This is a genomic window from Spirosoma validum, assembly GCF_014699035.1.
Lineage (GTDB): Bacteria > Bacteroidota > Bacteroidia > Cytophagales > Spirosomataceae > Spirosoma > Spirosoma validum.
On record NZ_JACXAA010000001.1, the window covers coordinates 173,014 to 288,356 of the forward strand.

Sequence of the window (115,343 nt, forward strand, 5' to 3'; positions counted from 1 at the left end):
CGAATCCGTATGACATTGATTTAATTCTCTTCTTAAGCGCCGAAATTCTGCTGACTGTGCAATAGCTGTAGACCCTGAAAAGCAAATAACCCAAATGCAAGTAAGGATAAATAGTCTCACTGATTTTGTGGGCATAGTTTTAGTCGCTATTGTAGAGGCAATTTGAGTGGGAACAGGTCATTGTCCTTATAAGAGCACTATTCACTTGGCTAAATCACAATGAAGTTTTACTGATTTAGTCATATTCCTCCAGGCGATTGAATAAACGTAACAATCCTTCCAATTTCGGGCGAAACGAAATACCGATCGGGATCTTCAGCTGGCCCAGCCAAAGATAATTACGGTCATAACTCGTGATTTTAGTAATGTTAATCAGATAGGATTTATGTACACGCATAAAGAGTTGATCGGGCAATAATTCCGTTAGCGTAACCAGTCGTTCATTTACCGTATAGGTGTGCGCGCTACAGATAACTTTCGAATAAATGCCGTAAGCTTCTACATACTCGATCGACTTATAATCGAAACGCTGAATTTTCCGTCCCATCTTCAAAAAGATGAAATCAGGCTCCGCAATACTAGTGGGTTTAATCTGAATCGACAAGGCTCGATTTAAGCCAATCAACAGTCGTTCATAGGTAAATGGCTTGAGTAAGTAATCAGCTGCCCTTCCAATTTCATAACTCTCAATTGCATATTCAGGATAGGCACTAACAATAATAACGGGAGGTAGCTCAGGAGAGAATTTTAGTAAGTCGAGCCCAGACTGACCAGACAATTTAATATCCAAGAAAAGCAGATCGATTTTCTGATTAATTAATACCTCGATTACTTCCTCAACACTTGAACATATTTTAAATAGTTCAAGAAAGGGCACTAAATCCAGCTGTTGTTTGAGAAAGCCTGCATCTGCAATGGAATCATCGACAATGACGTAATTTTTACTTTTCACTTTGAGCTATGGTAGAATAGTTATTTTATTGAAATCGATAAAAGCCTAAAATCAAATTGTTGGTAAAGCAATATTTTACTATTGTATAGATTTACTAGACAAATAAAGTCAGTTTTAACAAAAAATATTGCCTGTTTGACAAAAAAATAAACTTAAATAATATTTCAATAAACCATCCGTTCTCAGGTTGTTTGCTTTTTTTATTATGAAATTCATAGTTTATATAATCAGAAAGACTAGTTAAAGGCAACAAAGTCCAAATTGAATACATTATCATTTTTTACGATGTAGTTATCTAGTCGATACTAGTAAAGGATGCCTATCAACCATTTTCTCAAAAACGTATAAATATGTCCCCAGTGATTGATGTTCTATTACCAGTCCCGTAAATCGCGCAAGCTATGTTTTAGCCGGCTCTGTCAACACGCTATATAGCCTAACAAATCCATTTTCTTTATTAATAAAATCAATTTTTTGGTAACTTAATCATAAGAAATTGAAATAGTTTGATTTGATAATATTTTGATTCAAAAATATAACTTACGTAGCTGAATTTGTTTATTAAATGGATTAACTAGTACTATATCAAAGCAAAAGGTTATCTATTTACCAATAAATGTGATTTTTTATCTTTTTAATTAACTAAATCAAAAAAACGTCTATTTCGTATTACGATAACCAATCGTTTGTGTATTAAAAATGAACGTTTAGTGTTAATTAGATTTTTACAAATAGCTAAAAATACTTCAAAATATACCTTTGTATTGCTCTTGTGCATAAGTAGTAATACTTATTATGTGCTAATAGGCTTCTGTGATTACTCTATACGCTGAAATGTAACTATTACAATTAAATATTCTACTATTCAATCCATCAGTTTGACTTGAGTAGCAGAAGCTTTAATCGTGTTATGGAATCTAACCTTCTATAATAGTTATACCAGGTTCTGCATGAGGCCAATTACTTCATCTGAACCTGCTGCTACATAGAGTTAAAGACCCACAGCTCAACATACATTTTTTGTTGTAAGTAGAGTGAGATACCCATTATAGATAGCTATTAATCAGGAAGTAAGCATAGTGTCCGTGTTATCATATCAGCACGAGCAACCTCACTTGACTGATCATCGGGAAATTATGGCAAAAGCTTTACCAAGGCTATTGCTCTGTTTAACAACCTGGCCAATAATCATTTCTCCAGACTAATCAACTTGTATGAAACCTAATTCTTCATCCCACCTCAATCTGTCATTTCATCAGATAGTACTGCTATCTGGGATACCTAGAACACATACCTCCAGAGTGGCTCAAGGATGTCACCTCTACTGGCAAGATGAAGTCTAATCTCCAACTAGTTATAACTGACTTCTCAGGTCAATCCAGGAAGGTCAGATGTAGCCTAATCACTCATGTCCCACCTACGTGTAGACGCTGGGCCCCGCAACAACTGGTAATAATTCATTGGTTGAGCTAATGGATATACTGTGCGCCAAACGTAATCACGAAAAGGTTTCGGTCTAGCCTATTCCTCTGAATAACAGGCTTGTAGCAAGCATAAATATCAATCTTATCCCCCAGTAAGTCGCCTACTCAAAATGCTGGCTAAAGGATATAAATTTTAGCGATTTAATACCCTGAGCTAATTAATTTGACGAGATAGTCGATAGAGTTAATTCAACCTCTTTTGGCCGTTTGCATTCACTAAATACTTGCTTGTTGAGCCGGATAATACCTTTTGCAATAGGCCTACCAGGCGGCTAAAAAAAGATAGTTCTCATTTAAAAAAATTACCATCAAATCCGATTTATTCTATGAAGCAAACATTTATCTACTCACCTCGAAACAGGAGAGCGCTTTTCCGGCTGATACACTGGACGATGTTCAGTGCGTTGCTAGCCACGTTTATCCCCTTGCTAGGGAATACGGCATTGGCTCAAACGCCCTTTACCTGTCAGAATGGCGTGTCTTACCGCATCCAGGGCAACCCTTCAGCACTTTATCAGATTAGCCTGCGCACAGGTGTTGCTACCTTACTGACTAGTGCCGCAACCTTAGGTAACCGTAACTTACAGGGACTGGGTTACAACCCTTTGGATAATTTCCTGTATGCCTCTATATCAGGCACGAACACGATTCTTCGAATCGGTAGTGATGGCGCTAGTACAGTGATTACTGTGCCGACTTTGGCACCTGCTGCATATGCCGCTGGTGATGTGGGGCCTGACGGCGTCTTTTACCTGTACGTACCGAGCACAACGACAATGGCCAAAATAAACCTGTCGACGCTGGCCGTTACCACGATCACGTTATCAGCAGGAGCCAATTTGCAGGATATTTCCATCAGCTCAGATGGAGCCTCGATCTATGGTATCTCAACTGGCAATGGCAATTTAGTGCGGTATGCCACTACTGGAGGGGCGCAAACGCTTACCGACGTTGGTTTTGGCACCGGACTTACGTTTTCGACTTATTTTGGGAGTAATGCAGTCGGGACTAACCCAGGAAATACTCGAGGAAATCTATATGCTATCGATAATGCTACGTCAACTACATATGAAGTTGTTGGGCCAGAAATTCCTCTCGCAGAAAGTGGTACTCAAATATCACCTGTTCTGGCAACAGCTATTACGAATACGGATGGTGCCCGGTGTATAAACTCCTTAGCTACCAATCAGGGAAACTTCGTTTGTACAGCAGGTCAGGCATTTATCGTAACAGGAACGCAGGGGTATCCTGACAATTCCTGTACCGATGCGGGCAATAGTGTTCTGGCTGAATACAATTTACAAACCGGTGCGCTGGTAGCTACCTCAACTCAGCTTATCAATAATTTCAATACCCGCACAACCATCAATAACCTGGGCTACAACGTTACAGATGGTCGTCTATGGGGCTACCGCAATGGCACTAACCAACTGGTTCGGATCGGTACAGGACGCACGGTCGATTACTTTGCGATTAATGGCCTCTCCAATGATTGTATCTACGGCGATCAGAATACCAACAACTCGGTCTTTGTTGCAGGTGATGTGAATACCTCGGGAGTGATGTATCTGTTTAATGGATTTAACGGAGACCGCTTTATTCGGGTCGATTTGAATCCTGCCTCGGCTACGTATCTACAAAAATTATCGGATGTAGTCGTCACGGGTGCTACATTAATAGGCGATAACGGTGTCAAGGATCTGGCATTCAACCCAATTGACAACCAATTGTATGGCATCCGTGCTGTTGATAACCACCTGCTTCGAGTTAATCCTACTACGGGAGTAGCTACTGATTTGGGTCTGGCAACTGGCATTGGAACACTGGGAAGCGGTGATTTCCTTGTCGCATTTTTTGACAATTTAGGCGCATTATATACGCAGCGCTCCGGTGGCGATGATGTCTACAAGATTCCTAACGTAAGCACGGGCGCTCGCACGGGCTCTGTATTTATTGCCAATGGAGCAGCCATAGGTGGAAATGGCGACGGAGCTCGTTGCCCATTTAGTACGATTGAATCGTATACGATTAGTGGTACAGTCTTCAATGATGCCAATGGCTTGCTGGGCACGCCAGCTAACACCGTCGATGGTACAGCCGTCAGCACCCTGGGTAGCAATACGTTGTATGCTAACCTGGTTAACACCAGCGGCAACGTAGTAACCTCCACGACCCTGGCCAGCGGTACGTTTTCGTTTACCGGTGTAAGTGGTAACTCATCCTTCTCGGTGATTTTGACAAACGCACCTGTCACCCTGGGCACACCTCCTCTCAGCACCACGCTGGCGGGCGTGGCCAATACGGGCGAGTTCGTCGGTACGGGCGCAGGCAGCGATGGTACACCTGACGGGGTTATCTCAGTCTCAGTGGCGGCTGCTAACGTAACTAATGTTAAGCTCGGCGTGGATCGACTACCTGTCGCCGATCCCAAAACGGCAACGGCTCAGCTCAATCCGGGTGGCACTACCCGCGTAACGGTGCCCACACTGACGGGCTCTGACCCCGAGGATGGAACATATACCGGAGTGAGTGTGAGCAACACGGTAATCATTCAGAGCTTACCGACCAATGGCACACTCTACTACAATAATGCTGTAGCTACGGTGGGTCAGGTGATTCCTAACTACAATCCGGCTCTGTTGCAGGTTGATCCTAGTGACGGACCAATTAGTGTAACATTTACCTACTCCGAACGCGATGCGGCAGGCAAAGATAGTCCGGCTGCTCTGGTCACTGTTCCATTTACAGGAGTGACTATTTCGGGTACAGTCTTCAATGATGCCAATGGTCTAGTCGATGGCATCGTTAACGGCACAGCTGTGAGCAGCCTGGCGGGCAACACCTTCTCGGCTAACCTGGTGGGACCAGCCGGTACAGTGCTGGCAACCACTACCCTAACGGGTGGTGCTTATAGCTTTACGGATGTGACAGCCAATACGTCCTATTCCGTCGTGTTGAGCAACACCCCTGGTACGGTCGGCTCAGCCCCACCGAGCACAACGCTGACGGGTAGTGCGGTCAATACTGGAGAGCACGTAGGTGCAACGGCAGGCAGTGATGGCACCCCCAACGGCGTACTGCCGGTGACTGTGGTAACCAGCAACGTAACAGACGCCAACTTTGGGGTGGACAGACTACCTACGGCTGACCCCAAAACGGCTACGACTCAGCCTAACCCCGGCGGCACTAACACCGTCGTGGTCCCCACGCTGACGGGCTCCGACCCAGAAGATGGCACCTACACCGGCACCACCAACTCCAACACGGTCGTCATCCAGAGCCTGCCCTCCAATGGCACCCTGGCTTACAACGGCACGCCTGTCACGGTAGGGCAGGTGATTCCCAACTATAACCCGACCCTGCTGACAGTCGATCCAGCCGACGGTCCGGTAAGCGTGACCTTCACCTACTCCGAGCGCGATGCCGCTGGCCTGAACAGCCCAGCGGCTCTGGTCACGATTCCGTTCGCCAACGCCCTGGTGAGCATCTCGGGTACAGTCTTCAATGACGCCAATGGTCTAGTCGATGGCATCGTCAACGGCACCGCCGTGAGCAGTCTGGCAGGCAACACCTTCTCAGCGAACCTGGTGGGTCCAGCCGGTACGGTGCTGGCAACCACTACCCTAACGGGCGGGGCTTACACCTTCACTGGCGTATCCCCCAGCACCTCTTACTCGGTAGTATTGAGCAACACCCCTGGTACGGTCGGCTCAGCGCCCCCCAGCACAACGCTGACGGGGAGTGTGGTCAATACGGGTGAGAACGTAGGCGTCACAGCGGGCAGCGATGGTACACCCAACGGCGTACTGCCGGTGACTGTGGTAACCACCAGCGTGACCAACGCTAACTTCGGACTGGACCGTCGCCCAACGGCTGACCCCAAAACCGCTACAACTCAGGCGAACCCTGGTGGCACTAACACCGTGGTGGTACCGACGCTGACGGGCTCCGACCCGGAAGATGGCACCTACACCGGCACCACCAACTCCAACACGGTCGTCATCCAGAGCCTGCCTTCCAACGGCACACTGGCTTACAATGGCACGCCTGTCACGGCAGGTCAGGTGATTCCCAACTATAACCCAACCCTGCTGACGGTCGATCCGGCCGATGGTCCGGTAAGCGTGACCTTCACCTACTCTGAGCGTGATGCGGCTGGCCTGAACAGTCCGGCAGCCCTGGTGACCATCCCCTTCGGCAACGCCCTGGTGAGCATCTCGGGTACAGTCTTCAATGATGCCAATGGTCTAGTCGATGGCATCGTCAACGGCACCGCCGTGAGCAGCCTGGCAGGCAACACCTTCTCAGCGAACCTGGTGGGTCCAGCCGGTACAGTGCTGGCAACCACTACCCTAACGGGCGGGGCTTACAGCTTTACGAGTGTGACGGCCAATACGTCCTATTCCGTCGTGTTGAGCAACACCCCCGGTACGGTTGGTTCAGCGCCCCCCAGCACAACCTTAACCGGTAGTGTGGTCAATACGGGTGAGAACGTAGGTGCAACGGCGGGCAGCGATGGTACACCCAACGGCGTACTGCCGGTGACGGTGGCTACCACCAGCGTGACCAACGCCAACTTCGGGCTGGATCGTCGCCCAACAGCTGATCCTAAAACCGCTACGGTACAAGTCAATCCCGGTGGCACTAACACGGTCGTGGTACCGACGCTGACGGGCTCCGACCCGGAAGATGGCACCTACACCGGCACCACCAACTCCAACACGGTCGTCATTCAGAGCCTGCCTTCCAACGGCACCCTGGCTTACAATGGCACGCCTGTTACGGCAGGTCAGGTGATTCCCAACTACAACCCAACCCTGCTGACGGTGGATCCAGCCGATGGTCCAGTGAGTGTGACCCTCACCTATTCTGAGCGTGATGCGGCTGGCCTGAACAGCCCGGCGGCTCTGGTAACGATTCCGTTCGCCAACGCTCTGGTGAGTCTTTCGGGTAATGTCTTTAATGATGCCAACGGCTCCGTATTTAAGGACGCTAACGAATCCGCTATCAATGGTCCTACCCTTCCCGTTTATGTCAGTCTGGTGCAGGCTGGCTCTGTGGTAGCTACTGTACCTGTTAGCTCCACCGGTGGGTATAGCTTCACGGCTGTCTCACCAAATACGTCCTACTCGGTAGTGCTGACGACTAACCCAGCCGGAAGCGCCACACCGAGTTTGCCGACAAGCTGGACCAATACGGGTGAAGAACTGGGTGGCTTCGGCTTGAGTGATGGTTCGCCCAATGGCATCCTGGCTGTGGCGGTAGCAACGACCAGCGTAACGAATGCTAACTTTGGTATCGAGCAGTTGCCCACGGCGGGTAGCGGTATCAACACCGTCTTCAATCCAGGTGGCACTACGCCCGTCACTGTACCGACCAATACGTTCAGTAATACAAGCGCTAGCACGGACGTAACGCCAGGTTTCGTGGTCGCCCTGCGCGTGGTCGCTTTCCCAAGCAACACCACCAGCCTGACCATCGGTGGCTCGGTTTATACAGCTTCCTCGCCCGAGTTCAGCGGACCTAATCCGTTTGGGGTAGAGGTCGATACCGATGGCAGCGGCAACCCATTGCAAACGTTCCAGGTGGACCCCACCAACGATAGTCAGCCGGTAAGCATTCCTTTCAGAGTGCTGGATAATGCCCTGAAATTCTCGGCTAACATTGGAACGGCGGTACTCAATTTCACTGGCCCGGTTACGATATCTGGTATGGTCTACAATGATGCCAATGGATTAGTGGATAACACGGTAAACGGCATAGCTGTTAGCGTTCTGGCCAGCAATGCTTTCTCCGCCAACCTGATAGGCCCGGCGGGAACGGTTGTCGCCACAACCATGCTATCTGGCGGAGCCTATTCCTTCACGGGTGTAACAACGAATACATCTTATTCAGTGGTATTAAGTAATACCCCGGGTACGATCGGTTCTGCTCCTCCTAGTACAGCCTTACTCAATGGAGTTGTGAACACAGGCGAAAACATAGGAGCGGGAGCAGGTAGTGATGGCACGCCCAATGGCGTCATAGCGGTAGCGGTGGGCACAACCAGTGTCACGAATGTCAACTTCGGGGTAGAACGATTACCAACCGCTGAAGCGAAAACGGCAACAAGCCAACTCAATCCAGGAGGAGCCAATACGGTTACTGTCCCCACGTTAACAGGCATTGATCCGGAAGATGGTACTTATACGGGTGTAAGTCTAAGCAACACGGTCGTGATTCAAAGCTTGCCAACAAATGGAACACTCTATTATAATGGTTTGCCAATCACAACAGCCGGACAGGTGATTCCCAACTACAACCCAGCGTTATTAACGCTGGATCCTGTCGATGGTCCAGTGAGTGTGACGTTCACTTATTCCGAACGTGATGCGGCTGGTCTGAACAGCCCACCGGCCCTGGTCACTATCCCGTTCGTGATCGCACCCGATCTAACGCCGATTATTTACGCCCGACCATCAACCGTGTATGGAACGACGAATTTAACCGTGGTGGTCGATGTAGTCGAACTACTTAATGTGCCGACCAGCGGTCTTATAACTGTTAAGGTTACCAGGGACGCCAAGGTTAGTCTTGTCTTCCCACCCAGCGCTACGCTGATCAATGGGCGGTCTGTGCAAAATAGTATCTGGACTTACGATGGATCAGATCCCAATTATTACGTGCTGACGACTACCGAGGTAGTGCCGGCAGGTGATCGACTATCGTTTGGCTTTACAGGGGTGTTAACACCCGGTGCTACCACTGGTACACTAACAATTAGTCCAGTTATTATCGGGGGTAGTGGTAGTGAAATTCGGGTCAACAACAATGTGGATGCCGACAAGATCGACTACTTCCAGCAATAATATAGACCTCACCCGGTACCGCTTTCAGGAGTTGGCACCGGGTGAGGCAAACTATTCTTTTTGTACACAAGGCTATTTCTGACCTGAAAAGTATCTGTGCTTACCATACCGGTTGTGGCAAAAAGCGGAGCTGATCCGGCCGTCACGAACCGCCCAGGCACAGACTGATCGTACGGTGCCGGTGAACTGGAAGACGGCTTAAGAACAAAATAACGATGGTTATTTAGTCGAACGTAGTAAAGATCTAAAGCACGTTGAAGTCGTCGGATCAGCAAAAGAAGGAGCAGGTGGCAACACCAATCTGAACACGTACTGGTTAGTGGATTTCAGTCCATATCACACGTCGACCAGCGGTGTCTATGCTCAAACCGTTGAAGAACGGGGTATAAAGCGTAAACACCATTTATTTTTCAGTAGCTGCTACTAATAGAATGCCGAGCATATACCATTTCCTAAGCCCCTTTACCCTTCAATTCTATGAAAAAACTCTACTCATTGGTTTGGCTGGTCAGTTTATTGATTGGGTCAACCGTTTGCATGGCGCAACGGATCAAATACCACCGTGTGCATGTTCAGATTGATCCGCTGCAACTGGAAAAGCTGCTGAATAACGGATTAGATGTCGACCATTTTGCGTATGAAAACAAGAAAGACTTTACGGGTGAAGTTTCTGACGCAGATGTAGCTCTTTTCAAACGCAACGGTATCAAGGTTGATTTTCTGGTTACAGACCTGGAAAAAAATTACCAGCAGCTCAACCAGCAACTTGATCGGGAATATGCTCAAAAAGCAGCCAAGGGCCGAGTGGCGGCTGTTACTACGCCGGCTAATTTTAGCTTAGGCTCATCGTCCTACGGTGGATATTATACGTTCGCAGACATCCCGGTAATTCTGGATAAGATGCGGGCCCTTTACCCTAATCTGATTTCAGTCCGGACCAGCATCGGGTCATCCCTTGAGGGCCGACCGATGTATATGGTCCGCATCAGTGACAATCCGGATGTGGATGAGAATGAGCCCGAATTGTTACTCAATGCGCTGCATCACGCTCGAGAACCTATCGGATTGACTCAACTGATTTTCTTTATGTGGCACGTACTGGAGAACTACAACACCGATAAGGAAATCAGAACCTTGTTAAATAGCTCGGAGATGTATATTGTTCCCTGCGTTAATCCAGATGGCTACGTATATAACCAGACTACGACTCCTAGCTCGGGGGGCATGTGGCGTAAAAACCGTCGAGTCAATTCCGGTGGTAGTTATGGAGTCGATCTAAACCGAAACTATGGCTACAAATGGGGCTACGACAACAGCGGTTCATCACCTACGGCTAGCTCCGACACCTACCGGGGAACAGCTGCTTTCTCTGAACCCGAAATTGCCACCATGCGGAACTTCATGATCCAGCATCAGTTCGTAACGGCGCTTAACTTTCACGCGTATCAGAATGCTGTTCTTTATCCCAACGACTACGAGTCACCTAACACTAATCCTGAACTTCCTTTTTTTCAGAGCGTTGCTACGTATCTGACCGCTGAGAATGGCTTTACAATCGGTAACTCCCAGCAAACCCTGAACTACAAAATCAACGGAGGATCGAATGACTGGCAGTGGGGAGAGGTTGTAGCCAAAAACAAAATTTATGGTTTTTTACCTGAAATCGGCTCGACTTCCGATGGGTTCTGGCCAGCCTCATCACGGATTCTGCCGCTGTGTAATTCCATGATCGAGCTGGACCGTAAGATGCTACGTATCTCGACAAACTATGGTCGTGCCACACCCACCGGTTCAACCGTAGTGCGGCCAACCAGTACTGTAGTACGGTATCGGTTCCAGAATTTTGGCATTAAACCGGCCAGTCTAACGCTGACAGCCGTTCCATTGAGCAGCTACGTGACCAGTGTCGGCCCACCAAAAACTTATACTGGACTATCGCTCCTGCAAACGGTGCCTGATTCAATCAGCTTTACGGTCGACAGCAATACCCCGTCGGGTACACCCTTAGCCTTTGAACTGGCTGTTAACAACGGCATGTCGATCATCAAAGACACGGTTACTTTAAACTATACAACCGAATGCCCTGCGCCAACCGGACTAAGTTTTTCCAATGCGCAGTCCAACCGCGTGACCCTCAACTGGAACGCTGTATCAGGTAGTTCTTCCTATGCCGTGTCGTTTAAGCCGCAAAGCTCAAGTACCTGGCCTAACGACACGTTTGTCAGTGGAACATCGTATACCACTCCGGCCACACTAAACAGCGCTACTGTCTACGATTGGCGGGTGAAGCCCTCCTGCGGCACTACGTATGCCACCTCCTCCTTTACGACCATAGCCCAGAATTGTTTCAAGGAAGTATCGGGCAGGGTTACATTTGAAGCTGAAAGTTATCAGACCAGTACGGCTGGAACCGGAGCTGCCGCTAATCGGAGTTGGTCCGTTTTTACGGATAGCAATGCCTCCGCGGGTAAAGCCATGACCATTACCGGTACGGACGTGAATGTTCAGAATAGTCTGGTAGGGCCCCGGCTGGATTATGCACTCAATTTTACGACCACGGGTACATATTACGTTTGGGTGCGGATGGCGGCTGGTGCGGATGGCATTTACGACGATTCGTTCCACATCGGTCTGGATGGCGGTACACCCGTTACGCTCAATCCGAACAGTACTAATTACAACAACGGCAGCCAAAGCTGGAGTTGGGTCAAAGCTGCCGGTTCAACCGCTTTTACAGTGGTTATTAACACACCCGGAGCACATACACTCAACTTATGGATGCGGGAAGACGGCGTTCGGGTAGATAAGATCGTCATGACCAACAGTGCATCCTATACACCTACGGGCACCGGTCCGACGGTAAGTGTTGCCTGCGGCAGTACGGTAGCGGGCGGTGGCCGACTAGGGGATTCTGACGTTCAGGATGCGCTTCAGGCGACGGCTTATCCCAACCCGTTCGATCACAGCTTTGTCGTTAAAGTAAACCCAGCTGATACGCAAACTAATTTACGGCTGATTGGCAACAATGGCCAAATGCATCAGCAGGCGGTTATGCCTGTTAACGAAACGGAGCGTACGCTTCAAACGGGAACCCTACCAGCCGGTGCTTATTACATCGAGATCATTCGCGGAAACGAGCGTAAGGTCATTCCTCTACGGAAGCAGTAAATAGACATACAGATTAGTAAAGCAGTCAACCTGATTGTCACCATAAAAGCAAAGAGTCTGGCTCGTCGCAGTATCGATGGTCCAGACTCTTCACCGTAGTTCATCCGGCCTGCCAGCTCTAACATTAGCCAATGAGTGGTTTCAGCGTTAGTCTGTACGAATGATGGTAAGCTGTCCGATTAAAAAAGAAAAATTTAATGGTTCATTGGATTAAATACCCACTAAGCCGAAAGGGTTTTCTTAGTCTGGCCTTACACACGACGATTTGGCTCTTATTAACGCTATTCTGCTCATTGATTGGTGGGCATTCTCTAGCGCAAGTACCTTTTAGTTGCCAAAGTGGAGTGTCGTATCGTATCCAGAATAACCCCTCCGCTCTTTATCAGGTTGACCTTCGAACCGGTAGTGCTACCCTACTACTCAACGCAGCTGAGTTAGGGAATCGGAATTTAACGGGACTGGGCTATAACCCGCTGGACAACTTCCTATATGCCTCCGTGTCGGGAACGAATGATATCGTTCGTATCGGCAGCAGTGGAGCAGTTACCTTGATTAACGTGCCGGCTTTACCCGCTGCTGTTTACACAGCTGGCGATGCTGGACCTGATGGCAACCTGTATCTCTACGTAACAGGCACGCTCGCGATGCAGAAGGTCAACCTGGCAACCCTGGCTGTTACCAGTATCAATTTAGGCGCTGGCTCTGCTCTGTCGGATTTTTCGGTTAGCGCGGATGGGAATTCGATCTATGGCATTTCGACCAATACCGGCGATCTGGTACGATACGCTACCACTGGTGGAACGCCCACGACAACGAACGTGGGGTTTGGCGGATTTTATAATTCTGCCTATCTGGATAATACAGGGAACTTATACGTAATAGAAGATGCGAATTCCTTTGTTTTTGAGGTAGTCGGTCCCACTATCCCTACCGAAAAAAGTGCCGTACTACGTACTACTACCTTTACGCCAATAACCAATACCGACGGTGCCCGGTGCGTTACTTCTTCAGCTACCCTACAAACTCCGTTGACTTGTACGGCCGGACAGGCATTTGTCGTGACCGGGGAGCAGGGCTATAGCACGGGTGAGTGTACAGAAGCTGGCAACAGCATTCTTGCTGAGTATAATCTTCAAACTGGAGCGCTGATTGCGCAGACGGACGAACTCATCAATAGTTTTAATGCCAGAACCACTATCAACAACCTGGGCTATAATGTTACGGATAACTATTTATGGGGTTACCGCAACGGCACCAACCAGTTAATACGTATTGGCTCAGAAAAAACCGTCGATTTCTTCGCGATTTCTGGCCTTTCGAGCGATTGCAGTTATTCATTTGGTACAATCAACAATACAGTTTTTAAAGCAGGTGATATTAGCCTGAACGGAATTCTTTATCTGCTAAATGGATTCGATGGTGACCGGTTTATCCGGGTTGACGTTAACCCCAGTTCACCCACGTATCTGCAAAAATTAAGCGATATACCCCTGAGCCTTTCGCCGGGCGCAGGCACGTTGGCCATTATGGCTGATCTGGCGTTTAATCCGATTGATGGGAATCTATATGGAGTCGGTACAGACAAGAATCTCGTCCGAATCAATCCAACAACCGGCGTGGTGTCTGTTCTGGGAGCACTTGCAGGCCTGGAAGACGATTCCAGCAATTTTCTGATCGCTTTTTTTGATCAGGCAGGTTCGCTGTATGTGCAGCAGAGCAACGCTGTGGTTTATAAAATCAGCAACGTGGCCGGCAACAACCTCATAGCAACGATCCACATTGCGAATGGCCTGAATGTCGGTTTGAATGGGGATGGAGCCAGTTGTCCATTTAACGCCCAGTTGTCTTATAGTATTTCAGGTAAGCTTCTTAATGATGCGAACGGCTTGGTGGATGGCACGGTTAACGGCAACACCGTCAGCAGTTTGAGTGGCAACACCTTCTCGGCCAATCTGGTCGGTTCGGCTGGAACTGTAGTGGCTACGACTCCGTTGGTCAGCGGTACATACACCTTCACGGGACTCTCAGCCAATAGTTCCTATTCAGTCGTTCTGAGTAATACGCCCGGTACACCAGGCGCGGCTCCACCAAATACTACGTTAGTGGGGGGCGTGGTCAATACGGGCGAGTATATTGGTACTGGCGTTGGCAGTGATGGGCTACCGGATGGCGTGCTCTCAATCTCCGTTGCCACTAGTCAGGTTGTTGATGCTAACTTTGGTATAGAACGTTTGCCAACGGCTAACCCCAAAACGCTTGTCAATCAGTCTAATCCTGGAGGTACTGCTACAATTAACGTACCAACCCTAACTGGCTCAGATCCCGAAGACGGCGACTATATCGGTAGCACGTTCAATAACATGATCGTTATTCAACAGTTACCAACCAATGCTACGCTTTATTACGATGGTATCCTTGTCACGGAAGGACAGGTAATTCCAAATTACGAACCTGATCTATTAACGTTGGATCCAATCGATGGCCCGGTGAGTGTGACGTTCACCTACTCCGAACGCGATGCTGCCGGACTTGACAGCCCACCGGCCCAGGTGTCTATCTCCTTCATCGTTTTACCTGACCTTTCCTTACTGATGTATGCACGCCCTACTTCTGTCTACGGCACTGCACCGGTAACGGTTGTTGTCGATGTTGTTGAACTGAATTCTGTACCTACCACCGGGCTTATTACGCTTAAAATTACCCGAGACGCTAAATATAGCTTGACATTTCCATCCTCAGCGACCAGCGTTGGCTCCCGCACAGTGCAAAACAGCCTATGGCAGTTTAATGGCTCGGATCCAAGTTACTACGTACTGACAACAAATTCGGCTGTGCCAGCCGGGGATAGACTTTCGGTTGGTTTGACTGGTGTGCTAACCGCCGGTGCTACCTCTGGTAGTATTGCGGTCAGTTCGGTATTAGTAGGAGTTAGTGGCAGTGAAAGCAGAGTTACCAATAATGCAGATGCTGATAAGATCGATTATTTCCAGCAGTAATTGATCTATTGACGGCGACCACTATGGAACCACTTAGCTTCAGATAAGGCAAAAATTTAAGGTTATTAACCTACTATTTATCTAAAAAATGAGAAGACAAAAGCACCCAGATAAACAAATAGAGCAGAATCAACGGATTATAAAAGCACTGGAGGAGGTAATTAGCGAACGGGGTGTTGTGGGTGTTAATGTAAATCTAATTGCCAGCAAATCTGGAATAGGCAAGGGAATCATTTATCGTAATTTTGGCGGAGAAGCGGAATTGTTGATGTATTACGTTTGTACAAGTCCTGCGTTTCCTCATCTTACGATGGACCCGCTTAACCCACCTCGCTCACTACAACAGGAGCGCATTTCTCAGAGTATGTTTGGCCAGATGTTTCAATCGTTTCGGGAGTTACGCAGTTCTAAAGCCAGTCGTCAGATCATTAAAGCTATGTTGATCGGTGATGAGCCAGCAATTGATTTTATAAGTCAAAATAATGAACAGAAATTAGCAGAAGCGGTTCAGCAACTTTCTCTACCAAAAGGGACAGATGGTCAGGCTGCTATGGCTATTCTCTTGGGAGGTATGTATTACATGACAATAATGGCTCATAACAATCATCCATTCCTTGGAATTGATCTACGTAGCGACTCTGGCTGGTTACGAATAGAACAAGCCTTAAAAAACTTTTACAAGCAGTTGAATAAGTCAGCAAACCAAACTCGTACGTCGAAGAAATCGCTATCAACTGTTATCCCAGAACTAGTTGAAAGTTGAACCGCCAATTTAATTGAGTCTATAAATTTACTTTATGCCGTATAGTGAAATGGATAAGTTGAGGTCTTACTCATCTACAGGAAAAGTATCTAAAAGTAAAAAAGTCAACTACACTATTGTAAAATAAGCTTTAACGCATGTAGTTTAGAAATCACTGCGTTTAAAATTTCCTAAATTTTTTAGATAAATCTATTCAGTTATACTTTAATCAGATGCTTATCAACTAAATTAAATAAATAAGTAATGTACTTGTCGAGCATTAGCCGTTAAATATCACTGCACTTAGGGTCTATGTCGCTTATCTTATGAAGCGTTGGCTTGTCTGTTAATTACCACAAATGTCAGGGTTTTCAAGAGCTTTGTATGTAAAAGGCCTTCTCATTATCTTGAGAAGGCCTTTTACATACAAAGCTCTTGTTGAGACTTATCGACCGGCGGGATCCGCTTTCCGGTCTTCTTTTTTCAATTCTTTATTTATGTTTTTCACATTTTTATCATCGTTCAGTTTTGTATTGTCACCGGCTTTTTTTAGCTCTTTCGTCGCTTTCTTAACTTCATATTTTGTCTCTTTTTGAGCTTTTTTCACATCATCCTGAGCGAAAAGGGTCACAGAGATTGCCATAAAGGCAATCATAGAAATAAGCATTTTTTTCATGATCTATTTGGTTTAATGTGTGTATACGTTTTTAGATTTTACATTAATCAGCTAAAGTTCTTTTAGGTCTCATGTAATTTTCGTTTTCAAAGATAATAATAATAGTATTTAGTACCAATTAGATTTCACCCTACTTGATCATTAAATTCAGGTTATTCTTTTTCAATTATAGGTGCTTCGTTGCTGACCTACCCATTACTCGTTGTAGTCAATATGATGAAGCCAATTGTTCTAATTAGTAAACTGTGTAGAGTCAATTTTACAAGGAGTTTTGTGAACGAATTCACGAAATGATCTAATTTCATTTACCTAAGAATTCGATTGAAAAATTACTGATAAACCCGAACAACTTGTATTGTATATCTTTACTATTTTCATCCATCTAAAAATTGGCTAATCAACATTTACGAAGTCTGCAAACAGTAGGTGATGGGTTAGTTTGTTTCTGGTTTACTTTATTGTCGTTGGGAGTGAAATCAATCCGTAGTGCACCAGATTATCTCCGAGCTAGCCATCGATTGGACTAACTCAATCGGTCAAAAGATAGTAGGCATTCTTGACTATCGATAGTTAACGTTGACCGCCCCGATACCACTGGGCGAATACCAAAGTCCCCAGCTTCAGGAGCTTTGCCTGTTGGCTATTTATAGCACAAAACCTATAAGCGGCTTTTTTATTTGCAAACGTTGCCCCAAAAGGTAAGGTCATCAAGCCAATCAATTGAAGAGGTCAACTAAGCGCTGAAGCGGTTCTCACTGCTGGAAGTACTCCACCTTGTCGGCATCAATATTATTGGTCAGTTTTGCTTCTACTACCGTCGCAGGCAGCACCGTCGAGCTGACGGTTATGACGCCCGTCGATGCCCCTGGACTCAAATTACCTGTTAAGCCAAAGGATAGCCGATCGCCAGCGGCTACACTCTGCGAGGTTGTTAAGATGTAATAGTTCGGATTCGAATTGCTGAAGTTCCACACATTGTTCTGCACCGACCGGCCATTAACCTGGGTTAAGCTTGGATCAAAGGTCAGGTCGATTTTCTGATCTTTGGTTACCCTCACCGAGAAACTGCCGCTGGTAGCTACTGAATTCAATTCCACCACATCGACCACTACGCTGAAAATAGAACCGCCATACACCAGTGCAGGACGAGCGTAGAGAAGTGGGGTCAAATCCGAACCAAGACAAAAAGAAATCCCCCCACTCCTTGTACCGGCATAAATGGCTTTATCGGTGGCATATACAGACGCTACTGGTAGAGCTCCGAGGCCATTAAGCGTGGTGTAATTGGTAAAGCTATTACCGCCGTCGGTTGAAATACTTAGGCCACCTTCAGTTGCGGCATAGACCGTATTGCCAATGGCCGATACACTATTTACCCGATCATTGCCTAACCCATTCACGGTGGTTTTATTAACAAAGCTATTACCCCCATCGGTCGAGATACTTAACCCACCATACGTAGCCGCATAGATCGTATTACCGACAGCGTGTACCTTATTTACTACATTGCTCCCTAATCCATCAGTCGTCGTTTTCGTAAAGAATGTATTTCCTCCGTCTGCGGAAATACTCACTCCGCCGGTGGTGGCAACATACAGCATGCCATCAATCGAAGTTACGCCAAGCAAAAAATTATTGCCTAAACCGTCCGCGATAGTTTTATTGACAAAACTGTTACCGCCATCCATAGAGATGCTTAGGCCGCCACCGGTAGCGGCATAAACGACACTATCGGCTACATATACGCCAGAAATATAACCGTCTCCCAGGCCATTCTCAGTCGTCTTGTTGCTAAAACTAAGCCCCCCATCGGTCGATATACTTAGTCCACCATCAGTAGCCGCAAAGATGGTGTTGTCCGTAACATAAATCCCTAGTACAAAACTTCCGCCTAAGCCGCTATTCATATAGTTACGGCTGGCGAACGTCCCCCCCCCATCAGTCGAGATAGCGATGCCTCCTAATGACCCTCCTGTTCCAGCATAGATGGTGTTACCAACGGCGTATGTACTAATCACCAGATCGGTTCCTAACCCGTTAGCCACTGTTCGACTGGTATAGGTATTGCAGGCAGGTCCGTTCACCGGCGCTTTTGCGTAGGTAGTTTTTGAATCCACATAGGCGGAAGCAAGGTGGGGGCCAGCTTGACCACTAGCGAACATAGATTGTAATATTATCGGACAAATCAGCCAACAGTGTCGAACGGGCTTCACGAGTCGAAGCCAGGATGGGCATAAAGTAGAGTAAAACTTCACAGAATATAGACGTTAATAAGGTTGTATACTAAAATAGCAATATTAGAGTCTCGTTGCTCACCAATACTACATAAGTATACCTTATTAGTCAACCCTATCTTCTTTTAATTAATATAATGCAACTTAAATAAACAAAAAGACTCATTATCGGAATAGTTGAACTTCTCTCTTCTCTTCCTGTTACTGCACACAGCTAGGCCGACCTTGCTAGTAAAGCCGGTTGGTTTAGTCTATCGATAAAAGAAGGGTAGTGTCGAAATTATATCGTATAATTCCCTCTACTCAGATAGGTGGATTATCTCTGGCAGTGATTCTACTAGTAGAGACTGTTGGATTGATAAAAAGTGTACAAAAACGATCAGCTACACCGTGGGTTTCAGGTTTTCGGCAATCCCAGAAAAGCTGGTTTCACAACTATAGATTAAGCAGCATCGAAATGGGATTTTCGGCTTGATGAATCGATTCATAGACGGCTCGTTTGTACTGAGCCAGCAGTTGAGTGAACTGAGTGTAGCTGAGAGGCTCTTCGAGAGTCTCGGACTGCGTTGAACCAACTGAATTAGTTTTATCTAGTTTCATAAGCAGTAAAGGACGTGACCTGTTTAACGACAGGTTAAACTGAAATCAGCCATTAGTCAGGCTGGGTAAAACTAATTACTCAAACATATGATTTGTTCGCCTTTTCGATGAAGCGTACGTTTTAGCCGGTTTTCGGTAGTAATCAAGCTACTTAAAGAGTCTAGCTAATCACCCGCAACGAAATTTCAGCCGAGTCGAGTAAATATGCCCTACGTTTTTAGGTGAGCTAGGGCTTAACCGAGCAATTATGCATGAAAAAAGCAACAGCCCCAAATCGCATGATTTGGGGCTGTTGCTGTGTCAACTACCTAGCCAGGCGAGACTAGTATCCTCTCGCCGTATTATCCGCTCTGGGGTCCGAAGCCCCTTCGTACGTACCGTCAGGACGTATCAATACACAGTCCATACGGCCCAGCGTGTTGGTTAGTTTTTCCAGAATGTAGCCCCGGTTTTGCAGAGCCTGGGTGGTCGCTTCGGAGAATGCACCGTTTTCAAAGATGGTTTTGTCAGGCAGCCACTGGTGGTGAAACTTGAGCGCGTTGACCGCCTGCTGCATCGTCATTCCGTGTTCCACTACGTTGAGGATGGTCTGATAGACCGAGGTCATAATGGTCGAACCGCCTGGTGTGCCCACAACCATAAACAGCTTCCCGTCTTTTTCCAGAATGGTCGGCGTCATCGAGGAGAGCATCCGTTTGTTGGGCGCAATGGCATTGGCATGATTGCCGACTAAGCCATACATGTTCGGAGTTCCCGGCTTCACACTGAAATCGTCCATTTCGTTGTTCATAAAGAATCCGGCTCCCCCTACCACGACCCGGCTCCCGTAGCCGCCATTCAGCGTTGTTGTGATGCTGACGGCATTGCCGTCTTTGTCGACCACCGAAAAATGCGTCGTTTCCAGGCTTTCGTAACCGGGAATATTACCGCCTTTTACGTTTCGGCTATCGGTGGCTTTGGCCCAGGAGAAATCCGTCCAGCGGGTACGCAGGTAATCGGGCGAGATCAGTTGAGCAACAGGTACCTTAACAAAATCAGGATCGCCGAGGAATTTGGCCCGGTCGGCATATACGCGCCGTTCCGCTTCAATCATGACCTGCACTGTACTGTCGCGATTCCAGCCCCACTTACGTAACGGAAAGGGTTCGGTAAAGCGCATCATCTGCAACAGAGCAACGCCCCCGCTGGAGGTTGGCGGCATGGTAATCACGTTATATTCTTTGTATTTCGCCTGAAGAGGATCACGCCAGACTGCGTGGTAATTTTTCAGATCTTCTTCCGTAATCAATCCCTTGCCCTGTACCATTTCCTGAGCCAGCAATCGCGCGGTTTCGCCTTCGTAAAAACCCGCCCGTCCCTGCGTCTGAATTCGTTGCAGCGTTTTTCCCAAATCGGTTTGTACCATCAACTCACCTTTGTGCCAGGTAACGGTATCGGTTGGAACCGTACTCCTCAGGAAATACGTTTTGCCCGGATTTATGGTATTGAGATCGTTTTTAATTCGGTTCAGGCCCAGCGCATCGCGTTCGGTGAGCGCAAAACCTTTAGTGGCCAGATCAATGGCGGGTTGTAGTACCTGAGCCCACGTCAGTTTTCCAAATCGTTTATGCGCTTCGACCATCCCATCCACGGATCCCGGCACACCACTCGCCAAATGGCCACTAATACTCAGACCCGGCCGGACATTTCCAATAGAATCAAGGTACATGTTCTGGCTGGCCCGACCCGGCGCTTTTTCTCGGTAGTCGAGCGTATACGCTTTACCCGCATTGTCGCGGTACACCATGAAACCACCACCGCCAATATTCCCGGCGCCGGGATAAACAACAGCCAGCGCAAACTGCACAGCCACAGCCGCATCGACGGCATTCCCGCCAGCTTTCAAAATAGTCAGCCCCACCTGCGACGCTTCAGGATGCGCCGAGGCTACCATTCCGTTCCGGCCAATGACGCCAACCCGATCAGAGAAGAAAGGCTTAACAGTAGGATCTTCGTCGCGATACTGATAAACGCCCTGGCTTTGCGTTACGCCCTTATCGGTCGAAGTCGTCGAGGGCGATTGAGTTTTACAGGCGAGAAAACCGACCGTTAGGAGCAGACAAGTGGAATAAGACGTGATACGTTGTTTCATAGGTTATATTCTGCAAGGGATATAAGTCACTAAACTACAAAATTTGCTGTTTCAACCAATACAGTCGGTAGCCACTTATCCGCCCGAAAGCGGAACTTGTCCAAAACAGTTTGGCGAAGAAGCCCAAATAGCGTACCTTCATTATTGGAGCGTTACCCCAGCGAACCATTAGTCAGACTTTCGCCCTCTCACCGCACCGGCGGCCCGGCCTTTCGCTCTTTACTATATATGAAGTTTCTTCGTCAGACGTTTGAAAGTTTCCGATTTGCATGGCAGGCGTTACGTTCGAATCTGCTACGTACCTTACTATCGCTGCTGGGCGTAACGGTGGGCATTTTCGCCATTATTGCCGTTTTCACCCTGGTCGATTCGCTGGAACGTAACATCCGGGATAGTCTGAATTTCATCGGCGATAAAGTCGTGTATGTTCAAAAATGGCCCTGGACGTTCGAAGCACAGGCACAGTGGTGGAAGTATTTTCAATGGCCCGAACCCTCGTACAAAGAGTATCGCTTTCTGAGTGAGCGACTCGAAAATGCACAGGCTGTGGTGGCTACAGACGGTAAAGGACGCGTGACGGTCAAAAACGGAAACAACAGCATGGCCGCGCTCATCATAGGCACTACGTTCGACTACGACAAGATTTCGGATGTTCCTCTTGAAAAAGGACGCTATTTTACTCAACAGGAAGTCGATAATGCCCGTAACGTGACAATCATCGGGTCAGACATTGCAGAAAATCTGTTTCCCGGTCAGGACCCGGTTGGTAAGGCGCTAAAGATCAAGAACATGAATTTTATGGTGATTGGGCTTCAGCAGAAACAAGGAGAGAGTCTGATTAATGTAAGTGGTAATCCGGATGTCAAATGCCTGATTCCGTATGGCGCGTTTGCCAAGATGTTTCAGTCTATTAACCCGAGTATTGATATCGCCATAAAAGGCTATGACTCCGATGAAGGGCTGGTCGAGCTTGAAAGCGAAATTCGGGGACTGCTACGTACCCGGCGTGGATTACGGCCTGTTCAGGACGATAATTTTTCCATCAACCGTCCCGAAGCGCTGGCATCAGCGATCAGCGGTATTTTTTCGGTGCTGACCATAGCGGGTTGGGTGATCGGCGGGTTTTCGATTCTGATCGGTGGTTTTGGTATTGCCAACATCATGTTTGTCAGCGTTAAAGAACGGACTAACCTGATCGGGATTCAGAAATCACTGGGCGCGAAGAATTATTTCATTCTGTTCCAGTTTCTGTTCGAAGCCGTTCTGTTGAGCCTGGTGGGTGGAATGGCTGGTATTTTCCTGGTTTATCTCTTATCGTTTATGAATCTGGGGAGCTTAGATCTTCAATTAACAACCGCCAATGTTATGCTCGGTCTCGGCGTTTCGAGCGTCATTGGTATTCTGTCAGGTATCATTCCCGCTTTTACCGCTTCCCGTCTCGACCCCGTCATCGCTATCCGGGCGAAATAGCAGAGGGCATAGGGTAAAAAAGGTCAATTTTCATTTATCCTATGCCCTTACCCCTATGCCCTCTGCCCTACACCTCAATCTTAAACAAGTGCATCGGCAGTGCGTAGGGGTCCAGTTCAACGTAATTTTGTTCACCCTGCCAGATATACTGGGCGCCCGTCAGCAAATCACGAACGGTATACTGTTGATCGTGTCCCATACCTAACTGCCAGACAGGAACTTGTACTACCCCTACCCGCCGGTTATAGGCATCTGTATTGACAATGATCAGCAATCGATTATCGCCCGATACTTTTAGATAAGCCATAATCGCGTCATCGTTTACGTTGCAAAACGTCAGGTTATTTGTTGTTTGCAACGCTGGATTTTCGTGACGAATACGATTAACAAGCGTAATCAGGTACGTCATCCTGTTAGTTTTCTCCCAGTCCCAATATCGGATTTCGTATTTCTCGGAGTTCAGGTATTCTTCTTTATTCGGGAACGGTACGTGTTCCATCAGTTCAAACGATGGACCATAAATACCATAATTACTCGACAACGTAGCAGCCATGAAGTAGCGAATCAGGAACTGCGGTTCGTGGCCACCCTGTAAACTATAGGGATTAATGTCATGTGTCGTTGGCCAGAAGTTCGGGCGATAATAGTACTTCATTTCGCTCTGGGTCAATTCGGTCATGTATTGTTCCAGTTCGTATTTCGTGTTACGCCAGGTGTAGTACGTATACGAGTGCGCGAAGCCCCGTTTGCCTAACTCCTGCATCACCTTCGGCTTCGTGAAGGCTTCTGCCAGAAACAGCATATCCGGAAACTCTTTCTTCACTTCCGCAATGATCCATTCCCAGAAGCTGAACGGCTTCGTATGTGGATTATCGACCCGAACAATGCGTACACCCCACGATGCCCACACCAGCAGAACGCGCTTCAGTTCTTCCCAGAGATTCTGCCAGTCGTCCGTCTCGAAATAAACCGGGTAAATATCCTGATACTTTTTAGGGGGATTTTCAGCATACTGGATGGTTCCGTCGGGACGTTTCTTAAACCACTCAGGATGTTCTTTGGCCCAGGGGTGGTCAGGAGAGCACTGGATGGCGAGGTCCATGGCCACTTCCATGCCATAATTGGCTGCAATGGCAACCAAATGCTTAAAATCATCGACCGTACCGAGCTTAGGATGAATAGCATCATGCCCACCCTCTTCCGAACCAATGCCATACGGGACACCGGGCTCACCGGGCTGGCAAATGACCGAGTTGTTCTTACCCTTGCGATGGGCCATGCCAATCGGGTGAATCGGGGGTAGATACAGTACGTCAAACCCCATTCCGGAAATGCGGGGCAGCAGCGCTTCTACATCCCGGAAGGTACCGTGCTGACCCTCTTCCCGAGCGGCTGAACGTGGGAAAAGGCAATACCACGTACTGAATCCAGCACGAGCCCGATCAACTTCTACGCCTAACTCATTCGCATAGCGGGTAACATGTTGACGTTCAGGATGGCGATCGGCATAAAACGTGAACTGATCACTTTCGGCTACAGATACCGCTTCGTCGTAACGACTCTCAGCAGATACATCTGCCCCGGCCCGAAATAGCGCGGCCATTTCCCGCAACGCCTTCACATCCGCACTTTCCTCAACGGGTTCACTCTTTGCTTTTTTCCCTTTACCCTTTACCCCATGCCCTATGCCCCCTGCCCTTGCCAGCATGCCGTCTACGTATTGCGCGCCAGCCAGTAATTCGCTCGTGATCCGTTGACCGTCGGCGACTTTGAGATGGATTTCATGTTGCCAGGATGCGGGGTGATCAATCCAGGCTTCGATCGTGTATACGTAACGGCCCTGTTTTTCAATCAGAAACGATGCTCCCCAGCGATCGTTCCCCAACAACGCCATGGCCATTTCGGTCCACGTAGCATCATCAGTGTGCTTATACAATAGGCGGGCGGCAAGATAATCATGGCCATCGGCAAAAATGTCCGCTTCAACCGCCACTACGTCACCGGGAATTGCTTTTATCGGAAATTGGCCTCCATCCAGCTCAGGCGATACGTGCTCGATGACCACGCGCGACTGGCCAGAGAGATTATTGGGAAGGTTCATATAATCAAACGTTAGGTTGACAACTGGCAAACAACAAGGCAATGTTACAAAAAAAGCCGGGTTCTACGGCCCAGCTTATCGATCAGGCATTCTGGCCAGGCCGACGTATCAACGGCAAGAATGCTTCACTTTGCTCCGTCTGTTTTCGCTCCATCGACGGCTAACTGCCCAATGCGATTTCCCCAGTTGGCACCGGCCTCAATGTCAAACCGATAATTGACCCCACTGTAGAGTCGCGATATACCGGCTTCGATACCCTGCGCATTTAGTTGCGTAGCCTGATCGGGAAATATGTAAGCCAATACGGTCGATGCGGCTGATGCAATGGTGGCATGATCAGATACGTAGGTGGGGTAATTTGGGATCGTAGTTGCGGTTTTGATACTCGCGTCCATTTGCGAAGGGCGCGGCACAAAATAGGTGTAGATCGCGGACCAGGATGCCGTGGCCCCGTCCTGCATAGCCCGATTCAGCAGTGCGTACGTACGCGCCGACCGCAGTTCGTTCTGACGGGCATCGCGAATAAGGCCTTCCGCCAGAAAATTCCAGTGGCCCGAAAGCCCATACGTAGCAATGCCGTCATCCCAATAGCTGGCAATTCGCCATTGTTCACGGGTACGCGTGTTCGCCATATCACGTACTTCGCCTAGCGCTTTCTGAAACTCTGCCGACGTAGTGGCCGGCGGCAGGCTGGGTTTGGCCTGCAAAACAGCCGTTGAATCGTACCATGTCCTGACCCGTCCGCCCAAAGGCAGCATAGGAGCCAGAACCGGATTTTCTAAGCTTGTCCACCTTACGTCGTAAGTCGATTTGGCAAGGCCCGTTTGCCAGGTATTGTTCGGGTCATGGGCAGCACTGAACCGATCGTTTTTGGCCCGGTCGATTACGGTAGCGGCCACAGTTGCCGCCAGATCTTCGCCCGCTTTGACATCACTCGGAACGCAGGCACCGGCCCATAATCGGCTTTGCTTATGTTCGGCAGCTTTGGTCTTTAACCAGGCCGTTTCGTTCGGGAATACATAAGCCAGGAGTTGATAGGAGGCTTCAGCTATGGCTGCATCTTCCGATGGGTAGGAAGGTACATTCAGAACAGGCACACGTGATATCACCCCTTGCGTCTCCAGTGATGGACGATTATACTGGTACTTAGCCCGCCAGGCCACAACCAGCGCATCGTATTGCGCTACACTCAACAACGCATAGACCCGGGCTGCAAATGTTGGGCTGGCCATCGGGTTAGCCGGATCGGTGGAGGATAATGTTCCGCTAGTTGGCGTTAAATAATTGGGCAACAGATTGTATTTGGCGACCAACTGCCGGGCTATCTGATTCCATCGTCGAACACCGCCGTCGGCCCAGTACGTAACGGCGGTATTCTGTTCAGGATTGATACTCAGCAGACCATTTTTTATACCCGTCAGTTCACGCTGATACGTATCCGATGTGGTGGCTGCAGGCTGAGGTACGTTGATATCGGTGGCCGATTTAAGCACGATGGTTCGCCAGGCGCCCCCATCCGCATCGACGGTGGCTGCTGATACTAACGGCAAAATTCCTTCGTCGATCGTAGGCTCTTTGCAGGCTACTACACTCAGGAACAGGCTACTCAAAATGATGGCTGAAAAAAGCGTTTTCATAGATTTGTTTATGGCCGTTCAACAACCTCTCTTGACTTATAAACCAACGACCAAGCCGCCATCGATCCGGGTGAATTTACCGATATTACGTCCGCTGAGTGTGGCACTATACCCAGCCGTCAGCCCCAATTTACCAACGAGTCGCAGGTAAGCGGTGGCACCGATCCGCGCAAAGCCAACGGCGTTGGTTGGGAACGGAACACCAGGACCAATATTGGTTCCTTCACTGTGAGGAGTTTGCTGCTGAAACCAGGCATCCAGGTAAAACGGTTTCGTTTTGATGCCCGTGCGGATGATCAATTCGGTTACGTCCGGTACGTTAACTTTCGTACCGCTATTCGGATTAAGTTGACTGGGATCATATGTATTGACGACGTGATCGAGCGAAACCTGCCCGCGCCGGATATAGCCATACTGACCCGTTATAAAGAAAGAACCGGCTTTGTAGTGTAGCATCGTACGGCCATCCAGGTTCTGCGAACCACGACCAATAGCGACCAGGGCATCGTTCACATAATTCTGCAGCGGCATAGAGTAGCCGACAGCAAACAACCACGAAAGTCGTGTTTTGCCAATTTTGTAGTCATAAGCTTCCCAGCGTAACGCAGCCGAAAGATCCTGAAAACCTTCCTGTTTGGGAGTATAGCCTGCGCTGGCTTCGGTTCGAACGTAGGGAGCCGCTACAATCAGATCCAGGTCGTAGCCCAGTCCATACGAACCGACAAGCGTTACGGCCTGCGTTGTAACCGTACCCAGATTCGGGTTACGCGTTTCAGTTGTGTTGATGTAGTACATATCATACGTTGCCTGCGACCCAATCAGCGCGAGACTCGCCTTGCGCTGACCGCGCATGAAGCCATCGATTAATCCCTGAGCACGTATTGATGAGCTGAAGATTGAAATAAGAAACAGAATAACAGCAGTGTAGGCGGTTGATCGCATAAGTACAAGTTAGCTTGTGCAAAAGTAGTCGTTGATGATGAGCCTACCTCAGTAACGGTAATTTTCCTCGTAAATGGTACAATTCAGGAATTAAACACAGCACTACCGAAAACACGGAGAGGGTCCAGTATGACTTTCTGTATTCTCGGTGGCGTTATGTTTATCCATAAAAAAAGTACCCCGGCCGTAAAACAACCGGGGACTATGGGCAACCTATGAATGGTAAAATCTTACAAGCCAGAGCCATCGGCTTTAGCCCGCTCTACGGCATATGCACCAATTTTATTACCGTGTTCCAGACCAGCATTTGAATCGAATCGGTAATGAATCAGGCCATATACCCGCGATACCGACGCTTCCGATGCTTCTGCTGCGAATTCGCTGGCCTTATCTGGAAAAATGGCACTCAACACCGTAGCGGCCGCAGCCGAGAACGTCGAATGGCCCGACGGATAGGATGGAAAGTTGGGTAGACCCACCGATGTTTTCATACCAAATTGCTGTGGCCGTGGGTAATAGTAGTAGTACTTCGCGTCCCAACAGCCAACGGCGGCATCCATCGTGGCGGTACCCACCAGCGCCAGCGTCCGGGCCATTCTGACTTCGCTGTACTGAGCATCGTGAGCGGTATTGGCGGCTGTGCGGTGCCAGTGACCCGGCGGTGTATAACTACCAGCTCCATCCGACCAATAGTTGGCGATACGTGCCTGATCGCGCGTCTGGCTTTTATTAACTTGACGCAGTTCGTTCATATCTTTCTCGTAATTAGCATCATTGAGGACTGGCGGTGGGCCTGGTCGTAATTTAATCAGCGTTGTCTTATCGAAATTCCAGGTCTGTACCGCACCGTAGTTGGGCAGCATAGGCGGCCGGGCGGGGCTTTCCTGACTCACCCATACCTCCGCCAGACCACGATCTTTAGCAGCCTGAATCATCCCAGCCGTAACGGTTTGGTTATTAGCCGCGCTCATGCCATCAGCTCTGGCCCGAGTCATTACCTTCGCAGCAACGGCACTTCCCAGAGCCTCACCGGCAGCAAGATCACTCTCTACGTTCATGCCTGCCCACAAACGACTGTTACGGTGCTCGGCTAGCTTGGCCTCCAGATAGGGAACTTCGCCCGGAAACATGGCTTTCAAAATAACGACAGAAGCCGTTGCAACAACCGCGTCCTCCGACGGGTAGGATGGCAGCGTAGATACCGGTAATAACGGCTTAAGGGCAGCATCCGTTTTCGCCGGAGCGACCCGATTATACTTATATTTATAGTACCAGGCTGACACCAGTGCATCGTATTGTGCAACACTTAGATACGCCAGCGCCCGGGATGCGTAGGGCGGATTCGCAAACGGAAATTTTGGATCAGCCAGCGGGTTAGTGGCATCCGGTACCGGATATTTTCCGTCGGGCGTTGAAGCAGGCGGAATATTATAGCGGGCGCATAGTTCCCGTCCGATTTCGTTCCAGCGGTAGGCCGCTCCGGCTCCCCAGTACGTAACGGCTGCCTGCTGATCACTGGTCAGATTCGTCGCTTTCTGTTTCAGACTGGCTACTTCGGCCTGGTATTCGGCAGAGCTTATTGATTTGGGTTCTGCAATCGCAATGTCCGTGGGCGCTGCCAGTACGTAGGTTTTCCAGTTACCCGCTTTTTCATCTACGTTGGTCGGGGCATAAGCCGACTTTTGGGGCTCATCAATTAATTTACTACACGAGACTACTCCAGTGGCTAACCCGGAGAGAATACTGCCTAATGCTAAAAAATAAATATATTTTTTCATGACTCTGATGCTTATTTGTTGAAGTTAATCTGGTACAATACGCCGACCGTGTAGCTGGTACTCTGACCAACGTTCATTCCATCCACTACGTAACCAACCCGCGCGTTGACACCGATGTGACGAGGCTGGAATTTACCGTACCAGCCAACCAGGGTCGACTGCATGTTATTCGTGGGGAAAGGCATATCATTCCGGCGAATGTTATCGCCATCGAGACAGGCCGAGCGCTCGGCAAACACTTCCGTCTGCCATCCTTTCCGCAATACGCCCAGACGAACGGCAGCATCATATACGTTTGGCATACGTACCTGATTCACATTATAAACCCGGTCGTCGGCCTGGTAAGCGTCCCGGTCGATTTTGATGTTACTACGCCAGCCGTAACTGCCGTGCGCCGTTACGTAGAGACCCGTTGGCGTATGTTTGTAGTTAGCCAGTAACCGCGCCGTGGCCGTACGGCACTGCATGCCAATCGACATAGGCATAAAATCAGGTACATAGCTCCCGATCGGAATCGAAGCCCCCACGATACCGTGAAGCGAAAATCCTCCTACGACTAGTGCTTTTACTTTCAGCCAGGCCGATATATCCTGTACACCGCGCTGACCCATCAGGTTACCGGCGCTGGCACTGGTCCAGACGTAGGGCAAACTTAGAATGACGTTTACTCGCTTGCTGATACCATAAGCGGGCATAACCATTACGCTCTGTGTCGTTAACGTACCGATGTTGAAATTTTCGCGTTTGAACGAATTTTCCCAATACTGGTTCCAGGAGCTGTACCCGTACATACCGGCAACACACAACTGCTTTTTACCCATATAAATGGCATCATGCGGCATTTGTGCTTTCGCGGCAAAAGGTGTCAGCAGCGCGGCTACGATCAGAAATGTTAAACTTGTTTTCATTGGTTCACAATAGTTTATTACGATGGTATTATAAAGTTAGTCCTACCGTCAGCACGGCGCTACGTCCGTCGGAAGGCCAGATGCCCGGACCCGGATAAAAGGTCGGGCGTTTGGTGAAGTATTGTATATTCAGCAGGTTGTTGATACTTCCGCGCACGGACAATCCGCGCCTGATGCGCCAGCTTCCGTTCAGATCCCATAAACTGTAGGCAGGTACAGGTCCAATAGCGCCATTGACCGACGGAGTGGTTGTGTTCAGAGCATCGGAAAACGTTTCACTAACGTAGCTGTATTGAAGCGTCAGACTAGCTATTCCGTACCGGGCTGTCAATCCGTTCCGGCTCGTCCAGCGGGGGGCCGATTCGACCTGGTTTCCCGCAACGGTCCGATTTTCCGTTCCTGCCGAAACGCGGCCATTGATATACCGGGCATTGTTGTAAGCCGTTGATGTAAAGCCACTAAGCAAAAGTTTTTCGGTGCGAAACAACTGTGTTTCGAGCAGTGCTTCGACGCCCGTGCTGCGGCTATCGCCAATATTCGTGCGGAAGATATAACTGGTGCCATCCGGATTAGCCAGCAGCAGCGTACCTAGTCGATTGCGATACAACAGGTCAAACACCGTTACGTTCAGATGCAGCCCCTGCCAGCGGCCGTCCACCCCAATTTCGGCATTGTAGCCATAAGCATCTTTTAGATTCTTATCGATACGTTCGTAAACCGATGTTGGAATAATGTCTTTGAAAATAACGGGTCGGTACGATTGCGACCAGCCTCCATAGACCTTTACGGCATCATTCAGCCGATACTGTGCGTTGATGCCCAGCAAAGCAAACTTGTGGTTGATGTCGGTAGGCAAATTGACCGGATCGTAGTAATCGATGGTACCCCGAAACTCTGTCTTTCCGTTTTCAATCCGAATCCCAGGCGAAACGGTCAGCCGATTCATTAGCAAGAACTGGTTTTCCAGAAACACAGCGATGTTTTTGCTGCGAAAATGCATATCCCGCCGGAATGGGCTGATGAGCGATAAGTCGAAATCCGTACCGGTTGTTCCTCCGCCTAACTGACGACGATGCAGATCGGTACTGATCAATTGTACGCCCCCGGCTGCCGTAGCCGCAATACCCGCCAGTTTATAGCGGTGTAAAAGGCGAAGCTCAGAGGTATAGCTGTTAAAATTATCAATATCCACCTGACGAGCCGCATATTGCCCCGTTACGCGACTAATGGTATCGGGCACCGTAGCCAACCGGTCGAACAGGACGCTGTTCCGATTACCCAATACGGCTGAATTTGTCCAGAGAATGCGTGTGCGGTCTGATAGTTGCCAATCGAATTTTATGGATGGAATATAAATGTCAGGATTGAAGTAGTTCCGGCTCCGCGTCGCCTGGCGCGGGTCTTGCGCAAACATCTCGTCCGTCAACTGTCCCGGAATCCGGTACAAATACGTCGACCGTCCCAGTTCGGCCGTTACTCCTAGTCGTTCTGTCGCCTGAAAATGTAGACGACCGAACTGGGCTTCCGCTTCCGACCGGCTGTTTTGTCGATAGCCATCTGAATGCCGTCGATAGTAGTACGCGTAATACGTCCATTTACCCACACGTCCGCCAATCGCATTATACGTACTTAATAAGCCATACGAACCAACGGAGTTAACCGTCTCGAAACTGAACCGACGCGTGGTATCGGCTCCTTTCGTTACGTAATTGAGCATGCCGCCAAACTGTGCGCCATATTGCAGCGACGCAGTGCCCCGAACCAGCTCAACCCGGTCAATGCTTTCCATAGGGGGCGAATAATGACTGGCTGGGTATCCATACATATCCGAGTTAGTAATAACCCCGTTTTGTCGAATATTATTTTCCCAGGAACGATGCGGGTCCAGGCCACGCGTCGATACGTTAATCTGGTTACCCGTTCCATCCATGTCGTACACAAACACACCCGGAATTCGGGCAAATATTAAACGTGGCGTCTTTTCAGCCACGTTGGCATCAATGTCCGACAGTCGAATCACTTCACTCCGCTTCCCGCCCATCAGGTACGTTCCGTGTACATTTGGCAGAGCTGTAACAACAGTAGAGCGGACACCCTTTACCGTTACCTGATTCAGGGTGCGGGTACGTAGTGAATCGTCGTCGGTCTTAACCTGACCAAACGCAACTGGTCTTAAGGAACCAACAATAAATAGAAGTAGTAGACTGGCTTTTAGCTGTCCAGTCTGTTGTCTTTTTACTATAGGTTGGGTTGAATTCATAGTAAACAGTTCTCCGTATAGCCTGACCATTGATGAAGGAAGGCAGCACGAAGCCGCCTTCCGTACGGCTATAATTAATCGAAACTTAGAACCACTTGGCCACATTCAGTGATACCAGATAGTCCGCAAAGGCTGCGTCGCCATGCCGCTGACCGGCTGGGTCCTGCAAGTCATAATAGCTTTTGATCCGGTTACGATACACAGCAACCGGAACCGTTAATGCAGCCGAGAAACGGCCCTTCATATAAGCCAGTCCTGGTTCAACGGAAACGATGTATCCTGGACGACGGAACCCGTTGCTACCCCCAATCGCATCGTGAGCGGGTACGCCTTCGACCCGACCACCCAGCATAACTGATAAACCCGGCAGGAAGGGCAGTGACTGGCTTAACCCCAGCCGGGCCGCAAACTGATCCGCAACCGAAAAATAACCGATGATGGGATCAACCGTTGTAGCCAGGGGATTACGTAACACACCGTTCGTTTCGCGAGGATTGAACAGGTAGAACCCGTTGGCATAGGCGGTCATCGTTTTGGTCACCTGCGTGTATCCCTGAAGCTCAACGCTTACGCCAACGCCACCGTCACCCAGTTGAATGGATTGATCCACAGGCAGTTCTACCGTGTAATCTTTTCCTTCTTTATCCAGCTTGTGAAACTGATCCGTCGCCTGGTAATTACCGGTCGGCAGTTTTACGCCCAGTCCAACGGCCAGGTTCGCTTTGGGCAGTTTAACCGGATTAATTAGCCAATAACTTCCTGAAATCCGTAGATCACCTATGCCCTGCGAACCCGTATGAAACCGCTTCTGGTCGGGGTTTTGCGCAACGGCATTGCCGTAGTGTTCATAGAGGGATGAGCGGTCGTTGTATTGGACAGGTAAATTGGCCGAAAAGGATAGCCGCTGGTTAACCAGATACGTAATGCCCAGATCCAGGGCATGCGATACGTTGATGACATTGGTACGTTGTTCGACCCGTTGCGTCTGTTCGGCATCGCCAACAAAGTGTTTATAGGATCGAAAAAAGCGATAGCCTGCCGACAACTGCCAGTGACCATTTCGTTGCTTGAAAAAGTCGGCGGAATTTACACCAGCCGGAGCCGCACAACTCATATGCCGAACGGCAACACATCCCTGAGACGATGCTGATGTATAGGTTATAAGGATGGATACTACCGATAGAGCGATAGTAAAAAGTATTTTCATGACTGAAATTGTCTGAGATAAAACGTAAATGAATAGCGCATGATTCGTACTGATAGCCTTTACCATGGATCATAGTTTATGCGCACATAAACCGGAACCAGGATTGACCCATCAACACCAATTAGGCGGCAGTACAATCATGTAGACAGACGGGGCCGTAGTCTTGCAGCGCGCTGTAGAGGTTTTTAGAACCATCTCTCAGACTCCGCCCAAAACCGAACGGCTATACAGAAACGCACGACAAAAAGCCATACGAACATGTCTTACTACACGATTGAGAATTTACCTCAGACTTCGGGAGGGGGCGAATGAACAGGCAGGGCACGGGCAGCAAGCACGAACGTTACGTCGGGAATGCGAATGGCTTCGCGCCAATTGGGAGGCAGAAAACTAAAAACAGCTCGCGGAGTTGGCGAGTATTCCTTTAAAAGAAACTTCAGGATTTTATTGGCCTTTTGATGCGAATCATCAGTCGTGCCGGCAATGTGGTCATTCAGGAACGAAAGCAAGTCACTCTGCCAGAAGGAGCGGCTCTCCGATTGAAGCCCGGCAATATGCAACGTATTGCCCTGGAGTTCCATACTTACTACCGAGTAATACTGCCCCCGGTAACTGAACCCGTCAGACGTTGTGCTGGCAATGGTGTTCGCATCGAGCTTGTCTTTCAGGGGGATTTCGAATTCAACGATACTATCTACAGATCTATACACCAAAAGCCGTTCCGATAGATCATGCTCCGCCTGCCACCACGTACCAACAAACACCAGCACATACGCCAGCGTGTGATACAGGAACAAGGCAAAAAGCCCGATAGAAACAACTTTCTTCACAGATGAGACCAGTAAATATTCTCCAAAAATAATATTAATTTATAAACAAATCGCAAATAAACAGGTTTGTTCTCATTTTTAATGAGCACTAATACGTATCGAATTACCTAACTGTCGCAATCAAAATCCGTAATTTTGTGTTAATAGCGTATCGCATGATCTACGACAATCACAATCGCCCCATCTCGTATCTTCGACTAGCTGTAACAGACCGCTGCAACCTGCGGTGCTTTTACTGCATGCCCGAAGAAGGTATCAAATATTTGCCCAAGCATCAGGTTCTCACATTTGAGGAGATGGAGCGGCTCGTGCGTGTCTTAGCACGACTGGGCGTAAATAAGGTACGTATTACGGGCGGAGAACCCTTCGTGCGGTCGGGGCTGATGGCCTTCATGCATCGGCTGGCGGATATAAACGGGCTGACCGATCTCTCCATGACGACGAATGGCGTACTAACGGGGCCGCATGTCGCCGAATTAGCCGCGCTGGGAGTTCGATCCGTGAATTTGAGTTTAGACACCCTGGATCGGGCGCGTTTTCACAAAATTACCCGACGCGATGAGTTACCTGCTGTCCTGAAAACTCTGGATGCACTACTGGAGGCTGGGATTCAAACCAAGATCAACGCGGTTGTGATGGAGGGGCAGAATACCCAGGATTTGATTCCGCTGACTGATCTGACCCGTACGTTGCCGGTTGATGTGCGCTTTATTGAAGAAATGCCTTTTAACGGTGAAGGTAGCCATTATCCCATACTCCACTGGACGCACCGACGGATCATCGACGAAATTCGGGCTCATTTTCCAACGCTGGAAAAACTTCCCGATCCACCGTTTTCAACGTCGGCTAATTACCAGATTCCGAGTCACCAGGGCACAATTGGCGTTATAGCCGCTTTTAGCCGAACGTTTTGTGGCACCTGCAACCGTATTCGGCTAACGGCACAAGGCACTCTGAAAACCTGCTTATACGACAACGGCGTACTGGATGCTCGGGCTTTGCTCCGATCTGGTGCATCCGATGAGGAGCTGACTGCGGCCTTTCTGCAAGCCTTCGCCCACCGACCCGCCAACGGCTTCGAGGCCGAACAAGAACGTAGCGTTGTGACCGAATCGATGGCAACGATTGGCGGATAAACTGTTGGTTGAGTCGATGAGTGTCAGCGGCAGTACGTCCCTGCTACCAGCGAATTAGTGCCGGAGTGCCTTCTAAATATTCGTTGGTGAACAAAGTATCTACATCCAGTTTCTGAATCACTTCGCCGTCTTTATCCGTAAGCATTCGGTTTCGGATCATCCAGCTGACGAAGGACGCCCAAATCGGTCGGTGCATAAGTCCCCAGTGTCCCTCACCATCCAAATAATAACCGGAAACCATCTGCTGGCTCTGCTCCACGAAGTTTCGGTCGGTTAACGTAGAATGCTTAGCTGTTTTCATAAGAATTCGGGCGGCCTCATCGGGGTTTTTCATCGCAAACCGGAAGCCAGAAGCCGTTGCTTCAAGAAACTTACGAACCGCATCTCCGTTCGGTGTGAGCCAATCACGATGTCCCGTCAGGACCGGATTATAGCCATATGGAATTTCATACTCATCGAATAAAAACTGATTAAGCTCAACGCCTTCTATATCCGCTTTAACGCCCTCCCAGGTCAGCCAAAACCAGGCTGCGTCAACCTCTCGGGTTAGCAGCGCACGCCATATACCCGACCACGGCATCTTATGAGCTACAAACTGACCTCTTCCCTCATCGTTCTGAATCAATTGCCGGATAAGATCTTCCTCATAACGAGCTCCGTAGGAAGCATATACTTTCCCATCTAACTCCTTTGGGCGACTAATCCCACTTTCTTTCAGCGTCATAATAGCGCTAATATCGCGGGCCAGTAACGTAGCGACGGCCACGAGCGGAATTCCGTTCGACTGATAACTGACAACACTTTCGGAGGGAGTGATGGCCAGATGAGCGTCACTCTGTGCAACACGCCGGGCGGGCATCGTCTGATAATTTTCCTGATCAGGCGCAATAAATTCTACCGCAAGCCCGGCTTCTTCGTAAGCGCCTTTCGCCAGGGCGACATAGAATCCGGTGTGGTTTGTATTGGGCGTCCGGTCGAGTGCTAAACGAATTGGTGTGTTCATGCGTCGCGGTAATGTTACGGTTTTTTTAACAACTCAAAAAAGGGAAAGTTTTTCGAGAATAGACAGAGTATGCGTCTAGACTACACGTTACAAGGGTTGGTTTATATGCCTGGCAGAACGTACTACCTGGCCTGGTGCCAAACGGTTTTCCGCAAACCTACATAAGCGCCGATAGCGTTCGCATAAAGTTGGCCGAAGTCAGCTGCTGCTGAAGCCGTGAGCAAGGTTCCTCCCAACCAGGACAGCGGTACACCCAGTTGAACCAGCGATGACCATTGTGAAGGTACCGTTAACAAGGGTCCCGAAGGTATACCATAGTTTTTGCTGTATGAAATTTTCGCTACTATGTTCATTCGTTGTGCTATCGTAGCCTGCATAGCCATATGGGCAACCTGTACTCGATTATTGTTAATCGCCCATTGTGTATTCGTCTGATTTTCTGACTTAATGTCCTTTTTTAACGTAATAAAGGGTGTACCAAGAATATGATCCTTATAGGACCACCCATCCTGATATTGCTGGTTATTGAAATAATTGTCCGCTCCCGTCTCCGTTTGATTCACGTTTGGGTCAAAAGCTGGTCCGCTTTGGTTCAGTGTCGATAAAAACTCAATCAGAAAATTCTCCACTCGAAACATAGACGAACCATGCCGTATGGGTTGAATCCGGATGCCACTCAGACCGTCGGGTGTATTCCTAAATAATATGCCGGACAGATCATCAAAACTATGCTGATGGTACAAGACAACGGCGACAGTTGGAAGGCGTAGCTCAACCCCAAAATCATAATTTCCGATATGATTCCCGTACATATTAACGTAGTCGAACGACGTAACGCGTGAGTTATTCAGGCCATCCATCCGAATAGCAAACAGTACATTCGGGAAATCGCTTAGTTGATTTGGAAGCTGCCCGTTCACGGCATAATGATAATCCAGTGAATCAGAATGACCAGCCCATTGTGCGTTGTGGTTGATACCCGCATAAATACGTAGTGCCGACGTTGGTTTACCAACCCGGAAGATTATGGATTTCTGGTGCAGAAAGGAATGCTTCATATAAGCGGTATTGGCAAACCAACCATGAGCGATGAAAGCGTTGATAGCCAGCCATTTTTTACGACCAATAGGCGCGAATCCTTTTGTGCCAAACCGAATTTTAGGAATGGGCAGCGCATTCCCCGACCAGGAGTATGATCCCGACGAGAGGAGGGTATCAACCAAACCAATTACTTCGCGCCGTCGACCAACCACCAGCTCTAGTTGCCGATGTGCCAGCTTTACGTAATACTCCGGTACCAGCAACTGGTTTTCTTTACCAGCGTTCCCAACGGCTTCGGCCGAATAGTTCAGTACCCACGCCCGGCTTGGCGCTTTACGAGCGTAGGCTCCCGCCGTATCCGTCAACAGAACAGAACCGGTTATACCCGCTCGCAACGTACCTACCGGCGCTGAGTTGGGTACTGTCCCAAACTGATTTGCCCGCAACCAAAAGGGTGTACGATCGGTCGACGAAACTAAACCGCCTACTTCTACGTAGGCTTGATGTTGGCTTTTTGTTTGAGCCCAGACAATTGAAAGAGAGAAATTAAGTAGCGTAGTAAATAGAAAAAGTTGCTTCATAGGCAAGGAAAAAATTTCGTACTGATCAATAACATGTTATAACTGGTTGTAGCCAATCAACTGAATCCTTTTGTCCTTGATGAGTTGCTTCACCCGCGGATTTGTCCAGATATCCGTCACACCCTGCCGATCAGCAGCAACGTTCTCGTAGCCAATGTGATGAATGGCCTGTACTTCGGGCGTATTTAGGCCGGGGTGATCGACAAACAGATACGTTTTTCCGGGCTCGAGGCTTTCAAGCATTTTTGTAAAACTCTGTAGTTTTTCTTCCGCTGTTACGTGCGCCCCAACATAGCCCGTATACGTAACGCCCGCGTCCCGAAGGCTCATGTCAGTGTGTTTAATGTGGTATTCCTGCGCCAGCTTCTTTACCAAGTCTTTCACCTCATCATTCAAACTAGTGCAGCCCATATGGCCCGAGAAATGGCTGATCCGGGGAATTTTCTTCATCGCCAGTTCAATCTGCGCCCGGAATTCTTTTTCAATATCGGCTAGTTTCCAGTCATTTTCAACGACGGATCGTTTCGGATAATCTTTATTGGGACGTATCATCGGATAAAAATAGCCATCCGCATCGCGCAAACTAGGGCAATCCGATAATGGACGCCATTTGATATTATCCCACTCACTGGTCAGTGTTAAATGAACGCCAATATCGGCATCCGGAATTTGCTTCAACATCTCAACGGCTTCTGGGAACCAGGGCGACGGAACAAGTACTTCAATCGATTTTTCGATACCTTCTTTATAGCATGTCAAAATCGCTTCATTACCTGCGTGTGAATACCCCATATCATCGCCACGAATAATCAGACGGGGCGGGTTAGTTTGAGCAGTCGCAAGACGTAACGTCAGCAGGGTTGCCCAGAAAAATAAAAGCGATGGTTTCATCCGTTATAAAAGGGTTTTCCTGTTCGACCCCGCAGGAGCCGAACCAAGCCGTTTAAGTTCGTTTGATCATATCAACTATTCACCGCCATCGTTTCAAATTATGTCCATACATAGCGTAAAAAAGTAAATAGAGATAACAAGGTACCAAGATCCAGTAAGCCTGACGTAACGTGAACGCATCTGCCAGGTATCCGTAGATCAGCGGCATGATGGCATTGCCGCACAGGCCCATAATCATCAGGGAAGCACCCGCTTTCGTAAAACGCCCCAACCTTGCCAGCGCCAGCGGCCAGATGCCCGCCCATACCAGCGAATTAGCCAGCCCTAAACTAACCAGAAACCAGAGTGATACGTCCGATCGGTGCCCTAGTAAGCTGACTTCGCCATGCGAAAATAAAATTGCCAGGCTCAACACTAAACCCAGACCTGTACAGATACGTAGTGCGTTTACCTGCTGAATAAATCGGGGAATGGTGATGATGCCAACAACGTAGCCACAAATGGTCATGAACAGAATATAAGCCGGAAATCCTTTGGCTTCCAGCAGCGAAATATTCATCGAACTGGCATACCCAATGATCGTATCAATCGCAATTACCTGCGAACCAACGTGAAAAAAAATGGCAAGCGCACCCAGTACCAGATGCGGGAAGTGAAGAATACTGGTTTTGTCAGCATTGGCGGCAGTCAGTTCTTCAGGTTCGTTTTCGGTATCAATTTCGGGCAGTGGCGAAAAGCGGATAAACAGGCCCAGACCAAAGAGCACAGCCCCTACGCAGGCATAGGGCACAATGACCCGCCGAATCAGTTCATCCAGCGCTACGGCCCGATCACCAGGTGTCATAAGCGGTAACTGCTTAAACAAATCGGCATCCGATGCTTTCAGAATAACAGCGGCAAACAGCAATGGGGCGATGATCCCAGCTGTTTTGTTGCAGATACCCATGATGCTCATCCGCTGGGCTGCCCGCTCGATGGGTCCTAAAATCGTTACGTAGGGATTCGAAGCGGTTTGCAGAACGGCCAGACCCGTGCCGATGGTGAACAATCCCGTCAGAAACAAAAAATACGTTCGGGTGTAGGCCGCCGGAATAAATAGCAATGCCCCCAGCGACATGATGAAGAAACCCACCATCATCCCCTGCTTGAATCCTACTTTCTTCAACAACAGCGCTGCGGGCATCGACATAACCAGGTACGAAATGTAGAACGCGAAGGCAACCAGATACGATTGAAAATGCGTCAACTCACAGGCAATTTTGAAATACGGAATCAGGATGGAGTTGATCCAGGTAACAAAGCCGAAAATGAAAAACATAACGCCAATAATCACGATAGAACCCGTTGTATTTCGGGGCGGAGCGACCTGGCTGTCTATGGTGTCTGAAGTGATCATGTGGGTGTGTTTTTACGGCTTGAGATTTAAGCTTTGACAAAATTTAAAACCGCATCAGCGGCCCGGTTTATCAAAGTTGATACTGACGCTGATAGACCTTCTGACCAGCTTTATACGTTTCAAGAATCTGCAGTTCCGCATTCGTTTGTTCAAAAACAACTAAATCAGCGGGAGCACCTATTGCCAAACCTTGCTGTTGAGGCAAGCCCAGAAAACGGCTAGGTAATACTGAAGCCATATCCCAGGCGGTATCTAATGGACTTAACTGGCGTTGTCGTAAATGCTGAACACCCCAGATCAGCGGCTGAGCTGAACCCGCCAGTACGTTAGGTTTGCCTGCCAGATGGAGCTTACCTTCCTCCGTTAGTACTACGTTATCGCCAATGTGCGTGCTGTATTGACCCGGCGGGCAACCGGCCAGACCGACACTGTCGCTGACCAGTAACGTTCGACCCTGCTTTACTCTCATAATCACTTTCAACACGGCGTCCGGCAAATGAAAGCCGTCGGCAATTACACAGGCTGTTAGTTCATCCTGCGCCAATTGTTCCCAGATATAATTCGGATGGCGGGGCAATACCAGATGCGAACCATTTCCTAAATGCGTAGACAGTCGCGCACCAGCCGCAACCGCATCCCGAATTTGTTCCGACGTAGCGGCTGTGTGGCCAATCGAAACGATAACACCAGCCGCTACACAATTCCGGATAAAATCGGTGGACTCCGGCCATTCCGGGGATACCGTAACTATTCTGATCTGATGCCCCGACGCGTTCAAAAATTCCTCAAAAAGCGACCAGTCCGGTGCTTTGACGTAGGCTTTGGGGTGTGCACCCACGGGTCCATCCTGGGGCGAAATGAACGGCCCTTCCAGGTGTATTCCAGCGATGCTCTTCTTAACCATTGGAAAACGCTCGCAGGCTTCCCGAATCGTTTGCAAAGCCGTTTTGATTCGGCTATCAGAATTGGTAATCACCGTTGGCAGATAGGACGTAACGCCACAACTCCACAGCGACTGAGTCAGGGCTTCAACATCCTCTACGGCCAGCGTATCACTGTTCACATCCACACCCCGGAAACCGTTGACCTGTAAATCCGTTAAACCAGGCCCAATGAGCGGCAGATCCGTTTGTGGTTCAGTCAGCGACTCAATCTGACTGATCACACCAGCTTGCCACGTAATGATCAAAGGCTCACCCGTTTGGTAATGCCTTCCACAGACAAACTGGCTCGGGAGTGTGTGTGCTGATTTCATCACGCAACAGGTTGACCATAAGAATCCTGATCTACGTATAGCGTACAGTCGGGATGCTGGCGCAAAATGGAGGCCGGGCAGGCCGTTGTGATCGGCCCATACAGCGTATTCTGTATTGCGTCATGCTTCGTTTTTCCAGGCACCACGCAGAATAAATGCTGCCCAGCCAGCAAAGTAGGAATGGTTAACGTCAGCGCTTCTGCTGGTACGTCGTCAAACGTGGGGAAACAGCCGTCATTCACTTGTTGCTGTCGACAAATCGAATCGAGTTGTACGCGCTTAATGATTTCTGAATCATTAAAATCAGCCACAGGTGGATCGTTAAAGGCGAGATGACCATTTTCGCCGATACCCAGGCAAACAATATCAATAGGAGCCTGGCTTAACAGGTGTGCATACTGTTCGCAGGCTCTATCAGCCCCCGCCGAATCATCGATCAGATAAACCGTTCGGGGCTTCACGACCGCGAATAGCTTCTCAGTCAGGAAATGACCAAACCGTTGGGGCGCATCAGCTGACAGACCAACGTATTCGTCCATGTGAAACACGTCAATGCGAGACCAGTCGATATCCTTAGTAGTGGCTAGATATTCCAGGAGTTCGTTCTGGGAAGGGGCAGCGGCAAAAACAATCCGAAGGACTTCTTTTTCGCGTAACAGTTCGTTTATTTTAGCCACTACGTCCTGTCCGGCGGCCGTACCCATGGCCTTTCTTGTCTCAAAAACACGCACTTGCAGGGCATCCACCTGCTGGCTTATTTCACTCATGCCTATTCGTTTTGATTTATGCAGCGTGGGTCTTCAACCCGCGTAGGGGTAGGCTACGCGGGTTGAAGACCCACGCTACGTTAACTAGTACTAAACAGTTGGCTCCCAGCCTTTTTGGTACGTTCGCTGCCAATATTTCATAGCCTTTGGATTATCCTTGATGTGGCCGTTGGTCGGGTCAATCCGAAGTGCATCACCCGAACGTAGCGCAATGTTGCCCAATTGACACAACAACGTACTCTTGTGACCGCTCAGAATATCCGATGCCAACGGCGTTCCTTTCTTGATCCCGTCGAAAAAGTTCTGAATGTGGAATGCGTCCAGCTTTTGCGACGGATTCATTCGGTCGCGCGGGTCGATGGGCAGGTCATTCTTCGTTTCTTTGACCAGCTTATTTTCCAGATCGAAGATTTTATACGAGTTACCGCTTTCAATCAGGAGTGAGCCGGTTTCTCCGTAAAAAATCACGCCAACACTGTTGCCCTCTACCGTTCGGCCATTGCAACTTCTGCCCTCCCAGGTCATATTAGTATTGTTCGCGAATTCCAGAGTAACGACTTGCGTATCGGGGGTTTCCCAGTCGTCCTGATAGCGATAACGCCCACCCGACGACGTAACGCGCGTTGGGTAATCAACGCCCAGTCCCCAGCGCATCAGATCAACCATGTGCGTACCGTTGTTGAGGCACTCACCCGTACCCCAGTGCCAGCGCCAATGCCAGTTATAGTGAATCAGGTTATCCTTAAACGCCTGACGCGGAGCCGGTCCCTGCCACAGTTCGTAATCCAGCCACGACGGTACCGCCGTTGTCTTGCCGATGCCCATCGACGGCCGGTTGTTGGTATACCAGCCTTTCGCAAAGTAGGGCCGACCAATCACGCCATTTTTGAGTTCAGTGATGGCCGCAGCTACGTTCGGCCACGTCCGGCGCTGATTTCCCATCTGGATAACATTTTTGTACTTGGCAGCCACCTTTACCAGTAACTCCCCTTCATTTGGGTTGTGGCTACAGGGTTTTTCCAGATAAACGTGCTTGCCTGCTTTCGACGCCAGAATGGCGGCAGGTGCGTGCCAATGATCGGGAGCGGCAATCACCAGCGCGTCCATATCCTTATCTTCCAGCGCTTTCCGAAAATCGGGCTGGGCTTTCGGTCTCTTTTTCTGAATTCCTTCTACCGTTGACATGCACTTATCGGCCGCCCGCGAATCAACGTCGGAGATGTACATTACCTCGCAATTCGGTTGAAGTGCGTAATTACTGGCTAAGGCCAACCCACGGCTATTAACCCCCATAACGCCAACCTGTATACGTTCGTTAGCCCCTATAATGTTGGTATAACTTCGGGCGCTGAAACCGGGCAGGATACCACCGATCGACAAAGCTGTAGCACTCGTTACCGTTTTCCTGATAAACTCCCGGCGAGAGTCGATTGGCGTTTTCATTTCCTCAAAACTGGTAAAATGAACTGACTATACATAGTACGAATCTATTTCTAATTAAGGCTATCTATCCTATAGCCGACCGACTTTACTCATGACGTTCTCCAACTTAATCGGAACTCCGCCCTGCCGTTTGCTTTCGTCAGCCGCTTCCATAAACGCAAAAATTTCCAGCGTTTCTTCGGGCGTGACCGGTGTGATTCCCGTGTCAAAATAGTGGATGATTTCACGTAGCAACGGTTCGTAACCCATGTATGGCCCTAATACTACGTTGCCGTTTTCGCCGTAGACGGTTCCGCCATATTCCGCTTTGCCGGTTCGGGTTCCGCGAAAGGTACCAATCCGACCATCCGCCCAGGTGCCAACCACTACGTCTGTGTTCTCGGTGTGAACGCGAACGACTTGCTTACAACCCCGACCCATAACGGTAAACAAGGTCTCTACACCATGTATACCATACCAGAAAAGATCCGGGTGGGTCTTCTCCAATTTGGCGGGACTAAACGTATCCGCGCCAAGCACCTGGCTTTTGTTCAGCCCTTCAACGCCCTTTATATACCGCAGGGACGACGACGTAAAAATGGGAACGTTATATTTTTTTGCCGTTTTGAAAATGGCTACGGCATCGGCTAGTGAGGCTGCGATCGGTTTATCGATGAACAGTCGTTTACCCGTTTTCAGAACCTGCGTAGCCTGTTCCAGATGCAATCGCCCATCGTTGGTTTCCAGCAGCACAACATCAACTTTCCCTAACAATTCATCGATCGAGTTGACTAGTTCTACACCCGCTTTTTTTACCTCTTCGCTATAGCCAGGAATCCGAGAAGCGCTCGACTCAATGTCTTTGCTACCACATGGATAAGCCGCAACCACCCGATAGCCTTTGTAATCGGCAGGAGCGTCGGAAGCATTGAGTACTTTCGTGAAAGCGGTACTGTGCGACGTATCGAGCCCGATAATCCCAACGCGTTTACCGGGTGCCAGCATTCGTGGAGGCATGTCCGGCAAACTCAGGCTTAGCGCTGTGGCAGTTATACTCTTAACGAAAGTTCTTCGTGTATACGATGGATTCATAAAACGAATTTAGGAGGGGTTCACAGCCGTTTTTTATTGCCTTACCTGGTTGTAGAGATGGGTTTTGGCGAATTATACTCCCAGCAAAGTCAAGTTAAGCAGACTTCTCAAAAAAATACTCAGTAAACCAGCATTTTCTCCTAAAATAAGAAAAGCGACTTTATAGCCGCTTTTCTTATTTATCAATAATAACGCATTATTTATCGTCGAAACTCTGAATCATGTTCCGATACATGGTTGTCGCTTTCCATTGCCCCCCCGCAATGATCCGTCGAACGGTGTAAAGCGGCATTTGATCGTCGCGTTTGTCGGCCAGCGTAAAAGCGGCTGCATACCCACGCTTTTGGATCTCAGGCAACGCAGGTTTATTCCATAAACCGAACGGATAAGCGAAATACCGAACGGGTTTACCGGTAATGGTTTCCAGCTTAGCTTTTGGCTCTTCCAGCTGAATTTTCCAGTCATCGCCCTGGTATTTTTTCACATTGTGATGGTCCCAGGTATGCGCCCCGATGGTATGCCCCCGATCAGCTAAGTCTTTGATCTGGGTTTTGTCCATATACGGCTGTTTTCCCCGCCGGCCAATCGCTACGGTCATGATGAAGAACGTACCCTTGAAACCGTGTTTTTCAAGCTCGGGAGCGGCTACTTCGTACTGATCCAGATCGCCATCATCGAAGGTAAGCATAAACGGTTTGGGTGGTAAGGGCGCACCCGTAGTCATATACGCATACAGCTGGTCAGGCAGAATCGTATGGTAGCCGCTATCGGCCAGCATCTGCATCTGTTCCTTAAAAGCCGCCACGGGAATAATGTAATCCTTGGCGCTTTTGGAATCACTGGCGCGCCAATCGCGAACCTGGTGATAGCACAGAATAGGCACCTGCGGACGAGCCAGAATCTTAGCCGCATCGGCAATTTTACTGGCAGGAATCGAACTCGGATCGGGCGCTGAAGTGGTGGTTGCAGCTGTTTCTTTAGAAGATGAACTCGCAGCGGCTGAATCAGAAGAAGTCGTGGCCTCTGAAGACGAACCCTTTGACTGACAACCTGTTAGACCACTAACTACTAAAACAGACAGGCAAATAGCCGCTGCAAAAGATACTGTTTGACGAATGAACATAAATCGAAAATATACCCCAAACTTAAGAAAAAGTGACGACTCGGCATTTAAATGAGAACTTTATTTCTCCGGAAACATTGCCCGTAAGTCTACCATTTTCTGATGCATAGCGTCGGTGGTGATCAGGCCCTGGCGGGGTCGGTCGAGGTCCAGGATCAGGTAAATCGACAGGGCGGTCATAAAAGCAAAACAGATCGTCAGCATCCAGTCTGATTTCTCAGCCATATAGCCAATGATAAAACTACCCACCAGACATAAGCTTATTAATACATACATAATTGACGCGGGAATCTGGGCAATTAACGCAGCGTCGCGCGTGGTGACCACATCAATCATGTCGTTTAGCGCCGGAATCATCAGGTTAGCTGGTAGTAGGTTATTTGTTTGGCGAGATAGCCTCGTAGCCCGCGCCCAGATGACCGCCGAATACTGGTCAGATTGACGTACAGCCGCCTGAATGCGATCAGAATCAACGCCTGCGGTGTAATAGGAAATCCTGGCTTCGACATACTGCTTAAAATCAGCCCGAAATTGTTGGCGCGTTGTGTCTGGATACAGATCAGCACGGAGCACGGCTGTACCAATAGCATTCGCTTCCTGAATAATAACGGCTCGCCGGGTATCGTAGCGCTCATTCGCCATACTAAACGTGAAGGCCAGCAGCAAGGCCAATAACCCTAGTAAAGAGCCTTCGATGCTACCGCCATTTATAGTCTCATCAGGTCGTTGCCGACGGCGAAGTAAGCGTACTCGTAAACCAGCCCAATGAACGGTTAGCATGAGCAGAAAAAGAACGAAAGCAATCACGATAGCCGACGTTCCATTAGCGTAAAGCATGGTAAAGAATCGGATGGGGTAAGTACAGACCAAAAATAGAAAACTTTTACTCGCCAGAACGTTTTATAACCTCATACGTATCAATCCATTATCCGCATTTCGGCACTCCGTTGATGTCGCACACAAGACAAATCGTCTCCTGGAAATACCCAAAATACTATATTAGCCTCTATGAAGGTCTTACTTTACGTACTTAGCCTGCTGACTGTTGTAGCTTGTTCTGGCAATGAAAAATCAACGCAGAACAAAGCCGCCGACTCGATTAACACCAGCGTAAATACCGCTACACGACCGGTTGACGCTTTACCAGATAAACCAACTCCTCAAAACGGTGCTGTTGCGGGTAGCAATGCGTGGCACTATGAGAAAAAGGTCGATAAAGAAGGACGTACTGTGTATAAGGCGTCGATCATTTCCCCTACTCTACTCGAGTTCGATTTTCCTTATAACGGAGGTTCTACAGCGACGATGACCATTCGCAAACGCGAGACGGACACGCATGTATACATCCAGGTATCGAAGGGGCAATTCAATCGAAGTTTTCAGGAGGGCAAAGCCCGCGTTCGTTTTGATGGTGGCCCACCCATGACGTATGCCTTCTTGGCAGCCGAAAACGGCAGTGCTAACATTGTCTTTTTCAACTCCGAACAAACGCTGATCAACAAAATGAAAGCCGCCCGAAACATGGTTGTCGACGTTGAGTTTGCAGGACAGGGTAAACGACAGATCACGTTTAAAACAACTGGTCTGAAATGGAATCACTAACTACCAGGAATAACACGTTTCTAACGATTCAGCCTGTATAGGAGTATTTGGCTCCGGCGTTGTCCTAAACGAGAACACTTTTTATTCTTTAAATCGCTCCCGCATGTGCCACCGAAAACTCTCTATTTTCGGGTAATGCATTTCTCCAAATGGCAGACGTAACGGCTGACCCTGAAACTGTTTTAGATTGTATGGACTCGCTACGTTGTCAGCCAATGAGGGCGAGACTACGACACGTAATTGCTCATCTACGCTAATCATGCCCCGGTCGAAGGCGGTGTGTAGATTTGGGCAAAGGGCAATTCCGTTCGTGACTTTATCGTCGCCCGCTACGCTGATGGGGACGATGTGACACGCTTCCACCAGTGAGGAGCCATCAACGGCAATCACTTTCATACCCGAAATAGCGCATGTGAAATCGTATACTTTCGGCACTAATTTCTTGAACAGGCCACCCCGAACAAATCGTGTTTCCTCGTCTTCAGTAACTTGCAGGGGCATGTAGGACGCTTCCCTCTCATTCAACAAATGCGTTTCCAAATCCTGTAGATAACTACGGCCAGCATTTTTGATACGTAGAAATTCGGTCTTAATATCGGTGAAATAGTAGTCAAGCAGAGTATTTCTGAGATGCAGTCGAGCGTAGTCATTAGCTAGTAGATCGAATAGATCATCAGCGAAATAGCCGTAGTTAAGCCGATCACTGAGTGTTTGAACGCTACGGATATACGTATTAAGCAACTCGCCTGTCTTATTTTTTAGAAACCAGAAGCCATCACTCTGTAGGTAGAAAAACGGTTGTGTAAAGTCGTCTTTGTGAGCTGTTTTGACTAGCAACGAGAAGTTTTCTTTAAACGTAGCGACCAATTCGGGGGTAACTGTTACGTGGTTGTCGGTAATCAGCCGCTTGTCAATCAATTCGAGGAGCGTAAGCAGGAAAACGGGTTTATGAGGAGCTTTACCATAGGGCGTACTACCCTGTTTAAGCTTGGTAAATTTTCGAGTGTAAATGGTTAATTGAGCCTGGTCAAATGAGGTAGACATACTTTCGGGAATTACGTACTAAAGCAAATCTTGCTTAAATTATATTGCCGACCTGCCCTTTTTGCCCTATTTTTATTGGTTTACAACTCAATTACCCGAATACGACTTAAATGAAAACACAATTCCTCACAGCAGCTCTTCTGCTGCCGTTGCTTGTCGTAGCGCAGCCAAAAGCAAAGAAAGCAGCTACACCCGCCGTCGACCCCGATAAGAAAACTGTTATTGCTGACCTGGATAAGCGGTTTCCCGAATACGCGGGTATCTCGAAGCAAATCTGGGATTTTGCTGAACTGGGTTACCAGGAAGAAAAAAGTTCGAACCTGCTGGAAGAACAGTTAAAGAAAGAAGGGTTCGACGTAAAAACGGGCGTAGCGGGAATTCCAACGGCCTTTGTCGCCACGTATGGATCAGGTAAACCCGTTATCGGGATTCTGGGTGAATACGATGCACTGCCCGGCCTGGCCACAGAAGCAAAACCTGATTTTACACCTATTGCGGGTCAGAAAGGCGGTCATGGGTGCGGTCATAACCTGTTTGGGACAGCTTCGGTCGCAGCGGCTGTCGAGGTGAAAGACTGGCTTAAGAGATCGGGGCATACAGGAACGATCAGAATTTACGGTTGCCCTGCCGAAGAAGGGGGGTCGGGAAAAGTATACATGGTGCGTGAAGGTCTGTTCAACGATGTCGATGTCGTGTTACACTGGCACCCCGGCGCTCAGAATGCGGCCGATGCCAGTTCGTCGCTGGCGAATAAAAATGCCAAGTTTCGCTTTAAAGGCATTGCGGCCCACGCTGCCGCTTCGCCCGAACGAGGCCGGTCGGCGCTGGACGGTGTCGAAGCCATGGATTATATGGTCAACATGATGCGTGAACACATTCCGTCGGATACCCGCATTCACTACGTTATTACGCGCGGTGGCGAAGCGCCGAATGTAGTACCGGCTTTTGCAGAAGTCTATTATTATGCTCGTCACAAAGATCGCGACATACTCCAAAGCGTCTGGAAGCGGATTGAAAATGCCGCCGAAGGAGCTGCTAAAGGAACAGGTACGCAAGTGGAATGGGAAGTACTGGGTGGCGTCTATAACCTGCTCCCGAACGTAACACTGGCAGAGGCCATGCATCAGAATCTGCAAACCGTCGGTGGTATCAATTACACACCCGAGGAAACAGAGTTTGCTAAAAAGATCAGTGAAACCTTCAACGGTCCGAAGGTACCGATTGAGAGTGCGGCCAAAATAAACGATTTCCGTACGGCGTCCGAAACCACAACCAGCAGCGCGTCTACCGATGTTGGTGATGTAAGCTGGGTGGTACCAACGGTTGGTTTATCGACCGCTACGTGGGTACCGGGTTCATCAGCGCATAGCTGGCAATCAACAGCGGCCAGTGGTATGACCATTGGGCAGAAAGGTATGCTCGTTGCGGCCAAAACCCTGGCTATGACCGCACTGGATCTGTACAAAACGCCAACGCTCATCGAAAAAGCCCGTGCTGAATGGACTCAGAAACGTGGTGCTGATTTTAAATACGAAGCGCTGCTGGGCAATCGAAAACCAGCGTTGGATTATCGGAAGTAATAGATAAACCCCTAAATCTTCTGGAGGGGCAGGGCTGTTAAGTGCTAATCCCGTAGGGACGAAATCATTGTAGAAATAAGCAGAAAAAGTAACCACCAATATAGCTAGAACCCCGGAGGGGTGGCATCATGTCATTCCTCCGGGGTTCTAGCTATATTGGTGGTTACTTTTTCTATAAAGATTACACCCTTTTAGGGTTGACAATCAGAAGTTAACCGCCCTGCCCTTCAGGGAATTTTGCCTAAAAATGAGCAAAGTCCCCTTCGAGGATTTAGGGGGTTTCGCTTCTTTGTTTCCAGTAGAACCCCTTATCTCGACTAACGTATTTACACGTTTAGTCCTCCCTACTGGAATCAAGCTCATGAAAAAGTTCGCGTTTCTGGTTCACCTCCGCAATAGTTATCGAAAAGACCTTAGGGCACTGGCGACTCCGCTCGGCTGGATTCCGGACGCGGTGTATCGACTGGCACTACGTAACCGTCCACTGGCGCCGTTTATCTGGAGCGACGTAACCCTGACACCGAATGCTACCGAGCCTGAAGGTCATATCATCATGCTACCGTATACAGGTCAGCAACTGCTGAAGCAGCAAAACGAAATGGTTCCTTGTATTGAAGAAGCGCTAGCGCTGGCCGCGTCGAAAGGGGCTGAAATTATGGGCTTAAGTGGTCTTATATCATCGATAACGCAGGATGGCAAGCGAGTGAACGCAAATCCGTATTTACCGGTCACGAATGGAAATACCTACACGTCAGTCATGCTCTGGCAACGACTATCCCAACTGATTCGTGAGTGTCATAATCCTAAGCCAGTAGTGGCTTTACTAGGGGCTACAGGCAGCGTAGGCAGGTTAGTCAGTACGTTATTGGCTAAACATCAGGACGACGTCAGGTATTTGCTCATCGATGGCAACAGCCACCGGCTTTATCGTTTGGCGGCTGATATGCGCTCGGTCAACTCATCTGTGGACTACACCGTATCTCAGCAAGTCGACAAAGTAAAACAGGCGGATATTGTTGTGGTTCTTGCCAGTGCCGTAGAGCACACCCTGCAAGCACATCATCTAAAAGTCGGCGCGGTGGTTCTGGACGATACGCAGGTACGTAACACGCAACCGTCGCTGTTGACGAAGCGTCCCGACGTAACGGTCATTGACGGCGGGTTAGTTGCTACCCCGAATCTTCGTTTTCACCAGCGGTCAATTGGACTTCCCAATGGCATTTCCTACGCTCGTCTGGCCGAAACGATGCTATTGGCCCAGGCACGTTATCCGGGTAATTTTAGTGTGGATACCCCTACATTGGCGCAAGCTGAATACATCAGTACGTTAGCCCACCGCTTTTCGCATCTCGGCTTCGGTCTGGCACCCGATCATAGCTTTGGGAAAGCTATTTTCAGACGCGCCATTGTCGCCCGCAAATCCCGTCCGGTTCCAGAACTCAACTTCATCCCTATCAGGGCAACTTCTTCCGTAAGTTTTTCTTAAGAAACCCTTCAAAACCCCTAAATCCCTTAAAGCGAACGTTGTTCAAGAAAGGGCAAAGTTCGCTTTGGGGATTTAGGGGTTTCAAGCGACCGGATGTTATTGAGATTACTTTGCCCGTTGCGGTCGAAGTCCGTACCTTTGCGGCCAATCTCAATGATTGAATGGTAGAATGTTGACTGCCAGAATAGTTTATAGCTGTTCCCATTCGAACATTCACCGCGACGACGGACCGTTCATTCAAAATTCACTCATTAGAAATGCTTCGAACGCACACTTGCGGTGAACTCCGCCTTGCTGACGCTACTAAAACTGCTACGTTGACTGGCTGGGTCCAGACGATTCGCGATAAGGGTGGTGTGTTGTGGATTGACCTCCGCGACCGCTACGGCATTACGCAACTTCTTCTTGAAGATGGCCAAACTGCCCCGGAACTCTTTACAATTGCCCGCTCGCTTGGCCGCGAATTCGTGCTTAAAGCAACGGGAACGATCATCGAGCGGAAATCGAAGAACCCAAACCTGCCAACGGGCGATATTGAATTAAAAGTTACGGCACTGGATGTACTGAATCCGGCCAAATTGCCACCATTTTTAATTGAAGACGATACCGATGGGGGCGATGACCTGCGCCTGAAATACCGTTACCTCGATCTGCGCCGGAACCCGGTTCGCCGGAATCTGGAACTGCGCCATCGGATGGCGCAGCAAACGCGGTTGTACATGGACGGTCAGAATTTCATTGAGGTTGAGACGCCGGTATTGATCAAATCGACGCCTGAAGGAGCCCGTGATTTCGTAGTGCCAAGCCGCATGAATCCGGGTGAATTTTATGCCCTGCCTCAGTCGCCCCAGACCTTTAAACAGTTGTTGATGGTATCGGGATTTGACCGATACTACCAGATTGTGAAGTGCTTCCGCGACGAAGATCTCCGGGCCGATCGGCAACCCGAATTCACGCAGATCGACTGTGAAATGTCGTTCGTCGAGCAGGAAGACATTCTGAACATGTTCGAGGGACTGATTCGGCATCTGTTCAAAGCTGTCAAGGGAGTGGATCTGGACGAGGTGCCGCGCATGACCTACGCCGACGCCATGAAGTTCTATGGCTCCGACAAACCCGATACGCGGTTCGACATGAAGTTCACCGAATTGAAAGGTACGTTCGATACGGTTGACATGACGTCAGGCAAAGGCTTCAGCGTATTCGATTCGGCGGAACTGGTCGTGGGCATTAACGCACCCGGTTGCGCCCACTATACACGTAAGCAGTTGGATGAGCTAACGGAATGGATTAAACGCCCACAGATCGGTGCGAAAGGCCTGATTTACGTTCGGTATAACGAAGATGGCTCCTTGAAATCATCGGTCGACAAGTTCTATTCGGAAGAGGATCTAAAAAAGTGGGCCGCTCATTTCGGTGCAAAGCCCGGCGATTTGATACTCATCATTTCGGGCGATGCAGCTAAGGCGCGTAAACAACTGAGTGAGCTACGTCTGGAGATGGGCAGCCGCTTAGGCCTACGCGATTCAAATGTCTTCAGTTCGTTGTGGGTGCTTGATTTCCCATTGCTTGAGTACGGCGAGGAAGAGCAACGCTGGTTTGCCATGCACCATCCCTTTACGTCACCCAAACCGGAAGATATTCCGCTGCTGGATAGCGATCTGGGAGCCGTTCGAGCCAATGCTTACGATATGGTGATCAACGGCACTGAAGTTGGTGGAGGATCGATTCGGATTTTCAATCGTGATCTACAGGCCCGGATGTTCAGCATTCTGGGATTCTCGGACGACGAAGCGAAAGCACAATTCGGCTTTCTGATGGATGCATTCGAATACGGTGCACCTCCGCACGGTGGGATCGCCTTTGGTTTCGATCGGTTATGTTCCATCTTCGGTGGCGAAAACTCCATCCGTGACTTCATTGCATTCCCGAAAAATAACTCTGGTCGCGACGTCATGATTGATTCGCCGTCTGTCATCAGCCAGGCGCAGTTGAATGAGCTGAAAATTGCGACCGTAGCGAAATAAAGGTAGCCTGGACTTTAGTCCGGGTAGTCGTCAGGCTAAGTTGTAGAGAACGAAAAATATTGATTACAACTTAGCCTGACGGCTACCCGGACTAAAGTCCAGGCTACCTTTTTATTCAAAATCCCACTTACTTACCCATGGATCGCGGGTTTGTTGCTGGAAGCGCTTTAGTTTCTCCTGCATTCGTTTCAGCGTCGCCTGGTACTTTAGATTCGTGGCCAGATTATGCACTTCGTCGGGATCAGCCTGAAGGTCGTATAGTTCAAAGCGAGGCCGGTGCAGAAAAGCGGTTACTGTTCGTTTGCCGTATACATTCTGCTTTGTCCTAAGGATGTCCTGCCATGTAAAGGAATTGTACAGATCGAGCGCCATTGGATACGGCAACGCATGAGCAATGTTGTAAATCAATTTGTATCGTCGTTCACGTAGCACGCGCATCGGGTAATACATGGTCACCTCATGCAGCGAATGCGACGCGTAGACTTCATCCCAGCCCGTTATGTTCTCCTGCTCAATAATAGCCTTAAATGAACGACCTTGTCGGGGTACGTTACCGGCCGAAACGCCCGCAAAATCCAGCAGTGTAGGCGTTACGTCAAGCCACGAGATCATAGCATCCTGTATAAAGCCCCGTTTCTGTGGTTTGGGTAATTTGACAATGCAAGGCAATTTCATTCCAGGCTCATACAAAGTTGTTTTTGAACCGGGAAACGGAGCGCCGTTGTCTGACAGATAAATAATCAGCGTATTGTCGTACTGACCGGCATCTTTCAAATACTCGACCAATCGCCCCACGCCCTGATCGAGTCGGCTAACCGACTCATAATACTGCGCTAGTTCAGCCCGACAGGCTTTTGTATCCTGTAAATAAGGCGGCACTTTTACCTCGCGCGGTTGATAAAAATGATCGCCTACCTGCGGATACCCACCGGGCTTGTTTCCAAAGACATTCGGCTTCGATCCATCGAAAATAGGCTTCCCATCAGGGCCAACCGTATTACTGCGATGAGGGTCGTCAGTAGCGAAATACAGGAAAAAAGGTTGGGCGTCGCTACGTTGACCTGACTTTTCATGAATAAAATCATAACAAAATCGCGCCATCTCCACCGGACTACGCCCTATCGATGCCGGATCATTAACGCCACCGCCTTTTAATACCTGCTGAAAATGATACGTACGTTCCGGTGCTACGTGAAATTTTCCGATACGAGCCGTTCGGTAGCCAGCCTGTTCCAGCAAAACGGGTAAGGAACGTACTGTATCGAACGAGCTGAAATGATGCACCTGGTGTTCCAGCCCATACATACCGTTGGCGTGATTATGCAAGCCCGTTAGCAAGACCGACCGACTGGGGCTACAACTAGCCGTTGTGCAAAACGCATTCGAGAAGCGCGTACCATCAGCAGCTAGTTTGTCGATGTTTGGCGTTCGGATGGCCGTGTTGCCATAGCAGCCAACCGCTTCCCGCCCATGATCATCTGCCACAATCAGAACAATGTTTGGCCGCGAATCCGCGCTGAATCGTCTGAACGTCTCTGTTCTGGATGGATGTGTTACGCCATACTCGCCCTGTGGAACCAGCCAGGCACAAATCCCAATTAAGCAACCGATCAGAATGCCACTAAACGTATAGTTCGTATACATGGCTGTCTGGAGTCTGTTTATTCTTTTTTGACAATCTCTTCCAGAAACGCCCGGAACTTATCCGCAAATTCGGGACGCTTTAGGGCAAACTCGACCGTTGTTTTCAAAAAATCGAGCTTATTACCGATATCGTGCCGTTTGCCTTCAATGCGATGTGCGTAGAGATTTTCACGCTTGAGCAGCATCAGCATGGCATCCGTCAACTGAATTTCGTTATTCTTCCCAACAGGCGTTTGCTCCAGCATGGCAAAAATCTCCGGCGTCAATACGTAGCGCCCAGCAATGGCCAGGTTCGACGGAGCTTCATTGAGGGCGGGCTTCTCCACCAGTTTATCCAGTTCCAGAATACGATCACTCAAGACTTTACCGCCAACAATGCCGTAGCGGTTCACTTTATCGTGAGGCACTTCCTCGACGCCAATCACCGAACAGCCATATTGGGCATACGTATCGATCAATTGCTGGGTTACGGGAATCACCGAATCCATGATCGTATCGCCCAGAAGAACGGCAAACGGCTCATTGCCAACGTGGTGACGAGCATACCGAATTGCATCACCCAGGCCGTTTAGCTCGCGCTGGCGAACGTAGTGCAGGTTAGCCATATCCGAAAGTCGACGCATTTCGTCCAGCAACAACTGGTCTTCTTTCTCTTCGAGCCGGGTTTCGAGTTCGAAATTCCGGTCGAAGTGGTCTTCGATGGCACGCTTACCTTTACCGGTAATGATCAGAATATCTTCGATACCCGAATCAACCGCTTCCTGCACGACGTACTGAATCGTTGGGCGGTCGATGATGGGCAACATTTCTTTAGGCTGGGCCTTCGTGGCAGGCAGGAACCGGGTTCCAAGTCCGGCAGCGGGGATAACGGCTTTTTTGATCATAAGGAGGAGGGAGGAGAGGGAGGAGAGGGAGGAAAAGGACGAGGAGAAAAATCCCATTGTCCCTTTCTTCCCTCCTCCCCTTTCTCCTTTTAAACTACATATGGCTTTATAACGCGGGCGTTTATTTTTTTGAGTTCAACAAACAGGCGGTTCAGCATGGCATCATCGCGGTAGAGGCCAATAATAGAGCCGCCCGAACCGGTGAAGGAAGCGGATGCACCACAGGAACGCGCTTTTTCGATCAGGCTCCGGTTTCGATCACTGATGTTGTAAATGGTGGACCGCAAATTAAAATTACGGTTGACCAGTTCATTCAGAGCCTCCGTATCCTGCCGAAGAATGGCATCGTGCCCTTCCCGCGCTACGTTGGCAATGGCGTTCATCGTTTCGATAACCAGCGGTTCCCCTTTCAGCCATCGGCCTTTGACATCGTTATGTACGCGGCCCGATTGTTTGCCCAGGTCGGTATTGTAAGCAATGTATAGTTTGGGCAACAGACGGGGCTCAATGGGTTCATACTGACCGTGTCCCTGACTTTCCATAATGGTCCGGTCGAAATTCATGTACACGCAACCCTCGTAACACTGAATCACGCGATCCTGCAAACCAGCCGTAATTCCCAGTTCTTCGGCTTCGGTAGCAAGCACCAGATTAGGCAGGATAGGCTGCGGAATCTCTACGTTATAGAACTGCATGAGCGCCCGGAACGTAGCAACAATAATGGCGCTGGAACCTGATAAACCCACCTGTCGGGGAATCGACGTACTATACCGAATCGAAAAGTTTTTGTTGGGCAACCGGATCTGTTCAGCTTCACAGTATTCAGCAAATTTTTTGATGGCCGCTTTTAACAGAGGTACTCCCCCATGATAACCAAGGGTACTGACGGAATCACGCAGATGATACAAACTTCTGAACACGTTCGTATCCTGAGGCTGGGGTTCAATGTGGAGTTCGGGCGATCGGTACAGGGTTACGGATGCGCCAAAATTACGAACACTGATGGCAATCGTTTTACCAAAAAAGCCGTCGGACGGGTTACCGAGAAGACCCGCCCGGGCATATGCACGGGTTTCGATGAGCAACGTACTGAGTGCGGAGTAGCTGTCCGCTGGTTTAGCTGAACAATTAAACGACAAGTTTACGAAAGAATCGTCAGCATAAGGAGGTGTAAACGAAATCCATCCAATAAAAAGCGACCGGGATCGTTCCCGGTCGCTTTTTATTCTATTGCTGATTTTATTTTTGTTAATCTACGTCGTTTTTCTGGACATCTTCTTTGTCTTTGCCCTTGTAGCCTACATTGTGCGGATCATAACCAGCATTCGGGTCATCGCCCTCCTCCAGATACGTAGCATCAGCACGATGGAACAGCGCATCGTCAGACGGGTTTTCGGCGACTTCGCTTAGTTTCTTCGCAGCGTCGTCGCTCATCATCTGTCCCTTAGGTTGGTCGGAGATAGCGTCAGCGTCGACGTCCCACTCCTGCGTGCCGCCCAGGCTTTCGCCTTTTGGCTCACCTACACGGCCTACACCCAGATTGTCCTCACGAACATCGTGAGTTACCTGCATATTTTCGTCGTCCATATCCATGCCTGACGTCGAATCTTTATAAACGTTCGTCCCAACACCCTCCGATTCTCGACCGAAATCGGACGTACCATGCTGGTTTGGGTCTTTTGAATAAAACTCAGGATCTACTTTATCGGGGTCGAATGGTGATGTCGTCGCCATAGCATTACGGGTTTTTTCAAGCTATAACCTGCAAATGTGTTGAGTTGTTTTTTGACAGAGGGCAAGGGGTATGAGGCAGAGGGTAAGAACAAAAGAATTTTTAGTATTACATCCCAGGCCCCATGCCTTCTGCCCCACGCTGTTTTAATTCTGCCAGCAGTTGATCGTTGGTTTGTTGCAGCAACGCCACCCGCTCATTAAGCTGGAAGAGCAAATACTCTACGTTACGAAGGCGTTCCTCCGTCGTAATGGCAGCTGATGGTGAATCCAGCACTTTGAACATGAGTCCTTCCCCCCGAAGTAGCCAGTCGGCGTTGACCTGGGGATAGGCAACCAGAATCTTTTCGAGCGTATCGTAACGAGGTTTTAGCCGACCATGCAGAATATGATACACTTTTTCACCCCGATGCTCGCCTAATTGTCGGGCAAATTCAAGGACACTAATATTGAGCGTGTCGATCAGTTGTTGCAGACGAAAATGAATAGTCATAAATGGCCAAGGGCGGAGGGCAGGGGGCAAAGGGGTAAGGGCATAGGGAAACCCGCTCAATAGCTCCACCCCTATGCCCCTACCCCTTTACCCCCTGCCATTTTACACAAAACTCCGTAAAATTAGTTTATGTTAACCAGCAAAAGACTTTGTTTTCTACAGGAAACTGTGTATTTTTAAACCTGTAAACAGGGCCTTTTTAAAAGGCAAAAGGGACCTCAATATGGGCCCCCTGCTTGAACAGTAAACAACAAATACTAATGAACACACAAAACAAAAGCCAACTTTCGACAATTCAAAGCGGCAACGTACTGAATCCTGATCAAAAGATTAACGAGTTGACTGGTGAGGTGGTCAATAACGGGGCCGCCCGGCGGTACAAATATCTGGAGGGTCACCCCCGTCAGTATCGGTTCGATGCAAAAGAGGGTGTGTTCAATATCAATGGCTCAGAGAAGATGGGCCGTACCCTTACGTTCCAGCCAATTGCCTGGCGGATCTTCACGGATAACATCCTGAACATGGGTACCAAAAACTGGGCAGAAATTTTCTTCATCGATGAGAAAAACTGTGTTTCGGCAGTGTTGTTTCACGGCTATTCTGTCGATAATATTTTTCGACTCATCGAACCACTTTATTACGATGACCTGACATTGGCCGACGTAGTAATCACGGCAGTGGCGGAAAAGAAAGAAAACGCAAAAATTCAGCCGAAAGGTATTTACTACATCGCTACGTTTTCCTACAAAATGGCCGATGTGGAGAAGACTAATGAACTGAAACAGTTTTCGCAGGATGTAAAAATCTTCCGTCAGGAAACCCTTACCGACATCGCCAACATCAAAACTGCGATGAACTATTATAATCCATTCATCAATCTGACCGAAGAGCCCGAACTCTTAGCAGCCGGTTGATTGACAGGATCGATTAGATTCCAGGATTCAGTCTCTACGTTTGACAGCAGCAGAGACTGAATCCTGAAGCTTTTTCATGTTTATCGTTCTAACTCGTTCATGCGATGTTACTAACTTCATCTGGTTCCATACAGCCTCCCCTTTTACCGAATGTCAACGACGATTATCGCTCGCTGACGCGGGTGTCAAACTCAGATCTGACACGACTGAAAGAAGAACACCTGGGTTACTGGTCAGTGCCATCCGCCCGGTTTATCCCAGAAACGACAAAAGTGTTTGGCCGGGCGTTTCATCAGCACCTGCTCGAACCCGAAACCGTGGGGACCGTTCTGAATCAGTTGCTGCCCGATCTGGTACCCGGATACCCTATCCTGGCTCCCAAACAGGCTCAACAACTCGATACGTTAACCCAAACCATTCGTCAGGACGCTTTCTGTCGGCGCTACCTGCGTTTGTCAGAGCGGGAACGGATTGTTTTGTCGACTGAGCCAACGACGGGCATCGCCTGTAAAGCGCGCCTGGACATGGTTTACACCAGCCCGAAACGCCGAAACGCACTGATTATTGATCTAAAAACAACGTCGGCCCGAACACAGGCTCAGTTTTTGGAGTCGTGCTACACCTATGATTATGACCGGCAGGCAGCCTTTTATGTCGACAGCCTGCGCCATGCCGATACGAACGAATGGGATTCGACCCGTCAGGTTCGATTTATTTTCATTGGCGTGATGAAGCAACGCCCGCATCGCTTATTTGCCGTTGACGCTACGTCGATTCCGGGCTTTATCGAGTATGGTCGGAAGAAGTACCGGTTCTGGCTCCGCAAATGGCGTGAAGAGCAGGAAACGAATGTCAGTTTGGTTCCGGCCTGGAGTATGAGTGCTTAATGATAGCGGAGGGCATGGGGGTAAAGGGCAGAGGGTTAAAACCCATTAACGTCGCTCTAGGCTCCATGCCCTCTGTCCCATACTTTTAAACACAAATCGTTATGAACGCGTCAATAATCAACCTGAGCCCGGCTCCGCTTAACTTCGATTGGGGGACTGACGGACTTGTGCTTTGGATTGAAGAATTAGATGGGGCCGACAGTTTGTCGGGTCAGATGAATGAAGTGATGGATCGAATTGCTTTTGCTATCGAGCTGCAAACCGGATGGGACCATCGTACGGATGGTAATACGCTGCATCCGCTCTATGGCTATCGGCTTTTGCTACGTGACGCGTCGGGCTGCTGGAACGCTGTTCAGACCGACGAAACCGGTCACTACACTGGGTTGACGCCTTTACAGGAAATGGATTATGAGATTGCTTATGAGAAAGTAATGTGGATGGATTAGCCATGTTACGCCTTTCTACTTCTATTTATAGAGCATAAATCGCCGGATTCTTAATAGGATCCGGCGATTTATTTTGAGCGGCTACGCAACCTCCCTGGCTTAGTCTGCATCTTTCAGGAAACAACGACTAAACAGCCATTATGAAACCCTTCACTACGTTCTTACTTTTTTCCGTTGTGGCTTTAGCGCCTGCGCTTGCTCAAACCACTATCGACGCCAAAGAGATCATTGCTAAAATAAACCGTAAAGAAGCTATTACGTTACAGAACACAACCATTATAGGAGACCTTGATTTGACCAGCTTAGCCAACCGAAAAGAGGTTCGGGACGGAGGCTTGGGCAGTCAGGAAAATTACCTGAGCACGGTTGACGTTTCCTTATCGTTCAAAAACTGCACGTTCAGAGGGAAAGTGCTGGGGTATCGCACCGAAGACCAGGACAAAAAACTGCTGAGAACAAACAACATCGTTTACAACACCGACTTTACCGAATCCGTGACGATGGAGGGGTGCCAGTTCGAAGACGATGCGGCCTTTAAATACTCACACTTCGACCAGCGGGCAATTTTTACCGACAATACGTTCCGTAGAGAAGCGCTGTTCAAATACAGCAAATTCCGTAATGCAGCTACTTTTAGCGGCTCGACGTTCCGGGGATACGCCGATTTCAAGTACACTCAGTTCGATGAATCATCAGCATTTCAGAGCGCCCGTTTTGAACGCTATGCGGATTTTAAATACACTAAATTTGATGAAGGTGTTGATTTCCAGAAAGCTAATTTCTCGGGCAATGCCGATTTCAAATACACGAACTTTCCGCGTGGTACAAAATTCGACGATGCTCGTTTTAATGGCTCTACCGACTTTAAATACACAAAGCTTGACGGACGGAAGTTTGCGCCGAACGGTCGATACTAGTCTTTACGTAGATTAAACCTACTGCGGGCGCCGGGGGATACCCTGGCGCACTTTTTGTTTCTGCCTTAACCCCACGCCTGTTTTTTGTGTTAATCAGACGTTATCACCATTCACGCAACGTTTTGAAACGCACAACAAAAATCCTGATTGCATTTGTCGTTCTGCTGATTATTGGCCGGTTGCTCCTGCCTTATTTTGTGCTACGCTACGTTAACAAGACATTAGCCGACATGGGCGACTATACAGGTCATGTTGAAGACATTACGATACAGCTCATTCGGGGCGCTTACCAGATTGAGGATATGCGCATCCGTAAAGTCAATGGCAAAATCAAAGAACCGTTCATTTTTATTCCTAAAACGGATTTGTCCGTTGAATGGAAATCGCTGTTTAAAGGAAAGCTGGTCAGCGAAGTTGAATGCTACGAGCCGGAGATCAACTTTGCCTTCAGCGAGAATGAAGCCAGCAGCCAGACAGGCGCCGAAGTTGACTGGACAGCTTTTTTGAAGAAACTATTGCCAATTAGCATCAACCGGTTTGCGGTTATTAACGGCAAAGTCGAGCTGACGAACTTAGTATCGCAACCACGAGCGGATCTATCACTGCAAAAAATTCAGGGTGAAATCCGGAACATTCGTAACGTAGAAGATAAAGCAAACCCACTTCCATCGCCGGTAACGGCTTCGGGAGACGTACCGGGTTATGGCGGCACGATGAATTTCAGTGCCAACATGAACCTTCTAAAAGTGACGCCGGACTTTGACTACAACATGCGTTTTAGCAATCTTCAGCTGGTCAAGCTTAATAGCCTTGCCCGCGAGTACGCTAACCTCGATTTTGAGCAGGGAACGGTAAGTGTCTACAGTGAGATGGCTATGCTCAATAAAAAGCTGAATGGTTATATAAAGCCGCTTACGAAAGGCATGAAAATTTTCAAGCTCAACGAACACGAAGGCCGATCGGTTGGTAAGTTTTTCACGGAATTGGCGGCTCAGGCAGGAACGGCTGTTCTCAAAAATCAGAAACACGATCAGGTTGCTACGCGTATTCCACTCAATGGCACTATCGAAGCTATCGAAACCGCTGTTTGGCCAACTATTTTCGGGGTATTACGTAACGCTTATATTGAGGCTTTCCGGGGCGAGTTTGATAACAGCATTACGCTAAAAGATGCGTTCAAAAACCTCAAAGATGACTTCAAAGAAAAACGGGAAGAACGCAAAGCCAAACGAAAAGAAGCACGCGCCGAGCGGAAAGCTGACCGTAAAGAGAAACGTGCTGAACGAAAGGCAGCCCGTAAGGCTAAACGAGAAAAGAAATAATAAGCCATTACGTTAGTTGACCTCGCTGGGGTCAGATGTTTGTAGTCAATTATGCTTTCTATAAACATCTGACCCCAGCGAGGTCAAACAAGGTTTCAAACCGATAGTCGAGAAAAACTCCCGAGACACCAATACGTTAAAGCTTTGTTGACTTCATGGTATCTTTTCTTGCTCCGGATTCGGTTCGACGTGGCGAATACTTCGCTTTCCCTTTGTGAATACCGGCATCCTTTTCCTGTTTGTACGAAGGAATGGCTCTATCGCCACTTTCCAGCTTCTCTTTCAGGGATGGTTGCGGCAACGGTTTAGTCGATGCCGCTACGGCCGTTTTTGATTTAGATCGGGTTGTTGATTCCGTTGAACCCGATGGTTTGTCTTTTACGCCAGCTCGTCTTTGGTCTTCTGGAGATGAGGTGGTTTGGGCTAATGTTGTCGTTGCGACAAACAGGGCACCAATGAATAGCTTAATCATAACGTTACGTTGTTTTTGTTGAGTTTATGCTGGTTTCGTGATTTATCATCGAACTGTATCGACGCGGGTTGCTCCACCCCGACGTAATGAATCAGGATTTAATCGTCGTTGTTTACGATTTTTAGGCAATGTTGAGTCCATTCCTGCTTCCATTCGCTTCTGGTTACTTTTATCGGACTTTTTCAGTTTAGGCCTGAGCGGATTTGCCTGACGCGTATCGGTCGTTGAGGTCGACTGCTGGATTGCCGGCGACTGGCCGCTTTGCGCTAATGCGCCCGTTGCGAGCGTAAGGCTTAGCAGACTAAGGAATAAGAACGTTCGTTTCATAACGTCGATAAGTTTGTATGGATACGTAACGTCCAGCGGTCCCATTAGGTTATAATACAAACACGTTTGAGAAAATGAATCAGAAGTCTTATGGAATTTTAGCCTTTCATGCATCTTATCGACGTAGGTAGTCAGGCAGCGTATGTTTCTGAAACGATTTCGTAAATCCAAACCCACCAACGACCTGGAGTACGTAGCGGCTTACCGCGTTACGGGCGATCTGGCCATTTTGGGTGAACTCTACGAACAGCATATGGAGCTGGTTTACGCCGTCTGTTACAATTATCTGCGCGACGAAGAAGAGGCCAAAGATGCTGTCATGAATCTGTTCGAGCAGTTGGTTACGGATCTGCGCCGACATGATGTCCAGCAGTTTGGCCCCTGGCTTCACAGCGTAGCCCGAAATTACTGTCTGATGCAGTTACGAAAAAGTCAGACGCATCCGACCACCAGCTTAGTAACCGAGACGGGTAACGATACAGAAGACGAGCCGTTGAACCGATTGCTCAGTGAAGAAACGGACACGTTAGAGTTGGAAGAAGATCTGACTCGGATGGAAACTTTCCTGAAAACGTTACCGCCTGAGCAGCAAACCTGCCTGACGTTGTTTTACCTGGAACGAAAATCCTACACCGAGGTAGCCGACCTGACAGGCTACGATCTAAAACAGGTTAAAAGTTATTTGCAAAATGGCCGCCGAAATTTGAAAATTTGTATGCAGAAGTAAAGCGACCGACCTGCATTACGTATTATGAACGATCAATTGACTTTCAACGATTTGCGAGCTTACCAGGCCGGAAAATTAAGCGGTCCGGCACGGCACCGGGTCGAGCGGATTTTGCTGGAAAATCCATTCTACGCCGATGCGCTGGCGGGTCTGGAAGCGATGCAGCAAACCGCCACGCCCACTGCTGAGCAACTAGCCGATCTACGTACGACACTTCATCAGCGTATTCACGAGTCAGCTACGAAAAAACGGCTCTGGCCGCTCTGGATCGCCACGACAACAGCCGCTATTCTGTTCATGCTGGCAATCGCTATCTATTTAATATTCTTTGCTACCAAACAACCGGTCAAGCCCACGCCAAAACCTGCGAATTCGGCAACGAGTTTACGGTTCGACAATTTACAGAATCAACAAATCAGCCCGAGCCATCAGGGCAATTTCAGGGTCGGTTTCAGCAACGAAATTGGCACAGGCTCCCAGACATTTCTACGGATTTTGTAAAACATTTGCCGACCGCAAACGTTAACGGGGCATAACTACTTATCAAAGTCTTTATGTTTCACAAAATTTCGCTACGTTCTACACTCCTATCATTTATTCTCGTTTCCTGCTGTTTATCAGGCAGTTTTGCGCAACAACGTTTCAGTGCCGGACCACGTATTGGGTTAAATATGTCTAATTATTGGGGCAATGCCGATAACATGAGTTTCAAACCGGGATTTACGGCCGGCGCTTTTTTAATGTATAGTTCACTGAATCATTTTGGCATCTCGGCTGATGTGCTCTATTCACAGCGCGGCACCAAATTCAACGATGGCCGGTATAAGTTTACGCAGCATGTCAACTATTTGGAAATCCCGGTAGTAGCCCGTTACTTTTTAACGCTGTCGGGTAATTTCAGACCCAATGTGTTCATCGGTCCTTCGCTGGGAATTAAACTTAACGCCAAGCGCACAGATGGCGAAGTTTTGGCCGGTCCTGCCACCCAAGTCAATATTGACAATACGGGTGATTTTCACAGTTTAGATTTGGGCGCTACGGGTGGTTTTCAGTTGAACTGGGGCGTCGGTCCCCGGCAACGCTTTTTGCTGGATGCCCGGTATAACCTGGGATTGAGCAACGTACAGGCGCTACCTAATTTATGGGGCGCTAATAATAACATTCATAATTCGGTTATTACCGTTACGCTCGGCTATGGTTTCGGCGTTGGTCGTGAACACCCAAGTCGCTTCCGCCGGTAGGTATAGTTAGTTCGCTACGTGACTAAAAAACCCTTGCTACATCTCAAACGTAGCAAGGGTTTTTTATAAAGTTTTCTTCGCTTCTTGCATTTGTAGTTAGGCCTTCCCGGCTCGCTCTTTGGCTTGTTTCAGCATTTTATTCGTATCCGGGTATTTTACTACAGAGAGTGTCACGCGACGATTTTTCTGTCGGTTTACTGGATTATCGCTCCCATCTGAGTTATTGTTAGGTACCAGCGGCTCTTTTTCACCCCGCCCGATCGCCATAATCAACCCCTTCACACTGATCTGCTTTTTGAGCCAGTCAGCTAACGCTACAGCCCGCTTCTGACTCAAGACGGCATTGTACTGATCGCTGCCTTTTGAATCGGTATGCCCCCAAACATGAAGTTGATCAGCCCCGTGCTGGGCAAAGTGTTTCCTCACTTTCTCAAGCAGCGCAATTCCGTCGGGGCGCAGGTTCGACTTATAGAAATCGAACAGTACGTCGGTTGGCAAAATAATATCGTATTTGTTTTCGGTTCCAACGATCTGTAGCGAATCAGTAGAAGGCGTAAAGGAATAATTCTGACTGGAGTCCGTTTTGGTGGCTACCGAACCAGATGCCGTATCACGGATAGAAACCGACTCGGCAGATTCGGTAGACGAATTCACAGCACTAGTCTTTCCCTGCTGATGATCACCGCCACTGTTACAGGCTGCTAACAAACTGACCGTTAGCGCAATAGACAGATATGTGCGCATCATAGGCGTTCTCATAGAAAACGAATAGTGTACATCCAACTAACCAAGCTAACGGCGAATTGTTAACCCTGAATTACTTACGTTGTTACGTATTAGTGCTGGTCTATTTTACCCTAACTCAATTCTCAAAGTACCTTTAGCACAGACGCAGGCAATAGTTTTCGTATTTTTGGCACCTCACGACCCAATTCATTGTTTTATGCCCTTTTGCCGGTCTATCCTCTTCGGTATCGTTAGTGTTCTGATTTTCTCAACGGCTTTCGCGCAAACGACCACACCAACCTTTCTTCAACTCAATGCCCGTCAGAATTGCTGGGTCGATTCGATCTTTACGAATATGTCGCCCGACGACCGCATTGCGCAACTGATCATGGTAGCCGGTTATTCGAACCGCAAACCCGCTTACGAAGATTCACTGCTGACGCTGGTGCGAACGAATAAATTGGGAGGTGTCGTGATGTTTCAGGGTGGTCCGGTTCGGCAGGCCCGGCTTACCAATCGCCTGCAAGCCATTTCGCCCGTGCCGCTGCTGATTGCGATGGATGCCGAATGGGGCATTGCGATGCGTTTAGACAGCACGGTTCGCTATCCGTATCAGATGACACTGGGCGCTATGCAGGGAAATGATACGTTGCTATACCAGATGGGTAAAAATCTGGCCTGGCAAGCGCGCCGGCTGGGTATGCATGTCAATTTCGCGCCAACAGTCGATGTCAATAACAACCCGAACAATCCGGTTATTAACTTCCGGTCATTCGGCGAAGATAAATACGCCGTTACGCGCAAGGCCCTCGCCTACATGCGGGGTATGCAGGATAATCAACTGCTAACCAGCCTAAAGCATTTCCCCGGCCACGGCGATACAGGCACCGATTCTCACTACGATCTGCCGCTCATTGGGAAAAGCCGCGCCCAGCTTGACTCGCTCGAACTGTATCCGTTTCGGCAGTTGATTAACGCCGGAGCAGCGGGGGTGATGGTTGCCCACCTAAGCATTCCGGCGTTAGACACAACGCGGAACCGACCTTCTACCCTATCACCCGCTATCGTTACTAATCTTCTCAAAAATGAGCTGGGTTTTAAGGGATTAGTTTTTTCGGACGCCATGAACATGAAAGGCGTAACCAAGTTCTACGCATCGGGCCAGGCCGATGAGCTTGGTATCGAAGCGGGGATGGACGTACTGGAGTTTACAGAGAACGTACCAGCAGCGCTGGCGCAGATCAAACTGGCCGTTTCTTTGGGACGTATTTCCCAGGCGTCGTTAGACGAGCGATGCCTGAAAGTGCTACGTGCCAAAGCATGGGTCGGGCTGGATCAGTACAAGCCCATCGTGCTGGATAATTTAGTGAGCGATCTTAACCCTCCGAAGGACGACCTTCTGAACCGCAAGCTTACCGAAGCCAGCCTGACGGTTCTGAAAAATGAGGGTGGCCTGTTACCCCTCCAGCGCCTGGACACGCTACGTATCGCGTCCGTCGCCATCGAAAGTGATAAAATTACGGCCTTCCAGCAAATGGCGGGTAATTATACGCAGGTCGACCACTTCAAACTAACCTCTAAAACTCCCGATTCCACGCTGGCCGCTATCCGGGATTCCCTCAAAAACTACAACCTGATTCTGGTCGACGTTCATCTGAACAACATCCGCCCCACAGCTAAATACGGCATGCAACCCCGGACAGCGGCCTTGGTGAGTGAACTAGTCGCGACGAAAAAAGCGGTTGTAACGGTATTTGGCAATCCTTACGTATTGGATAAACTCACGTTCCCGATGGATACGGCCCAACCCAGCCGCAGCATTGAGCAGGCGCGGGCCATCGTCATGCCATATCAGCTCACCAATTACACCGAAGAATTATCGGCGCAATTGATTTTTGGTGCCATTGGTGCGTCGGGTAAATTGCCCGTAACGGTCAATCAACGGTTTCGGCTGGGCGACGGGGTACAGGTTCAGCCGAACGGGCGCATGAAATACACGATTCCTGAAGAAGCGGGGGTCGATGGTCGATTCCTGACGCAACAGATTGACTCATTGGTGAACGTGGGAATAACGGAACAGGCGTTTCCGGGGTGCGTAGTGCAGCTGGCTAAAGATGGCAAAGTAATTTTCCGGAAAGCCTACGGTACCCATACGTACGATGCCTCACTCGGTGCCGAACCCAAACCCACACAGGTAGATGATCTGTTCGATATGGCCTCCGTGACGAAGGTAAGCACCTCGACGCCTGCGCTGATGCGCCTGGTCGATGAAGGGAAATTTAATCTGAACGGCAAGATGGTCGATTACCTACCCTTTCTCAAAAAATCGAACAAGGCCGATCTGGTCTGGCGCGACGTATTGACTCACCAAGCCCGGCTAAAAGCCTCCATTGCCTTCTGGACGGATACGAAAAATCCGGATGGGTCGTGGAAACCGAAAACCTTTAAATTCGAAGAATCCGGGCGGTATCCAATTGAAATAACCGACAGTCTTTACGAATTTAGAAAGTATCCCACGACTATTTTTGAGCAGCTCCGGGATTCTCCGCTGAACCCAAAGAAAGAGTACGTTTATTCTGATTTGTCGTTTATGCTCTATCCTCAGGTTGTGAAACGACTGACAGGAGAAAATTTCGAAGACTACTTGAAAACAACATTTTACCAGCCATTGGGAGCCAGTACGTTAACGTTCAATCCATTACGCTTTTACATGCGGAATCAGATTCCTCCCACGGAATACGACTCCCTGTTCCGGAAAACGCTCGTGTGGGGGCACGTTCACGACGAGACCGCGGCCATGCTCGATGGGGTATCGGGCCACGCGGGTTTGTTCGGTACGGCCAATGACTTAATGAAAGTATACGAAATGTATCGTCAGAAAGGCAGCTATGGCGGACAACGGTTTATTTCGACCAAGACGGTTGAGGAATTTACGCGCTATCAGTTTCCGGAGTTGGGCAACCGTCGCGGCCTGGCTTTCGACAAGCCGTCCTTCAAGTATTCGGGCAACGCGCCCCAATCGGCAACCAAAGCCAGTTACGGACACTCAGGTTTTACAGGCACATTTGTTTGGGTCGATCCAGATCCGGCCTATAATCTGACCTACGTATTTTTATCGAACCGGGTGTATCCGAACCGAAGCCACAATAAAATTATTACCTTGAACACCCGAACGAACATTGTTGAAGCTCTTTATCAGGCAACTAAGCGTGGGATACAATGAAAAATTATCTGATTCAATTACTCGACTACGAACTCTGGGCGAACCTCCGGGTCATTAACGCCCTCGACTCCGTTGACAATCCCCCCGCGCGGGCTATAGCCGTTATGGGTCACGTGCTGGCTGCGCAACACGTATGGTACGGGCGTATAGCTCATGAGTCGGTATTTGTGTCAATCTGGGAGGAAATTCCCGTTAGCTGGATGATTGAAACGGCCGAACGACAGCATCGCCAGGTTGTCAGTTACGTAGACGGATTGACCGAAGAACAACTAAACCAGTCCATCAGCTACGTAAACTCCAAGGGTATACCTTTTCAGGACAGACGCCTTGACATGCTGACGCAGATGAGCCACCATGCCGCCTACCACCGGGGACAGGTCGTACAACTCATCCGCCCGATGCTCAGCGAAGCGCCCGTAACGGACTACATCGTCTGGAAACGGGGCGGTTGACACAACCGAAAAGTAGTGCAGTGCCTTACCTAAACCTATGATGAAATGTTACTTACCCGTTTTTTCCAATCGGTACTCGCACTCGTGTGTCAGGTATCGCTGCTGTACGCGCAGCAGGCAATCTCTATTTCGTCGCCCGATAAAACGGTATTGCTCACAATCGGCAATACCAGTACTGGCAACGTAACGTATCGGATTTCGTACAAAGGCAAAAAAGTTATTGAGCCGTCTGGTCTTGGGTTTGTCTTCAGTAAACCGCAGGTGTCCCTGACAACTTTTTCAATTACCGCAACGGATTCGTCTACCGTCGATGAAACCTGGAAGCCCGTCTGGGGCGAGGTGAGTCAGATCCGAAATCACTACAAGGAGCTGGCTCTTATGCTGACCGACAAAGCCAGTTCGGGTATTTCAATACGTGTCAGGTTTCGTGTGTTTAATGACGGCGTAGGCTTTCGTTATGAATTTCCGCAGCAAAAAGCGCTTAGTCATTTTGTCGTTGACGATGAGAAAACACAGTTTACGGTAGCGGCTGATCACAAAACCTTCTGGATACCCGGCGATTACGACACAAACGAATACCTCTACAACACGACCAAACTAAGTGAAGTCAATGCACCGGCCGCGCTCGATAAAGAGAAAGACATTGCGCTGAAATCACCGATTGGCCCGGACGCGATTCAATCACCGGTTCTGTTCAAAACCGCCGACGGATTGTACATCAGCCTTTACGAAGCCGCTTTGATTAATTACCCCGTTATGCATTTTCGGCTGGATAAAAAGGCACTACGTCTGACGACGCAGTTGGTCCCCGACGCAGTAGGCAACAAAGCATACCTGCAAACGCCTACTCAAACGCCCTGGCGAACCATTATTGTTAGTGATAAAGCAACGGAACTGCTTTCCTCCAAACTCATTCTCAACCTCAACGAACCATCAACAATTGCGGATCCGTCGTGGATAAAACCGCAAAAGTTTATGGGCATGTGGTGGGAAATGCACATTGGCAAAGCGACCTGGGAGAAAGCGGGCGGCAAACACGGAGCTAATACACAGAACGTCAAAAAGTACATCGACTTTGCGGCTAAATACGGTTTCGACGGCGTACTGGTCGAAGGGTGGAACGTAGGTTGGGAAGACTGGTTTGGCAACTGGAAAGAGAACGTATTCGATTTCGTTACGCCCTACCCCGATTACAACCTCGATTCGCTCACGAAATATGCCCAGCAAAAAGGCGTTCGGATCATCATGCACCATGAAACGTCTGGATCTGTAACGAACTACGAACGCCGGATGGATGCGGCTTTTCAGTACATGGTAAAAGAAGGCATCAATACCGTAAAGACTGGCTACGTTGGCCGGATCATTCCAAGGGGCGAACATCACGACGGCCAATGGATGGTGGGGCATTACCAGCGGGTCGCCGAGAAAGCGGCTCAGTACAAAATCATGCTCGATTCGCACGAGTCGTCGCATCCGACTGGCCTGCACCGTACGTATCCGAATTGGATGGCCAGCGAAGCCGCCCGAGGGAGTGAATTCAACAATGCGCCAACACTCGGAATCATTCCCGAACACACGACCATTTTGCCCTTTACCCGACTGCTGGGCGGACCCATGGATTTCACACCGGGTTTGTTTCGCTTCAAGCTGAACCAGTTCGACAGCACCCGAACGACGCGAGTCCGCACAACACTGACTAAACAGTTAGCGTTGTACATTACCATCTATGGTCCTTTGCAAATGGCGGCCGATCTGCCCGAAAACTACGAAAAGCACATGGATGCGTTTCAGTTCATCCGCGACGTAGCAGTCGACTGGGACGACACGAAAATACTGGCGGCCGAACCAGGTGATTACGTAACGATTGCCCGCAAAGCAAAAGGGAAAAATGAGTGGTTTATAGGATCAATTACCGACGAAAACAGTCGTGATCAGACGCTACCATTAGACTTTTTAGAACCCAGCAAGACCTATGAAGCCACGCTTTACCGCGATGCGGACAACGCCGATTGGGATACGAACCCGGAAGCGTACGTAATTGAAAAAAAACAGGTGACTAACAAAACGAAACTACCCATTCGTTTAGCCAAAGGGGGCGGATGCGCCATTCGTATCGTCAGGCAATAAGCATCTGGCGTTGAACGTACTACTGATCAGACCACTGCTTTATTCAAAAGAATTTATCCCGACATTAACTATTGTGAACTACGTATTTCTGCTTTTATTTTTCTGCTCATCTACGGCTTTAGCCCAAGTCAAATTACCTGTCAACGATATAGGTCAGGTTCAGTATCAGGAAGTTGTACGCGTACCCGATAGCAAACGACCCGCCCGCCAGATTATGGAGCAAGTACGCGCGTGGGCCGGGCAACACTATCAGCCGAGTGTGACAACCGAGCAGCAGTATGATCAGGAGCATAATATTCTGTTCGTCCGGTCATCTTACGACATTGATAACCAGCTCATCCGGTATACCCTTACAATTGAGCCAAAGTTCGGGCGTTACCGCGCTACGTTAACCGATTTAGTGGCCGAGAACAAGGGTATGCATTTACCGATCCAGGCTTCCAGCCCTACGGTAGCCGAAATAAACCAGTCAGTAACCGACACGACTAAAAACCAAACGCTGGCAGAGCAGATGGCCCAGCAACAAGCGGGTCTGTATCAGCAACTGGATCAATCGTGCCGCGCTACGTTAGTCAGTCTGAAAGAAGCCATGATGGCTATTAAACCATAATCCATCTGCTCAGCGGTGCCGGTCAACGCCTACCTGTTCACACCATTCCAATACGGAACAGGTTGAGCAGTGCGGAAGCGTGCCCGTGCATATATGTTTTCCGAAAGGCATCAGTAACCGATTGATATTCACCCACTGGTCGTGCGGCACTTTTGTTTCCAGCATTTTCAGTGTTTGCTCAGGCTGTTTGGTCTGCACGTAGCCCCAGCGGTTCACGACCCGATGGACATGAATATCGACGCTAATGGCCGCTTGCCCCGTTGCTACTCCTAATGCCAGATTCGCGCATTTCGGCCCGACGCCTTTCAGTGAGGTGAGGGTAACATAATCCGCTGGCAATTCGCCATCAAATTCATGAATGATACGTTCGGCAATGCCGCGCATGGTATAGGCTTTCTGATCGGGATACGTAGTGCCGTAGAGCAGGTTTGTTAGCGTAGGAATATCTAACTGGAGAAGTTGCTCGGGCGTCCGGGCCTGTTCGAATAGCCGTAACGAGACGGGAATGGTCGTTTCATCGAGCGTTCGGATGGATACAATACACGAAATCAATTGCTCGAACAGCGTAGTATAGCCACGTTCAAACAGATCGAACATAGCCGCTTTTGGATACGGCCGAATGGCTTCTTCGATACGGGAAAGAACAACGTTGAGGTCAAAGTCAGGTTTCATGTACTCTTAAACATAAAGGATGCAAAGATGGCCCAGCGTTCGCCAGAATTTTTTCCCGGCATACGCTGCGATTATCTCTGCGCCTTTGCCAGTGCGCGGGGCCGCCCGTGCGGTTCAGTCAACTTACACCTTTACGATCACCATTTCAACCCGCCGGTTTTCGGGTCGTTCTTTCAGGCTCTTATTTGTGTTAATGGGTCGCGAAGGACCATAACCGACAGTCTCGATTCGACCGGTGCTGATTCCTTTATCGACCAGATACCGCTTCACCTCATTGACCCGGTTCCGCGACAGTTCGACATTTGCATCGAACTCACCAACCGTATCGGTATGCCCTTCCAGCCGAATCTGCATGGTCGGGTTCGATTGCATAACGGTTACCAGCCGATCCAGTTCAGGAAACGATTCGGGTTTGAGGTCGTATTTCGATACGTTGAAATAAATATTTTTTAACGTGATTTTTGCCCCTGCTTCAATCGGAACCAGATTGAAATCGCGCGCTACGTCGACCCGATTTGTTGCCAGCGTGTCACTCTGGCTAAAGTACCCTTTGGCCGAAGCCGTTACCGCATAAACGCCCCGACGATCAATCGGAATTCGATAGGTACCGGTGGGGATTGCGCTCTTCACTGAATCGGCCGGATCGTCGCCCGACGCTTCGGCACCTGATAACAACCGATACGTAACGGTGGCTGCAATAGGTTGTTTTGTTTTGACATCCCGCGTTACGCCATTGATTGCAACGACTGTTTCCCGCGCTGGTGCAGGCTCTGCGGACTTCGGTGTTTTGTCTGGAATACCAACGCCGGGCGTCGTACGAGGGGTATAGCGGGGCTGCTGTGTTTTCGGCTGAACCGGCGCTGGAGCTTTGGGCGTACGCTGTGCATAAGTGTCTTTCTTACGAGGATTGATGATGTGTACGCCCCAGAAATTGAAGCAAACAACTTTACCCGTTTTCGTTTGGTAGTCTTTACATTCAAATAAATCAAAAACTGTATAGCCAGGGTCAATACGGTCGAAATAAGCCGCGAAATCAACGCGCTCACCCGGTTGTACATTCCGGCGCATTTCTGCCGGAATATTTTCCGTCCGAATCAGCTTGTACGACCGTTCGCCCTGATTTACATACAAGCGAGCAGTTGATTGAAAACCTATATTATTACCTGGTTCCTCTATACTACCGTTCCTTGGCATTGGAATTGGGAAAGGCCAGGATCGACCAGACGACCGCTGCTGAGGAGACTGAAACTTCATGTAGATAATTGTGTATTGGTCTGTCAATTCGACACGCTTGATAATCACGTCGGTGTCGTTCACATCGTCTACCCGTGGGCTTTCGGTGGTATACTGCACCTGCGCGCGTAATCCCGATAGGGTCAGGAGCCAGATCAGACAGGGAAGTAATAGGCGGTTCATGGTCGTTGTTTACAAAAGATTATACACTATAAACGTTTGATGAGACCCGCTAGTTTATGGTTTAATCGAATACGCTAAAAACAAAAATGTCCTGAAGATTAGCCTAGCAACTAATCTTCAGGACATTGTATAATTGGTTGTCTTTACTGCTTCACCACCCGTTTTCGAAATACCTGCTCACCGATTCGGATTTCTACGAAGTAAACCCCGGCGGGTGAGGATTTTAGGTCGAGCGGTTGCTGGAAAAGATCCGCAGTTTTCTGGTGTTTCTGCTGAATCAGCTCAATGCCGTTTACGTTACGGACACCCAGCGTCAGTGCTCCCCGTTGCGAACCACTAAATGACACCATCATCTGCCCATCGCTGGGGTTGGGCGTCACCTGTAAAGCCTGCTCCGCCAAGGGCGTTGTGGACGTAACAGTACCCGCCCGGACATTCACCGTCACAACTGCCGTTGTGCTGCATAAATCGAGCCCTGAACCGGCGACGGTATACGATGTGGTCTGGGTTGGCTGGACGACTACCTGTGCACCCAGAGTTGTATTTAGTCCGGCACCGGCCCAGGTAAAGATACTTGCTCCTCTCGCGTTCAGGGTTACGGTCTGGCCCGGATCGATAAAGATAGCCGAAGAAGCCACCTGCACCGACGCTTTTTGACCCACTCGGGCAGCTATGTTGTGCGCTACGTTTACGCCTAAGCTGTCGGCATACCGAAGCCAGTTGCCCTGTTGATTTTGCCGCCAGGATGTCGCCAGAAGCGATTCTCCATTGCGAGTCGTTACCAGCGCAACCGTATCGCCTGCTACGTAGGGTAACGTAATGCCGATGTGGAACGGTAGACTGTTGACCGGAATATTCCGATCGAAGGTAACGGTGGTCGCCCGATTGTTAGCGACGTCGTTAAGAATATCGCGTAGTGGAACGTCTTTCTGCGTTAGAATGGCCCCCGGTCCGTTCTGAAAACCCCGCCCATTCCATACCGTTACGGTCACTACCGCTTCCGTAGCCGTTCCTCTGGCGGCTTTCGCGACGCCAAACTTTAATGAAGCCCCCGCTAAGTTCGTGTAGCCCAGCTTGTTTTGAAAAAATTCGGATACAGCCTGCGATCTACGACTGTTTTGCCCAGCCAGATAGCCCGTTCCATTGGCTTCTCTAATTACGGTAGGCGTACCATTGAAGTTCGTCATATCACTACAGAGACCCGCATTGAGCACTTCAACGTAGGCAGTGCGTACCAAGGGGTCAGACTGGCCAATAGCATTCGAGGTAACTAGTGTGACTTTGAAGGTACCAGGCTGGCTATACGTAACCGTGGGGTTTTGTTCGGTTGATGTAGACGGTGTTCCGCCTTCGAATGTCCATTCCCATTTTGTTGGGAAACCGCCTGACAGGTCTGTGAATTTGATCTGACCGCCTAATAGTACCTGCTGGTTATCAGCCCGGAAATTGGATACAGGACGCGTTGCCACTACAGTTCCGCAAACATTGGATGTCAGCAAACTCACCCGTCGTGGGCTATTGTTCATGACTGCTCGAATCCGGTCTTTCTGATTAATGGTGAAGATATTCATGCAGGCATCGTTGGAATAATCCATGTAGTTCTGCACCATATTCGTTGATCCGCAACTAACTCGCCCAACCGGGCAGCCGCTGCTGGCCGAAGCCTGCGTAGGCGTATCCGAACAGAAATCATCACCACAGTTAGCATCTCCCCAAATATGCCGTAAACCCAGCCAGTGACCCGTTTCGTGCGTCAGTGTGCGCCCCAGATTATACGTATCACGCATGGTTGGAAAGCTCCCTTTCGATGCATTCCCAAACGAGCGATAATCAACGACAACACCATCGGTGCTGGCAGGTCCATCCGATGGAATACCGGGTAAATTTGACTGACTCGGGAACTGGGCATAACCTAGCAATTGACCGCCACCCGCTAACTGCTCAGTCAGATCAACGACCCAAATGTTATAGTATTTATCGGGATTCCAGTACGTACTTGGCTTCAGTACACCTTCAATATTATCACGGTTCCAGTTGGCGCGGTTACCATTATAGCGATCAATTCCTGGTTCCGCCATAGCCTGGCCCTGGGGATTCACTACGGCAGCGCAAAATTCTATTTCGATATCGGCCCCGACCGGGTTTTCGTTGTAACCATTGCTTCCTGGTTTCCGGCGGTAATCCTCATTCAACGTAGCTAACTGCGACTGCACCTGCGCCTGGCTTAGATTCCGTCCTGAGCCAACAGCCTCACCATTGTGAACGACGTGGACAACTACGGGGATCGTAATGACCGTAGCGGCAAGCCGGCCCGATTGCATCTTCTTTTTTAGGTCGAATATCTTTAGTTGCAGGTCACGCTCAAAGTCATTCAGCGTACCTAACTGGGGATATTTAGCCCGCAGTAAGCTATCCATTTCCATCGTAGCACACTGCTCGGCCTTCCGAATGGGCGTCTGTGCATACACGGTTAGATGCAAAAAAGCACCCAGCAAAAAAATAAGTAATAATCGGTTCATATACCTATTTGGTCGTAACAGAATTAAACGTAAACCGATAGCTGGCATTGATATCTGGGAAATAATACTCCACTGTCAATACAGTGGCGGTAAGGTTCTTGATGATCCAGGGATATTTGCCGTTCAGTAAGGGGATATAAAAATCTAACGTAGCGTTAGCGTTGACGAGATCCCAGGTATCCGTCACATAAATATCCGGCGACTTTGGATAACAGATATTCGTTCCCTGACTGGCTTCGAACTTGTGCTCAGCATTCGCGTAGAATGTTAACAAATCATCTGCAATACAGGGGGTAAGCTGAGAGGCAGGAATCACACCCGATGACTGGCCCTGATCGATAATAAAGACAGATACCATTCGCCAGGTTTTCTTTTCCGTACCCGTTAGCAATTGAGAATATGTTGATGGCTTAGGGTCAATTTTTTCAGAACATCCACTAATCAGCCAGCCAATCACACTTGGTATCAGCAGAAAACGTATGAGTTGTTTCATGAGTCAAAGACGCTTATTGAGGAGTGTAAGTCTGCGTAAATAAAAGTGTGGTATCCCGATATGTGGTAACGGTATCACGAACCATCTGAATCCGAACTTTAGCCTGAAGGTTCAGGGTAATCTGGCGATTGCGGGGGTTCCAGGCACCCGTGCCACTGAGCGAACCGTTCGACCCCAGGTCGGCATTTGTCTGGGTGGGAATCGTGAGCGAATTGTCGCCGTTATCAATAAAGGTCAGGGTCGGCTTTTCAGCGTTAAACCCAAACAAGGTACTGTTGCCAACCACCACAAAATTTGACAAACCGATATTCCAGTTACTGAGTAGATAGCTCTTACAATCGCTACTCGTAATCTGAGGATCTGAAGCTGTATAGGTTTGGGTTCCCACGCGACCGCTCCCCGTATAATTCCCTCCCAAGAGGCAATCATCCTGAATAGTCAGCGTCAGGCTTTTCCCGATAACATTATCCTTGCCAAAACCTACCTGCAGGTTGCTGGGCTGAACCCCCGTTAGCGTGAACGTCAGCGTTTGTGAGTCCAGGATATTATTGGCATTGTTGATAAGCTGGACAGAAATCGCGCCCGTGCTTTTCTTAGCTGGAATTACCACTGTTCCTTTCGTACCGACAATTGTATATTCTTTTCCTTCGCGCGCCGACCCAGTTATTGTATAGGTAATTGTGATGGGCTGATCCAACTGCGGTCCAACATTATGTACTTCGACAGCGATCGGCTTACTATAACTTTCTTTGTAGGCCAACGTAGTATCCGTAAAACGCACGAAATAGGGTCCTTCAAACGTACGGGTCATGTCGGTCTGTTCGCAGGCAAACACTACCATTACCAGCAGAAAACCCAGTACCGTATAGGTACGCACTTTATATCGTCTGATCATTGTTGCAACTCGTTCCATAATTAATACCCTGGATTCTGGGCACCTTGTAAAGCTGGATTCCGTAAAGTTTCTGACTGAGGAATGGGCCATAATTCATACCGGCTATTCCAGTTAGGGGAGAAAGCTGACATTACCGCCTGCGCCCGTCCGGTTCTGACTAAATCATACCAGCGATGTCCTTCAAACGCCAGCTCATACTGACGTTCCCGCTCAATAGCCAGCAAAATATCTGCCTGACTTCCAACGGCCAAAGCAACCCCTTTTGCCCGCGTTCGTAATACGTTAACATCCGCTACGGCTCCGCTTGTACCGGACAATTTACCCTGTTGCGCCCGGGCCTCCGCCCGAATCAGATACATTTCAGCCAACCTGAACACAACAATATTCGCATTTCCTGCGATGGCAGTGCCGTATTTCTGAACGGTCCAGCCATTATCGCTTCCCTTTTGTTGAGCAAAATCGAATTTAGCGGTAGCCGCACGTGTACCCGATTCTGTTGAGTTAAGAGCAATTATCAGTTGATCAGAAGGAATAACCTCCCGACGACTGACAAACAAATTGTTTAGCGTTGCCGGGTCATCGCTCTGGGTATAGCCCACTTCAAAAATAGATTCTGCCGTAAAGTTCTGATTAACAATGGTATTAAAATCAGGAACGATCGTAAACTTAGCCGAACTAATGACTGTTGTGGCGTTCGTTTCGGCCTGCACCCAGTTTTTCTGATACAAATAAAACCGGGCTAAAGCTGCCTGCACCACTCGCTTTGAGACATACGCTGCCCCCGTCGATGAATCGTCGGGCAAGTCGGCCAAAGCCGCTGTATAATCGGCCAGAACAGCCGTCAGGACCGTTGCTTTAGCTGTTCGCGGAATATTTCGGTTGGTAGCCTGATCGGTATTGGTCGCCAGTGGAATATCACCGAACGTATACACGCCGTAAAAATTTGCCAGCCCTCGCAGAAAACGAGCTTCCGCAATTAACTGCTTTCGGCTATCCTCGGTTACACCACTAACGGTCGGCAATTTCTCCAGAATGAAGTTGGCCACGTAGATCGTCCGGTACACAGACGCCCAGAAGTCCTGTACATCCGAATTGGTGGACGTGATCTGTTTGGTACCAAACTCCTGATACGAGGCAAACGTACCATTATGCTTGATGTTGTCTGCTGTAAAATCACCTGCAATGACGATATCCGAGGTCAGACTCCGGAAAGCATTGTATAAACCGATACGTACCAATGGCACGTCGGCGGCCCGCGTTAACGTAATTTCGTCAATTTGCAGATCGTAGGATTTAGGTTCCAGTACATCCTGACAGGACGTAAGTAAACCGAACAGTAGTATAAAAAGTAGGCTATGAGACTTCATGGTAGCTAGAAAGTGTACTTTCCGAATATGAATGATTGAGACGTAGCCCATTAAAACGTTACGGTCAGACCAGCCATCATATTTTTCACCTGCGGTAACGTGTTGAAATCGATTCCCTGAGCGGTTGTTGATCCATCCAACGTACTGACTTCAGGGTCAGGACCTGAATAGTTTGTTAACGTCCATATATTGGTAGCTGAAGCATATAGTCTCACATTCGACAGTTTGACACGACTTACCCAGGTCTTAGGTAAATTATACCCCAGCGTAACATTTTTTAATCGTAAGTAGGAGCCGTCTTCGATAAATCGACTACTTAGATAGTTATTATAGGTGTTTTGATAAATGTAACGTGGTACATTGGTTATATCTCCCTCTTTTTGCCATCGCTTTAACGCATCAACACTCTGATTTTCCTGAATCGAAGATCCCGCATTAACTGATCCCTGCTTTGTGAGATTCAATACGCGATTGCCGTATGAAAATTGGAAGAATACCCGGAGGTCGAATCCTTTGTAAGACAGACTATTCGTAAAGCCCCCGAAGAATTTCGGTTGTGCATTCCCAATCACTTGTCCGTCATCCGGAGTAATACGCCCATCGCCATTTTTATCTTCGTAGATAGCGTTTCCATTGGCAGGATCAACACCCAGAAATTTTAATCCCCAAAACGTACCTAGCGGTTGCCCTGGTAAAACCACATTCGTGCCTGCAACACCACTTGCCTGATAGCCTCTGTATAAGGGTTCACTGGTAGCCAATTCAACTACTTTGTTTCGGTTGAGCGATACGTTTATGTCTGTATTCCAGCGAATACCATTAGTATTTATGTTCACCGTCGAAACCGTCAACTCCAGTCCCCGATTGCTAATTTTACCGATGTTACCCTGCACGCTGGCAAAACCAGAGGTCAGCGGAATGGGTTGAGCAAATAGTAATTGATCCGTCAGATTGTCATACGCGTCAACCGTTACGTTCAATCGGCCATCGAAAAAAGAAGCATCCAGCCCGATATTGGCTTCACGCGTGCGTTCCCATTGCAGATTTGGGTTAGCCAGACGAGCGGGCCCCAAGCCCGACGACCCGCTGTATGTAGCTGCCGCCCAGGTTCCCAGGAATAAAAAATCACCAATCTGTTCATTGCCCGTGAATCCGTAACTGGCCCGTAACTTAATATCACTCAAAAAGCCGTAGTTCTTCATGAACTCTTCTTCCGAAAGCCGCCAGGCGATTGATCCTGACGGAAAGAAACCAAACTGACGATCTGGCCCAAATCGCGACGATCCATCATACCGAGCCGTTACCTGCGCAAGATATTTGTCTTTATAATCATATTTTGCTTCACCAAATCCGGAAAAAAGACCGCTGTAAACCAGTCTGGAACTTCCATTATCCGTTACGCCCGCAGACGTAATGTATGTAAAGTCATTACTCGGAAAAAATTTGCCGTTAACGGAACTGGTGCGGTTTGTCCGTTTAATAATTTCTACTCCTCCCAAGAGGTTCAATCGATGTTTTTCGGCAATCAGTGTGTTATAGGTTAGCGTGTTCGTACTCGTAAACGTAGCGGCTAGATTCGTATTAAATTCGCCGTAACCTTGCTGACCGAGACTTGTCGTATAACCGCCCGTTGCGGTTGAGGTAGGGAAATAAACATCCTCTATGATGCTGTTATAATCCACACTGGCTTTGGAGCGAAAACGCAGGTTTGGGAGAAATTCATATTGAGCGTAGACACCACCCAGCATTTTTGTGGTCAGTACATTTTGTCGGGGCTGCGTTGCTTCGGCAACAGGGTTGAAATTTGGAAAACCTGGATAGTTAGCGTCTCCAGGAACATACAATTTACCCTGTTCATTATAAGGAGCATAATAGGGTAAGCTTCGGGTAGCCCCTGAATACACACCATCCAGAAAATTATCGCCGGCGACTCGTCTGTTAAGCGCCCGTGCGGCTGTTATATTCGCACCGAACGACAATTTCGGAGTCGCATTATGGTCAACGGTCATTGTCCCGCTGATTCGATTGAACTGGTTATTGATCAAAACCCCTTCTTCATCCCGGTAATTGCCACTTAGGTAAAACCGGGTGCGCTCGTTACCACCCTGAGTCGAAATCTGATACTGCTGATAGACTCCTTTGCGCAGAATCATGTCCAGCCAGTTGGTGCTTATGCCATCGGTAACGCCTTTGATTAAACCTAACTTATCTGGGTCCTGACCGGCATTGGTAACGGCTTCACGCTGCAAATCCAGCAATTGTGAGGAGTTTAATAAGTTGGGACGCTTAACCACATCCGTCAAGCCCCGTTGAACATCAGCCGTAATTATTGTTTTCTGATTGGCTTTCCCTCGTTTTGTCGTAATAAGCACTACGCCATTAGCCGCCCGGGACCCATAGATTGCCTTAGCAGAAGCATCCTTCAGGACTTGAATAGACTCAATATCATTGGGATTAAGCAATGACAATGCGTTGTCGGTCTGGCCGCCATAATTATCCGTTGACGATAAAGCTCCATTCTGGACCTGCACACCATCAATAATATACAAAGGACGATTGGACGCAGAAATGGATGTATTACCCCGTATTCGCACACTCAGACCACCACCTGGTGTTCCCGACGATTGAGTAACCAGTACCCCGGCAGCTTGGCCTTGTAATGCCTGATCTACACCTGTGACTGGAATGTCCTTGAACTTTTCAGCTGAGACGGTAGCAATCGAACCCGTAATATCTTTGCGCTGCGTGGTATTATACCCCGTTACAACAACCTGAGTCAATTCATTGATCGACTCCTGCATTTGAATGTTGACAACCGTACGGTTACCCACCGTTACGTTCTGCGTTACCAGACCAATAGAGGTAAGAATCAGAACAGCATTTCCATCGGGAATGGCAATGCTATAGTTTCCATTCGCGTCGGTACTAACACCGTTGGTAGTGCCCCGAACGACAATATTAACGCCAGGAATAGGTTGCCCATCCTGCGCCGAAATAACTCTGCCTGATATACGCAATCCTTGGGCTATTAGCCAACCGGGTAGAATAGCCAGCAGCGCAGACCAGAGAAATAGACCGTAAAATTTTCTCATGTATAGATTATATGCCAGATAATTTTCTTTAGTGTTAATATAGCGCAATAAGCTATGGAAAAAAGCTTAGCAAGCTACGTATTTTTAAACGTAAAATTCCTTGTTACCGTATACAATTAATCAGAGGAAATCGTGGCAATAAACAGATTAAATTTAGCATGAAACTAACATCATGTGAACAAAAAGAGGCTCTTCACTTTGTCGAAGAGCCTCTTTTTGTTCGTTGGTCTATGTTGGCCGGGTTGACCTACTTCGGATTCTTGACGGCTGCACTGCCATCAGCCGGCTTGTTATAAACCAGTTCATTATCGGGTACATCCCAGTAATCCAGGAAGTTATAATTAATCGTTGCCTTTGTACTGACCTTACCCGCTTTGTCAACAACGACTGCGTTAGTACGTCCGCCACCCTTCGATACGTCGTCAATAACCCCCCATCGACGGGCATCATAGAACGACAGGTTTCGGAAAGCCAGGCCGACCCGGCGTTCCCGCCGAAGCTCTTCTTTAGCCTGATCAAGCGTTAGGCTCGTACCGGCCACGGCAGCTAAGCCAGCTCCCTGTGCCTTCCGAACAGCGTCGATTGACTTGAGACCATCCTCAATTTTCCCCGTATTGATAAGCGCTTCAGCTTTCATCAGCTCATTCTCTTCGTAGCTGCCGGCCAGATATAGTTCTGTTCCACCTGCTGTCCGGTCACTTAACGTAGCTACACCCGCTAATTTCTTGCCTCCGTCAACTAAAGCCCAGCGGGTGTTGAATGCATTCCCCCGGCTACTCTCGCCAATCCAGGGCGTAGCACGCTGCGTGAAGTTGTTGGCCAACCGCTGATCGCCTGTTTTATAATCCTGAATCAATCGCTCACTGATTTTGTACGTAGCGCCACCGGACGGATCACCCGTTGCTTTAGCCGCTACGGTACCCGTTTGTGGATTCAGGAAGTCACCATTCTGATTCGAGCGACCGGTGAAAACATTATCTGTAGCGCCAATCCCATCATTCGTCAGCGTCAGAATTTGCGCCCATTGAGCAGCTGTCAGACTCTTCGATGGCGTGTTTACCAAAAGATTGCGAGCCTTTAAGGTATTAATGTTGTGTTTCCACATATCCGGCGTTGGCACGCCCCCTTTCCCTACCTGATTGAAGGCTGGAATAAGCTGTGTCATCACTGCTGTATAATCCGTTGAACTGGCTGTTAATAAAGCGGCCGCCTTATCTAAGTTAGCGTTTGCCTCTTCAATCAGCTTCTCTTTCGTTACGTAGTTATTATTGGTTCCGTTGGCCTCATTTACAATGAGACCGGCATAGTAGATCGATCCTAAACGAGAATAAGCAAACCCCTTCCACCAATAAGCCCACGCCTGAATCGCGGCTTTCTTAGCAGCAGCATTGCCCGTAAACGTAACCTGATCCGCCAGAGCCAGCACTTTATTCATCTGGCTGTTGAGCGAATACATATACCACCATTCGTGGAACAGGAAATTGGAACCCTGATTGGAATTGAAATTAGCCAGCTGGCGGATCAATGCATATTGCGTGTTAGGCGCATTCGGATTAAGCACCTTTGAACCATCGTCCAGAATAACGTAGTCAGGCGCCCCCACTTGATTACCAAACTGGTTAGCGGCTTCTTCGCCGACAATATCTCCCATCAGTTCGTGGAAACCCATTGCTCCCGACCAAAAATAGCCAGGAACACCGTCGTAGAGATCCGTTTTAATCTCTTTACTGCCATTGATATAAGCAGCTCCCTGAGCAAAACTGATAATACCGGCTTCGGTATTGGCACTTGTTGTGAGCGGCTGGTTCGGGTTTTTTACGTCCAGTTGCTCTTTGCAGGACGTAGCAAAACCCAGTATCAGCGCTGCTACTAAAATTTGTATCTTTTTCATTGATAAGTCATTGAAGATTTGTCGACAGGATGGCATACAAGAGAAAAGTTTTCTCGTCTCTATCATCCTTCTTCCGAAAAATTAAAGACCAATATTAAGCGTAGCCTGATACGAACGCAGGTTCGGCATGGTGTTGTGATCGGTACCACGATCCCAGGCTGAGCTACCCGTACCCGAGCTAACTTCCGGATCAAAGCCGGTATACTTGGTGAAGGTTAACAGATTACGACCCGAAAACACTAATTGCGCCCGACGTAGCACCGGTACGTTCACAACTTTACTCAGGTCAAAGCCAATCTGCACGTTCCGCAACCGCACGAACGAAGCATCTTCGTAGAAATAATCTTTCGTACCGTTCGCCTGCCGTTGGGCATATACACCCCGGTAGAAGGCCGTCCAGGCACCTGTATTTCCATCAATCGTGATCGGGTTGGCGTAGTCGGCATGGATACCATCCCGATACATCCACTCTTTCGTCTGATTATAAATGTGGCTACCCTGAACCCAGTCGAACTGGAAACCGAATGTCAGGAAGTTTTTGAAGGTAAAGTCGTTAATGAACGACATGTTGAACGTCGGGTTCGGATCGCCAAAACTGTATTTATTCGCGGAGAAGAAGGGCTGTTTGGTCGTTTTGCTCACCACGATTCCATTGCTGGCTACGGTGTAGTTGGCCTGCTGATCGGCTGGGATGAGCAGGTTTCCGGCCGGGTCCTTCTGATCGAGCGAATGAACTGTTACGTAGCCGTATAACTGACCGATTTTCTCACCAGCTTTTAATACGTAGTTCGAACTACCGGCACTCGACAACACAACGACTTCAGCATTGTTTTTAACAGCCGTAATCTTCGAGGTTTGTCTACCGAAATTGGTCGTTAGATTCCACGAAAAATCTTTCGTCCGAACAATGGTTGCATTCAACGACGCCTGGAAACCATTGGATGCCAGTGAGAACGCATTATCTTTTATGGAATTGATTCCAGAAGACGGAATGGCACTTACATCGAAAATGGCGTTTTTCGTCGAACGATCCCAATACGTAGCTGATAAGCGAATACTGCTTAACCAGTTCGAGGTTTTTGAAGGCGTAAACGCTAGGTCAGCTCCAATTTCAAGTTCCGAAGAAACCTCTACGTCCAGATCAGGATTTGGCTGGCTGGCAGGTGTATAAAGCGCATTAGACGTACCTAACGTTACAGCACTCAAAACCTGATACCGATCAAACGGTCTTGGCTGAATACCAGCCTGCCCGTAGGCGGCCCGAACTTTTAACTCAGGCAAGAAACCAGCCACCGAACTGTTCTCCCAGAATTTCAGTGCCGATAGCCGGAAATAAGCATCACCACGCGGGAACGTGAATGGTTCGGAACCACTACCGAACGCCGATGAGTAATCGGTCCGGAAACCGCCCGAAATACCCGCCAGTTCACCAAAGTCGATACGCTGGTTGAAAACATAGCCATACGTAATAAATGGTTCAGTGTAATCACCGCCACCGGGAAGCCCTGGCCGTCCAGAGGATGCAGCTACTATCCCAGGGACTCGGAAAGTAGACGACTGAGCAGCCGTAAAGGGTTCGTAGGTTGGTAACCCTAATGTGTACGTATAGAACTGATGAAAGTTCCGGTTACGATAATCAAACGAAAGCTGCGTACTGGTCCGGATCGGAATGGACAATTTAAAATCGTTCTGGAAATCGGTATTGATAAATGCACTGGCCAGGAAGTTCTGATACGTCGTGGTCATGCTGTTGTTATCAATCTCACCCGACGGATCGTTGGCAAAATAGCCCCGATAGCTGTTGTTGTTGAGCGCTATTACGTTCCGGTTTTTGGTCTGATTCGGATAGGTTGTTACGATTTCCTGCTTCGAGTAGTTGACCCCGTACTTAGCGTCAAGATCCAGGAATTTATTGACTTTGTAGTTCAGATTGAAGTTCTGAATCACGTCCACTTTGTTATCCTTGTTGTTGGTGTATCTCTGCCAGTAGCCAGGATTGTTGTGGTTTACCCCCACGGCATCGCCATAATATACACCGGGATTTCCATCGGGGTCCAGTGCCGAGAAATCGGCAAAAGGCCGGGCGTTATTAACCGCGTACATAATGAGTCGATCATTTGTCTTGATCGTGCTTCTTGTATAGACCAGTTGCGTGGTTGTCCGGAAGGTAAGCCCTTTGGCTAACTGAATGCCAATATTTGACATCAGATTACTCCGTTGATAATTTCCGTTGTTGATGACGTTACTTTCCTGCTGGTTATTTGATGCCGATATGGCAAAGTCAACTTTTTCGCTACCGCCCGTCAACGCAACGCTATTGTTGTACGTATTCGAAGGACGGAAGAAGTACGCGTAATGATCGTAATATTTCAGATTGGCATTGTAAGGCTTATCCGCTTTGTTGTTTACGTCAAGCGGATTGTACTGCACGTTTTCGCTATACAGCAACGTATTCGGGTTGAATTCAAGCGGCCTGGTCGACGTGCCGATAACATTATTACTGCCATCGACGATGAACCCATGATTTTGCGATTTAGCGACACCACCGACGTTCAGATATTCGCTTCGCGTAATGCTCGATGAAACATCAACGTTCAGTCGACCGGTTTTTCCTTTCTTGGTAAATACCTGAATAACGCCGTTGGCGCCCTGCGCTCCATACAACGTAGCGGCCGCAGCCCCCTGAACAATCTCGACCCGATCAATGGTATTTGGGTCAATGCTGCTCAGCAAAGCAGTTGGGTTATTATTAAGGTTACCGTTTGAATCGTAGTTGGTCGCATCGACCTGCACCCCATCAATCAGCAGAATGGGCGCGGTTCCGCGATTGATGGTATTGATCCCTCGAAGCACAATGTTTACAGGAGCGCCCGGCGTACCGTTTCCACTGGAAATCTGTGCTCCCGCAATCTTACCCACTAAAGCCTGATCAATCGAAGCCGTGGGTGTCTGCGGCAGATTCTTTGAGGAGACCGCTTCAACGGCGATGCCTAACTTCCGCTTATCGGTAGCTACGCCAACTCCGGTCACAACAACTTCTGAAAGCTGACGGTTGTCGGCCACCAGTTTTACGTTTACTTCAGACTGATTACCGACCGCAACTTCCTGCGTAGTAACCCCCACGAAACTAAATACCAGCGTAGCGGCTCTGTCGCTGGGAATTTCAACACTATACGTACCGGCAGCATCGGTGTTCGAGCCCTTAGCTGTGCCTTTTAGCACAACCGAAACACCCGGCAAAGGCAAACCATCTTCAGCTGAGGTTACCTTACCCGTAACCCGCCGGTCCTGGGCCCACGCAGTGGACCAGAGTGAGCATACCAAGAGGAAACTCACTGATAGAATTCTACTCATTTACATCTGAGGTTAGTTAAAAAAACATGTTTGTATCTACAAAACTAGATAACGGAAAAATACAATACAAATTTTTTGTCTAGAAACTAATCAACAGATAATCATTTGCAGTATTGCAGATAACACAAAACAATATTTTGATCTATCAATCATTAAGATTCAATTAAAAACACAATTAGTCCATTTCTCGACTATAAAACCTGGGGGAATTTAACTAAGTAATTGCTGTACCTTTTTTGTCAGCTAGGAATAGTTCAATTCGAAAAGAAAAACCAGTAAAGACAGATCTTATTATAGTTATGTTGCACCAGAAAGAGCGCTTCTGAAAAAACTTTTATAATCTATCCGCAGAAGTGAATTTCTGGGTGTATAAACTTGATCTTGCTGTACTTACATTATCTTTTTTAGAAACAAACAGCTTCTTCCAAGCGACAATTATCCACATTTAGATACCAAACGTTCGGCAGCGTATTGGGCGGACGTATCTCTGCTGGTAACTACAGCCGAATGGAATTGCTCGTGATCGTATCACTGATAAAAAAATAAAGAGACCAAGTTAGTTGGTCTCTTTACTGCATAGAACTGCTTCAACTAGCTGATACTAGTTCACTACATTCAGACGATACAAGAAAGGCGTTGTGAAGAAAGGGCCGCTCGTGACGTCCGCATACGTATTGGCGGCAGAGAATGATCGTCCATTGGTCAATTTCATAGTGCCGCTGATCTCAAAACGATCGCCGTTAGAAATATCAGCATCAACCAGCTTGGTGGCCGTCATAGCCTCCGTGCCTGTAACCGCTATCGTTGATCGTGGATAACCCGTCGTTGGGTCTTTGGTGAACGAAGAAGCCGCCAGTGATTTCAACGCTACGTAGGCAGTCGTTTTTGTACCGTTGGCTGGAGTAGCATCGACAAAGCGGATCGTCAAATCATACGACGCAAATAGCGCCCCTTTATCCTGGGTAACGGCTTCGGCCAGAAACTCCATCTTCGTGCCACCCATGTTCGCTTTGCTGACATTGAACGTAGTGGTCGTGACGGGGTAAGGTGTAACGGTCCGAACATAGCCTCCATGTTCCAAAGCCGGTTCATCAATCTTACTAATTATATCCGTCTTACAAGCCAGAGCCAACGAGCTCAACAACAGAAAAGTCAGACAATTTTTCATCAGTAATCTATTTTTGACAAGTTCCATATATAGTTCTAAAAAACTGAATATCAGGTATTATTTCAACAAACCAGCTGTGTTATTATCCCAGAAAATAGGCGTCGTCAGGTTCGCTTTCTGCTTGGCATTTGCGTTTCTCGTAATGTACGTTGATGGGTAATAATACGAGCGGGGAAATGCGCCAGCGTTCGGATCGAGACCAGGCTGCTGATTGGCTGGTTTGCCCGTGCGACGGTATAGGTTATACGATTCAACACCGTTGCCATGCAGCGACAGCCAGTATTCGGTCGCAATGATGTTCAGTCTGGCATCGGCTGTTGTTGCCGCATCATAATCCGCCAGAACTTTGTTGACGTAGCGGGTTACCTGATCAGCCCAGACGATGTTATTGGCGGATTCGAACGTCGAAATTTTAGCGCTTTCAATGGTTCCCAGAGCGAAGGTTCTAATATCTGCCATTGACTTCTCGACAGCTGATTTCAGTAAATCCTTTGCTACGCCAGTTGTTCCCAGCGTCAATGCTGATTCAGCCAGCATAAAATCGACAAACGAACGTAGCATAATCGGGTGAATACCAGCCCCACCAGCACCGGCGCCCAGCGAAACCGGAACACCCGCGTCGTTATCATACAGACCACCGGCCGGATAAAGGCCCCAGGCGGTACGTAATAAACCATCGGGTGGAATGCCCGCGTTATTGAGGTGATCACGACCCCAGTAGCCAACCGTGCTGGGTAAGCAAAAGACGTCTGCATCCGAATAATGGGCTGGCTTAGTGCTTGTTACGCAGGGAAGTGCATTCACATCCGTTGGGTTTCTAACCGTCTGGCGATAAAAATAAAACCGGATACGTGGATCCTGAAAGCCTTTCGACGAATACAGCGCTCCCATGTACGAGTTTGACTGATAATCACCGCCACCCGTTGGTGAGTACTGACCCGCATAGCGATTATGCCTTGTATCGGGGTTTGTCAGATTCGAACCAAACTTGAACGTAAAATTTTGCGTAGCGGTCGAAATGAGTTTACCACCTGCAATGAGGGCATTGATCGCCGTTGTTGCGCCTGCTCTGTCGATTAACCGACGGTTCAGATACGCTTTTAATTTCAGCGTGTTAGCCGCCCGTGTCCAGTTGTCGACGTTTCCTGCATAAATCAGATCGTTCGTTGCAGCGGCTTTGGAGGTGGCCGCAAAATTGGCGATGGCTTTGTCCAGTTCTGCCAGGGCCGCCGTATAAATGCTTTCGCCCGAATCGACGCCGGGGTTGAAATTAGTTGCATCAATCGCCTGCGTGTACGGAACATCTCCAAACGCATCAACCAGATTAAGCAGAACCGAAGCTCGTAAGGTGCGCGCAATACCCGCATGAACGAACAACTCGCCCGTTTCGGCCAGTGGAATCAGCGTTTTCACATCCGTCATTAAGCCCGCATAGGAGGTATTCCAGGCACCATCGAAGTTACCAGGCGAAACGGCGTTATCGTAAATAGCCGACCCCTGATTGAGCAGGCGCGTCAGGCGCATACCCGGATCACTCATCTGGTTGAAGTGGTCTTTATAACTGATCTCAATGGAATTGAGCAGGTAATTTATGTCGGTGTTGTTTGTCGTTACCGCGTTCGGATTGTCGAGCAAATCCAGTTTACAGGAACTGACAACAACAGCACACACGATCAGTATACTGGTGCTTATTTTCTTGATCATCGTAACAAGGATTGACGTAAGAGATCGAACGATACGTAGTTAGTACTAGCGCATTACGTTCTGCCTTACTGTTTAGAAAGTTATTTTTAACGTACCGCCCAGACGTAGTGAGCTTGGTCCCGTCAGGAACTCAAAGCCTAACCCGTTCCCAACACCCAGACCCAGATTATCCGTATCGAAGTTTAATCCCTTGGGGAAATGAATCGCCCGATACCAGATGTTGTTACCAGTCAGAGCAATCGATGCGCCCTTGATCGACACTTTGCTCAACAACCGCTTAGGAAGTTGGTAAGAGAGTGTCACCTCCTGCAAACGAATGGTCGACCCGTCGAAAATCCGGCCTTCATCACCAAAGAAATAGTAGTTGTCGAAGTAGAAATTGGGCGTAGCGATCTGAATGTCGTTCGGAGTCCCGTCTGAATTCTTCACGCCCGGAATGATCATGGTTTGCGCCCGGTCGAAGCCCGCTTCGAGACTGTTGTCGATAGTTAAGCCACGGCCCAGCAAAGCACCCGCCGTTGTGGCATACATAGCGCCCCCGTGGCGGTACGACCACATCATATTCAGCGATAAACCTTTAAAGTTAAACGTATTGATCAGGCTGGATGTAAAAGCTGGATTCGGATCACCCAGCACAATTGGCGAGGTGGTAGTCAGTAAAAACCCGCGGGCATCGATCAGGTATTGGCCCTGTTCGTTACGTCGGTACCCAGTTCCTTTGATCACGTTAAAGGGCTGACCCACAACGGCGTAATTACCTAAAGAGCCACCAAATCCGGAAATCTGCACTTCCTGAAGCGTACCACCCAGGTCAAGTACTTTTGGTATGTTACGTGAGAACACGCCGGTAACATCCCATGAGAAAGCAGCTGTTTTAACGGGTGTTCCTGAAACACTGATTTCAATCCCTTCGTTACGTATTTTCCCGATGTTAATTGTCGTAGCGGTATAGCCGGTAGAAGCATCTAACGGCGTGTTTGTAATTAAATCACGGGTAGTACGCTGGTAACCTGTAACATCGAAACTCAACTTGTTATTGAAGAGTCGTCCTTCAATCCCCAGCTCGATCTCCTGGTGCAATTCAGGTTTCAGGTTCGGATTTCCCAATACGTTATCAACCGAATGCGTTTGGACCGTTGTACCCGATGAGTTCAACCAGCCTCTGGCATTCTGATTCAGTACGCTTCGGGTGCTGTAGGGGTTCGGGAAACCAGCTGATGTCCCTATTCCGGCTCTGATTTTCAGGAAATTCAGTACGTTGTTAGCCCGTAAACCCGCGAAGGCCGAAGTCGGCACGAACGAGAGGCTAGCCGACGGATAAAAAATCTGGCGGTTGGCAACTTCAACCGTAGAGGTCCAGTCGTTCCGGGCGGCCAGGTTCAAAAAGAGGTAGTCATTGATATCAGCCGTTACTTCGCCGAAGACCCCAATTCGGGTTTGTTCAACTTCACCGTTGTACGCTACGTTATCAATGAAGTTGTTATGCCGGAATAAATTTCGGGCCAGCTGATTCTGACTAACAACAAAACTGTAGTTCGTTCTATCGTTACGCATGTTGCCACCGAGCCGGGCCGACAGCGTAAACCGCTCACCTACGGGTTTGGTATAGGACAAGATCATGCTGTTGTCCCAGATCGTATTCCGAACATCGTAGGTGTTATAAAAACCATTGACGAAGTCGACCCCGCCTTTGTTGAATTTATACTCCTGGCTTTCATTATACGTATCTAAACCAACTTTGTATAATAGAATCAGATCTTTGGCGATGTCGTAAGTCAGGTTGGTCGTTGTGAAGAATCGATTGACCACGCCCGTCGTTTTATAATTTTTTAGAATCCAGCGGGGATTCGGAATGTCGTTACCCGACCGAAAATAAACCGTACTAAGATCTACCGGGCTCTCGAACGGCCAGCCCATTAAATCGACCTGGCGGGGCGTGAACATCACATTGGCCAGTACCGACGGGAAACCACCCAATGTGTTATTTCCCTGCGCTGCGTTCAATGGCGGTGAGAGCTGGTCGGTGTTAGCGTAGTTAAACGATACATTGGCGCTAAGTTTTTTGCTCAGCTGCGCTCGTAAACCCATCCCCAGATTTAACTTGGTTAGACCGTTTTCGGGTATGTAGCCCTGTTCTTTGTTATAGCCTGCTGAAATGTTATAACCCACTTTTTCACTTCCTCCCGATATATTCAGCGAGGTATTCGATATAATCCCGGTCCGGAAGAAATCCTTCACGTTATCGGGGTAGATCTGCATTTTGTAGGGTGTAACCGAAGCCACATACGGCGCCATGGCAGCCCTGAGGGTCGCATTGGTTAAAAAGGCGTAGGGGTGGTTTGTAAAGGCGGTATTGGTATTCAACGCGGGGTAGTTATTTATTTCATCCAGCGTAGGGCCCCAGTTGCTAAAGAAGTAACCCAGGTTCTGCACAAATCCACCCACATAATCATTCTGATACGTTGGCAGGTGAGCCGTGTTGGTGAAGACCGATTGCGTCACTGTAAATTCAGTAGCCCGCGCTTTCTTGCTGCCGTTTTTGGTGGTCACCAGAATGACACCGTTTCGGCCCTGGTCGCCATACGTAACGGTTGCAGCCAGACCCTTCAGAACACTAATATTTTCGATGTTATTCGGGTCCAGATCCAGAAACCGGCTGGAGGCTGTCTGATTTCCGCCCGTGAACCCACCCTGACCGGCCAGGCCGCCCCGTGTGTTTGTGCTGGAGTTGAACGGTACCCCATCAACGACAAAAAGAGGCTGGGTTGAACCGGTAATTGAGGAGAATCCGCGAATGGTAATGTTTGTGCCCGTGCCCGATACCCCGGACGTAGCGGTGATGTTGACCCCCGGAATTTTTCCCTGCAAAATCCGGCCGACATCCGCCTGCGGGCGATCTTCAATCAATTTATTGTCTAAGGACGTAACGGCGTAACCCAACGCTTTTCGTTCCCGTACAATTCCCTGAGCCGTAACAACAACTTCCTGAAGGCTTTTCGCATCGGCGATCAGGCTAACGTTTATTTGCGAGCGGTTACCAATTTCAATTTCCTGGCTAGCCGTGCCAACGAAACTGATAACCAGTACGTTATTCTTGCCCGGCACAACGATCGAATACAAACCGTCGGCATCTGTATTTGCTCCTCTGGATGTTCCTTTCAGGACAACGGAAGCGCCGGGTATGGGTGAGCCATCTTCAGCGGCTGTCACTTTGCCCGTAATGGTCCTCTCCTGGGCCCAGACCGGCACCCAGAGTGAGCATAGCAGAAGCATACCCACTAGTAGAATTCCCCTCATAAATAAGATTAAATTTAGATTAAGAAAAGAGTGCTTTGTACAAATATATCAAAAGCGACTTAGCCAACAATATTTCTGATGATTTAAAAAATTTCAATCTTTTATTACGATAAAATACTTTTTATTAAAATAATATTTTGCTTTAAATTATATCTACAATTTATTGTCAAATTTCAACTATAACTAAAAGATTCTTAAAAAAGTAGCTACTTAATGAGTATTTACTGCAAGCTGTATACGTCTGCTATATGTGCTTTTATTCACTGGCGGGTCAACTGAGAAAGCAAACAAAAAACGCCGGATCAAGCGACCCGGCGTTCAAGTTTTCTCTGGCATGTATACTCAGGAAATCTCCTGCATAGGCCGATTCAACGCCCTATCAATGTCATTAGCCATTGACAGGGTATGCTGATAACCGACACGAAATAACTCCCGCGCTTTACTGATATCGGTTGTACTATACTGAGCCAGTTGAGGGGGTTCAATCAGTACATTACATTTTGAGAATCGGTCTTTTGTTTTACTCTGTACGGCTAGTACCAGACTCCGCTCAATAACACCCCGCATCGACCGAATGGGTTTACGGGGACCCAGTACATTGCAATGCGATCCAATCAGAAAGTCCACTTTATTTTCAATAGCGTCGACAGGTAGATTATTTAAGACGCCACCATCCACAAACTGCCGCTTGTTAATCAGCATTGGTTCAAAAATTCCGGGCAGACAACACGAGGCCAATACCGGCCGGATTAGCTCACCCTGTTCAAAAACAATTAGCTCTCCATCGTTAAGGTCTACGGCTGCTACGTGTAAGGGAATCTTTAATCCTTCGAATGAGTCGTGAGGAATGTATTTTCGATACAGATCCACAACCATATCAAGCCGTAACAAACCCATACGATTCCAGGCAGGTCGTAAATGCCGCACAAACGAAGAGGATTCAATAATTTTTAAACTCTCATCAGGTGTGTAGCCCTGCGCCAGTAGTGCTCCCGTAATAGCGCCCGCGCTGGTACCTGCTATCTGATCGAAATGGATATCCATTTCCAGAAGCGCCTTGATGACGCCCAGATGGGCAATTCCCCGCGCTCCACCACCCGATAATGCCAAACCTATTTTCATACGTCTCTGGTTATTGATAAGATAACGGTACGTATAATTTTTTGGTTTAGAAACGTAGTGCGGGTGGTAGACCGTGTAGCCCTCGATTAACAGGTTTTATTAGCCCGTACGACAACTAGGCGGGTGGAAACCCGCGCTACGTTTTACAGAAGCTCTGATAGTTTCCCTTTTTCCTTAATCCGAATGCCTTTCTCGGTCATTTCAACAGTAGCGGCTTCCGTTATAGGATCATGCTCAAAAACCAGAATCCAGTTTTCGTCAGCGGCCTGTTGAAGCACCCGGCTTTTTTCATCCATCGTTAGCAGTGGGCGCATATCATAGCTCATTATATACGGTAACGGTATATGTCCTGACGAGGGAATCAGGTCCGCCATATAGGCTACTTTTCGTCCCTTCATCTGAAAGATCGGCAAGGCCATTTTTTCGGTATGGCCATCAACGTACAGCAGGTACGTATCGCCGTAGGGAAATATGTTTTCGGACAGAAATTTTAACTGGCCGCTTTCCTGCAATGGCAGAATATTTTCACGCAGAAACGATGCTTTTTCCCGTGGATTCGGATGAATGGCCCAGTTCCAGTGATCAGGATGCACCCAATACGTAGCGCTCGAAAAAACCGGCGTCAGGTCTTCTCCGCTACGTTTGACCGCACCGCCAACGTGATCGAAATGCAAATGGGTTAGCAGCACGTCTGTTACGTCCGTTACGTCGTACCCAGCCGCCCGAATCGAGCCGAGCAGACTGGCGTTACCCTGAAGATCATAATGGCCGAAAAATTTTGCGTCCTGCTTATCGCCAATACCCGTATCAACCAACAGCAGTTGATCGCCCTGTTCATATAGTAGGCAGCGCATGGCCCAGGTGCAGCGGTTCAGATCATCAGGCGGATTGAGTTTTTGCCAGAGCGGTTTCGGAACGACGCCAAACATAGCGCCACCATCCAGTTTGAAAAGACCAGTATCGAGGGTTTGAAGAGGCATAGAAACGTTTTTCGGCAAGTTAAGTAGTTTATAGCCATTGACGAAAAACGTTTCTACGGGGCAAATTATCTATACCGGGAATACAACGTAGCACGATTTACCTGGTCAACAATCGTATAGTCCCGAAACCGCTTCTTAACCTCTATCGCTACTGGATGTTTTCTCGCGTCAATACGTTTAGTCGTAGCAGCTCCAGCCAGCCAACCGGTTGCGCCTGTTATGGCCATCGTACCGATTACGCCGAGCGCTTTCTGAGTTGTAGGGATTTGACGACGCGGGCCCGAAAAATTGATATCGAACCCATCCGGAAAAACAAGTAAGCCTACTGTCGACCCAATCGCGCCAATTCCTGCGCCAATTAAAAACCCTTTGACCAGACTTCCCCGGCGATGTAGCGTTAGTCGGCTGATATCCGTATACCGGTACGTTTGTAAGGGTAAAACCTGCCCGAATGAATCTGTATGCGGCAGTGCTTCACCGTGTTGCTTTATCAGGGCTTTCATTTCGCGTTTCGTCCATTCCATTGGAGCCAGTATAATCGTTGAGTCGGTCAGATCATAAAGTATGCCTTTTTCGGCTTTCGACTGCGCGGCTAAATTTACCTTTACTACGTATTGCCTTGGATAAAATGCGAGCTTTGTCGATCGACTCTGAGCAACACAACTACAGCACAACCAACCGATCAGTGATATCAACAAACAGGAAGTTTTCATAGCCATGGGTCGTTAGATGTCAGGCTAAATTGGGGTGTACACTTCATTAACGCTACATCCGGTTGTGCAGTGGAGGGGTTGAGTTGCGGAACGGCGGTTTTTCACTCCTCGCCAACCAGCCGCTTCAGCAGATCGGGTTTCAGGCGACGGGACACATCGACCGTAGAGCCATCGTCAAGCATAACCTGACCGCCATCACCCCGCAGGTATTTAACCACATGATTCAGGTTGACGATATGCGATTTGTGGGTTCGAAAAAAAGGCTCTCCTTCACCACATAAATGATCGAACTCAGCGAGACCACGTGAGGCCAGTACGGTTTTTTGATTCGCGAAATGAATAGTTGTGTAGCTCCCGGCGGCTTCGAGCCATGTAATGTCGCCCGTTGGAAAAAGCAGGATACCGTCGAGCGTCGGAATGGCAATTTTGTGAATCCGCTCCCGATCTTCTTTCATGATACGTAACAGGTTTCGTACGTCGTCGGACAAGGGTTCCTGCCGATGTTCATCGTGTAATTTTTCTTCCAGCAATTCATTGTTTTGGGCCAGGAGTTGCTCGTTCTCCTGAGCGCGTTGCAGCGCTACGTATTGTGCGGTCTGGTATTCTTTCTGATACGTCTGTAGGCGGTCGGCCAGGGCTAACGTAAGTAAAATTGCCTCACAGGCAGCGCCAATCTGATAGCCGTAAACGACCCAGGTATTCGTAAAGGCCAGCACGTCCAGTAACGCTAGCACGCTCGTCATGGCTCCGGCAATGTAAAAACTCCAGGCAAGCAGGTAATAACGAGCGGGTCGATAACCCTGGCGATACGTCCAAATACCAAGTACCAACAGCGAGAGAAAGCCTATTAAAGTTAATCCGTAGAAACTGCGCTCTAAACCCGGCACATCGAGCAAGCGCAGCAACGTAGTTAGCGCGACTAAAGCCAGCAGCCCAAGAAAATAACGGTAAAAAGTGGGCAGGAACTCACGGGTACGGAGAAAATTCATTGAAAACCAGATGGCCGCACCAAACGTCAGAGCTGTAATGAGTATATATAGTCGGCCGTTGTTGAGCGCGGGAACCGATGGCCAAAGCAGATTATACAACAACCCCTCAAACGACATGAACGTAAGGCACGACAGCGTTACGTAAACCGCATAAAGCAAATAAACCCGATCACGCACAAGGCCATACACAAACAGATTGACAATCACCATGACCAGCATTAAACCCATTACAGCCCCGTTAAAGAGCGATTCGTTCTGGAGCTGATTGACAATAGGTCGGATGGGGGCCAACAGGACCGAGAAATGAAGGATATTGTCGTCACGAAGTGCTAAAAATATGGTGCGTAGTCGCTGGCCGAGTGGTAACACCACCGTATTTGTTAGGAAATAGCGGTTTTTGAAAGGCCGTAACATGCCTGAATGCTGCTCCGTCACAACACCCGTTTCGCTGACTACGTATAAGTCAACGTAATCGGCGTCCTGTGTTCTGAACAGCAGAAAAAGTGAATCCGGTAACGTATTGTCAAGACGAAATTTCAGCCAGATGCGTGAGTTGGTATGCCCAAAATTGAGTTTTTCCTGGTGACTGAGACGAAAGGCCGAATTTGGACGAGACGCTACGTCGGAAAAAGTCAATCGAAGGGTTGGATCATCCAGAATGAAGGCTTTTGGTCCGAGTTCAACAAGCTGATCGGCAACGGGATGTACGACAGGTTGAGCCTTTAGCGATACCCCACAGATAAGTACTAAGAACAGAAGCCTCGCATACGTCATGATCTCCACGGGTTGCTTACCTTGGCCAAAGTAAGTAAACAAACTTCACAACTTCGCTGATAAGTATCCTGTTTTCAGAAGTTTATCCGACGAAAGAAGACCGGCAGAAAGCCCAATTTATGTTCCTGGCTGATGAACGCACTGGTGTATGTCCTAAGAGCAGAGTAAAACATCTTTCCTATAAATACTGACAACAAATCAGGAAATCAGTTTCTTGATTCAATCGAACCTACAACAAACGGATCAAGGTCAAACTTTTAAGCCAGGCTGGACGTATATTCATTATAGAGTGAAGTCATTTTAACAGTCTCTTCTGCATGAAACGTATCGTCCACAAACATCCGCTGGCCATTCGGTGGTTTCACTGGATCAACTTCCCGGTTTTGTTCGTCATGATCTGGAGCGGGCTATTGATTTACTGGGCCTACGACCCGTATAAAATTCAAATCGGTGACTACACTCTAATTTCATTCTTTCCGGATGGGTTTTATAAAGCCCTGAACGTACCGCGTCGGCTGGCTGAAGGCATGGCCTGGCATTGGGTATTCATGTGGCTGTTTATCCTGAACGGTATCCTCTACGTTGGTTACACATTTATTTCAGGTGAGTGGCGACATCTGGTTCCTGACCGAAACTCATTCCGCGAAGCCATTCAGGTAACGCTTTATGATTTTGGCCTTCGCAAGACGCAACCGCCGTTCATCAAATACAACGGTGCTCAGAAAATCGCTTATTTCTTAATTATGCTCATGGGTATTGGTTCGGTGCTGACGGGTTTTGCGATTTATAAACCTACGCAGTTGTCGTGGCTAACCACTCTCCTGGGTGGCTATGAAGCTGCCCGCCTGGAACATTTTGTTTTAACCGTTGGCTATGTTTTATTTTTCTTTATTCATGTCTGGCAGGTTATCCGCGCCGGATGGCAGAATTTCCAGTCCATGGTAACGGGCTTCGAAGTTCTCAAGCCCAACGATCCTGACCGTCCACTTATGGGTAAGCCCACCGATAACCAACCCGTCGAACCATCTGAACCAATCGATGCGCCGGTACAAACTGTTAATCCATCCATACGCCCTACTTTATCATGAGTCAGCCAACAGAACCGCAACTTCCTAAAGACGAAATTCCAGAATCGCTGGTCCGTCGGCGCATGATCAAATCGTTCGGCTGGTTTGCGCTGGCGGCTGCCGTGCCCGTGGGCGTGTATGAATGGATTACGCATAGCGTCGGTGCACAGGGGATCAAACGACCGTTTCGGAAAGTTCTGGAAGCCAACGAGCAAGTTGCCCGGACCTATTTTAGCGACAACCATTTAGTACGTACGTTTCCAGTTGAACAGGCCACCAAAAAAGCGCGCATTAACGGCTACGACGGCCTTAAATCGCCCATTCCGGAGGACTGGAAACTGCAAATTGATAGAAAAGATAACCAGCCGCTTATGCTTACCGTTGACGATGTAAAGGCCCTGCCCAAACATGAAATCGTGTATGAGTTTAAGTGTATTGAGGGGTGGAGTCAGGTGCAGCACTGGGGCGGAGCGCGGTTATCCGATTTTCTGGAGAAATATAAACTTGGGACACGTAGCGGCAATGCACCCAATCCCGACAACACTAACGATCTGTTTAACTACGTCGGCATGGAAACGCCCGACAAAGGTTACTACGTTGGTATCGATATGGAGAGTGCTCTGCATCCACAAACGCTTCTGGCGTATGAATTAAACGGGCAACCGCTCAACGCTCCGCATGGTGCACCACTTCGGCTGATCATTCCGGTCAAATACGGTGTGAAAAACTTGAAACGAATCGGTCGAATTTTCTTTGCCGATGAAAAACCCCGCGATTTCTGGGCCGAACGCGGATACGACTACTACGTTGGTTTATAAGCACATACATTATGCACTACGTACTGATTCTTCTAACAGCTTTCGGACTAACAGCCTCCTTACCACCGCGAAATCTGACTAAGCCAGCAATCCAGCCGGTTGTGGTGTTGGAGCTATTTACGTCGCAGGGCTGTTCCAGTTGTCCACCCGCCGATAAAGCATTGCAGGAAATAACTCAGCAAGCGACTAAATCCGGGCAAGCGGTTTATGGTCTATCCTTTCACGTCGATTACTGGAATCGGCTGGGTTGGCAAGATCCATTCAGTGCAAAACAATATACTGATCGTCAACGCCAGTATGATCACTTGCTAAAGACGCAAACGTACACGCCCCAACTTGTTATCAATGGTAGTCAGAACGTCATCGGCGGGCAACGTGGACGTATTGAGCAGGCTATCCAAACGATTCAGAAACAACCGGCTTCGGCGTTTATTGGTGTCAATGGAAATCTTGTTCGCGATGTCAAACAAGTAACCGTCACGTATACGTTATCAACTGCGGGTCCGTATCGCGTGAACGTAGCGCTGGTGCAGAAAGAAGCGCGCACATTCGTTCAACATGGCGAGAATGGAGGCCGAACGTTGGTCAATACGAACGTAGTACGCCAGTTTAAAACCATTGACAATTCGGGTACATCAGGCAACGTAACGCTTTCTCTACCAACTAATCTACCCGCCGACCAGACCGCCGTACTGGTTTACGTTCAGCGAAAAGACAATGGGCAAGTTATAGGAGCGAAACAGTTGTAAGAACCGGGCGGTTTAGTTTTTACGACGAGCGATGCTTCGGCTAATCGTTATCGTATCAACTGTTCCGTTATGAAAATTTATCTGTCGCTTTTCGTCTGCCTTTTTACATTTTCTGCCTTCGCCCAGGATGTTTCTTACCCGCACCCGATTAAGTACATCACGTTGCGTCAGGAGCAAAAAACCATGCGAATGGCTTATATGGACGTAGCACCGGCAGGCAATCCAACTGGTAAAAGCGCGATTCTATTTCACGGAAAGAACTTCAACGGGACGTACTGGCGGGATGTCATCAGCTTCCTGAGCAAAGCAGGGTATCGCGTTATTGTACCGGATCAGGTTGGCTGGGGTAAATCCGATTATCCTGATTTGCACTACAGTTTCCATGCGCTGGCCGCCAACAACAAGCGCTTGCTCGACTCCCTGAAAATCAAAAACGTAACAGTCATTGCCCACTCGATGGGTGGCATGCTGGCTACACGCTTTACATTGCTTTATCCAGAGGTTGTCAGCAAACTGATCCTGGAAAATCCGATTGGCCTAGAAGATTACCGGACGTTCGTTCCTTATTCACCCATCGACAGTTTATACAAAACAGAAGCGTCCGCTACGTATGCGTCGTATAAGAAATACCAGCAGAGCTATTATCCTGAATGGAAACCTGAATACGAAGAATGGGTACGAGCGCAGGCGGCCGCTCTGAACGATCCACGGTTTAAGGAAATTGCCTGGGTCAATGCGCTAACGTACCAGATGATTTATGAACAACCCGTTTGCTACGAATTCAAACACATTAGAGCACCTACATTGCTCATTATCGGTCAGGCCGACCGCACGATCGTAGGAAAAGCCCGCATTCCCAAAGATATTGTCAATCAGTATGGGCAATACCCGGAATTAGGGAAACGTACTCAGCAGCAAATTCCAGGTAGTCAGTTAGTGGCACTTCCAGGCGTTGGGCACATTCCGCATGTACAATCTCTGGAGGCTTATACAAAAGCGGTTCTGGCATTTTTGAAGTAACAAAACAGATCAGGCGGCCGGCAAAATGAGTGTTGCTAAGGACTTTATTCAGAAATCTGAGTTTATACGTAAGCGAGGCAGAAAAATCGCCAATAGACCTTCGTAAACTTTACGCTGGGGCTCCTGCCACTACGTATTAGTCGGAATGTAAATCGTAGATACTAAACCATGAAACAACTACGCAACCTGCTACCCTTATTGCTCATAGGCACCTTGGCTGTAGCGCAAACAAAGACCACGTCGCCCGCTACGTCAACGGCCATAGTTTCTGTAATTGAGGCCGTAACGGGTAAACACTTTCTGCCCGATACGGCTTACGCAGCCCTGTCGGAGGAGGACGAAACCCTATTAGCCAAAGAACCCGTCGCGAACTGGAGTCTGCTTCAGGAATCGAAGGATATGGTTTATTCCAATCTGGTTATCGGAACGCGTTCTTACCAATTGATCGTCGTCAGACCCAGCAAGACGGGAATTCCAATCGCTACGTTGCTCCGCTTCGTTACAGCCAAGTCGAAGCCAGAACCTATCGCCCGCGGTACGTTACAGGCGAAAGAAGAAAAACCGAAATGATCTGCTAACTGGCGCTGTTTTTATAAACTCACGGGCTGTTTCCCGGCTTTCAAAGAGACTGATTTACCTTTCCAACGTAACGTACCGGTTAGGTTAGCCGGGAGCGTTACGTTACCCGTTAAGCCACCTGTCGGTGTTTTCTGAAACTGGATCGCGATTTCGCCTAACGGATGCGGCATCTTCCCATCGACAGTGGTTAAGTCGCCCAGAAAAGGTTCGATACGTACCGCTCGGAAGCCTGGTTCGCCCGGACGAATGCCGCACGTAATTGACAGAAATTCATACAAAGGCGACGCGCTCCAGGCATGGCAATCGGAACGGGTGGGTTCAGGATTTTCGGCGAAAGTCGTCAAGCCCATAGCCAGCATGTCGCGCCAGGGTTTTAGTTGCGCGACGAACTGATCGCCGAGCCCCGTTTTTTTCAGGGCTTCGAACAGATAAAATTTGAAGTAGAACGTAGCCTGGGTTAAGGACGTGTCAGCCATTGTTTTCTGTAGCAACGCCGATTGCTGGTCAATCGGTACGGCATTGGTTAGAACGGCCAGAATATTGGCGTGTTGGCTAAACGAACTCTTGTCTGGTGTATCGGCAAACAAGCCACGGCCAGCATCCCAGCATTGCGCCAAAACAGCTTTGTTTAGTCGTCGGCCCAGGTCCCGGTAGTACTCAGCACGTTCGTTCTGACCATAGTGCGCCAGCAGATCGCCCGCCCGGAAATACGTGTAGGCTTGTTGCAGGGTTAGAATGCTTGAACCGCCTTTTTTAGCGCCTGCCGGAACGCCCCCGGCAGTTTCGTCTTTCGCGTTTTTCCAGGCCGACCAATCCACAAAATTCCACCATTCCAGTGGGCCGTTCAGACCTGTTTTGGCGATACGTTGTTCATGCCAGTTCAATACGCTTAGGACGCCGGGCAGCATCGATTTCACAAAGGCGTCATCCTGTCGATGCATCCAGTAATCGTGAACCATGCAAACCCAGAACAGCGAGAACGTCGGAATCACCTGAAAATCAGCCGATGGGTACCGACTTTGGGTCAAGCCATCGTTAAAACGACTGTGGTCATAATCCATAATGGCTTTACGCATCAGCCGGTCGTCGCCCGTTACGTAGAGCGAAATCATGGATTGAATGCGCGTATCGCCCGTGTACTGCAACTGCTCGTAGTAGGGACAATCGTAATACGTTTCGCCCGCGCAAAGCTTGGCTGTTCGCCAGCCGACGTTCCAAATCGATTTTAGGGTCGTATCACTCGCGGCAAATTGTGCTTTTTGCTCGAATGGATAGCCCGTAAATTGGCCAACCAAATCGTCCAGAACCAGCGGTTCGCCTTTCGTTTCAACCGTCAGTTGCAGATACCGATACGTGCGAAACCAGAGCGGTCGAAACGTACGCTTATCGCTGCCATCGGCTACCAGCTGGTCATCAAATCCGCGCATGGTGCGTCCTTCAACGTCGTTCCGATTGCCCTTTTGCCCTTTCGCGTCAATCAACGCTTCGGCATACGACAACGTAACGACGGCTCCTTTTCCCTTGCTAACGGTCAGTTCAGGATACGCATTGGTCAGATGTCCCTGATCGAGCAAAAACACAGCCTTCGTAGTAGCCGGAACCGTAACGGGCGCTTTGCCTTGCAGAAAGGCATTATCCATTTTCCCATTTTCACTGCGTCGAACGGTTGCTAAGCGAACGGTGCCTTCCTCCATCATCGGAATGGTGCGCGGCACTAATCCCCAGTTTCCGTCCGTACCTAGTCCACGCGGTTTGGTCGGGAAGTTGAGCGGCTTGGCAGCTACCCAGGTTTTATCATCAAAATTCGGTTGCTCCCACCCCCACGGATATTGAGCGGCATCGACCCGGTCGCCGTCACCCGCAACGATGTACGTTCGAAGTTTCGGAATATCGTTTTTGATGGGCGTGTACGCCGGATTCTGGAAAATTTTCCACGTAGCGTCTGTATTTACCACTTTTTCGGCGTCTCCATCACCCTGTAACAAGAACCCAAGCTGGTAACTCATTTGCGCAAAAGGCGCTCCCTCGCCCATGTACCACACTTGCGCGGCCAGTACGTTACGTCCGGCCTGTAAATAAGGCGCCAGATCGAGTGTTTCATAGTTCCAATTTTGCGTATCGCTGCGAGCAGGACCTAACGCTACTGATTTTCCATTCACAAACAACCGGTACCGATTATCAGCCGATACGTGCACCACAAAGCGAGTTGGTTTCTGCGCTAAATCAATGGCTTTTCGGAAGTGAAAAATACCGTATTGACGAGACGGAGCCGTTGGATGCAGAATCCAGCGGGCAGGCCAGTATTGAGAAGTCCATTTGGTGGGCGTTTGAGCGAATAGGCTGGTGGTAATCAGCAGCAGGAATGCAACGTGATAAATGCGAAACATGATACGTACAGGAGTCAAGCGTTGCAAGATACTATGTTCGCTGCATTTGGCACTCAGAAGCAAGCGAGTTGTTATAATCCAGAAACACAATTGACTCACCAGTTCGCCTAGATTTTCAGAGCCAGTCAACCAGCGATACAGCAATGCCGATTGTTGTTTGTTTGTGGTTATAGTCGATCAGCGTTTCGCCATAGCCGTGCAGAATCTGAAGATCGCCACGCAGATTACCAGTTACGGGGAATGTCCAGTCGAACTGAACTTGTCCTCTGTTTTTGTCGCCCCAACGTAGCGAATGACTACCAAGCACAGAAAAAAGATGTCGTCCTGTTCGATAAATAACCGTAGCGTCGGCCCGGCCAATGTTATCTGTTATGGCCGGATTTTCGTCGTCAGCATCGGGCAAGCGTAACCACGGACGTAGCAGCACGACCCACTTCTTTCGTTCAAAGCCAGCCTGTAAAACAACCCGATTCCAACTTCGCGAGAGTGGTAGCGCCCGCCCGTTAGACTGATGATTCAGGGCAATTCCCAGCATTCGGGTTTTGAAACCAAGCAGCGGAAAGTCAGTAGCGAAGTTGAGAATGATCTCAGGCTCATAGTTTGTTTCCCGAAATGGGCGCGAAAACGTCGTGTTATAAACCTGCCAGTGCGATTTCTGCGTGTAAGCCACCCATAAATCACCATGTTTACCAAAGATGCCCTGAAGAACTTTGACTTTCATACTAAACTGAAAACGAGCTTCGTATTTGCCTAGAGTGATGAAGAAGGGATACGTATAATTTGGATTTTCACTAACGGGATGTTCATTCGGATCACTCGACCATCGCCCTGCCGTTACGTAGACGGGTTTATAGGGCGTGATCAGAAACGTACCTTTTTGCGTAGCCGAGTCGAGTTCCCACCGATCAGACAGAGATCGAAAGACTGCTTTTTTGTCGAACAATGGCTCTTTATCAGCCTGCGCACACAGATCGGAATAAGAACAGCAACCAACAATAAGGGTCGTAATGCCGGCAAGTACTTGTTTACGGTTCATCGACTGTACGTAGTGTTAAGTAGAGGATGCGAGAAGGTTAGTTACCAAAGTTTACCCATTTTCCACGATAACCAAGCATACCAGCCGGATAGAGAGCGTAAACCGTTTCAGTTAACACGTATGGCAATTATTTATGACCTTCCTGTCGTAACTTTCGCACTAGATTTCCTAACATCAGTAACCGCATGTATTTTCTTGGATTCGATCTCGGCAGTTCGTCTGTTAAAGCCTGTTTAATTGATGCCGACAGTGGCAAAGTTGTAGCCTCAGCTTTTTTTCCTCAACCTGAGATGGTTATTGAAGCCCCGCAACCGGGCTTCGCCGAACAACAACCCGAAAATTGGTGGATAAACGCCTGTTTAGCCAGCAAGGCCGTGATACAACAGGCTAATATCCGACCCGAAGAGGTGAAAGCCATTGGCATTTCGTATCAGATGCATGGTTTGGTGGTCGTTGATAAGGAATTTAACGTACTGCGCCCTTCCATTATCTGGTGCGACAGTCGGGCCGTTCCCTATGGCAATCAGGCTTTCGATGCGCTCGGTCATGACCGTACGTTGCATCACCTGCTTAACTCGCCGGGTAATTTCACAGCGGCAAAACTGGCCTGGGTAAAAGCGAATGAACCCGATGTATACGCGCAGGTGGCTCATTTCATGCTTCCCGGCGATTACCTAGCCGCTCGCATGACAGGCGACATTGTAACGACAGCATCGGGACTTTCGGAGGGTGCGTTCTGGGATTTCCAGGACAATCAACCCGCTCAATTTCTGCTCGATTATTTTGGCTTTGATTCGGGCCTTATTCCAACCATTAAACCAACATTTGCTTCTCAGGGTGAGATAACCGCATCGGCTGCGGCTGAGTTGGGCCTTGCTGCCGGAACGCCCGTTACGTATCGCGCTGGCGATCAGCCGAATAATGCCTGGTCGTTGAATGTACTGGAGCCGGGTCAGATTGCGGCTACTGCCGGAACATCGGGGGTTGTGTATGGTGTGAGTGATCAGGCTAAATACGACCCAAAATCGCGCGTCAACACGTTCCTGCACGTTAGTCATACCGCCGAAGCACCACGTTACGGTGTTTTGTTATGTGTAAACGGTACGGGCATTCTAAATAGCTGGCTTCGGAATCAGGTGATGCAACGGTCGATCAGCTACGCCGACATGAACGTACTGGCGCACGAAGCACCGATCGGGGCCGACGGTCTAATCTGTTTACCCTTTGGCAATGGCGCCGAACGGATGCTGGAAAATGCGGATTTGGGCGCGTCGTTTCATGGTCTGCAATTAACACGACACGGACTACCGCACATGATTCGGGCGGCACAGGAGGGCATCGTCTTTGCGCTTTATTACGGTATCCAGATCATGGAAAGTGTGGGTGTAGGTCTGCAAACGATTCGGGCGGGTGAGGCTAATATGTTCCTCAGTCCTCTCTTCCGCGATACGTTGGCTAACCTCACTGGCGCAACGATTGAGCTTTACAATACCGATGGTGCTCAGGGAGCCGCTCGTGGCGCTGGCCTGGGATTGGGTCATTATAAAAACGCGCAGGAAGCCTTTACCGGCCTGCACGTAACGAAAACGATTGAGCCCGACATGCGGGCGCAGGAAGCCTATCGGGAAGCGTATGAACGGTGGCTCACGAATCTAAGTATTCATTAATACAATTTTAAAAGCCATTCGTTATATTTATCTAAAAAAACGATATGAAAACGCTGGCTTTATTTCTATTCTTTTCAGCGGCCTTGATGAGTTGTTCACCCAATATTCAGGTCGTTACGTTGCGGGGCTCTAATGTTCGTCCTGCCGACGAGGGATTAATACTGGACAACGATACGTTAACGCTTCGCTACAACTTTGCCAGTGAACGCGGGGTTATGCACATTTCGTTAGTCAACAAACTCAACCGCCCCCTCTACGTTGACTGGAAACGCTCTTCGTTCATTGTTGGCCAGGATAAGCTTGATTATTGGTATGATGTTGCCGACGTTCAACTAGAGGGTGCTACCGTCGGAAGTCGTTATAGCCGCTATTCCGTTGGCTATCTGGGTGGAACGATCAGCAAAGAGGACATGATTAGCTTCATTCCACCACAGACGAAGCTCGATAAGCAGCAATTTGTGCTAGTACCTGATGGTCACTTAGTGTTATCTGGCCCATTTAAAACCGAGCAGGAACAATCGAATTTGATCAGCCGTAAAAAACCCATTGCCGTTAGCGTATACAACTATTCGGCTGATAAGTCGCCCTTAACGTTTCGTAATTATCTGACTCTTTCAACCGATAAAGACTTCAAAAACGAATTCCATATTGACACAAAATTCTGGGCATCGGACGTAAAAGTGCTTCCTCGTGACCAGGTACTGTCTAATTTTAATGGTACTTATTCTGAGCCCGTTCCTTTCAAAAAGCCCGATAGTTTTTACGTTACGTTACCGGTGCAATAACCCCGTTCCTATTGATGTGGCCTACCCTGTCTTGCCTGGTTATGCTGTAAGGCCTGCTCTACGGTGCGTTATTTGTCTACCAGGTAAATTTCTATCGTTCATTGTGGAAAAGTTCACCCGGATGCCCGCGAATGACTTTGCCAGTAAAGCGAAGAAAGAATTACCTTTAACTTTCTTTTCAATTATACCAATTCCTCAATTCCCATTTTCATGTCTGATATAAAATTAACCCTTGGCGAGAAAACCTACTTTCCGTTCCTGGAGAAACCTGTTCAGTACGAGGGGCGCGAATCTGATAATCCAATGGCATTTAAATTCTATGATGCCAATCGTCCTATTTTGGGGAAACCCATGAAAGACCTATTCCGCTTTGCTACGGCCTACTGGCATACGTTCTGCGGAACCGGCGCTGATCCCTTTGGTCCGGGCGTCAAGCATTTTCCATGGGACGCCAATACTGACCATCTGGCAGCGGCTCATGATAAAATGGATGCGGCTTTCGAGTTCATCACGAAAATAGGCATGGAATTTTACTGCTTTCACGATGTCGACGTAGCGCCCGAAGGAAACTCCAATGCCGAATTTGAAAAGAACTTCCGCGCCATTGTTGACTATGCGAAGCAGAAGCAAGCTGCCAGTGGCGTAAAACTTTTGTGGGGAACGGCCAATCTGTTTTCGCACGAGCGGTACATGAATGGCGCGTCTACGAACCCTGATTTCCACGTACTGGCGCACGGCGGCTGGCAGGTAAAAAATGCCATTGACGCGACCATCGAGTTGGGCGGTTCGGGCTATACGTTCTGGGGAGGTCGCGAAGGCTACATGTCGCTGCTGAACACGAACATGAAGCGGGAAACGGAACATTTGGGCAAATTCCTGCAAATCAGCCGTGATTATGCGCGTAAGCAGGGGTTCAAAGGGTCGTTCTACATTGAGCCGAAGCCAATGGAGCCAACCAAGCATCAGTACGATTTCGATGCGGCAACCGTTGTCGGCTTCCTGAATCGGTACGGTCTGCAAGATGATTTTGAGTTGAATATTGAGACGAACCACGCTACGTTAGCCAACCATACTTTTGCGCATGAATTGCAGGTGGCTGCCGACAATAACATGCTGGGCAGCATCGATGCGAATCGGGGCGACTACCAAAATGGATGGGATACGGATCAATTCCCGGTAGACGTATATGAACTAACCGAAGCCATGCTGGTGATTCTGGAAGCGGGCGGGTTGAAGTCGGGTGGTGTAAACTTCGATGCCAAAACGCGCCGGAACTCAACCGACCTCGAAGACATTTTCATCGCGCACATCGGCGGCATGGATACGTTCGCACGGGCAGCCATTGCCGCTGAAGCGATCCTGAACAAATCGCAGTATAAGAAACTACGTAGTGAACGCTACGCCAGCTACGATTCAGCCGACGGAGCGCGCTTTGAAAAAGGAGAATTAACGCTTGAAGACCTACGAGAATTTGCACTGAAGAACGGTGAACCAAAGCAGTTGAGTGGCAAGCAGGAATTGTATGAAATGATTGTGAATCAATACATTTAGACAATAAAATACGCGAACAACCCGTATAAACGCCGACAAATCTGTTTATTTGTCGGCGTTTATACGGGTTGTCTGTTTATCATCCATTTCGTTTATAATCCATGAAACTTCTTTTACTACTCCTTGCCTGCCTGCCCGCTTTCGCTCAACCCAGCGACGAAGCTGCAGTGAAAACGACTATTAATCAGCTTTTTCAGGGTATGCAAAAAGCAGACTCAACGGTACTAAAAACCTTGTTTATGCCCGGTGCGCGGCTCCAAACGGTTATCAACAAACAAGGCGACGTATCGGTACGGGATGAAGCGATCTCCATGTTTATCAACTCGATTGGTAAAGCCAAAGCCGGAACACTGGATGAACGGCTATCAGGAATGGATATTAAAATCGACGGCGAATTAGCTACCGCCTGGACGCCTTACGTTTTCTATTTCCAGAATAAGAAAAGTCACTGTGGCGTAAATGCCTTTACGCTCGTAAAAGTGGGCGAAAGCTGGAAAATTCAGACGATTATTGATACCCGCCGAAAAGACAATTGCCCCGATCTACCCAAGCAATAGTTCGTTATTTACCCCAGTTTGGCGTTCGCTTTTCCAGGAAAGCGGCCATGCCTTCTTTTGCATCGGGTGTTTGTTGAAGTTGTACAAATTGATCATATAAAAATGCCTGCTGTTCGCTGGATGGCAGTTTTTTTAGTTGCTGATACGCTCGCAAACCAAATTGCATGGCCGTCGGTGAAAACAGTTTTAATTCATCCGCTAGCCGCGTAATCGCTGCATCTAACTCATTCGTGGTTACTACGTCTGTCACTAAGCCAATGGCTTGAGCTTCGACAGCGGTAAGAGTTTTAGCGCGAAGGCAAAGGTCGAGGGCAGTGCGAGCGGGCATAATGTCGAGCAGAACAGCCAGCACCTGAAACGGGAATAATCCGCGCTTTACTTCGGGTAAACTAAACGTAGCGGATTCGGCCGCGATTACATACGTACTACCGCCCACCAGCAGAAATCCTCCCGCATAAACTGCTCCCTGCACCCGCGCAATGCAGGGCTTATGTAATTCTGCCATTAACTCCCCAAGTCGTACTGGGCCAGTCGGTTCCGGTACTGATGCCGTTTCAGTATCGCCTGACGATAAGCTTTTCAGGTCCATTCCCGCACAGAACGTATCGCCAGCGGCCGCCAATACTACTAACCAAATATCCGTAGCATAATGAGCGTAGGCCAATGCAAATGCTAGTTCATTGAGCATCGGCGGATTGAGCGCGTTCTTCTTTTCAGGGCGATTCAGCGTAATGGTCAGTACGTGTTCGTCGAGTGAAGTGAGCAGGTAACGGAAGCCTTCAGCAGGCAGGGTTGACGTCTCTTTAGCAGTATAAAGCATAAGCCGAAAGATAAGAAAATACCGTTTATAAAATCTTTGAAATCAGCTATATGGGAATGTACCTATTCTGAGTTATCTGTATAAATCCAAGCCCTTCTTAACGTATCATGAAAATCCCTATCCTACTGGCTCTAACGCTTTTAAGCGTTCAATTTTCGCAGGCTTCGCACTTACTTGGTGGCTACATTCAGGCGAAATCCGTTTCAGGCTCACCACTCACCTATGACATAACGGCTACTGTCTATATGCAAGCCGGAAGTGCGGCTGATCAGTTAACATCTTTAACAATGTGCATAGGAAATGGTACATATACAGTTGTCAATCGCGCAAACCAGCAATATCTCTCAACAGATAAGTCTATTACGGCCAGTACGTACCGGTTTGTTTATACCTATCTTAATCCCGGAACATACACCATAAACGTACACATTGATGGCCGTACTCAGGTTAAGAATATTCGTAACCCTAATAATCTGACACTTACACTCGCCACTACATTGACTACCTATTTACCAGGCTTAACGAATACACCAACAGTTGATTTTCCTTCGACTAATTTTCGTGTGGGTGTAAATCAAAAAGTAATTATTTCACTAAAAGCAACGGATGCAGACGGTGACAGTTTGGCGTACTTTTTAGCAAAACCGCTTACTCGCTCGAGTGCTAGCGACTGCACCAATCAATCGATTCCTTCCTACCTATTTCCGAACGACGTAACGTATCAGGGTACCTTCAAACTTAATAGCCGTACTGGTGAACTGGTTTGGGACGCGCCTACTCAACAGGGGAATTACAGCGTTGTCCTGAATCTAATGGAGTATCGAAATGGTATTCCGATCAGTCAGACAATTCAGGAAATTACCTTAACGGTTACCGATTTACCTGGCACACCCAGCGCTATTCCAGCTTACGAACCGGCAGGGGAAGGAGGAGTTATCACTGGAACAACCAATTATACTGACTCTGACGTAACGCTCACTACGTTCCCCAACCCGGTGGACGACTGGCTACAAGTGATTATTCAAACCAGCAGTCCAGGCACAGCTGCAATTCGGCTGATGGATGTCAATGGTCGAAAATTGCATGAGCTAACCTTCGGAAAAGCTTCCCGAAAACACGAGCAGATTATTAGTATGGACAGCTTACCCCCCGGAATTTATTTGCTTCATGCGGACGTTGGTGGACGTTCACTGGTCAGGAAAGTTGTAAAAAAGTAATTACAGAAGTTGTTTCCAGGTTCCCTTCATCCAGTTGTATTTGAGCGTACTGGGCAGTGCTTTCCAGAAATATTTGTTTAGCTCAACAGCAAACGACGGCTGCATGTAGCAATTGATGGCGCATCCCTCGCAGCCAGGAAGACGGCCTTCTAACGCAACTAATTTTTGTACTTCGTCAGAGTGGTACAGATCATACAGATCGTTGTCTATGGGGAAGTCTTTCAGGCCTAAGTGATAGCAGGGAAGCACTATCTTGTTTTCAGGAGAAATCACAATGGTTGTGCTGCCTGCCCGACAAACAGGATCGTCGACATGATTTCCACCGTCACGACGGAGTTGAATAAATCCGTCGTTGAGGTATACATTTTTCTGTTTTCCCCACCACGACATTTGCTGCAACGTATCGTCCGAAAACTGATCGCCAGTCTCAACAGCATTGTACTCGAATACGGGATTTAGAATCAGCACCAGATCGTTCGGGAGGCAAATTTCCTCGTGCATCTGCCGAATCTGGTGAACGTTACGTTCAAAAACGGTAAATAAAATATCCGGTCGTTCACCAAGTTGCCGGGCAATGGCAATCGATTCTAATACCTTATCGAAGCATTTCACACCCCGCGAACGATCATGTTCCTCAGCTATTGGCGAATCAAGCGAAAAGTGGAGCATGTCGACCAGGCCCCGTAATCGCTCAGCCTGTTTGGGATAGAGCAGAGCATTCGTCGTTACGGTAGTGATCAGGCCAAGCTGTTTGGCCTCCTTAAGTAGCTCGGGTAACTGGCGGTGTAACAATGGCTCGCCACCGGTAAAATCGATAACGCGAACGCCTAATCGTTTCAGATCCCGCAGATTTTGTCGGGCATTTTCGAGCGTAACATAGGGTGAAGGCCGCTCCCAGATATCGCAAAAACTACACGTCGCATTGCAGCGATACGTAACGTAGTAATTGCACAGAACCGGATGGGAGACTAAGCGCATAGGGAACGGGGTAAGGACATGAAGCATGGGGCATAGGGTTAATTATATCTTCTTTTTACCCTTTGCCCTTACCCCCTTGCCCTCGGCTATTGAAGCATTCTGAACAACGT

86 protein-coding genes (2 of these 86 only partly in view) are annotated in these 115,343 nt (G+C 48.6%); 32 read left to right on the forward strand and 54 right to left on the reverse strand.

Translation table 11 applies throughout. The features are described 5' to 3' along the window. On the reverse strand, positions 1 to 135 hold the beginning of the coding sequence (locus tag IC230_RS00700; RefSeq protein ID WP_191037039.1) for an ATP-binding protein. Its footprint begins 1,938 nt before the window's first position; 135 of the gene's 2,073 nt are visible here — the first part of the coding sequence; it begins with the start codon at positions 133 to 135; the stop codon falls past the left edge of the window. A 100-nt stretch (positions 136 to 235) separates the two neighbouring features. Next, positions 236 to 952 carry a LytR/AlgR family response regulator transcription factor gene (locus IC230_RS34570; protein WP_191037040.1) on the reverse strand — a complete coding sequence of 239 codons (717 nt, stop codon included), beginning with the start codon at positions 950 to 952 and terminating at the stop codon, positions 236 to 238. A 1,810-nt stretch (positions 953 to 2,762) separates the two neighbouring features. Between IC230_RS34570 and IC230_RS00710 the strand changes: the two genes are divergently transcribed. The 4 genes from IC230_RS00710 (at position 2,763) to IC230_RS00725 (ending at position 16,211) form a co-directional block, all read left to right on the forward strand. Beyond that, positions 2,763 to 9,284 carry a DUF6923 family protein gene (locus IC230_RS00710; RefSeq protein ID WP_191037041.1) on the forward strand — a complete coding sequence of 2,174 codons (6,522 nt, stop codon included), beginning with the start codon at positions 2,763 to 2,765 and terminating at the stop codon, positions 9,282 to 9,284. 477 nt (positions 9,285 to 9,761) lie between these two features. Then, positions 9,762 to 12,452, forward strand: a complete 2,691-nt coding sequence (locus tag IC230_RS00715) for a M14 family zinc carboxypeptidase (protein WP_191037042.1) — start codon at positions 9,762 to 9,764, stop codon at positions 12,450 to 12,452. A 344-nt stretch (positions 12,453 to 12,796) separates the two neighbouring features. After that, positions 12,797 to 15,448 (forward strand): DUF6923 family protein, encoded by a 2,652-nt coding sequence (locus tag IC230_RS00720; RefSeq protein WP_191037043.1) that lies wholly within the window; start codon positions 12,797 to 12,799, stop codon positions 15,446 to 15,448. An 88-nt stretch (positions 15,449 to 15,536) separates the two neighbouring features. Beyond that, positions 15,537 to 16,211 carry a TetR/AcrR family transcriptional regulator gene (locus tag IC230_RS00725; protein ID WP_191037044.1) on the forward strand — a complete coding sequence of 225 codons (675 nt, stop codon included), beginning with the start codon at positions 15,537 to 15,539 and terminating at the stop codon, positions 16,209 to 16,211. A 424-nt stretch (positions 16,212 to 16,635) separates the two neighbouring features. Here the strand turns inward: IC230_RS00725 and IC230_RS00730 are convergent, their stop codons facing one another. The 4 genes from IC230_RS00730 to ggt all read right to left on the reverse strand — a co-directional run bounded on the left by IC230_RS00730 (position 16,636) and on the right by ggt (position 21,831). Continuing rightward, positions 16,636 to 16,866 carry a hypothetical protein gene (locus IC230_RS00730; protein ID WP_191037045.1) on the reverse strand — a complete coding sequence of 77 codons (231 nt, stop codon included), beginning with the start codon at positions 16,864 to 16,866 and terminating at the stop codon, positions 16,636 to 16,638. 752 nt (positions 16,867 to 17,618) lie between these two features. Further along, positions 17,619 to 18,983 (reverse strand): ligand-binding sensor domain-containing protein, encoded by a 1,365-nt coding sequence (locus IC230_RS00735; RefSeq protein ID WP_191037046.1) that lies wholly within the window; start codon positions 18,981 to 18,983, stop codon positions 17,619 to 17,621. A 552-nt stretch (positions 18,984 to 19,535) separates the two neighbouring features. Further along, positions 19,536 to 19,700 (reverse strand): response regulator, encoded by a 165-nt coding sequence (locus IC230_RS00740; RefSeq protein ID WP_191037047.1) that lies wholly within the window; start codon positions 19,698 to 19,700, stop codon positions 19,536 to 19,538. A gap of 322 nt (positions 19,701 to 20,022) precedes the next feature. Further along, on the reverse strand, positions 20,023 to 21,831 hold the full coding sequence (gene ggt, locus IC230_RS00745) for a gamma-glutamyltransferase (RefSeq protein WP_191037048.1): 1,809 nt from the start codon (positions 21,829 to 21,831) through the stop codon (positions 20,023 to 20,025). 228 nt (positions 21,832 to 22,059) lie between these two features. On the opposite strand from ggt, the gene IC230_RS00750 reads away from it, so the two are divergent. Next, positions 22,060 to 23,301 carry an ABC transporter permease gene (locus IC230_RS00750; RefSeq protein WP_191037049.1) on the forward strand — a complete coding sequence of 414 codons (1,242 nt, stop codon included), beginning with the start codon at positions 22,060 to 22,062 and terminating at the stop codon, positions 23,299 to 23,301. A 67-nt stretch (positions 23,302 to 23,368) separates the two neighbouring features. On the opposite strand, the gene IC230_RS00755 is transcribed toward IC230_RS00750, so the two are convergent. The 8 genes from IC230_RS00755 to IC230_RS00790 all read right to left on the reverse strand — a co-directional run bounded on the left by IC230_RS00755 (position 23,369) and on the right by IC230_RS00790 (position 34,964). After that, positions 23,369 to 25,402 (reverse strand): alpha-1,4-glucan--maltose-1-phosphate maltosyltransferase, encoded by a 2,034-nt coding sequence (locus IC230_RS00755; RefSeq protein WP_191037050.1) that lies wholly within the window; start codon positions 25,400 to 25,402, stop codon positions 23,369 to 23,371. Between the two features lie 125 nt (positions 25,403 to 25,527). Then, a complete protein-coding gene (locus IC230_RS00760; protein ID WP_191037051.1) occupies positions 25,528 to 27,039 on the reverse strand; it encodes a phosphatase PAP2 family protein in 1,512 nt (503 codons plus the stop codon). 36 nt (positions 27,040 to 27,075) lie between these two features. Next, positions 27,076 to 27,981 carry a hypothetical protein gene (locus IC230_RS00765; RefSeq protein ID WP_191037052.1) on the reverse strand — a complete coding sequence of 302 codons (906 nt, stop codon included), beginning with the start codon at positions 27,979 to 27,981 and terminating at the stop codon, positions 27,076 to 27,078. Between the two features lie 230 nt (positions 27,982 to 28,211). Next, complete coding sequence (locus tag IC230_RS00770; protein WP_191037053.1) at positions 28,212 to 29,759, reverse strand: phosphatase PAP2 family protein; 1,548 nt, start codon at positions 29,757 to 29,759, stop codon at positions 28,212 to 28,214. Positions 29,760 to 29,770: 11 nt separating this feature from the next. Further along, on the reverse strand, positions 29,771 to 30,667 hold the full coding sequence (locus IC230_RS00775; protein WP_191037054.1) for a hypothetical protein: 897 nt from the start codon (positions 30,665 to 30,667) through the stop codon (positions 29,771 to 29,773). Between the two features lie 28 nt (positions 30,668 to 30,695). Beyond that, positions 30,696 to 32,927, reverse strand: coding sequence for a TonB-dependent receptor family protein (locus tag IC230_RS00780; protein WP_191037055.1), 2,232 nt, complete (start codon positions 32,925 to 32,927; stop codon positions 30,696 to 30,698). Between the two features lie 85 nt (positions 32,928 to 33,012). Next, positions 33,013 to 34,134 carry a hypothetical protein gene (locus tag IC230_RS00785; RefSeq protein WP_191037056.1) on the reverse strand — a complete coding sequence of 374 codons (1,122 nt, stop codon included), beginning with the start codon at positions 34,132 to 34,134 and terminating at the stop codon, positions 33,013 to 33,015. Positions 34,135 to 34,421: 287 nt separating this feature from the next. Further along, positions 34,422 to 34,964, reverse strand: coding sequence for a hypothetical protein (locus IC230_RS00790; protein ID WP_191037057.1), 543 nt, complete (start codon positions 34,962 to 34,964; stop codon positions 34,422 to 34,424). A 155-nt stretch (positions 34,965 to 35,119) separates the two neighbouring features. Here IC230_RS00790 and moaA point away from each other — a divergent pair, with 155 nt between their 5' ends. After that, the gene (moaA, locus tag IC230_RS00795; RefSeq protein ID WP_191037058.1) at positions 35,120 to 36,100 is read left to right on the forward strand and encodes a GTP 3',8-cyclase MoaA; all 981 of its coding nucleotides are present in this window, start codon (positions 35,120 to 35,122) and stop codon (positions 36,098 to 36,100) included. Positions 36,101 to 36,143: 43 nt separating this feature from the next. Here the strand turns inward: moaA and IC230_RS00800 are convergent, their stop codons facing one another. The 10 genes from IC230_RS00800 to IC230_RS00845 form a co-directional block, all read right to left on the reverse strand. Continuing rightward, positions 36,144 to 37,103 carry an ABC transporter substrate-binding protein gene (locus IC230_RS00800; RefSeq protein ID WP_191037059.1) on the reverse strand — a complete coding sequence of 320 codons (960 nt, stop codon included), beginning with the start codon at positions 37,101 to 37,103 and terminating at the stop codon, positions 36,144 to 36,146. Between the two features lie 122 nt (positions 37,104 to 37,225). Continuing rightward, positions 37,226 to 38,725 carry a capsule assembly Wzi family protein gene (locus tag IC230_RS00805; protein ID WP_191037060.1) on the reverse strand — a complete coding sequence of 500 codons (1,500 nt, stop codon included), beginning with the start codon at positions 38,723 to 38,725 and terminating at the stop codon, positions 37,226 to 37,228. 36 nt (positions 38,726 to 38,761) lie between these two features. Continuing rightward, positions 38,762 to 39,616, reverse strand: a complete 855-nt coding sequence (locus tag IC230_RS00810; RefSeq protein ID WP_191037061.1) for a polysaccharide deacetylase family protein — start codon at positions 39,614 to 39,616, stop codon at positions 38,762 to 38,764. A gap of 79 nt (positions 39,617 to 39,695) precedes the next feature. Further along, positions 39,696 to 41,012, reverse strand: coding sequence for a sugar MFS transporter (locus tag IC230_RS00815; RefSeq protein WP_191037062.1), 1,317 nt, complete (start codon positions 41,010 to 41,012; stop codon positions 39,696 to 39,698). 70 nt (positions 41,013 to 41,082) lie between these two features. Next, positions 41,083 to 42,267: an N-acetylglucosamine-6-phosphate deacetylase gene (locus IC230_RS00820; protein WP_191037063.1), complete on the reverse strand. Its 1,185-nt coding sequence runs from the start codon at positions 42,265 to 42,267 to the stop codon at positions 41,083 to 41,085. Continuing rightward, the gene (locus IC230_RS00825; protein WP_191037064.1) at positions 42,267 to 43,034 is read right to left on the reverse strand and encodes a glucosamine-6-phosphate deaminase; all 768 of its coding nucleotides are present in this window, start codon (positions 43,032 to 43,034) and stop codon (positions 42,267 to 42,269) included. Before IC230_RS00825 ends, IC230_RS00820 begins: the two co-directional genes overlap by 1 nt. Before the next feature lie 90 nt (positions 43,035 to 43,124). Next, on the reverse strand, positions 43,125 to 44,477 hold the full coding sequence (locus tag IC230_RS00830) for a Gfo/Idh/MocA family protein (RefSeq protein ID WP_191037065.1): 1,353 nt from the start codon (positions 44,475 to 44,477) through the stop codon (positions 43,125 to 43,127). Positions 44,478 to 44,546: 69 nt separating this feature from the next. Then, complete coding sequence (locus IC230_RS00835) at positions 44,547 to 45,548, reverse strand: Gfo/Idh/MocA family protein (protein WP_191037066.1); 1,002 nt, start codon at positions 45,546 to 45,548, stop codon at positions 44,547 to 44,549. Positions 45,549 to 45,744: 196 nt separating this feature from the next. Beyond that, entirely contained in the window at positions 45,745 to 46,671 is a 927-nt protein-coding gene (locus IC230_RS00840; RefSeq protein WP_191037067.1) for a polysaccharide deacetylase family protein, read from the reverse strand. A 60-nt stretch (positions 46,672 to 46,731) separates the two neighbouring features. Continuing rightward, complete coding sequence (locus tag IC230_RS00845; RefSeq protein ID WP_191037068.1) at positions 46,732 to 47,508, reverse strand: bestrophin-like domain; 777 nt, start codon at positions 47,506 to 47,508, stop codon at positions 46,732 to 46,734. 171 nt (positions 47,509 to 47,679) lie between these two features. On the opposite strand from IC230_RS00845, the gene IC230_RS00850 reads away from it, so the two are divergent. After that, the gene (locus tag IC230_RS00850; protein ID WP_191037069.1) at positions 47,680 to 48,273 is read left to right on the forward strand and encodes a hypothetical protein; all 594 of its coding nucleotides are present in this window, start codon (positions 47,680 to 47,682) and stop codon (positions 48,271 to 48,273) included. 81 nt (positions 48,274 to 48,354) lie between these two features. Here IC230_RS00850 and IC230_RS00855 read toward each other — a convergent pair whose 3' ends face one another. Next, positions 48,355 to 49,317, reverse strand: a complete 963-nt coding sequence (locus IC230_RS00855; protein WP_191037070.1) for an HNH endonuclease — start codon at positions 49,315 to 49,317, stop codon at positions 48,355 to 48,357. A gap of 110 nt (positions 49,318 to 49,427) precedes the next feature. On the opposite strand from IC230_RS00855, the gene IC230_RS00860 reads away from it, so the two are divergent. The 3 genes from IC230_RS00860 (at position 49,428) to aspS (ending at position 54,410) form a co-directional block, all read left to right on the forward strand. After that, a complete protein-coding gene (locus tag IC230_RS00860) occupies positions 49,428 to 50,897 on the forward strand; it encodes an amidohydrolase (protein WP_191037071.1) in 1,470 nt (489 codons plus the stop codon). Positions 50,898 to 51,258: 361 nt separating this feature from the next. Next, complete coding sequence (locus tag IC230_RS00865) at positions 51,259 to 52,383, forward strand: saccharopine dehydrogenase NADP-binding domain-containing protein (protein WP_191037072.1); 1,125 nt, start codon at positions 51,259 to 51,261, stop codon at positions 52,381 to 52,383. A gap of 257 nt (positions 52,384 to 52,640) precedes the next feature. Continuing rightward, entirely contained in the window at positions 52,641 to 54,410 is a 1,770-nt protein-coding gene (aspS, locus tag IC230_RS00870; RefSeq protein WP_191037073.1) for an aspartate--tRNA ligase, read from the forward strand. Between the two features lie 111 nt (positions 54,411 to 54,521). Here aspS and IC230_RS00875 read toward each other — a convergent pair whose 3' ends face one another. From IC230_RS00875 to IC230_RS00895, 5 genes are all read right to left on the reverse strand, one after another. Further along, on the reverse strand, positions 54,522 to 56,054 hold the full coding sequence (locus tag IC230_RS00875; protein WP_191037074.1) for a sulfatase family protein: 1,533 nt from the start codon (positions 56,052 to 56,054) through the stop codon (positions 54,522 to 54,524). A gap of 17 nt (positions 56,055 to 56,071) precedes the next feature. Beyond that, on the reverse strand, positions 56,072 to 56,938 hold the full coding sequence (gene galU, locus IC230_RS00880; RefSeq protein ID WP_191037075.1) for a UTP--glucose-1-phosphate uridylyltransferase GalU: 867 nt from the start codon (positions 56,936 to 56,938) through the stop codon (positions 56,072 to 56,074). Positions 56,939 to 57,027: 89 nt separating this feature from the next. Continuing rightward, positions 57,028 to 58,023, reverse strand: coding sequence for a mevalonate kinase family protein (locus IC230_RS00885; RefSeq protein ID WP_191037832.1), 996 nt, complete (start codon positions 58,021 to 58,023; stop codon positions 57,028 to 57,030). A 163-nt stretch (positions 58,024 to 58,186) separates the two neighbouring features. Continuing rightward, entirely contained in the window at positions 58,187 to 58,672 is a 486-nt protein-coding gene (locus IC230_RS00890; RefSeq protein WP_191037076.1) for a hypothetical protein, read from the reverse strand. 106 nt (positions 58,673 to 58,778) lie between these two features. Beyond that, a complete protein-coding gene (locus IC230_RS00895; RefSeq protein WP_191037077.1) occupies positions 58,779 to 59,162 on the reverse strand; it encodes an XRE family transcriptional regulator in 384 nt (127 codons plus the stop codon). A 260-nt stretch (positions 59,163 to 59,422) separates the two neighbouring features. On the opposite strand from IC230_RS00895, the gene IC230_RS00900 reads away from it, so the two are divergent. The 5 genes from IC230_RS00900 (at position 59,423) to IC230_RS00920 (ending at position 63,651) form a co-directional block, all read left to right on the forward strand. Continuing rightward, positions 59,423 to 60,076 (forward strand): hypothetical protein, encoded by a 654-nt coding sequence (locus tag IC230_RS00900; protein WP_191037078.1) that lies wholly within the window; start codon positions 59,423 to 59,425, stop codon positions 60,074 to 60,076. Between the two features lie 104 nt (positions 60,077 to 60,180). Continuing rightward, positions 60,181 to 60,963, forward strand: a complete 783-nt coding sequence (locus IC230_RS00905) for a PD-(D/E)XK nuclease-like domain-containing protein (protein WP_191037079.1) — start codon at positions 60,181 to 60,183, stop codon at positions 60,961 to 60,963. Positions 60,964 to 61,064: 101 nt separating this feature from the next. Beyond that, positions 61,065 to 61,412 (forward strand): hypothetical protein, encoded by a 348-nt coding sequence (locus IC230_RS00910; protein WP_191037080.1) that lies wholly within the window; start codon positions 61,065 to 61,067, stop codon positions 61,410 to 61,412. A 140-nt stretch (positions 61,413 to 61,552) separates the two neighbouring features. Then, the gene (locus IC230_RS00915; protein ID WP_191037081.1) at positions 61,553 to 62,329 is read left to right on the forward strand and encodes a pentapeptide repeat-containing protein; all 777 of its coding nucleotides are present in this window, start codon (positions 61,553 to 61,555) and stop codon (positions 62,327 to 62,329) included. A gap of 92 nt (positions 62,330 to 62,421) precedes the next feature. Beyond that, positions 62,422 to 63,651: a DUF748 domain-containing protein gene (locus IC230_RS00920; RefSeq protein ID WP_449451367.1), complete on the forward strand. Its 1,230-nt coding sequence runs from the start codon at positions 62,422 to 62,424 to the stop codon at positions 63,649 to 63,651. Between the two features lie 136 nt (positions 63,652 to 63,787). On the opposite strand, the gene IC230_RS00925 is transcribed toward IC230_RS00920, so the two are convergent. Both IC230_RS00925 and IC230_RS00930 read right to left on the reverse strand, forming a co-directional pair. Next, positions 63,788 to 64,123, reverse strand: a complete 336-nt coding sequence (locus IC230_RS00925) for a hypothetical protein (protein ID WP_191037083.1) — start codon at positions 64,121 to 64,123, stop codon at positions 63,788 to 63,790. A gap of 45 nt (positions 64,124 to 64,168) precedes the next feature. After that, positions 64,169 to 64,450, reverse strand: a complete 282-nt coding sequence (locus IC230_RS00930; RefSeq protein WP_191037084.1) for a hypothetical protein — start codon at positions 64,448 to 64,450, stop codon at positions 64,169 to 64,171. A 142-nt stretch (positions 64,451 to 64,592) separates the two neighbouring features. On the opposite strand from IC230_RS00930, the gene IC230_RS00935 reads away from it, so the two are divergent. Genes IC230_RS00935 through IC230_RS00945 form a run of 3 tightly spaced genes read left to right on the forward strand, consistent with a single transcriptional unit; the run spans position 64,593 to position 66,418 of the window. Then, positions 64,593 to 65,177, forward strand: coding sequence for an RNA polymerase sigma factor (locus IC230_RS00935; protein ID WP_191037085.1), 585 nt, complete (start codon positions 64,593 to 64,595; stop codon positions 65,175 to 65,177). A gap of 24 nt (positions 65,178 to 65,201) precedes the next feature. Beyond that, positions 65,202 to 65,678, forward strand: a complete 477-nt coding sequence (locus IC230_RS00940; RefSeq protein WP_223860148.1) for a hypothetical protein — start codon at positions 65,202 to 65,204, stop codon at positions 65,676 to 65,678. Between the two features lie 53 nt (positions 65,679 to 65,731). Further along, on the forward strand, positions 65,732 to 66,418 hold the full coding sequence (locus tag IC230_RS00945) for a porin family protein (RefSeq protein WP_191037086.1): 687 nt from the start codon (positions 65,732 to 65,734) through the stop codon (positions 66,416 to 66,418). A 96-nt stretch (positions 66,419 to 66,514) separates the two neighbouring features. On the opposite strand, the gene IC230_RS00950 is transcribed toward IC230_RS00945, so the two are convergent. Further along, positions 66,515 to 67,177 carry an OmpA family protein gene (locus IC230_RS00950; RefSeq protein ID WP_191037087.1) on the reverse strand — a complete coding sequence of 221 codons (663 nt, stop codon included), beginning with the start codon at positions 67,175 to 67,177 and terminating at the stop codon, positions 66,515 to 66,517. Between the two features lie 184 nt (positions 67,178 to 67,361). Between IC230_RS00950 and IC230_RS00955 the strand changes: the two genes are divergently transcribed. From IC230_RS00955 to IC230_RS00970, 4 genes are all read left to right on the forward strand, one after another. Further along, positions 67,362 to 70,367 (forward strand): glycoside hydrolase family 3 N-terminal domain-containing protein, encoded by a 3,006-nt coding sequence (locus IC230_RS00955; protein ID WP_191037088.1) that lies wholly within the window; start codon positions 67,362 to 67,364, stop codon positions 70,365 to 70,367. Further along, the gene (locus IC230_RS00960; protein WP_191037089.1) at positions 70,364 to 70,819 is read left to right on the forward strand and encodes a DinB family protein; all 456 of its coding nucleotides are present in this window, start codon (positions 70,364 to 70,366) and stop codon (positions 70,817 to 70,819) included. The genes IC230_RS00955 and IC230_RS00960 overlap by 4 nt, the downstream gene beginning before the upstream one ends. A gap of 45 nt (positions 70,820 to 70,864) precedes the next feature. Then, positions 70,865 to 72,946, forward strand: a complete 2,082-nt coding sequence (locus IC230_RS00965) for a glycoside hydrolase family 97 protein (protein WP_191037090.1) — start codon at positions 70,865 to 70,867, stop codon at positions 72,944 to 72,946. 73 nt (positions 72,947 to 73,019) lie between these two features. Next, positions 73,020 to 73,556 carry a hypothetical protein gene (locus tag IC230_RS00970; RefSeq protein ID WP_317171738.1) on the forward strand — a complete coding sequence of 179 codons (537 nt, stop codon included), beginning with the start codon at positions 73,020 to 73,022 and terminating at the stop codon, positions 73,554 to 73,556. Positions 73,557 to 73,565: 9 nt separating this feature from the next. Here IC230_RS00970 and IC230_RS00975 read toward each other — a convergent pair whose 3' ends face one another. The 16 genes from IC230_RS00975 to IC230_RS01050 form a co-directional block, all read right to left on the reverse strand. Continuing rightward, on the reverse strand, positions 73,566 to 74,228 hold the full coding sequence (locus tag IC230_RS00975) for an endonuclease III domain-containing protein (RefSeq protein ID WP_191037091.1): 663 nt from the start codon (positions 74,226 to 74,228) through the stop codon (positions 73,566 to 73,568). Between the two features lie 123 nt (positions 74,229 to 74,351). Continuing rightward, the gene (locus IC230_RS00980) at positions 74,352 to 75,644 is read right to left on the reverse strand and encodes an OmpA family protein (protein WP_191037092.1); all 1,293 of its coding nucleotides are present in this window, start codon (positions 75,642 to 75,644) and stop codon (positions 74,352 to 74,354) included. Positions 75,645 to 75,787: 143 nt separating this feature from the next. Next, positions 75,788 to 78,163, reverse strand: a complete 2,376-nt coding sequence (locus tag IC230_RS00985; RefSeq protein ID WP_191037093.1) for a M43 family zinc metalloprotease — start codon at positions 78,161 to 78,163, stop codon at positions 75,788 to 75,790. Positions 78,164 to 78,167: 4 nt separating this feature from the next. Beyond that, positions 78,168 to 78,656: a hypothetical protein gene (locus IC230_RS00990; RefSeq protein ID WP_191037094.1), complete on the reverse strand. Its 489-nt coding sequence runs from the start codon at positions 78,654 to 78,656 to the stop codon at positions 78,168 to 78,170. A gap of 13 nt (positions 78,657 to 78,669) precedes the next feature. Then, positions 78,670 to 79,569 carry a hypothetical protein gene (locus tag IC230_RS00995; protein WP_223860152.1) on the reverse strand — a complete coding sequence of 300 codons (900 nt, stop codon included), beginning with the start codon at positions 79,567 to 79,569 and terminating at the stop codon, positions 78,670 to 78,672. 2 nt (positions 79,570 to 79,571) lie between these two features. Next, on the reverse strand, positions 79,572 to 80,918 hold the full coding sequence (locus IC230_RS01000) for a RagB/SusD family nutrient uptake outer membrane protein (protein ID WP_191037095.1): 1,347 nt from the start codon (positions 80,916 to 80,918) through the stop codon (positions 79,572 to 79,574). A 50-nt stretch (positions 80,919 to 80,968) separates the two neighbouring features. Continuing rightward, positions 80,969 to 84,010 carry a SusC/RagA family TonB-linked outer membrane protein gene (locus tag IC230_RS01005; RefSeq protein ID WP_191037096.1) on the reverse strand — a complete coding sequence of 1,014 codons (3,042 nt, stop codon included), beginning with the start codon at positions 84,008 to 84,010 and terminating at the stop codon, positions 80,969 to 80,971. A gap of 247 nt (positions 84,011 to 84,257) precedes the next feature. Then, positions 84,258 to 85,901 carry a RagB/SusD family nutrient uptake outer membrane protein gene (locus tag IC230_RS01010; protein WP_191037097.1) on the reverse strand — a complete coding sequence of 548 codons (1,644 nt, stop codon included), beginning with the start codon at positions 85,899 to 85,901 and terminating at the stop codon, positions 84,258 to 84,260. A gap of 81 nt (positions 85,902 to 85,982) precedes the next feature. Next, positions 85,983 to 89,255, reverse strand: coding sequence for a SusC/RagA family TonB-linked outer membrane protein (locus tag IC230_RS01015; RefSeq protein WP_191037098.1), 3,273 nt, complete (start codon positions 89,253 to 89,255; stop codon positions 85,983 to 85,985). A 601-nt stretch (positions 89,256 to 89,856) separates the two neighbouring features. Further along, entirely contained in the window at positions 89,857 to 90,423 is a 567-nt protein-coding gene (locus IC230_RS01020; protein WP_191037099.1) for a hypothetical protein, read from the reverse strand. 57 nt (positions 90,424 to 90,480) lie between these two features. After that, entirely contained in the window at positions 90,481 to 92,127 is a 1,647-nt protein-coding gene (locus IC230_RS01025) for a SusD/RagB family nutrient-binding outer membrane lipoprotein (protein ID WP_191037100.1), read from the reverse strand. 72 nt (positions 92,128 to 92,199) lie between these two features. Next, a complete protein-coding gene (locus IC230_RS01030) occupies positions 92,200 to 95,424 on the reverse strand; it encodes a SusC/RagA family TonB-linked outer membrane protein (protein ID WP_191037101.1) in 3,225 nt (1,074 codons plus the stop codon). 342 nt (positions 95,425 to 95,766) lie between these two features. Further along, positions 95,767 to 96,546 (reverse strand): patatin-like phospholipase family protein, encoded by a 780-nt coding sequence (locus IC230_RS01035; RefSeq protein ID WP_191037102.1) that lies wholly within the window; start codon positions 96,544 to 96,546, stop codon positions 95,767 to 95,769. Positions 96,547 to 96,689: 143 nt separating this feature from the next. Then, complete coding sequence (locus IC230_RS01040; RefSeq protein ID WP_191037103.1) at positions 96,690 to 97,526, reverse strand: MBL fold metallo-hydrolase; 837 nt, start codon at positions 97,524 to 97,526, stop codon at positions 96,690 to 96,692. 65 nt (positions 97,527 to 97,591) lie between these two features. Continuing rightward, positions 97,592 to 98,239, reverse strand: coding sequence for a hypothetical protein (locus IC230_RS01045; protein ID WP_191037104.1), 648 nt, complete (start codon positions 98,237 to 98,239; stop codon positions 97,592 to 97,594). A gap of 101 nt (positions 98,240 to 98,340) precedes the next feature. Beyond that, the gene (locus IC230_RS01050) at positions 98,341 to 100,002 is read right to left on the reverse strand and encodes a 7TM diverse intracellular signaling domain-containing protein (RefSeq protein ID WP_191037105.1); all 1,662 of its coding nucleotides are present in this window, start codon (positions 100,000 to 100,002) and stop codon (positions 98,341 to 98,343) included. Between the two features lie 317 nt (positions 100,003 to 100,319). Between IC230_RS01050 and IC230_RS01055 the strand changes: the two genes are divergently transcribed. From IC230_RS01055 to IC230_RS01075, 5 genes are all read left to right on the forward strand, one after another. Continuing rightward, complete coding sequence (locus IC230_RS01055) at positions 100,320 to 101,090, forward strand: cytochrome b/b6 domain-containing protein (protein ID WP_191037106.1); 771 nt, start codon at positions 100,320 to 100,322, stop codon at positions 101,088 to 101,090. Next, positions 101,087 to 101,887 carry a molybdopterin-dependent oxidoreductase gene (locus IC230_RS01060; protein WP_191037107.1) on the forward strand — a complete coding sequence of 267 codons (801 nt, stop codon included), beginning with the start codon at positions 101,087 to 101,089 and terminating at the stop codon, positions 101,885 to 101,887. The genes IC230_RS01055 and IC230_RS01060 overlap by 4 nt, the downstream gene beginning before the upstream one ends. 11 nt (positions 101,888 to 101,898) lie before the next feature. Then, positions 101,899 to 102,636 carry a DUF1223 domain-containing protein gene (locus IC230_RS01065; RefSeq protein ID WP_191037108.1) on the forward strand — a complete coding sequence of 246 codons (738 nt, stop codon included), beginning with the start codon at positions 101,899 to 101,901 and terminating at the stop codon, positions 102,634 to 102,636. 69 nt (positions 102,637 to 102,705) lie between these two features. Then, entirely contained in the window at positions 102,706 to 103,656 is a 951-nt protein-coding gene (locus IC230_RS01070; protein WP_191037109.1) for an alpha/beta fold hydrolase, read from the forward strand. Between the two features lie 168 nt (positions 103,657 to 103,824). Then, entirely contained in the window at positions 103,825 to 104,226 is a 402-nt protein-coding gene (locus IC230_RS01075) for a hypothetical protein (protein WP_191037110.1), read from the forward strand. 20 nt (positions 104,227 to 104,246) lie between these two features. Here the strand turns inward: IC230_RS01075 and IC230_RS01080 are convergent, their stop codons facing one another. Beyond that, a complete protein-coding gene (locus tag IC230_RS01080) occupies positions 104,247 to 106,622 on the reverse strand; it encodes a family 78 glycoside hydrolase catalytic domain (protein ID WP_191037111.1) in 2,376 nt (791 codons plus the stop codon). A gap of 115 nt (positions 106,623 to 106,737) precedes the next feature. Further along, positions 106,738 to 107,658 (reverse strand): phospholipase A, encoded by a 921-nt coding sequence (locus tag IC230_RS01085; RefSeq protein ID WP_223860154.1) that lies wholly within the window; start codon positions 107,656 to 107,658, stop codon positions 106,738 to 106,740. Between the two features lie 185 nt (positions 107,659 to 107,843). On the opposite strand from IC230_RS01085, the gene IC230_RS01090 reads away from it, so the two are divergent. The 4 genes from IC230_RS01090 to IC230_RS01105 all read left to right on the forward strand — a co-directional run bounded on the left by IC230_RS01090 (position 107,844) and on the right by IC230_RS01105 (position 112,218). After that, positions 107,844 to 109,325, forward strand: a complete 1,482-nt coding sequence (locus tag IC230_RS01090; protein ID WP_191037112.1) for a xylulokinase — start codon at positions 107,844 to 107,846, stop codon at positions 109,323 to 109,325. Between the two features lie 44 nt (positions 109,326 to 109,369). After that, complete coding sequence (locus tag IC230_RS01095; protein WP_191037113.1) at positions 109,370 to 110,110, forward strand: hypothetical protein; 741 nt, start codon at positions 109,370 to 109,372, stop codon at positions 110,108 to 110,110. 210 nt (positions 110,111 to 110,320) lie between these two features. After that, positions 110,321 to 111,661: a xylose isomerase gene (xylA, locus tag IC230_RS01100; protein WP_191037114.1), complete on the forward strand. Its 1,341-nt coding sequence runs from the start codon at positions 110,321 to 110,323 to the stop codon at positions 111,659 to 111,661. Between the two features lie 101 nt (positions 111,662 to 111,762). Beyond that, the gene (locus IC230_RS01105) at positions 111,763 to 112,218 is read left to right on the forward strand and encodes a nuclear transport factor 2 family protein (protein ID WP_191037115.1); all 456 of its coding nucleotides are present in this window, start codon (positions 111,763 to 111,765) and stop codon (positions 112,216 to 112,218) included. A 4-nt stretch (positions 112,219 to 112,222) separates the two neighbouring features. Here IC230_RS01105 and IC230_RS01110 read toward each other — a convergent pair whose 3' ends face one another. Further along, positions 112,223 to 113,038: an enoyl-CoA hydratase/isomerase family protein gene (locus IC230_RS01110; RefSeq protein WP_191037116.1), complete on the reverse strand. Its 816-nt coding sequence runs from the start codon at positions 113,036 to 113,038 to the stop codon at positions 112,223 to 112,225. A 107-nt stretch (positions 113,039 to 113,145) separates the two neighbouring features. On the opposite strand from IC230_RS01110, the gene IC230_RS01115 reads away from it, so the two are divergent. Next, on the forward strand, positions 113,146 to 114,255 hold the full coding sequence (locus IC230_RS01115) for a T9SS type A sorting domain-containing protein (RefSeq protein ID WP_191037117.1): 1,110 nt from the start codon (positions 113,146 to 113,148) through the stop codon (positions 114,253 to 114,255). Here IC230_RS01115 and IC230_RS01120 read toward each other — a convergent pair whose 3' ends face one another. Together IC230_RS01120 and accD are read right to left on the reverse strand one after the other, a co-directional pair. After that, entirely contained in the window at positions 114,256 to 115,233 is a 978-nt protein-coding gene (locus tag IC230_RS01120) for a radical SAM protein (protein WP_191037118.1), read from the reverse strand. An 86-nt stretch (positions 115,234 to 115,319) separates the two neighbouring features. Further along, on the reverse strand, positions 115,320 to 115,343 hold the 3' portion of the coding sequence (gene accD / locus IC230_RS01125) for an acetyl-CoA carboxylase, carboxyltransferase subunit beta (RefSeq protein WP_191037119.1). The gene runs 819 nt beyond the window's last position; only the last 24 of its 843 coding nucleotides appear in the window; its start codon lies beyond the right edge, outside the window — the gene reads right to left on this strand; its stop codon occupies positions 115,320 to 115,322.

Excerpts from the sequence above, each read along its gene's own strand:
- IC230_RS00710 (WP_191037041.1), top strand. The coding sequence starts at position 2,763 with ATGAAGCAAACATTTATCTACTCACCTCGAAACAGGAGAGCGCTTTTC.
- IC230_RS00715 (WP_191037042.1), top strand. The coding sequence starts at position 9,762 with ATGAAAAAACTCTACTCATTGGTTTGGCTGGTCAGTTTATTGATTGGG.
- IC230_RS00725 (WP_191037044.1), top strand. The coding sequence starts at position 15,537 with ATGAGAAGACAAAAGCACCCAGATAAACAAATAGAGCAGAATCAACGG.
- IC230_RS00730 (WP_191037045.1), bottom strand. The coding sequence starts at position 16,866 with ATGAAAAAAATGCTTATTTCTATGATTGCCTTTATGGCAATCTCTGTG.
- IC230_RS00740 (WP_191037047.1), bottom strand. The coding sequence starts at position 19,700 with ATGAAACTAGATAAAACTAATTCAGTTGGTTCAACGCAGTCCGAGACT.
- ggt (WP_191037048.1), bottom strand. The coding sequence starts at position 21,831 with ATGAAACAACGTATCACGTCTTATTCCACTTGTCTGCTCCTAACGGTC.
- IC230_RS00750 (WP_191037049.1), top strand. The coding sequence starts at position 22,060 with ATGAAGTTTCTTCGTCAGACGTTTGAAAGTTTCCGATTTGCATGGCAG.
- IC230_RS00755 (WP_191037050.1), bottom strand. The coding sequence starts at position 25,402 with ATGAACCTTCCCAATAATCTCTCTGGCCAGTCGCGCGTGGTCATCGAG.
- IC230_RS00760 (WP_191037051.1), bottom strand. The coding sequence starts at position 27,039 with ATGAAAACGCTTTTTTCAGCCATCATTTTGAGTAGCCTGTTCCTGAGT.
- IC230_RS00765 (WP_191037052.1), bottom strand. The coding sequence starts at position 27,981 with ATGCGATCAACCGCCTACACTGCTGTTATTCTGTTTCTTATTTCAATC.
- IC230_RS00770 (WP_191037053.1), bottom strand. The coding sequence starts at position 29,759 with ATGAAAAAATATATTTATTTTTTAGCATTAGGCAGTATTCTCTCCGGG.
- IC230_RS00775 (WP_191037054.1), bottom strand. The coding sequence starts at position 30,667 with ATGAAAACAAGTTTAACATTTCTGATCGTAGCCGCGCTGCTGACACCT.
- IC230_RS00780 (WP_191037055.1), bottom strand. The coding sequence starts at position 32,927 with ATGAATTCAACCCAACCTATAGTAAAAAGACAACAGACTGGACAGCTA.
- IC230_RS00785 (WP_191037056.1), bottom strand. The coding sequence starts at position 34,134 with ATGAAAATACTTTTTACTATCGCTCTATCGGTAGTATCCATCCTTATA.
- moaA (WP_191037058.1), top strand. The coding sequence starts at position 35,120 with ATGATCTACGACAATCACAATCGCCCCATCTCGTATCTTCGACTAGCT.
- IC230_RS00800 (WP_191037059.1), bottom strand. The coding sequence starts at position 37,103 with ATGAACACACCAATTCGTTTAGCACTCGACCGGACGCCCAATACAAAC.
- IC230_RS00805 (WP_191037060.1), bottom strand. The coding sequence starts at position 38,725 with ATGAAGCAACTTTTTCTATTTACTACGCTACTTAATTTCTCTCTTTCA.
- IC230_RS00810 (WP_191037061.1), bottom strand. The coding sequence starts at position 39,616 with ATGAAACCATCGCTTTTATTTTTCTGGGCAACCCTGCTGACGTTACGT.
- IC230_RS00815 (WP_191037062.1), bottom strand. The coding sequence starts at position 41,012 with ATGATCACTTCAGACACCATAGACAGCCAGGTCGCTCCGCCCCGAAAT.
- IC230_RS00820 (WP_191037063.1), bottom strand. The coding sequence starts at position 42,267 with ATGAAATCAGCACACACACTCCCGAGCCAGTTTGTCTGTGGAAGGCAT.
- IC230_RS00825 (WP_191037064.1), bottom strand. The coding sequence starts at position 43,034 with ATGAGTGAAATAAGCCAGCAGGTGGATGCCCTGCAAGTGCGTGTTTTT.
- IC230_RS00830 (WP_191037065.1), bottom strand. The coding sequence starts at position 44,477 with ATGAAAACGCCAATCGACTCTCGCCGGGAGTTTATCAGGAAAACGGTA.
- IC230_RS00835 (WP_191037066.1), bottom strand. The coding sequence starts at position 45,548 with ATGAATCCATCGTATACACGAAGAACTTTCGTTAAGAGTATAACTGCC.
- IC230_RS00840 (WP_191037067.1), bottom strand. The coding sequence starts at position 46,671 with ATGTTCATTCGTCAAACAGTATCTTTTGCAGCGGCTATTTGCCTGTCT.
- IC230_RS00845 (WP_191037068.1), bottom strand. The coding sequence starts at position 47,508 with ATGCTTTACGCTAATGGAACGTCGGCTATCGTGATTGCTTTCGTTCTT.
- IC230_RS00850 (WP_191037069.1), top strand. The coding sequence starts at position 47,680 with ATGAAGGTCTTACTTTACGTACTTAGCCTGCTGACTGTTGTAGCTTGT.
- IC230_RS00855 (WP_191037070.1), bottom strand. The coding sequence starts at position 49,317 with ATGTCTACCTCATTTGACCAGGCTCAATTAACCATTTACACTCGAAAA.
- IC230_RS00860 (WP_191037071.1), top strand. The coding sequence starts at position 49,428 with ATGAAAACACAATTCCTCACAGCAGCTCTTCTGCTGCCGTTGCTTGTC.
- IC230_RS00865 (WP_191037072.1), top strand. The coding sequence starts at position 51,259 with ATGAAAAAGTTCGCGTTTCTGGTTCACCTCCGCAATAGTTATCGAAAA.
- aspS (WP_191037073.1), top strand. The coding sequence starts at position 52,641 with ATGCTTCGAACGCACACTTGCGGTGAACTCCGCCTTGCTGACGCTACT.
- IC230_RS00875 (WP_191037074.1), bottom strand. The coding sequence starts at position 56,054 with ATGTATACGAACTATACGTTTAGTGGCATTCTGATCGGTTGCTTAATT.
- galU (WP_191037075.1), bottom strand. The coding sequence starts at position 56,938 with ATGATCAAAAAAGCCGTTATCCCCGCTGCCGGACTTGGAACCCGGTTC.
- IC230_RS00890 (WP_191037076.1), bottom strand. The coding sequence starts at position 58,672 with ATGGCGACGACATCACCATTCGACCCCGATAAAGTAGATCCTGAGTTT.
- IC230_RS00895 (WP_191037077.1), bottom strand. The coding sequence starts at position 59,162 with ATGACTATTCATTTTCGTCTGCAACAACTGATCGACACGCTCAATATT.
- IC230_RS00900 (WP_191037078.1), top strand. The coding sequence starts at position 59,423 with ATGAACACACAAAACAAAAGCCAACTTTCGACAATTCAAAGCGGCAAC.
- IC230_RS00905 (WP_191037079.1), top strand. The coding sequence starts at position 60,181 with ATGTTACTAACTTCATCTGGTTCCATACAGCCTCCCCTTTTACCGAAT.
- IC230_RS00910 (WP_191037080.1), top strand. The coding sequence starts at position 61,065 with ATGAACGCGTCAATAATCAACCTGAGCCCGGCTCCGCTTAACTTCGAT.
- IC230_RS00915 (WP_191037081.1), top strand. The coding sequence starts at position 61,553 with ATGAAACCCTTCACTACGTTCTTACTTTTTTCCGTTGTGGCTTTAGCG.
- IC230_RS00925 (WP_191037083.1), bottom strand. The coding sequence starts at position 64,123 with ATGATTAAGCTATTCATTGGTGCCCTGTTTGTCGCAACGACAACATTA.
- IC230_RS00930 (WP_191037084.1), bottom strand. The coding sequence starts at position 64,450 with ATGAAACGAACGTTCTTATTCCTTAGTCTGCTAAGCCTTACGCTCGCA.
- IC230_RS00935 (WP_191037085.1), top strand. The coding sequence starts at position 64,593 with ATGTTTCTGAAACGATTTCGTAAATCCAAACCCACCAACGACCTGGAG.
- IC230_RS00940 (WP_223860148.1), top strand. The coding sequence starts at position 65,202 with ATGAACGATCAATTGACTTTCAACGATTTGCGAGCTTACCAGGCCGGA.
- IC230_RS00945 (WP_191037086.1), top strand. The coding sequence starts at position 65,732 with ATGTTTCACAAAATTTCGCTACGTTCTACACTCCTATCATTTATTCTC.
- IC230_RS00950 (WP_191037087.1), bottom strand. The coding sequence starts at position 67,177 with ATGAGAACGCCTATGATGCGCACATATCTGTCTATTGCGCTAACGGTC.
- IC230_RS00955 (WP_191037088.1), top strand. The coding sequence starts at position 67,362 with ATGCCCTTTTGCCGGTCTATCCTCTTCGGTATCGTTAGTGTTCTGATT.
- IC230_RS00960 (WP_191037089.1), top strand. The coding sequence starts at position 70,364 with ATGAAAAATTATCTGATTCAATTACTCGACTACGAACTCTGGGCGAAC.
- IC230_RS00965 (WP_191037090.1), top strand. The coding sequence starts at position 70,865 with ATGTTACTTACCCGTTTTTTCCAATCGGTACTCGCACTCGTGTGTCAG.
- IC230_RS00975 (WP_191037091.1), bottom strand. The coding sequence starts at position 74,228 with ATGAAACCTGACTTTGACCTCAACGTTGTTCTTTCCCGTATCGAAGAA.
- IC230_RS00980 (WP_191037092.1), bottom strand. The coding sequence starts at position 75,644 with ATGAACCGCCTATTACTTCCCTGTCTGATCTGGCTCCTGACCCTATCG.
- IC230_RS00985 (WP_191037093.1), bottom strand. The coding sequence starts at position 78,163 with ATGAACCGATTATTACTTATTTTTTTGCTGGGTGCTTTTTTGCATCTA.
- IC230_RS00990 (WP_191037094.1), bottom strand. The coding sequence starts at position 78,656 with ATGAAACAACTCATACGTTTTCTGCTGATACCAAGTGTGATTGGCTGG.
- IC230_RS00995 (WP_223860152.1), bottom strand. The coding sequence starts at position 79,569 with ATGGAACGAGTTGCAACAATGATCAGACGATATAAAGTGCGTACCTAT.
- IC230_RS01000 (WP_191037095.1), bottom strand. The coding sequence starts at position 80,918 with ATGAAGTCTCATAGCCTACTTTTTATACTACTGTTCGGTTTACTTACG.
- IC230_RS01005 (WP_191037096.1), bottom strand. The coding sequence starts at position 84,010 with ATGAGAAAATTTTACGGTCTATTTCTCTGGTCTGCGCTGCTGGCTATT.
- IC230_RS01010 (WP_191037097.1), bottom strand. The coding sequence starts at position 85,901 with ATGAAAAAGATACAAATTTTAGTAGCAGCGCTGATACTGGGTTTTGCT.
- IC230_RS01015 (WP_191037098.1), bottom strand. The coding sequence starts at position 89,255 with ATGAGTAGAATTCTATCAGTGAGTTTCCTCTTGGTATGCTCACTCTGG.
- IC230_RS01020 (WP_191037099.1), bottom strand. The coding sequence starts at position 90,423 with ATGAAAAATTGTCTGACTTTTCTGTTGTTGAGCTCGTTGGCTCTGGCT.
- IC230_RS01025 (WP_191037100.1), bottom strand. The coding sequence starts at position 92,127 with ATGATCAAGAAAATAAGCACCAGTATACTGATCGTGTGTGCTGTTGTT.
- IC230_RS01030 (WP_191037101.1), bottom strand. The coding sequence starts at position 95,424 with ATGAGGGGAATTCTACTAGTGGGTATGCTTCTGCTATGCTCACTCTGG.
- IC230_RS01035 (WP_191037102.1), bottom strand. The coding sequence starts at position 96,546 with ATGAAAATAGGTTTGGCATTATCGGGTGGTGGAGCGCGGGGAATTGCC.
- IC230_RS01040 (WP_191037103.1), bottom strand. The coding sequence starts at position 97,526 with ATGCCTCTTCAAACCCTCGATACTGGTCTTTTCAAACTGGATGGTGGC.
- IC230_RS01045 (WP_191037104.1), bottom strand. The coding sequence starts at position 98,239 with ATGAAAACTTCCTGTTTGTTGATATCACTGATCGGTTGGTTGTGCTGT.
- IC230_RS01050 (WP_191037105.1), bottom strand. The coding sequence starts at position 100,002 with ATGACGTATGCGAGGCTTCTGTTCTTAGTACTTATCTGTGGGGTATCG.
- IC230_RS01055 (WP_191037106.1), top strand. The coding sequence starts at position 100,320 with ATGAAACGTATCGTCCACAAACATCCGCTGGCCATTCGGTGGTTTCAC.
- IC230_RS01060 (WP_191037107.1), top strand. The coding sequence starts at position 101,087 with ATGAGTCAGCCAACAGAACCGCAACTTCCTAAAGACGAAATTCCAGAA.
- IC230_RS01065 (WP_191037108.1), top strand. The coding sequence starts at position 101,899 with ATGCACTACGTACTGATTCTTCTAACAGCTTTCGGACTAACAGCCTCC.
- IC230_RS01070 (WP_191037109.1), top strand. The coding sequence starts at position 102,706 with ATGAAAATTTATCTGTCGCTTTTCGTCTGCCTTTTTACATTTTCTGCC.
- IC230_RS01075 (WP_191037110.1), top strand. The coding sequence starts at position 103,825 with ATGAAACAACTACGCAACCTGCTACCCTTATTGCTCATAGGCACCTTG.
- IC230_RS01080 (WP_191037111.1), bottom strand. The coding sequence starts at position 106,622 with ATGTTTCGCATTTATCACGTTGCATTCCTGCTGCTGATTACCACCAGC.
- IC230_RS01085 (WP_223860154.1), bottom strand. The coding sequence starts at position 107,658 with ATGAACCGTAAACAAGTACTTGCCGGCATTACGACCCTTATTGTTGGT.
- IC230_RS01090 (WP_191037112.1), top strand. The coding sequence starts at position 107,844 with ATGTATTTTCTTGGATTCGATCTCGGCAGTTCGTCTGTTAAAGCCTGT.
- IC230_RS01095 (WP_191037113.1), top strand. The coding sequence starts at position 109,370 with ATGAAAACGCTGGCTTTATTTCTATTCTTTTCAGCGGCCTTGATGAGT.
- xylA (WP_191037114.1), top strand. The coding sequence starts at position 110,321 with ATGTCTGATATAAAATTAACCCTTGGCGAGAAAACCTACTTTCCGTTC.
- IC230_RS01105 (WP_191037115.1), top strand. The coding sequence starts at position 111,763 with ATGAAACTTCTTTTACTACTCCTTGCCTGCCTGCCCGCTTTCGCTCAA.
- IC230_RS01110 (WP_191037116.1), bottom strand. The coding sequence starts at position 113,038 with ATGCTTTATACTGCTAAAGAGACGTCAACCCTGCCTGCTGAAGGCTTC.
- IC230_RS01115 (WP_191037117.1), top strand. The coding sequence starts at position 113,146 with ATGAAAATCCCTATCCTACTGGCTCTAACGCTTTTAAGCGTTCAATTT.
- IC230_RS01120 (WP_191037118.1), bottom strand. The coding sequence starts at position 115,233 with ATGCGCTTAGTCTCCCATCCGGTTCTGTGCAATTACTACGTTACGTAT.